Source organism: Mucilaginibacter puniceus (assembly GCF_054783175.1).
This window is the reverse complement of record NZ_BAAGRB010000005.1, coordinates 115344-230686: the sequence shown is the minus strand read 5'-3', so window position 1 is coordinate 230686 and position 115343 is coordinate 115344. Positions and strand designations below refer to the sequence as shown.

The 115343-nt window shown below is 41.5% G+C and carries 109 protein-coding genes and 2 tRNA genes (2 of these 111 cut by a window edge); 50 read left to right on the top strand and 61 right to left on the bottom strand.

Translation table 11 applies throughout. The annotated features are described in order from the left end of the window. A protein-coding gene (locus tag ACYVJ6_RS15820) for a PA0069 family radical SAM protein (RefSeq protein ID WP_460695065.1) crosses the window boundary here: on the top strand, window positions 1-195 show its 3' portion. The gene continues 876 nt to the left of window position 1, outside the view; the window shows 195 of its 1071 coding nt (coding positions 877-1071); its start codon lies off the left edge, out of view; it ends in the stop codon at window positions 193-195. Here ACYVJ6_RS15820 and ACYVJ6_RS15815 read toward each other — a convergent pair. The 7 genes from ACYVJ6_RS15815 to ACYVJ6_RS15785 all read right to left on the bottom strand — a co-directional run bounded on the left by ACYVJ6_RS15815 (window position 192) and on the right by ACYVJ6_RS15785 (window position 4784). Beyond that, window positions 192-671, bottom strand: coding sequence for a hypothetical protein (locus ACYVJ6_RS15815; RefSeq protein WP_460695064.1), 480 nt, complete (start codon window positions 669-671; stop codon window positions 192-194). The genes ACYVJ6_RS15820 and ACYVJ6_RS15815 overlap by 4 nt on opposite strands. Window positions 672-676: 5 nt before the next feature. Beyond that, the gene (locus ACYVJ6_RS15810) at window positions 677-1048 is read right to left on the bottom strand and encodes a ribosomal maturation YjgA family protein (RefSeq protein WP_460695063.1); all 372 of its coding nucleotides are present in this window, start codon (window positions 1046-1048) and stop codon (window positions 677-679) included. A gap of 204 nt (window positions 1049-1252) precedes the next feature. Beyond that, complete coding sequence (locus ACYVJ6_RS15805; protein WP_460695062.1) at window positions 1253-2002, bottom strand: zinc ribbon domain-containing protein; 750 nt, start codon at window positions 2000-2002, stop codon at window positions 1253-1255. A gap of 233 nt (window positions 2003-2235) precedes the next feature. Then, window positions 2236-3333, bottom strand: a complete 1098-nt coding sequence (locus tag ACYVJ6_RS15800; RefSeq protein ID WP_460695061.1) for a Nif3-like dinuclear metal center hexameric protein — start codon at window positions 3331-3333, stop codon at window positions 2236-2238. A gap of 117 nt (window positions 3334-3450) precedes the next feature. Beyond that, window positions 3451-3816 carry a TM2 domain-containing protein gene (locus ACYVJ6_RS15795; protein ID WP_460695060.1) on the bottom strand — a complete coding sequence of 122 codons (366 nt, stop codon included), beginning with the start codon at window positions 3814-3816 and terminating at the stop codon, window positions 3451-3453. Window positions 3817-4060: 244 nt separating this feature from the next. Next, window positions 4061-4267, bottom strand: coding sequence for a DUF2752 domain-containing protein (locus ACYVJ6_RS15790; RefSeq protein WP_460695121.1), 207 nt, complete (start codon window positions 4265-4267; stop codon window positions 4061-4063). A gap of 109 nt (window positions 4268-4376) precedes the next feature. Continuing rightward, window positions 4377-4784, bottom strand: a complete 408-nt coding sequence (locus ACYVJ6_RS15785; RefSeq protein ID WP_460695059.1) for a DUF4199 domain-containing protein — start codon at window positions 4782-4784, stop codon at window positions 4377-4379. Window positions 4785-4963: 179 nt separating this feature from the next. Between ACYVJ6_RS15785 and mfd the strand changes: the two genes are divergently transcribed. Beyond that, window positions 4964-8317: a transcription-repair coupling factor gene (gene mfd / locus ACYVJ6_RS15780; RefSeq protein WP_460695058.1), complete on the top strand. Its 3354-nt coding sequence runs from the start codon at window positions 4964-4966 to the stop codon at window positions 8315-8317. Between the two features lie 263 nt (window positions 8318-8580). Here mfd and ACYVJ6_RS15775 read toward each other — a convergent pair whose 3' ends face one another. Together ACYVJ6_RS15775 and hpt are read right to left on the bottom strand one after the other, a co-directional pair. Next, window positions 8581-9534 carry an SRPBCC family protein gene (locus tag ACYVJ6_RS15775; protein WP_460695057.1) on the bottom strand — a complete coding sequence of 318 codons (954 nt, stop codon included), beginning with the start codon at window positions 9532-9534 and terminating at the stop codon, window positions 8581-8583. A gap of 10 nt (window positions 9535-9544) precedes the next feature. Beyond that, entirely contained in the window at window positions 9545-10084 is a 540-nt protein-coding gene (gene hpt, locus ACYVJ6_RS15770) for a hypoxanthine phosphoribosyltransferase (protein ID WP_460695056.1), read from the bottom strand. A 72-nt stretch (window positions 10085-10156) separates the two neighbouring features. Here hpt and hisS point away from each other — a divergent pair, with 72 nt between their 5' ends. After that, window positions 10157-11527 carry a histidine--tRNA ligase gene (gene hisS, locus ACYVJ6_RS15765; RefSeq protein ID WP_460695055.1) on the top strand — a complete coding sequence of 457 codons (1371 nt, stop codon included), beginning with the start codon at window positions 10157-10159 and terminating at the stop codon, window positions 11525-11527. 143 nt (window positions 11528-11670) lie between these two features. Here hisS and ACYVJ6_RS15760 read toward each other — a convergent pair whose 3' ends face one another. Further along, window positions 11671-12870: a DUF1501 domain-containing protein gene (locus ACYVJ6_RS15760; RefSeq protein ID WP_460695054.1), complete on the bottom strand. Its 1200-nt coding sequence runs from the start codon at window positions 12868-12870 to the stop codon at window positions 11671-11673. Window positions 12871-12883: 13 nt separating this feature from the next. Further along, window positions 12884-14269, bottom strand: a complete 1386-nt coding sequence (locus ACYVJ6_RS15755) for a DUF1800 domain-containing protein (protein WP_460695053.1) — start codon at window positions 14267-14269, stop codon at window positions 12884-12886. Window positions 14270-14356: 87 nt separating this feature from the next. Here ACYVJ6_RS15755 and aat point away from each other — a divergent pair, with 87 nt between their 5' ends. Continuing rightward, window positions 14357-14980, top strand: a complete 624-nt coding sequence (aat, locus tag ACYVJ6_RS15750) for a leucyl/phenylalanyl-tRNA--protein transferase (protein ID WP_460695052.1) — start codon at window positions 14357-14359, stop codon at window positions 14978-14980. A gap of 127 nt (window positions 14981-15107) precedes the next feature. Beyond that, window positions 15108-15686, top strand: coding sequence for a crossover junction endodeoxyribonuclease RuvC (gene ruvC, locus ACYVJ6_RS15745; protein ID WP_460695051.1), 579 nt, complete (start codon window positions 15108-15110; stop codon window positions 15684-15686). Between the two features lie 107 nt (window positions 15687-15793). On the opposite strand, the gene ACYVJ6_RS15740 is transcribed toward ruvC, so the two are convergent. From ACYVJ6_RS15740 to ACYVJ6_RS15710, 7 genes are all read right to left on the bottom strand, one after another. Beyond that, a complete protein-coding gene (locus ACYVJ6_RS15740) occupies window positions 15794-16183 on the bottom strand; it encodes an HIT family protein (protein ID WP_460695050.1) in 390 nt (129 codons plus the stop codon). Window positions 16184-16253: 70 nt separating this feature from the next. Continuing rightward, window positions 16254-16727, bottom strand: a complete 474-nt coding sequence (gene greA / locus ACYVJ6_RS15735; RefSeq protein ID WP_460695049.1) for a transcription elongation factor GreA — start codon at window positions 16725-16727, stop codon at window positions 16254-16256. A gap of 244 nt (window positions 16728-16971) precedes the next feature. Further along, window positions 16972-17904, bottom strand: coding sequence for a 2-hydroxyacid dehydrogenase (locus tag ACYVJ6_RS15730; RefSeq protein WP_460695048.1), 933 nt, complete (start codon window positions 17902-17904; stop codon window positions 16972-16974). Window positions 17905-17988: 84 nt separating this feature from the next. Next, window positions 17989-18969 (bottom strand): PorP/SprF family type IX secretion system membrane protein, encoded by a 981-nt coding sequence (locus ACYVJ6_RS15725; RefSeq protein ID WP_460695047.1) that lies wholly within the window; start codon window positions 18967-18969, stop codon window positions 17989-17991. Window positions 18970-18979: 10 nt separating this feature from the next. Further along, window positions 18980-19927, bottom strand: a complete 948-nt coding sequence (locus ACYVJ6_RS15720) for a T9SS type B sorting domain-containing protein (RefSeq protein ID WP_460695046.1) — start codon at window positions 19925-19927, stop codon at window positions 18980-18982. A 59-nt stretch (window positions 19928-19986) separates the two neighbouring features. Beyond that, window positions 19987-20673 (bottom strand): Ig-like domain-containing protein, encoded by a 687-nt coding sequence (locus ACYVJ6_RS15715; RefSeq protein ID WP_460695045.1) that lies wholly within the window; start codon window positions 20671-20673, stop codon window positions 19987-19989. A 28-nt stretch (window positions 20674-20701) separates the two neighbouring features. Then, window positions 20702-21718, bottom strand: a complete 1017-nt coding sequence (locus tag ACYVJ6_RS15710) for a hypothetical protein (protein WP_460695044.1) — start codon at window positions 21716-21718, stop codon at window positions 20702-20704. A gap of 438 nt (window positions 21719-22156) precedes the next feature. Here ACYVJ6_RS15710 and ACYVJ6_RS15705 point away from each other — a divergent pair, with 438 nt between their 5' ends. Next, entirely contained in the window at window positions 22157-23473 is a 1317-nt protein-coding gene (locus ACYVJ6_RS15705; RefSeq protein ID WP_460695043.1) for an APC family permease, read from the top strand. A 7-nt stretch (window positions 23474-23480) separates the two neighbouring features. Then, on the top strand, window positions 23481-23840 hold the full coding sequence (locus ACYVJ6_RS15700) for a VOC family protein (RefSeq protein ID WP_460695042.1): 360 nt from the start codon (window positions 23481-23483) through the stop codon (window positions 23838-23840). On the opposite strand, the gene ACYVJ6_RS15695 is transcribed toward ACYVJ6_RS15700, so the two are convergent. Genes ACYVJ6_RS15695 through nrtS form a run of 3 tightly spaced genes read right to left on the bottom strand, consistent with a single transcriptional unit; the run spans window position 23841 to window position 25123 of the window. Then, a complete protein-coding gene (locus ACYVJ6_RS15695) occupies window positions 23841-24173 on the bottom strand; it encodes an MGMT family protein (protein WP_460695041.1) in 333 nt (110 codons plus the stop codon). 3 nt (window positions 24174-24176) lie between these two features. After that, window positions 24177-24827 carry a tRNA (guanosine(46)-N7)-methyltransferase TrmB gene (gene trmB, locus ACYVJ6_RS15690; protein WP_460695040.1) on the bottom strand — a complete coding sequence of 217 codons (651 nt, stop codon included), beginning with the start codon at window positions 24825-24827 and terminating at the stop codon, window positions 24177-24179. Between the two features lie 59 nt (window positions 24828-24886). Next, a complete protein-coding gene (gene nrtS, locus ACYVJ6_RS15685; RefSeq protein ID WP_460695039.1) occupies window positions 24887-25123 on the bottom strand; it encodes a nitrate/nitrite transporter NrtS in 237 nt (78 codons plus the stop codon). A gap of 235 nt (window positions 25124-25358) precedes the next feature. Between nrtS and ACYVJ6_RS15680 the strand changes: the two genes are divergently transcribed. Further along, on the top strand, window positions 25359-26903 hold the full coding sequence (locus ACYVJ6_RS15680; RefSeq protein WP_460695038.1) for a sensor histidine kinase: 1545 nt from the start codon (window positions 25359-25361) through the stop codon (window positions 26901-26903). Between the two features lie 35 nt (window positions 26904-26938). Here the strand turns inward: ACYVJ6_RS15680 and ACYVJ6_RS15675 are convergent. The 4 genes from ACYVJ6_RS15675 to ACYVJ6_RS15660 all read right to left on the bottom strand — a co-directional run bounded on the left by ACYVJ6_RS15675 (window position 26939) and on the right by ACYVJ6_RS15660 (window position 32971). Continuing rightward, window positions 26939-27012 (bottom strand) — tRNA-Pro (locus tag ACYVJ6_RS15675). 94 nt (window positions 27013-27106) lie between these two features. Then, a complete protein-coding gene (locus ACYVJ6_RS15670) occupies window positions 27107-29053 on the bottom strand; it encodes a glycoside hydrolase family 97 protein (RefSeq protein ID WP_460695037.1) in 1947 nt (648 codons plus the stop codon). 33 nt (window positions 29054-29086) lie between these two features. After that, window positions 29087-31180: a hypothetical protein gene (locus ACYVJ6_RS15665; protein ID WP_460695036.1), complete on the bottom strand. Its 2094-nt coding sequence runs from the start codon at window positions 31178-31180 to the stop codon at window positions 29087-29089. A gap of 51 nt (window positions 31181-31231) precedes the next feature. Further along, window positions 31232-32971 (bottom strand): family 43 glycosylhydrolase, encoded by a 1740-nt coding sequence (locus tag ACYVJ6_RS15660; RefSeq protein ID WP_460695035.1) that lies wholly within the window; start codon window positions 32969-32971, stop codon window positions 31232-31234. Between the two features lie 306 nt (window positions 32972-33277). On the opposite strand from ACYVJ6_RS15660, the gene ACYVJ6_RS15655 reads away from it, so the two are divergent. The 4 genes from ACYVJ6_RS15655 to ACYVJ6_RS15640 are packed head-to-tail and all read left to right on the top strand — an operon-like array spanning window position 33278 to window position 38603. Continuing rightward, the gene (locus ACYVJ6_RS15655) at window positions 33278-37189 is read left to right on the top strand and encodes a DUF4175 family protein (RefSeq protein WP_460695034.1); all 3912 of its coding nucleotides are present in this window, start codon (window positions 33278-33280) and stop codon (window positions 37187-37189) included. Between the two features lies 1 nt (window position 37190). Further along, entirely contained in the window at window positions 37191-37613 is a 423-nt protein-coding gene (locus ACYVJ6_RS15650) for an ATP-binding protein (RefSeq protein ID WP_460695033.1), read from the top strand. Beyond that, the gene (gene ybeY / locus ACYVJ6_RS15645) at window positions 37614-38045 is read left to right on the top strand and encodes an rRNA maturation RNase YbeY (protein WP_460695032.1); all 432 of its coding nucleotides are present in this window, start codon (window positions 37614-37616) and stop codon (window positions 38043-38045) included. A 36-nt stretch (window positions 38046-38081) separates the two neighbouring features. Further along, a complete protein-coding gene (locus ACYVJ6_RS15640; RefSeq protein ID WP_460695031.1) occupies window positions 38082-38603 on the top strand; it encodes a glutathione peroxidase in 522 nt (173 codons plus the stop codon). A 77-nt stretch (window positions 38604-38680) separates the two neighbouring features. Here ACYVJ6_RS15640 and ACYVJ6_RS15635 read toward each other — a convergent pair whose 3' ends face one another. Continuing rightward, window positions 38681-39394 carry a pirin family protein gene (locus ACYVJ6_RS15635; RefSeq protein WP_460695030.1) on the bottom strand — a complete coding sequence of 238 codons (714 nt, stop codon included), beginning with the start codon at window positions 39392-39394 and terminating at the stop codon, window positions 38681-38683. A 92-nt stretch (window positions 39395-39486) separates the two neighbouring features. On the opposite strand from ACYVJ6_RS15635, the gene ACYVJ6_RS15630 reads away from it, so the two are divergent. The 5 genes from ACYVJ6_RS15630 to ACYVJ6_RS15610 all read left to right on the top strand — a co-directional run bounded on the left by ACYVJ6_RS15630 (window position 39487) and on the right by ACYVJ6_RS15610 (window position 45916). Further along, a complete protein-coding gene (locus tag ACYVJ6_RS15630) occupies window positions 39487-40143 on the top strand; it encodes an NAD(P)H-binding protein (RefSeq protein ID WP_460695029.1) in 657 nt (218 codons plus the stop codon). Beyond that, window positions 40140-42008, top strand: a complete 1869-nt coding sequence (locus tag ACYVJ6_RS15625) for an ABC-F family ATP-binding cassette domain-containing protein (RefSeq protein WP_460695028.1) — start codon at window positions 40140-40142, stop codon at window positions 42006-42008. Before ACYVJ6_RS15630 ends, ACYVJ6_RS15625 begins: the two co-directional genes overlap by 4 nt. After that, window positions 42008-42253, top strand: coding sequence for a CBU_0592 family membrane protein (locus tag ACYVJ6_RS15620; RefSeq protein ID WP_460695027.1), 246 nt, complete (start codon window positions 42008-42010; stop codon window positions 42251-42253). Before ACYVJ6_RS15625 ends, ACYVJ6_RS15620 begins: the two co-directional genes overlap by 1 nt. A 41-nt stretch (window positions 42254-42294) precedes the next feature. Further along, on the top strand, window positions 42295-44157 hold the full coding sequence (gene mnmG / locus ACYVJ6_RS15615; protein WP_460695026.1) for a tRNA uridine-5-carboxymethylaminomethyl(34) synthesis enzyme MnmG: 1863 nt from the start codon (window positions 42295-42297) through the stop codon (window positions 44155-44157). Between the two features lie 112 nt (window positions 44158-44269). Then, window positions 44270-45916 (top strand): Ig-like domain-containing domain, encoded by a 1647-nt coding sequence (locus tag ACYVJ6_RS15610; RefSeq protein WP_460695025.1) that lies wholly within the window; start codon window positions 44270-44272, stop codon window positions 45914-45916. Here the strand turns inward: ACYVJ6_RS15610 and ACYVJ6_RS15605 are convergent. After that, entirely contained in the window at window positions 45906-46418 is a 513-nt protein-coding gene (locus tag ACYVJ6_RS15605) for a gamma carbonic anhydrase family protein (RefSeq protein ID WP_460695024.1), read from the bottom strand. The two genes, ACYVJ6_RS15610 and ACYVJ6_RS15605, sit on opposite strands and share 11 nt — an antisense overlap. 53 nt (window positions 46419-46471) lie before the next feature. Between ACYVJ6_RS15605 and ACYVJ6_RS15600 the strand changes: the two genes are divergently transcribed. Next, window positions 46472-46544 (top strand) — tRNA-Gly (locus ACYVJ6_RS15600). Here the strand turns inward: ACYVJ6_RS15600 and ACYVJ6_RS15595 are convergent. Continuing rightward, window positions 46545-47087, bottom strand: coding sequence for a hypothetical protein (locus ACYVJ6_RS15595; protein WP_460695023.1), 543 nt, complete (start codon window positions 47085-47087; stop codon window positions 46545-46547). It abuts the tRNA gene before it with no gap. Window positions 47088-47093: 6 nt separating this feature from the next. Beyond that, window positions 47094-48686, bottom strand: coding sequence for an L-aspartate oxidase (gene nadB, locus ACYVJ6_RS15590; RefSeq protein ID WP_460695022.1), 1593 nt, complete (start codon window positions 48684-48686; stop codon window positions 47094-47096). A gap of 408 nt (window positions 48687-49094) precedes the next feature. Between nadB and nadA the strand changes: the two genes are divergently transcribed. Further along, entirely contained in the window at window positions 49095-50087 is a 993-nt protein-coding gene (nadA, locus tag ACYVJ6_RS15585; protein ID WP_460695021.1) for a quinolinate synthase NadA, read from the top strand. On the opposite strand, the gene ACYVJ6_RS15580 is transcribed toward nadA, so the two are convergent. Beyond that, a complete protein-coding gene (locus ACYVJ6_RS15580; protein WP_460695020.1) occupies window positions 50088-50939 on the bottom strand; it encodes a DNA/RNA non-specific endonuclease in 852 nt (283 codons plus the stop codon). A 213-nt stretch (window positions 50940-51152) separates the two neighbouring features. On the opposite strand from ACYVJ6_RS15580, the gene thiL reads away from it, so the two are divergent. Continuing rightward, window positions 51153-52211 carry a thiamine-phosphate kinase gene (gene thiL / locus ACYVJ6_RS15575; protein WP_460695019.1) on the top strand — a complete coding sequence of 353 codons (1059 nt, stop codon included), beginning with the start codon at window positions 51153-51155 and terminating at the stop codon, window positions 52209-52211. A gap of 484 nt (window positions 52212-52695) precedes the next feature. On the opposite strand, the gene rmuC is transcribed toward thiL, so the two are convergent. The 4 genes from rmuC to ACYVJ6_RS15555 form a co-directional block, all read right to left on the bottom strand. After that, complete coding sequence (gene rmuC, locus ACYVJ6_RS15570) at window positions 52696-54093, bottom strand: DNA recombination protein RmuC (protein WP_460695018.1); 1398 nt, start codon at window positions 54091-54093, stop codon at window positions 52696-52698. Between the two features lie 152 nt (window positions 54094-54245). After that, window positions 54246-54725 (bottom strand): gliding motility lipoprotein GldH, encoded by a 480-nt coding sequence (locus ACYVJ6_RS15565; protein ID WP_460695017.1) that lies wholly within the window; start codon window positions 54723-54725, stop codon window positions 54246-54248. Beyond that, a complete protein-coding gene (locus ACYVJ6_RS15560) occupies window positions 54722-56065 on the bottom strand; it encodes a PSP1 domain-containing protein (RefSeq protein ID WP_460695016.1) in 1344 nt (447 codons plus the stop codon). The genes ACYVJ6_RS15565 and ACYVJ6_RS15560 overlap by 4 nt, the downstream gene beginning before the upstream one ends. Before the next feature lie 2 nt (window positions 56066-56067). After that, window positions 56068-57213: a DNA polymerase III subunit gene (locus ACYVJ6_RS15555; RefSeq protein WP_460695015.1), complete on the bottom strand. Its 1146-nt coding sequence runs from the start codon at window positions 57211-57213 to the stop codon at window positions 56068-56070. A gap of 137 nt (window positions 57214-57350) precedes the next feature. Between ACYVJ6_RS15555 and ruvX the strand changes: the two genes are divergently transcribed. The 9 genes from ruvX (at window position 57351) to ACYVJ6_RS15510 (ending at window position 64884) form a co-directional block, all read left to right on the top strand. Continuing rightward, complete coding sequence (gene ruvX, locus ACYVJ6_RS15550) at window positions 57351-57767, top strand: Holliday junction resolvase RuvX (protein ID WP_460695014.1); 417 nt, start codon at window positions 57351-57353, stop codon at window positions 57765-57767. A gap of 12 nt (window positions 57768-57779) precedes the next feature. After that, window positions 57780-57959 (top strand): hypothetical protein, encoded by a 180-nt coding sequence (locus tag ACYVJ6_RS15545; RefSeq protein ID WP_460695013.1) that lies wholly within the window; start codon window positions 57780-57782, stop codon window positions 57957-57959. Window positions 57960-58027: 68 nt separating this feature from the next. Next, window positions 58028-58846, top strand: a complete 819-nt coding sequence (dinD, locus tag ACYVJ6_RS15540) for a DNA damage-inducible protein D (RefSeq protein WP_460695012.1) — start codon at window positions 58028-58030, stop codon at window positions 58844-58846. A gap of 56 nt (window positions 58847-58902) precedes the next feature. Further along, entirely contained in the window at window positions 58903-59544 is a 642-nt protein-coding gene (locus ACYVJ6_RS15535; RefSeq protein ID WP_460695011.1) for an O-methyltransferase, read from the top strand. A 3-nt stretch (window positions 59545-59547) separates the two neighbouring features. Continuing rightward, window positions 59548-60096: a glucosaminidase domain-containing protein gene (locus ACYVJ6_RS15530; protein WP_460695010.1), complete on the top strand. Its 549-nt coding sequence runs from the start codon at window positions 59548-59550 to the stop codon at window positions 60094-60096. Window positions 60097-60123: 27 nt separating this feature from the next. Continuing rightward, a complete protein-coding gene (locus ACYVJ6_RS15525; protein WP_460695009.1) occupies window positions 60124-60993 on the top strand; it encodes a glucosaminidase domain-containing protein in 870 nt (289 codons plus the stop codon). 91 nt (window positions 60994-61084) lie between these two features. Next, window positions 61085-61792, top strand: coding sequence for a peptidase associated/transthyretin-like domain-containing protein (locus ACYVJ6_RS15520; protein WP_460695008.1), 708 nt, complete (start codon window positions 61085-61087; stop codon window positions 61790-61792). 60 nt (window positions 61793-61852) lie between these two features. Further along, window positions 61853-63181, top strand: coding sequence for a signal recognition particle protein (gene ffh / locus ACYVJ6_RS15515; RefSeq protein ID WP_460695007.1), 1329 nt, complete (start codon window positions 61853-61855; stop codon window positions 63179-63181). A 5-nt stretch (window positions 63182-63186) separates the two neighbouring features. Then, complete coding sequence (locus tag ACYVJ6_RS15510; protein ID WP_460695006.1) at window positions 63187-64884, top strand: M1 family metallopeptidase; 1698 nt, start codon at window positions 63187-63189, stop codon at window positions 64882-64884. On the opposite strand, the gene ACYVJ6_RS15505 is transcribed toward ACYVJ6_RS15510, so the two are convergent. Both ACYVJ6_RS15505 and ACYVJ6_RS15500 read right to left on the bottom strand, forming a co-directional pair. Then, window positions 64860-65249, bottom strand: a complete 390-nt coding sequence (locus ACYVJ6_RS15505; RefSeq protein WP_460695005.1) for a transmembrane 220 family protein — start codon at window positions 65247-65249, stop codon at window positions 64860-64862. The two genes, ACYVJ6_RS15510 and ACYVJ6_RS15505, sit on opposite strands and share 25 nt — an antisense overlap. 271 nt (window positions 65250-65520) lie before the next feature. Further along, on the bottom strand, window positions 65521-66945 hold the full coding sequence (locus ACYVJ6_RS15500) for a carboxylesterase/lipase family protein (protein WP_460695004.1): 1425 nt from the start codon (window positions 66943-66945) through the stop codon (window positions 65521-65523). 187 nt (window positions 66946-67132) lie between these two features. Here ACYVJ6_RS15500 and ACYVJ6_RS15495 point away from each other — a divergent pair, with 187 nt between their 5' ends. From ACYVJ6_RS15495 to ACYVJ6_RS15475, 5 genes are all read left to right on the top strand, one after another. Then, window positions 67133-68674, top strand: coding sequence for a YifB family Mg chelatase-like AAA ATPase (locus tag ACYVJ6_RS15495; RefSeq protein ID WP_460695003.1), 1542 nt, complete (start codon window positions 67133-67135; stop codon window positions 68672-68674). Between the two features lie 22 nt (window positions 68675-68696). Next, a complete protein-coding gene (locus tag ACYVJ6_RS15490; RefSeq protein WP_460695002.1) occupies window positions 68697-69242 on the top strand; it encodes a hypothetical protein in 546 nt (181 codons plus the stop codon). 231 nt (window positions 69243-69473) lie between these two features. After that, entirely contained in the window at window positions 69474-70367 is an 894-nt protein-coding gene (locus ACYVJ6_RS15485) for an alpha/beta hydrolase (protein WP_460695001.1), read from the top strand. A 64-nt stretch (window positions 70368-70431) separates the two neighbouring features. After that, window positions 70432-71328 carry an alpha/beta hydrolase gene (locus ACYVJ6_RS15480; protein WP_460695000.1) on the top strand — a complete coding sequence of 299 codons (897 nt, stop codon included), beginning with the start codon at window positions 70432-70434 and terminating at the stop codon, window positions 71326-71328. A gap of 24 nt (window positions 71329-71352) precedes the next feature. Beyond that, the gene (locus ACYVJ6_RS15475) at window positions 71353-72423 is read left to right on the top strand and encodes a carboxypeptidase-like regulatory domain-containing protein (protein WP_460694999.1); all 1071 of its coding nucleotides are present in this window, start codon (window positions 71353-71355) and stop codon (window positions 72421-72423) included. A 72-nt stretch (window positions 72424-72495) separates the two neighbouring features. Here the strand turns inward: ACYVJ6_RS15475 and ACYVJ6_RS15470 are convergent, their stop codons facing one another. The 3 genes from ACYVJ6_RS15470 to rsmA form a co-directional block, all read right to left on the bottom strand. Then, complete coding sequence (locus ACYVJ6_RS15470) at window positions 72496-73251, bottom strand: hypothetical protein (protein ID WP_460694998.1); 756 nt, start codon at window positions 73249-73251, stop codon at window positions 72496-72498. Window positions 73252-73433: 182 nt separating this feature from the next. After that, on the bottom strand, window positions 73434-76247 hold the full coding sequence (locus tag ACYVJ6_RS15465) for a hypothetical protein (RefSeq protein ID WP_460694997.1): 2814 nt from the start codon (window positions 76245-76247) through the stop codon (window positions 73434-73436). Window positions 76248-76362: 115 nt separating this feature from the next. Continuing rightward, entirely contained in the window at window positions 76363-77142 is a 780-nt protein-coding gene (rsmA, locus tag ACYVJ6_RS15460; protein ID WP_460694996.1) for a 16S rRNA (adenine(1518)-N(6)/adenine(1519)-N(6))-dimethyltransferase RsmA, read from the bottom strand. A 143-nt stretch (window positions 77143-77285) separates the two neighbouring features. On the opposite strand from rsmA, the gene pdxA reads away from it, so the two are divergent. From pdxA to ACYVJ6_RS15445, 3 genes are all read left to right on the top strand, one after another. Further along, on the top strand, window positions 77286-78341 hold the full coding sequence (pdxA, locus tag ACYVJ6_RS15455) for a 4-hydroxythreonine-4-phosphate dehydrogenase PdxA (protein ID WP_460694995.1): 1056 nt from the start codon (window positions 77286-77288) through the stop codon (window positions 78339-78341). Window positions 78342-78456: 115 nt separating this feature from the next. Beyond that, the gene (locus tag ACYVJ6_RS15450; protein WP_460694994.1) at window positions 78457-78885 is read left to right on the top strand and encodes a CBS domain-containing protein; all 429 of its coding nucleotides are present in this window, start codon (window positions 78457-78459) and stop codon (window positions 78883-78885) included. A 160-nt stretch (window positions 78886-79045) separates the two neighbouring features. Beyond that, a complete protein-coding gene (locus ACYVJ6_RS15445; RefSeq protein ID WP_460694993.1) occupies window positions 79046-80275 on the top strand; it encodes a DEAD/DEAH box helicase in 1230 nt (409 codons plus the stop codon). Between the two features lie 147 nt (window positions 80276-80422). Here ACYVJ6_RS15445 and cysM read toward each other — a convergent pair whose 3' ends face one another. Then, on the bottom strand, window positions 80423-81295 hold the full coding sequence (gene cysM, locus ACYVJ6_RS15440) for a cysteine synthase CysM (protein WP_460694992.1): 873 nt from the start codon (window positions 81293-81295) through the stop codon (window positions 80423-80425). 4 nt (window positions 81296-81299) lie between these two features. Continuing rightward, window positions 81300-82103, bottom strand: coding sequence for a serine O-acetyltransferase EpsC (gene epsC, locus ACYVJ6_RS15435; protein ID WP_460694991.1), 804 nt, complete (start codon window positions 82101-82103; stop codon window positions 81300-81302). Window positions 82104-82217: 114 nt separating this feature from the next. Between epsC and ACYVJ6_RS15430 the strand changes: the two genes are divergently transcribed. After that, window positions 82218-83348 (top strand): alpha/beta hydrolase fold domain-containing protein, encoded by a 1131-nt coding sequence (locus ACYVJ6_RS15430; protein WP_460694990.1) that lies wholly within the window; start codon window positions 82218-82220, stop codon window positions 83346-83348. Here ACYVJ6_RS15430 and ACYVJ6_RS15425 read toward each other — a convergent pair. Genes ACYVJ6_RS15425 through ACYVJ6_RS15415 form a run of 3 tightly spaced genes read right to left on the bottom strand, consistent with a single transcriptional unit; the run spans window position 83333 to window position 85594 of the window. After that, a complete protein-coding gene (locus ACYVJ6_RS15425; RefSeq protein ID WP_460694989.1) occupies window positions 83333-84115 on the bottom strand; it encodes a molybdopterin-dependent oxidoreductase in 783 nt (260 codons plus the stop codon). The two genes, ACYVJ6_RS15430 and ACYVJ6_RS15425, sit on opposite strands and share 16 nt — an antisense overlap. Then, window positions 84096-84779 carry a cytochrome b/b6 domain-containing protein gene (locus ACYVJ6_RS15420; RefSeq protein WP_460694988.1) on the bottom strand — a complete coding sequence of 228 codons (684 nt, stop codon included), beginning with the start codon at window positions 84777-84779 and terminating at the stop codon, window positions 84096-84098. Before ACYVJ6_RS15420 ends, ACYVJ6_RS15425 begins: the two co-directional genes overlap by 20 nt. A gap of 35 nt (window positions 84780-84814) precedes the next feature. Further along, window positions 84815-85594, bottom strand: a complete 780-nt coding sequence (locus tag ACYVJ6_RS15415) for a DUF1223 domain-containing protein (protein ID WP_460694987.1) — start codon at window positions 85592-85594, stop codon at window positions 84815-84817. A 134-nt stretch (window positions 85595-85728) separates the two neighbouring features. Here ACYVJ6_RS15415 and ACYVJ6_RS15410 point away from each other — a divergent pair, with 134 nt between their 5' ends. Genes ACYVJ6_RS15410 through ACYVJ6_RS15400 form a run of 3 tightly spaced genes read left to right on the top strand, consistent with a single transcriptional unit; the run spans window position 85729 to window position 87201 of the window. Beyond that, on the top strand, window positions 85729-86295 hold the full coding sequence (locus ACYVJ6_RS15410) for a sigma-70 family RNA polymerase sigma factor (RefSeq protein WP_460694986.1): 567 nt from the start codon (window positions 85729-85731) through the stop codon (window positions 86293-86295). Further along, entirely contained in the window at window positions 86271-86573 is a 303-nt protein-coding gene (locus ACYVJ6_RS15405; RefSeq protein ID WP_460694985.1) for a hypothetical protein, read from the top strand. The genes ACYVJ6_RS15410 and ACYVJ6_RS15405 overlap by 25 nt, the downstream gene beginning before the upstream one ends. 49 nt (window positions 86574-86622) lie before the next feature. Beyond that, window positions 86623-87201 (top strand): peroxiredoxin-like family protein, encoded by a 579-nt coding sequence (locus ACYVJ6_RS15400; RefSeq protein ID WP_460694984.1) that lies wholly within the window; start codon window positions 86623-86625, stop codon window positions 87199-87201. 16 nt (window positions 87202-87217) lie between these two features. Here the strand turns inward: ACYVJ6_RS15400 and ACYVJ6_RS15395 are convergent, their stop codons facing one another. The 10 genes from ACYVJ6_RS15395 to ACYVJ6_RS15350 form a co-directional block, all read right to left on the bottom strand. Next, the gene (locus ACYVJ6_RS15395) at window positions 87218-87835 is read right to left on the bottom strand and encodes an ATP-binding cassette domain-containing protein (RefSeq protein ID WP_460694983.1); all 618 of its coding nucleotides are present in this window, start codon (window positions 87833-87835) and stop codon (window positions 87218-87220) included. After that, window positions 87832-88506, bottom strand: a complete 675-nt coding sequence (gene modB, locus ACYVJ6_RS15390; RefSeq protein ID WP_460694982.1) for a molybdate ABC transporter permease subunit — start codon at window positions 88504-88506, stop codon at window positions 87832-87834. Before modB ends, ACYVJ6_RS15395 begins: the two co-directional genes overlap by 4 nt. Next, on the bottom strand, window positions 88507-89268 hold the full coding sequence (modA, locus tag ACYVJ6_RS15385; protein WP_460694981.1) for a molybdate ABC transporter substrate-binding protein: 762 nt from the start codon (window positions 89266-89268) through the stop codon (window positions 88507-88509). A gap of 110 nt (window positions 89269-89378) precedes the next feature. Beyond that, the gene (locus ACYVJ6_RS15380; RefSeq protein ID WP_460694980.1) at window positions 89379-90356 is read right to left on the bottom strand and encodes a DUF6515 family protein; all 978 of its coding nucleotides are present in this window, start codon (window positions 90354-90356) and stop codon (window positions 89379-89381) included. Between the two features lie 111 nt (window positions 90357-90467). Then, window positions 90468-91037 (bottom strand): thiamine diphosphokinase, encoded by a 570-nt coding sequence (locus tag ACYVJ6_RS15375; protein ID WP_460694979.1) that lies wholly within the window; start codon window positions 91035-91037, stop codon window positions 90468-90470. Continuing rightward, window positions 91037-91501: a GNAT family N-acetyltransferase gene (locus ACYVJ6_RS15370; RefSeq protein WP_460694978.1), complete on the bottom strand. Its 465-nt coding sequence runs from the start codon at window positions 91499-91501 to the stop codon at window positions 91037-91039. Before ACYVJ6_RS15370 ends, ACYVJ6_RS15375 begins: the two co-directional genes overlap by 1 nt. A 4-nt stretch (window positions 91502-91505) precedes the next feature. Then, entirely contained in the window at window positions 91506-93176 is a 1671-nt protein-coding gene (pafA, locus tag ACYVJ6_RS15365) for an alkaline phosphatase PafA (protein WP_460694977.1), read from the bottom strand. Window positions 93177-93257: 81 nt separating this feature from the next. Beyond that, entirely contained in the window at window positions 93258-94346 is a 1089-nt protein-coding gene (locus ACYVJ6_RS15360; RefSeq protein WP_460694976.1) for an acyl-CoA dehydrogenase family protein, read from the bottom strand. 5 nt (window positions 94347-94351) lie between these two features. After that, complete coding sequence (gene pnuC / locus ACYVJ6_RS15355; RefSeq protein ID WP_460694975.1) at window positions 94352-94969, bottom strand: nicotinamide riboside transporter PnuC; 618 nt, start codon at window positions 94967-94969, stop codon at window positions 94352-94354. 145 nt (window positions 94970-95114) lie between these two features. Continuing rightward, window positions 95115-97508 carry a TonB-dependent receptor gene (locus ACYVJ6_RS15350; RefSeq protein ID WP_460694974.1) on the bottom strand — a complete coding sequence of 798 codons (2394 nt, stop codon included), beginning with the start codon at window positions 97506-97508 and terminating at the stop codon, window positions 95115-95117. A 454-nt stretch (window positions 97509-97962) separates the two neighbouring features. On the opposite strand from ACYVJ6_RS15350, the gene aspS reads away from it, so the two are divergent. The 3 genes from aspS (at window position 97963) to ACYVJ6_RS15335 (ending at window position 100630) form a co-directional block, all read left to right on the top strand. Further along, window positions 97963-99708, top strand: coding sequence for an aspartate--tRNA ligase (gene aspS, locus ACYVJ6_RS15345; protein WP_460694973.1), 1746 nt, complete (start codon window positions 97963-97965; stop codon window positions 99706-99708). Window positions 99709-99804: 96 nt separating this feature from the next. After that, window positions 99805-100293: an FKBP-type peptidyl-prolyl cis-trans isomerase gene (locus tag ACYVJ6_RS15340; RefSeq protein WP_460694972.1), complete on the top strand. Its 489-nt coding sequence runs from the start codon at window positions 99805-99807 to the stop codon at window positions 100291-100293. 7 nt (window positions 100294-100300) lie between these two features. Then, window positions 100301-100630, top strand: coding sequence for a low molecular weight protein tyrosine phosphatase family protein (locus ACYVJ6_RS15335; protein ID WP_460694971.1), 330 nt, complete (start codon window positions 100301-100303; stop codon window positions 100628-100630). Here the strand turns inward: ACYVJ6_RS15335 and ACYVJ6_RS15330 are convergent. The 3 genes from ACYVJ6_RS15330 to mutY form a co-directional block, all read right to left on the bottom strand. Continuing rightward, window positions 100627-102159 carry a serine hydrolase gene (locus ACYVJ6_RS15330; RefSeq protein ID WP_460694970.1) on the bottom strand — a complete coding sequence of 511 codons (1533 nt, stop codon included), beginning with the start codon at window positions 102157-102159 and terminating at the stop codon, window positions 100627-100629. The two genes, ACYVJ6_RS15335 and ACYVJ6_RS15330, sit on opposite strands and share 4 nt — an antisense overlap. 110 nt (window positions 102160-102269) lie before the next feature. Then, complete coding sequence (locus tag ACYVJ6_RS15325; protein WP_460694969.1) at window positions 102270-102665, bottom strand: single-stranded DNA-binding protein; 396 nt, start codon at window positions 102663-102665, stop codon at window positions 102270-102272. Between the two features lie 27 nt (window positions 102666-102692). Further along, window positions 102693-103736, bottom strand: a complete 1044-nt coding sequence (gene mutY / locus ACYVJ6_RS15320; RefSeq protein WP_460694968.1) for an A/G-specific adenine glycosylase — start codon at window positions 103734-103736, stop codon at window positions 102693-102695. 165 nt (window positions 103737-103901) lie between these two features. On the opposite strand from mutY, the gene ACYVJ6_RS15315 reads away from it, so the two are divergent. The 3 genes from ACYVJ6_RS15315 (at window position 103902) to ACYVJ6_RS15305 (ending at window position 106828) form a co-directional block, all read left to right on the top strand. After that, window positions 103902-104201, top strand: a complete 300-nt coding sequence (locus tag ACYVJ6_RS15315) for an HU family DNA-binding protein (RefSeq protein ID WP_460694967.1) — start codon at window positions 103902-103904, stop codon at window positions 104199-104201. Between the two features lie 3 nt (window positions 104202-104204). After that, on the top strand, window positions 104205-105056 hold the full coding sequence (locus ACYVJ6_RS15310; protein WP_460694966.1) for a tetratricopeptide repeat protein: 852 nt from the start codon (window positions 104205-104207) through the stop codon (window positions 105054-105056). A gap of 221 nt (window positions 105057-105277) precedes the next feature. After that, window positions 105278-106828, top strand: coding sequence for an Rne/Rng family ribonuclease (locus ACYVJ6_RS15305; protein ID WP_460694965.1), 1551 nt, complete (start codon window positions 105278-105280; stop codon window positions 106826-106828). A gap of 81 nt (window positions 106829-106909) precedes the next feature. Here the strand turns inward: ACYVJ6_RS15305 and ACYVJ6_RS15300 are convergent, their stop codons facing one another. Then, window positions 106910-107425: a helix-hairpin-helix domain-containing protein gene (locus tag ACYVJ6_RS15300; RefSeq protein ID WP_460694964.1), complete on the bottom strand. Its 516-nt coding sequence runs from the start codon at window positions 107423-107425 to the stop codon at window positions 106910-106912. Window positions 107426-107548: 123 nt separating this feature from the next. Here ACYVJ6_RS15300 and radA point away from each other — a divergent pair, with 123 nt between their 5' ends. Then, the gene (gene radA / locus ACYVJ6_RS15295) at window positions 107549-109033 is read left to right on the top strand and encodes a DNA repair protein RadA (protein WP_460694963.1); all 1485 of its coding nucleotides are present in this window, start codon (window positions 107549-107551) and stop codon (window positions 109031-109033) included. A 120-nt stretch (window positions 109034-109153) separates the two neighbouring features. Here the strand turns inward: radA and ACYVJ6_RS15290 are convergent, their stop codons facing one another. Then, a complete protein-coding gene (locus ACYVJ6_RS15290) occupies window positions 109154-110542 on the bottom strand; it encodes an NHL domain-containing protein (protein WP_460694962.1) in 1389 nt (462 codons plus the stop codon). Between the two features lie 230 nt (window positions 110543-110772). Between ACYVJ6_RS15290 and ACYVJ6_RS15285 the strand changes: the two genes are divergently transcribed. Then, complete coding sequence (locus tag ACYVJ6_RS15285; RefSeq protein WP_460694961.1) at window positions 110773-111231, top strand: DUF4920 domain-containing protein; 459 nt, start codon at window positions 110773-110775, stop codon at window positions 111229-111231. Window positions 111232-111282: 51 nt separating this feature from the next. On the opposite strand, the gene carB is transcribed toward ACYVJ6_RS15285, so the two are convergent. Next, a complete protein-coding gene (gene carB, locus ACYVJ6_RS15280) occupies window positions 111283-114099 on the bottom strand; it encodes a carbamoyl-phosphate synthase large subunit (RefSeq protein ID WP_460694960.1) in 2817 nt (938 codons plus the stop codon). Between the two features lie 244 nt (window positions 114100-114343). Here carB and ACYVJ6_RS15275 point away from each other — a divergent pair, with 244 nt between their 5' ends. Next, window positions 114344-114874, top strand: coding sequence for a hypothetical protein (locus ACYVJ6_RS15275; protein WP_460694959.1), 531 nt, complete (start codon window positions 114344-114346; stop codon window positions 114872-114874). Here the strand turns inward: ACYVJ6_RS15275 and ACYVJ6_RS15270 are convergent, their stop codons facing one another. After that, window positions 114875-115343, bottom strand: partial view of a TonB family protein gene (locus ACYVJ6_RS15270; RefSeq protein ID WP_460694958.1) — the end only. It continues 485 nt past the right edge of the window; the window shows 469 of its 954 coding nt (coding positions 486-954); its start codon lies off the right edge, out of view; its stop codon occupies window positions 114875-114877.

The window sequence follows — 115343 nt, the reverse complement described above, 5'->3', positions numbered from 1 at the left end:
ATACGCGCCTGCCATGACGGCAAGCTAAACGACAGCGATTTTGGCCGCCGCATGAGTGGCGATGGGCAAGTGGCGACGTCTATTCATCAGTTATACCGCATGGCTTGTAACCGCTTCCTGGCAGGGCGAGAAATGCCGCCACATGATTATAGTTTGTTTGTGCCTAAGGGTGGTAAGCAGACGGAGTTGTTTTAATACGGTATTTTACCTTTTTGATACAAAACACACCAAAGAATTATAGTAAAAACAAGAAAACCTATTATACTATAGCCCAACAAAATTCGGAAATCACCCCTTTCAAAGTATAGCTTGTGGTCTTTTTCGACATACTGTAGATGACGATTTATGTCATCATCACTAAAAGTCGTATCTACATAAAAATAAGCCGTGATAATATCTCCCTTTTTTAGACTATCAAATCTTTTACCCTGTTCATCAGTATAAATCTCGAAAGGGGAACTGTAATTCTCAAGCTTTAAATATCGGTATTTCCCAAAATCCCTGTTGGGCCATTCTCCCATTTTTTTATCCAAGTAGATAATTTTTCCCGTTACCTTATCATAATCTTTTTTGTCCCGTGAGTTGTTATTAACGAAAATGATAACTGCAACGATAGCAACAATACTGAAAGCAGTTAATGTTCTGAATTTGTGAGGTATAAATATTTCCATATGATTTATGCTGTTCTTGGTAAAAGGTATTTTTCCACCAACACCCCAATCCCCACCCCAACGGTATAACAAACCATATCACCCCAATTAAAGGTAGCGCCTAAAACCAGGCGGCCAAATAGGGTTGGGCGGATGTTGTCTATCCATGGCGCTTTATAGATTTGGCTAAACTCTATCGCGAAGCTAAAAAGCAAACTTACGGTGGCTATAAAACTTGCCGGCTTATTAATAAACAAAAAGCGCACTATAAAGTAAACCATAGTGGCCCATAATATATCACCAACAAATAATGGGATGATGCTAAAATAACGGGATGCCAAACCCAGCAAAATGGTAATGCAAATAATTACGAACCAGGTAATGCGGGATTTTAGCATGAATAAATATACAAAATTATCGAAGCGAGGGCCGGTGCGATTCCCTCCCTTCTGGAGGGTGTAAGGAGGGGTTTAGAAAAGCGGCGAAACCGACCCCCACCATCGCACAATGCCGCCGCACCCCCTCCGAGGAGGGGAACTTTTGGTTATTCTAAACAAAAAAAGCGCCTTTCGGGCGCTTTCTGTATATCGGGGTATAATGTATTAGGCTGTTGCTGTTTCGGCTTCTAAAGCCATTTGCTCGTCAACTAAAATACGTCCGCAATGCTCGCAAACGATGATCTTTTTACGCTGACGGATATCAGACTGGCGCTGAGGCGGGATCTGGTTAAAACATCCTGAACATGAATCGCGCTGGATGGTTACTACTGCTAAACCATTTTTAGCGTTTTGACGCAAACGGTTATAAGCAACTAATAAACGCTCATCAGCGCCTTTAATAGCCTTTTCAGCTAATACATTCAGTTCGCTTTCTTCTTTTTCAGTTTCGGCTGTAATAGTACCTAGTTCTGCTTTTTTAGCTTCCAGGTCGCTTTTACGGGCTTCTAAGTCGGCTAATGCTTTCTCATAAACCTGGGTTTTGTTGGCTATCTCAAAACCAAATTCTTTGATCTTTTTCTCACTTACCTGTATATCTAACCCTTGTATTTCTATCTCTTTTGAGATAGCATCATACTCACGGTTGTTTTTAACCTCATTAAGCTGCGCTTCATACTTTTTGGTATTAGCTAAGGCTTCTTTGATCAAATTTTTACGGGTAACTATATCATCCTCCAAATCATCCAATTCGGCTTTGATCTTTTGGATACGGGTTTCTAATCCTGCTACATCATCTTCCAAATCAGCAACTTCCATCGGCAATTCACCTCTAACCTGGCGAATTTTATCAATCTTGGTGTGGATAGTTTGTAGCTCGTATAACGCTTTAAGCTTTTGTTCTACGGTTTGTTCCATTATTTATGACGGGATTTATACTTATTTCTTTTTTATAAACGGATGGCAAAGATACGAAATTTTTAAAATATTTTATAATTCAATTGTAATTTGCTCTTTTTCAAGACATTTTTCACAGTGTCATTTCGAGTGATAACGAGAACTGCCTCTTGAGCGGAGCGAAAAAATCTATACATAGATCTGTAAAACGAGCGCGTGTATAGATCTCTCACTATGTTCGAGATGACAATGCTTTATATGAAATATCTTACCGGGTTTGTATTAACCGATGTTAACTTAGTCGCAAACGCCGGAAACTTAGCCTGCAACTTATCTTGCAGCAACTGCTGGGTAAACTGCTCGCTTTCAAAATGGCCTATATCGGCTATAATGATCTTGCCTTCGGCATCAAAAAACTCGTGGTATTTATAATCAGCGGTGATAAACATATCGGCCCCTGCTGCTATGGCCTGCTTCAATAAAAAGCTTCCCGAGCCACCACAAACGGCCACTTTTTTAATAGGTTTGCCTATAAACTCGGTATGTTTAATAACCCCGGTTTGCATCCTGTCTTTTATCAACCTTAAAAAATCTTCGGCATTTACAGGCGTGTCCAATTCGCCTACCATACCCGAGCCTACTTGCTGGTGTTGATTGGTTAAGGCATATAGATCGTAGGCTACTTCCTCGTAAGGATGCGCCAATACAAGCGCCATCAGCACTTTGCTTTCCAGGTTAATCGGGTAAATGGTTTCTATTTTTATTTCATTTTCAGTATGGCGCACCCCGGCTTCACCAACATAAGGGTTGGCATCCTCATTAGCCTTAAACGTTCCTGCTCCTTCGGTATTAAAACTGGTTTCGGTATAATTCCCAATGTTGCCTGCGCCCGCAACAAACAAGGCATTACGCACCTGGTCGGCATGGCTTATGGGTACATAAGTAACCAGTTTTTTTAAAATATTTTGTTTGGGCGATAGGATATGCCGGTTGGTTATACCCAGCCTATCGCAAATGCGGGCGTTAACGCCATCTAACACACTATCCAAATTGGTATGTATGGCATACAGCGCTATGTTATGACGGATGGCTTTCTCCACCACGCGCTCCACATAGGTTTTGCCGTTAAATCTTTTTAGTCCTTTAAAAACAATAGGATGGTGTGATATGATGACTTCGCAGCCTGTGCCGATGGCCTCATCAACCACGGCTTCGGTACAGTCTAATGATATCAATGCCTGCGTTACTTCCTTATCCGGCTGACCCACTATTAGCCCGGCATTGTCATAATCTTCCTGATAATGCAGGGGGGCAAGGGTTTCTAAACAAGTAACAAGTTGCGATAGTTTCATAGCTTTTAATGATCGTATAAATATATCAAAAATCACCATAAACGCGCAGAGGCGCTCCGGTATTTCCGGGGCGTCTCTGCACTGGTATATATTAATCGGGCAAAGCCCTACGTAGTTTTAGGCGGCGTGTGCTTTAGCTATCTGGAAACTCTCAAAAGCCATTGTGCGATTAAACTCAGTTGCCAAGCTTTTGTGATTTACTACATCGATAATTGTTCCTATAAAGCAGAAACCCAATGTAAGAAAGTAGATCACCCCCATAAATATTTGGCCCACCAAAAGCCGCTGTATACCTGCGAATCCGAAAAAGCCTAACAGCGTTGCCAATAGTAAGTCTTGTGATTTTCTTCTTTTACTGGAGTAAACCATATAAAAAAATTTCTTTTGGTTTTCTGTCAGATCGGCCGTTGCTTGTTGTAAAAAGCTCCACTCTTCGGGTGTTGTGTCTGAAAAGGGCATATAAGGGTTTTGAAAATTATCCATTGCTTTAAAAGTTAATAGTTTGTTTTAAATGATGAACCAAAACTAAGATAACGTTAATACCCGGACAATGCAAAATGGGCAAAATGGGATAACAAATCGGTAAATGTGGTTATTTGGGCGGTGAAGTTGACGTGAGTTAGAGATTACACTTGGCTATCGACTCACCCCGACTTCGCTCAGCCGCTCGTCGTCCCTCTCTTCGCCTTTGGCGTAAAGAGGGATATCTATCTGGTAAAAACCCTCTTTACCGCTTGCGGAAGAGAGGGTGGTCCAGCGAAGCGCCGACCGGGTGAGTCGAATTGCGAACCAAAACCACAATTCTGTATAAGATAATACCTAATGCAGGTACCCCTATCCAATGAGCATCAAAAGAGTTTTTAATATCCCCATGCAATAGAAAGGCAATAGAATGCCCCAAACCACAGCCGGGGCACCAGGTTATACCCGTCAATTTAAGCGGGCATAAAGTATAGTGTGATGGAGTCGTAGGATCGGTAATTGCCAAAGCAATTAAGGCAGCTCCCCAAAAAAGCAATTCAAAGTTTTTAGCGATGAACCGTTTACTCGATTTTATTAGACCTGTTTGCAAGTAATAAAGATACGGCAAACGCGCTTAAAATACCAACCAGCAAGGCCCCAAACATACGGCTCGAAAAATCGCGCAGATTATTGCCTGCAGCTACATAATTAACATAAACTATCCCGGCAAAAATAGCAACAATACCGCCTACCAGTAATATTTTAAAGCTTTGTATCAAGGCTTCAAAAAAGCCCATTTCTCCGCCAAGCTCATTAGCACGGTAGCTCCTGATACCAAAGAACAAGCCTGTTATGGGTATAAGTATTGAAAAATATTCGTAATTGGAAGCCTGGTTGTCTTCAACATGAAAACCAAAAGAGTGTAAGGTAAGTAGCCATAACCCGCTCAATATGCCGATTATCAGCCCAAAAATTAATGCATTTTTCATTTTAGTATAGTTTTAGGTCAATTGTTGTGTGTTTTATTATTTAGAATGTACGACGCTTAATAACCTGAATTACTCAACGTACTATAAAAAGAAACTATAGGTGTATATTGTTTCATTTAATTAGCACAATTGTTGTTAGATAAGCTAAAAATGGCTTTTTTACCTATATTTGCACCAGTTTGAACATCCGTGATATTTTAGAAAGATATAAAGCTGATGATCGGATAAAAGCGTTGGCGAAAGCCTTAAACGCTTCTAAAAATCCAAGGGTACAGCTTCGTGGTTTAGTGGGATCAAGTGATTCGGCTATGGCGGTAGCTTTGTATTTTTTGCAGCACAACCATATGATATTTGTGCTGCCAGAGCGGGAAGAAGCCGGCTATTTTCAGGCTGACCTGGAAAACCTTACCGGAAAAGAAGTTTTATTGTTCCCTTCATCCTACCGCAAACCATTTGAATTTACCCAACCTGATAGCAGCCATGTTTTGGCTCGAGCCGAAGTGTTGAATGAGTTAAACCACTCTACCGAATTTGGCCAACTTATAGTTACCTATCCCGAAGCCTTAGCCGAAAAGGTGATCGACCGCGCATCGTTAGAAAAAAACACACTGGAGATTGGCGTAACCAACAAACTAAGCCTCGATTTTATCAACGAGTTTTTGGTGGAGTATGATTTTGAGCGGGTTGATTTTGTATACGAGCCGGGGCAGTTTTCTATTCGCGGCGGTATAGTTGATATTTTCTCCTTTTCGCACGAGTTGCCTTATCGGGTAGAGTTTTGGGGCGATATGGTAGAGTCTATCCGCACGTTCGAGATAGAGAGCCAGCTATCTGTTGAGCAGGTGAAAACCATTACCATTGTGCCCAATGTGCAATCTAAGTTTTTAACCGAGAGTAATATATCGCTATTAGAATATGTTGACCCCGGCACGCAGGTTTGGATAAAGGATGTACAGTTTACCTTTGACATTATACAAACAGGGTATAAAAAGGCAACCCAATTATGGAAGGCCCTATCCGCAGAAGATAAAAATCAAAACCCCGATTGGATAGACCCAAAGTTTGGCTTTACCGACGAAAAACTAATAGCGGACCAACTGCATGATTTCCCGGTAGTAGAGTTTGGCAAGCAGTTTTTTTATACGCCCGATAGCACTATAAATTTTGACATGCGCCCGCAGCCGTCTTTTAATAAAGATTTTAGCCTGCTGATACATAATTTTAAAAATAACGAGGCTGAGAAGATCGAGAATTACATTTTGACCGATTCGGCCCGGCAGGTGGAGCGATTATATGCCATTTTAGACGATTTGGACAAAACGGTTAAGTTTACACCGATAAGTATTTCGATACGGGAGGGATTTATTGACCGTGAGCAGAAACTGGCCTGTTATACCGATCACCAGATATTTGACCGTTATTATAAATACAAGCTCAAAAAGGGTTATCAACGTTCGCAAGCTATTACTTTAAAAGAATTGCGCGAGCTAAAGCCAGGCGACTACGTTACCCATATTGACCACGGTATTGGAAAATATGCCGGGTTAGAAAAAGTAGAGGTAGCGGGCAAGCAGCAGGAGATGATCCGCCTGGTGTATGCCGATAATGATTTGCTATATGTAAACATCAACTCGCTTAACCGCATATCTAAATACAGCGGCAAGGAGGGTACCGTACCCAAAATGAATAAGCTGGGTACCGACGCGTGGGAAAAACTCAAGAAAACCACAAAAAAAAAAGTTAAAGACATAGCCCGCGACCTGATAAAGCTATACGCGGTGCGTAAATCGCAGGTGGGTAATGCATTTTCGCCGGATAGTTATTTGCAAACCGAGCTGGAGGCTTCCTTTATTTATGAGGATACCCCCGACCAGGAAAAAGCCACCACCGATTTTAAAAAGGATATGGAGTCGCCGCACCCTATGGACAGGCTGATATGCGGTGATGTGGGTTTTGGTAAAACCGAAGTAGCCATCCGCGCGGCATTTAAAGCCGTTGCCGATAGTAAGCAGGTGGCTATATTGGTACCGACGACCATTTTGGCAGCACAACATTATAAAACATTTTCGGAACGCTTAAAAGGCTTCCCCTGCAATATTGATTATGTCAACCGCTTTAAATCGCCTAAGCAGATCAAAGACACTTTGGAGAAGCTGAAAGATGGCAAGGTGGATATCATCATAGGTACGCACCGCCTGGTAAGTAAGGATGTAAAGTTTAAGGACCTGGGGCTGATGATCATTGACGAGGAGCAGAAATTTGGTGTAAGCACCAAAGAGAAGCTGAAACAAATGCGCGCCAATGTAGATACCATGACCTTAACGGCCACGCCTATACCGCGTACCCTGCATTTCTCGTTAATGGGCGCAAGGGATTTGTCTATCATATCAACCCCACCGCCTAACCGCCAGCCGGTGGTTACGGAGCTGCATGTGTTTAATGATAAGCTGATAAAAGAAGCTGTTGAATTTGAGATCGATCGCGGCGGACAAGTATTCTTTATACATAACCGGGTTGCTGACCTACCGCAATTGGGTGGCATGATCAATACCTTAGTACCTAAAGCCCGGGTAGGAATTGCTCACGGACAATTGGAAGGCGATGCGCTGGAAGATGTGATGCTGAAGTTTGTGAATAACGAATACGATGTATTGGTCGCCACTACCATTATTGAAGCCGGGCTGGATATACCTAATGCCAATACCATCATCATTAACCACGCGCATATGTTTGGCCTGAGCGATCTGCACCAAATGCGTGGGCGTGTGGGGCGGAGCAATAAAAAGGCGTATTGCTATTTGCTAAGTCCGCCGTTATCAACGTTAACCAATGAGGCCCGTAAACGCCTAAGCGCTATTGAAGAGTTTAGCGATCTGGGTAGTGGTTTTAACGTGGCTATGCGCGACCTGGACATCCGCGGCAGCGGAAACTTATTAGGTGCCGAGCAAAGCGGCTTTATTGCCGAGATAGGTTTTGAAATGTATCATAAGATACTGGACGAAGCCATACACGAGTTAAAGGACGATGAGTTTAAAGGCTTGTTCCCGGATGATAAACCACGGCCTTTCATCAACTTTACACAGATAGATACCGACCTGGAGATATTGATACCTAATGAATATGTAACCAGTTTATCGGAACGGTATAACCTATATAGCGAGTTATCTAAACTGGAAAACGAAGTTGAACTTTCAGCTTTCCAACAGCAGCTACACGACCGTTTCGGACCAATACCACCACAGGTAAACGACCTGCTGAACACCATGCGCCTGCAATGGATGGGCAAGGCCATTGGCTTTGAAAAGATCACCCTGAAAAAAGGCATATTACGTGGTTACTTTATCGCCAACCAGCAAAGCAAATACTTTGAAACCGATGCCTTTAGGAACGTGCTGGGTTATGTACAGGCCAACCCTTTCCGCACCAATTTAAAAGAGGTTAAAAACACGCTGCGCTTAAGTATTGAAAGTGTGCATAGTATTGATGCCGCGGTGAAGGTTTTGGGGGAGATTGCGGAAGTTGTAACACTTTAACACCCCATGCCAAATCATGGTTTACACAACTTAACACATTTTGGCTTAATTTTTTTATATCTTGCTGATAATAAATTAGTTGTGAAAAAATGCACCCCAAAAGTGTAAACCATGATTTTTGGTCCTTTGTGTTGACCCTTAAATTAAACAACCTTGTCATTTCGACCTTACGGGAGAAATCCATACAAAGGTTACAAATCGCTTCATAGATCTCTCGCTATCGCTCGAGATGACAAAACACTCTCGAAATTTACACCACCCTCTTATAAACCCCTTTCTGTCTGTTCCTTAATGTGATTTAATACTCGCGTATGAATTTTATGTACGATATAGTCACTCCATAAATCCCAATATAAATTTGGTTTAATTTTATTTGTGTACCAAGTAGTCCCTTCTAACAAGGTGCTACCATTCGCCAATTTGGTTAGCTTAAATTGACCCTGTTTTGAAACGAAATACCCATGCAGATGGTTAGGCTGCAAATCATAAAAACTTAGTTCTTTCATAGAAGCGGGTTGCTCATCAACATTGAAAGCTAATAAATATGGTTTTTCCCATTTAGTAATTGGTTCAACAAAACTTCCTGTTGAAAAATTACAATACCTGATAGCCCCAATGCCTGAACCATTTATTTTGGCATTTATCGGATATGCTATTCCTGCTTTAAATAACAATTCCGTTGGTTCTTCTAGCTGTGGAAAGGCTATTACATTTTCCCAGACTTTTTCAGTTGGAGCATTAATTACAATACTTGTAACAACCGCTTTAACATCTTCGTTTTCGGGAGCCGTTTTGTACTCAAAACCCATAACCACCGGTACTGAAATAATTAACAGAATAATTGTTACGGTTGGATTAATTATTTTACTTTTTATTAATTGATATCCTATAATATGTCCTAAAAAAGAAAATAACCATCCTATTGGCAGCGCCATTATTATACAAATAGCTCCTTCAAAAGCAAAGGTTAATAAGCCGATACAGAATACAAATAATGTAAAAAAAGTTACACTTCTGCAGTCGCTTATATTTACCTTATTTTTATATCCAAATATTACTGTGGACGAGATGCCAATAACAATTGGCAACCATATAAAAAGCCCAACAGCATAATTTGCAAATATTGTAATTGCTACGTAAGAGAATATCCAACTAAAGGAGCAAGTAACTAATACTGCTATGATAATCCTTTTTGTCTGGGTATGTAATGCTGCCATAATGTTTGTTTTATTTAACCCTCTTAAAAACCCCCTTTAAATTCCTGCCTAACTCCATATAATCAAGGCCGTAGCCTACTACAAATTCATTCTCAATTTCAAAGCCTACGTGTTTCAATTCTTTTATCTCGTATTCCTGCGCGGCGGGTTTTACCAGCATGGCGCATACCATGATAGATGCGGGCTTGCGCTTTTTGAGTTTGGCTACTAAATAGTCAAGGGTATTCCCGGTATCTACAATATCTTCAATTAGTATCACGTGCCTGCCCTCAATATTTACCGTCAGGTCAAGGTCGTCGCGGATGCGGCGGGTGCTTGTTGTACCGCCGTGGTAGGATGAAAGCTTGGTAAAAGCTATCTCGCAGTGGATGGTCACCTGTTTCACAATATCTGCCATGAACAAAAAGCAACCGTTTAATACCCCAACCAGCATTGGGTCCTTGTTCTCGTAGTCCTTATTAATGTGTTTGGCAATTTGTTTTACTCGGCTTTGTATGGCTTCGTAACTCACTAAAGGCTCAAACTCCAGGTCGGCAATTTTGATATTCATGGGTACTAATATAGTAATACACTTGTGATTGTATCGCATTACCAATACTTCACTTTTTTGTACATTTGCCGCATGGCATCCATCAAACCATCTGTACCCAAAGGCACGCGCGATTTTTCGCCGGCCGAAATGGCGAAGCGTAACTTTATTTTTGATACCATTAAAAGCGTTTTCCGCAAATATGGCTATCAGCAAATAGAAACGCCTTCGATGGAAAACCTATCTACCCTAACCGGTAAATATGGTGATGAAGGGGATAAGCTGATGTTTAAGATCCTTAACTCAGGCGATTTCTTATCTAAAGTTACCCCTGAAAAACTGACAACTCAAAACTCACAACTTATAACTTCAGAGATATCGGAGAAAGCCCTTCGCTACGACCTAACCGTGCCCTTCGCGCGGTACGTAGTACAGCACCAAAACGAAATTACTTTCCCGTTCAAACGTTTCCAGGTACAGCCCGTTTGGCGTGCCGACAGGCCGCAAAAAGGGCGCTACCGCGAGTTTTTCCAGTGTGATGCCGATGTGGTGGGTTCGGATTCGTTATTAAACGAGGCGGAGTTTATATTGATCTATGACGAGGCTTTAAGCAATTTAGGCCTTAAAGATTTTACGATAAAGATCAATAATAGAAAAATTCTATCGGGCATTGCCGAACTTATAGATAAAGCTGATAACATCATTGATCTGACTGTAGCCATTGATAAATTAGATAAAATCGGCTTTGATGGTGTAGTAAAAGAATTGCTGGAAAGAGGGTTTACCGAAGCGGATATTGAAAAAATAAAGCCGGTAATTTTACTGCAAGGCACAAACGAGCAAAAGCTGCAAAGCCTGCGCAAGGCGTTATCGACATCGGTAATAGGACTAAAAGGCTGCGAAGAAATTGAGACGGTTTTTAATTATCTGCAACACTGCAAACTGCAAACCGCAAACTGTGAACTGGACATCACTTTGGCCCGTGGACTAAATTATTACACCGGCGCCATCTTCGAAGTTAAAACCAACGAAGTGGCCATGGGCAGCATTGGCGGTGGCGGCCGTTATGATGATCTGACCGGAATGTTCGGCTTAAAAGATCTGACCGGCGCAGGCATATCTTTTGGTGCCGACCGTATATATGATGTAATGGAGGAGTTAAACCTTTTCCCTGCAGCAACCAACCAAAGCACACAAGTATTAATATGCTGTTTTGATAAAGAGGGCGAGCAATATGCTTTGCCGCTGTTGCAGCAATTACGTTCCAATAATATCAACTCGGAACTATACCCCGCAGGTGCCAAGATCAAAAAGCAAATGGATTACGCCAATAACAAGCAAATTCCTTATGTGATATTAATTGGCAGCGACGAAATGCAAAGTGGTTTACTGTCTTTTAAAAACATGGCAAGTGGTGAGCAGGAGAAGTTGAATGCGGAGAGTATAATTACAAAACTAACTTAAGCACTTTAATAAGCGTCATTGCGAGGAACGAAGCAATCTCTACAAAGGACAGTCAAGCAGATAAAAACGTTAAAAAACGAAGTTTACGGTTTTGATTTGCGAGTGCAGAGATTGCTTCGTTCCTCGCAATGACGGTAGTTTTATTAAACTATTCCCAGCCCTGCAAAATTCTTATTTAGTATTTGGCTATTATTTACATCCAGCCATTTATCTAAAAGGGTTGCGTAAATATCTCTAAAATCCACTTTATATTTTAGATCGCCGTTATCTAGTTGCGACAGATCGGGCGCTTCATTAAATATGCCCGGCTTTTTAAGCTTGCCGCCAAAAACTAACACATTATTAGCTGTTCCGTGGTCGGTGCCGTTACTGGCGTTTTGCTCAACCCTGCGGCCAAATTCAGAGAAGGTCATGATCAGGGTATCGTCCAGCTTGCCGGTTTGTTTCAGATCTTTCACCAAAGCAGCTACCGCATCGCCATATATTTTTAACTGGCGGCCCTGTTGGTTTTGCTGGCCAACATGGGTGTCAAACCCGCTTAACGATACGTAATACACCCGTGTTTGCAAGCCCGAGTTAATAAACCTGGATACGTTTTTTAGCTGATTGCCAAACGCTGTTGTTGGGTAGTTGGCGGTAACATTATATACTTTGGATGTCTTTTGAATATAATCTGCAGACGAATAAGTTTCTATCATGGTTTTATACAGATAGCCTAAATTATCTTCATTCAGGTGAGCATTATCATGTTCATTTACCATGTCTTTAAAAAATGGCTCACGGGTAGTTTGATATAATTTATTAGGATCCTGCACGGCAATGCCTTTCATATTGGAGCCTTTCATGGCTAATGAAAGTGTATCATCCACCTCGATAGCTGTATAAGGGTTTTTGCAGGTCTGGCAATTAGAATCTAAATAGCGGCCGATCCAGCCGGTGGTTAAAAACTGGTCGGAGTCGCTGGCGGTTTGCCATATATCCATCGACCTGAAATGCGACCTGTCCGGGTTAGGATACCCTACCGAGTTGACAATGCTCATCCATCCCTGGTCGTAAATTTCCTTTAATGCAGACAGGTTGGGATTCAGTCCCTGCATGTCATTTAGGGTAATGATCTCCGGCTTGTGTATAGCGATGGTTTTCCTTTTTTGGTAATAGATATCATTACCATAAGGAATAATCGTATTTAACCCATCATTACCGCCCGATAGCTGTATAATTACCAGGTTTTTATAACCTGTAAGCTGGCCTTTCGCCATAGCCTCTAAAGGTTTTAAAAAGGCAGGCATCATATATGCGCCTGATATTAGCGCGGTGTTCTTTAAAAAATCTCTGCGTTCCATAATAATGATTGAATTAACATAACTGGTATTCTGGCGTTGATACAATTTGTATCGCTACCGATTTCATATCCTTTGATTTACCGACCTCTTCAATTACTCCCTTGTTCAACTTTGGCTCCAATATAAACGCGGCAACCTGCGCCGGTGTAGTATTGGGCGGTATGTTTTTCAAGAACCGTGTCCAGTCGGGCTGCGTTTGCACCCGCTTGATCACATTTAGTTGTTGCTTCCTTTGCGAAGCCAAATAAGCCTCTTCCTCCGGGGTTGCCTTGCCTGTAAAATCAATAACCCCCGCATTCAATATGGTTGATGGTATCTTCATCCGGTACATTAATGATGAACTATCTATCCAATTCCGTCCGCCCGGCCATCCCGCCACATTTGGTGGTTTAAATAATATCTGCCCCAACGTGCGTTGAAACTGCGTCAATACTGCCGGGTTATCGTAGTTCACATAAAACTGGCGGTTTAATCCCACCAATAGTTCTATGGGCGATTTAACCAGGTTACCCACATTTTTATCCGCATAAAACCAATCTGCTGTAAAAACAAACTCCAGCAATGGTCTAATCTCATAATTAGCTCTATAAAACACATCAGCCATTTGCTTAATGTTATTAGCATCCGGAACGTCGTTTACCAAATACCGGTATAGTTTGGTGCATATAAACACCGCTGTTTGCTTGTTGGCGGTCAGCATATTTAAAATATCCTCGCCTTTAAAATTGCCTGTTTTACCAAAAAAAGTTTTAGGGCCATCATCATGCACTCTTGCATTAAACCGATAGGTGCCGGTATTGCCATTAAAGGCCCAGCCGGTAAAGGCCCGTGCCGATTCTTTAATATCCTGTTCGGTATAGTTTCCCCGACCCAGCGTAAACAACTCCATCAATTCGCGGGCAAAATTTTCATTGGGATGGTCCTTTTGGTTTTGCTGATTGTTTAAAAATTGCAGCATAGCCGGCGATTGCGACACCTGTAGCAACAAAGTTTTAAAATTGCCCAAAGCATTGGCTCGTTCAATATTATTTAACTCCTGTGCATATTGCGGGTTATTGATATTGCAGGCAAAGTGGTTATGCCAAAACAAGGTCATCTTTTCGCGTAGTTGCGCACTGGTTTCACCTAAATATTGTACCCAGCCCTGGTTCAACAATCGCTCCTGGCGGTTACGCTCTTCCTGCAATGCCCGCTTTTCATCCAGGCTTTGCATGGCGGGTTTACGGCGCAGGTCCAGATTTTCATCAACTATGCTAATGGGTTCAAAATTTGCCGAGTTTTCAAATAGCTTTTTTACCGCACTCTTTATAGATGCATTTGCGGGGTCGCGCAGGTCTTCAAACCTTAACCCAAAACCCGCCCTTGCATATAAATGCTTTATCTGTGTTGATATGTTCATTTGCTCGCTCATTTATAGGGAGTTTGACTGATCAAAAACAATTAAGTTTAGTATAGTAAGTAATAACCTTAACCCTACCTTTGTTTGATGCTATTCCAGTTAAATGAGTACCTTATTTTTCCTAAGCCCGAATTAGCCGAACCCGATGGCTTGCTGGCCATTGGTGGCGACCTTTCAACAGAACGGTTGCTACTGGCTTATCGGTCAGGTATATTCCCATGGTACAGTGATGAAACACCTATTTTGTGGTATGCCCCGCATGAAAGGTTTGTGCTTTATCGGGATGAACTGATTATTTCAAGCAGCATGAAAAGGTTTTTGCGAAAAGGGCTATTTAAAGTGACGATGGATACGTGTTTTGAAAAGGTAATTGACGCTTGTGCAACGGTTGAACGTGAAGGGCAGGACGGTACCTGGATAACCGATGATATGAAAAACGCTTACATTAAGTTGCATCACGAAGGATACGCCCGTTCTGTAGAAGTATGGGAGGATGATCAATTGGTTGGCGGAATGTACGGCGTACCCATCGGCAAAATTTTTTGCGGCGAAAGCATGTTTAGCAAGGTGTGTAATGCCTCTAAAACCGCATTAATACATTTGTGCCAAAGTGGTTTATATGACTTGATAGATTGCCAGGTTTATACGGACCATTTGGCATCCATGGGTGCGCGTATGATCAGCCAAAAAGATTATATGGAGCTATTGTAAAATAATGCAGGGTGTTAGTTACCTTTATAACATAAAGAGCGTTGTCACCCTGAGCCGGTCGAAGGATGGGCGGGCAAGGCCATAACACGCACCCTTCGACCGGCTCAGGGTGACATCCAAGTTAAATATGCAGCAAACCACAAACACCAAAGAACGTATTATTTTAGGCATTGATCCCGGCACCAAAGTAATGGGTTACGGCCTGGTGCGCGAGGTGGGGACCAAAACCGAGCTGATAAGCCTGGGCGTGGTAAAGATGGATAATATTGATGATCACATGCTAAAGCTGCAGCGAATTTTTGAAAAAACTGTTGCCCTGATTGATAATTACAAACCCGACTGCCTGGCTATTGAAGCGCCGTTTTATGGTAAAAACATACAGGTAATGTTAAAGCTGGGCCGGGCGCAAGGTGTGGCCATGGCCGCTGCATTATCGCGCAATATTGAGGTTACGGAATACTCTCCACGTAAGATCAAACAATCTATAACCGGGAATGGTAATGCCACCAAAGAGCAGGTGGCTGCTATGTTGCAAACGCTTTTAACATTTAAAGAAACCCCTGATTTTTTAGATGCTACGGACGGTTTGGCCGTAGCTGTTTGCCATTCGTTTCAAAAAATACCCACCGGCAAAAAATCCGGCAGTAAAAAAAACTATTCGGGTTGGGATACTTTTGTGAAGGATAATGCTAAGCGGATAGTTTAGATGTGCAATGCTCTCCTTTATGTCATTTCGAACGTAGAGAGAAATCCATGAAGCGACCTGCCTGTGTATAGATTTCTCGCTATGCTCGAAATGACAATCGGATTTAATTATAATTCTTCCTTAATTTTCTCGGCAATAGCCTCAAACTCTTCTGTTGTAAATTTCAATTTTGGGCGGGTAAAATCCATATCATGTAATCCGTTTATAGGTATCAGATGAATATGCGCATGCGGAACTTCTAAACCAATAACGGTTACCCCTATGCGGTTGCAAGGGATGGCCTTCTTCATGGCTGTAGCAACAATTTTGGCGAAGATCATTAAACCGGTATACGTTTCATCATCCAGGTCAAAAAGGTTATCTACTTCCTTTTTGGGGATAACCAGCAAGTGCCCCTCTGCCAATGGGGCAATATCCAAAAAAGCTAAAAACTCATTGCTTTCGGCTACTTTATAAGCGGGAATATCGCCTGCTACGATCTTTGAAAATATGCTCATATTGATGGTTATTGGTTGGGTTAAGTTGATTAAGTGAACGGTTATAACTACTCACTTAATCAACCACTCACTATCTACTTACTTCTAAAATCTCGAATTGAATTTTCCCTGCAGGCACAGTAATTTCGGCTATTTCTCCTACTTTTTTGCCTAATAAACCTTTGGCTATAGGAGATGCTACAGATATCTTACCCGCCTTCATGTCCGCTTCGCTTTCGGCTACTAACTGGTAGCTCATGGTAGCCCCATTACTTACATTTTTTATCTTAACTATTGATAGCGCTAACACTTTTGATACATCCAGTTTAGATTCATCCAATAAACGTGCATTAGCAAGCGTTTCCTGCATTTGCGCTATTTTGGCTTCATGTAAACCCTGCGCTTCTTTAGCGGCATCATATTCGGCGTTTTCAGACAAATCGCCCTTATCGCGCGCCTCGGCAATAGCTTTTGATATGTTTGCGCGTCCGGTGGTTTTTAACTCCTGTAACTCTTGCTTTAATTTTTCTAAACCCTCTTTGGTAAAATATGCTACATCTGCCATATCTATATGTATTAATCTTTTTTGTATTGAACTTAATGTCAAAAAAAACCGCCCTCCCCATTTTTTAAGAAAGGACGCAATGACTATAAAAAACAAACAAGACTATACGGGCCATCGCCTACATAGTCTTGCTTTTGTATTAAACGAAGATAAGTTAATTAAATTTTAATATCCAAATTTTTTTGGTCGATAAAGTGAAAGGATTGAAGAACAAAGATTAAAGATTAGTGATAAGCGACTGGAGCTAATCTTTGTTAAGCATGCTTAATTTCCCCGCCATTACTTCGCTTACTCTGCGGTAAGAATCAAACGTCCAGCCTGCTACATGAGGGGTTAAAATCACTTTGCCCGATTGGCGCAGTTCTTCAAACCAGGGCTGCTCGGCCAATGCCGGAAATTTTTCTACCTCCAGTACATCCAAACCCGCACCTAAAATTTTACCTGCTTTTATCGCATTTAGTACCGCTTGCACTTTGGCTACACTACCACGCGACACATTAATAAAAAATATAGGTTTTTTAAAATGGAACAGGTACTCATCATCTACCAATCCTTTGGTTTCGGCTGTTAAAGGAACGTGAAGACTTAAAACATCGCTATGTTTAACTATTTCTTCCATGCTTACCTCGCGGGCATATTGGTCAGAAAACCCCGTTTTATATTTATCATAAGCAATAACATTTACCTCAAAGCCTGATAGTTTTTTAGCAAAGCTTTTACCCATAAAGCCATAGCCTATTATGCCAACGGTTTTGCCTTTTAACTCATATCCCCGGTTTGCCTCACGTTGCCATTTACCGGCACGTATCTCGGCATCCGCATTGTTAAAGTTGTTCATTAATGATAATAACAGCCCTACTGCATGTTCACCCACCGCATCCATATTGCCTTCGGACGCATTGATCAGGGCAATATTTTTTTGCTTTGCATAAGCCTCATCTATATTATCCATTCCGGCACCGGCACGGCAAACAAATTTTAAATTGGTCGCGGCATCAATTACGTGCTTATCCACATTGAATTTTGAGCGTATAACCAGGCCTTCGTAATTGGCTATAATTTGCAGCGCTTCGTCCAATTTTATTTGGGGTTGATAGTCACAGTCGTATCCCAGGGCCTCGGCCTGTTCAATAAATATGGGATGAATGTCATCTGCAATAAGGATCCGCTTTTTCAAAATTTAAATATTTTGCCCGCAAATCTATCGAACAGTATTGAAAAATGTATCACCGCGATATAATATTTAAATATCGGGCACTTATTAAAAATAGCATTTGCGGGTAGGGTCGGTATTGTTACGGTTTTTGATCATGAAGCTGATGGATATTTCGTGCGAACCATAACCATAGGCGCCTAACTTATTCAAAGCATAATCATAGGCATATCCTACCCTAAAATTGGGGGTAACAAAAAACTCGGCCATGGCTACCGCCGCACTTGATTTTTGCATCCCCTTTGGCAAGTTGGGTTTGTTATAAATATCAATAGCCGTACGGTAGGTTGCGCCCAGCCACAAACGTTCGCTTAACAGTACAAACGCGTTTATATCCATGCTGGTTGGGGCTGTTTGGGTATCTTTAATTAATATAGATGGTTTAAACTTTACGTCTTCGGCCACTTCAAATAATGCGCCTACAGTAAGATACTGATGGGGTTTGGGCACGGGTATTAAACTGGCATTGGTTGTTTCGCTTTTTATATACTGTGCCAATAAATTATCAACCGATACCCCGGCAAAAAAGTTATCGTTGGTATATAAAACACCCAACCGGCCATCAGGTATAATATTGCTTTGATTACCAACGGGTACATAGGCATCTCCGCCCTGTGTTGGATTTAGTTTTGAGCCGTTAATTCCTGTTTGTATAAAGCCAAATCCTATTCCAAACGCCAGCCTTGAGTTTTCCTCCTGGCCTATCTGTATACGATAAGCGTAATTGGCATATAATGCTGTATTGCTTTGTGCCCCTAATCTATCATTGCTAACCAATAGCCCCAAACCCACCTTATCATCTGCAATTGCACCATCGCCCGCCACTGATACGGTTTGCGGGGCGCCGTTTAAGCCTGTCCATTGCGAACGGAAAAAGCTATTGATATAAAAATCACTTTTATAACCGGCATAGGCCGGGTTAATATATAATCCATTGAAAATATACTGGCTAAACTGCGCATCCTGCTGCGCTTTAGCCTGCAAAAATGCCAGGGTTATTAAAACTGATAATATTATTCTTCTTATCATTATATTATATTTACCAAAATACCTTGGTCCTAACCAGGGTTAAATAACCTTTATATACGTCCCACACACCTGCTCTGTTCTTAACTCTTAATACGTAGTAATAAGTCCCTTCAACCAGCCCCTGGCCCGCCCAATCATTTTTATAGTCCTTCTTTTCGTATACATGATTTCCCCAGCGGTTAATTATAACTAATTCATTGTCTGAGTACGTTTCGAGGCCCGGAATAAAAAATGTATCGTTTACATTATCCCCATTAGGAGTGAAGATATTAGGTACATTCAATGGGTTTACCTCCTGTACTGTAGCATCAATATTGTTAGCCATTATCGGATCTGTTTCTTTACCCGTTATAGATACATTACTTTGCACTATGCCCGCTTTAGTTGCCTTAACGGGCACAACCAACTGTATAGGATTATGCGGCGTTACTTTGTTTATGGTCCATATTAAAGTACGCGTAGTTGCATTATAAGTTACCTCGCCATTTGTACTCATTTGTGGTATATAATCCAGGTTTGGCGGGATCGTGTACACCACATTTACCCTTGTTCCGTCAACGGCACTATTATTATTAGCCGTTAATATATAAGCATACTGATCTCCCGGTAATACGGTGGTATTTGATGATGCTATAGTTACCATTAGATCAACCAAAGTATCCGGTATAATAACTGGCGGTGGCACGGTAGTGCTAAATACGATCCTAACACCATCGGATCGATCAGAAGCACACCCACTTGCTGCAAAAGCTACTACTGTATATATCCCTTCTAATGAGGCCCTGTAATCTTTATATATAGCCCCCTGTATACGTATTCCATCCTTAAACCATTGATAGGCGGCAGCGTTTGCTGTTGCTCCGTGCAGGACAATAGATTGCCCTTCGCTAATAGTAAAGGTTGGATATTCACCAGAAGACGTTACCGTACTTTGTGAATATCCATATCCTGTAACCATTAGCAATGCGCATATAAATATTGTGCACAGCCGCCTCATATTGCCTACCGATAACTATATTAGTTAGCTGTTATTAATGGCTTGGTTGGTAGTGGCGTAACTATAATATCTTCGGTAGCTGTTGAGCTGCAGCCTGCATTAAGCGTATATGCTACTGTTACACCAAACGTTACTGTTGCCGCTGTAGCTTCATTAGCTACAGCATAAGTACTGGCCGTTGCACCCGAAATAGGTGTGCCGTTCCTTGTCCATTGATAAGTATAAGTATAACCAGATGCCGGGGTAACATTTGCCGTTAATAATGATGTTCCCGAAGTGGCACATATTGAACTATTAGGCGTTGTTATATCAACGATCAATTGTGGCAACACATATATACTCAACACATCAGATACCGGCGATATACATCCGTTTGCATTTTCGGTAACCACATAATATTTGTAATAACCCGCTGCTCCGGTAGTTTCAGTATAAGTTCTGCCGGTAGATCCTGCGATTAGTTGTTTAACACCGGCGGCATCCTCTTTATACCAATTATATTTGGCATAATCTACGCCAGCCGACTCCTCCGGGCCGCTGATAGAAATGTTTTGGCCATAGCATAATACTTTAGCTACATCTGATGCATTTGTAGGTGGCGGCGTAGTAGCGTCGCTTGGGCCCGTGGGGGCTTGTGCTTTTGTTAGGGTAGTTGTTAAAACCATTGCCAGTAACATGATTGGGGCGAAAAGTTTATTTATTTTCATGGTGTAAAAAATTAAGTTCATTTAAAAATTATAGTGGTATTATACCCGGCTTCTGCGGGTTTGGGTCAATAGTTATAGTTGTTTGTTTGGGCAATGACGTGCATCCGGTTAGCTTGTTTTGCGCGGTTATGGTATAAACTCCGCTTTGAACAATGGCCGAAGCATTGGCAGGCGTTATAACATTACCTAACGAGTCTTTAAAAACATAAGCGTAGGTAACATTATCATACCCCACAATAGTTTGTGTCAGGTCATATACCCCGCAAGCCTCTGCTGTTGCGGTTAATGTTAAAACAGGTATTGGGTTTAGGGTTACGTTTATGTTTTGCCTGTAAACGGGCGCAAACACAATGTCATCAATGGCAAAATCGTTTCCGTTGGCTACTATGTTTTTGTTTACCAGGGCAATTGGGATATTATTACCGCTAACGCTCCCCGAGTTCCAGGTAGTAGTAAAGAATTGCCAGGTACCATCTGCCGTAGCCGCAGGTACTATAGTGGTCCCTAACTGGCTGCCGTTAATTGAAAATTGAAGTTGTGCCGGATTTGACGGGCTAGTTGATGTTACCCATACCGAAAACACATAATCTGTATTAGCAATAACTGAAATATTTTGCGTCCAAACGGTTACATTATTGGTAGGCGCGCCATTTACTATCAACATTTGGCCCGAACCACTTGTATGATCGCCAAAAGATGAAAAATTGGTGTGTACATTACGTGGGTTGGTATCTACCGCGTAAGTACCCTCTGCACTTAAAACGCCACAACAAGGGTTTCCCGGCACATTTTGACCTACCTGCCTGTAAGTATATTGGCTGGTAAACCCTGTATTTCCCGATGAAAAACTGCCATTGCTTACCACGTTGGCCCCCGTAACCTGCCACCAATATGTACCGGAAGCATTTACAGTGCGCGAAGTTGCTGTTGAGCCGTTATCCCATATCAGGTTAGAATAACCGGGAATAGCTGTTGAGTTTAATGTAGTACTTGTTCCGCAATCACTAACATTTATAGTAGGCGGGGCCTGGGCCAAAACCTTCATTGTAAAAAAACACAAAAACAGCTCCAATAGCATTGAGACCATTGTTTGCTTTTTTAAAGAAGGAATAAACATACTACGCGTCAATTATTAATCAGGTACTTATACGAACATGCGGTTAGTATAGTTGCACCGATTTTGCTTAAAAACGCATATATTTTATCTTTGGAGAATTATAACTTAGTGTAAAGAAAACACAATTAATATTTTGATATAATTTTTCACAATAGTTTATTTTTCCAACAATAAAAATCGTCGGGGGCTGGTGAGATAATTGAGAAGGTACCGGATGGTTTAATTGCTATTATGTGAGCAATTTTTAAAATTTACATCTACCCGGAACAGATTATACGGTAATAAAAAGGCTTAAGTTTCACGCATCGAATAAATTTTTTTTCATTACTTAAAAAATCAAGTCTGTAAATAATATTTTTATAGCCGATGCCATCTCCAACCTATTTAAAAAAAATAAGACCGATACAGCTAATAGCTATCGTTTTCTTTACCGTTTCTGGTGGCCCGTATGGCATGGAGCCTTTAATAACTTATGCCGGCGAGCACGGGGCATTGCTATTGTTGGTTATCACACCCTTATTGTGGGATATACCGGCCATGTTTACTGTTTTAGAGTTAAACAGCATGATGCCTGTAACGGGCGGCTATTATCGTTGGGTAAAATACGCGTTAGGGACCAAATGGGGATTTTATGAAGGGTGGTGGACATGGCTATACACTTTTGTTGACCTGGCCATTTACCCCGTACTATTTGTGCAATATGCTTCCTTTTTTTACCCGGAACTGGCAGGTTATAAGATACCGATATGCCTGGTTATTATTTGGGCCTCGGCTGGCTTAAATATAATGGGTATTATACCTGTGGGGCGCGTAGCGCTATTTTTGGGTGCTGCGGTATTGGCGCCATTTATTATTCTTTTTGCGGTAGCAATATTTCATCATTCGGGTGGGTTAAATATCCCGTCGCCCTCATTAAGTGGCATCCCGTTCCCGTCATTCGGCCTTGCACTATATACTATCATGTGGAACTGTATGGGGTGGGATAATACCACTACCTATGCCGAGGAAGTTGATAAACCGGTACGTACTTACATTACCTCTACCTTTATAGCATTTGCATTGGTAATTGGCGTTTGCTTTTTAGCCGTCTGGGTAGCGCAATTATCCGGTATAAATGCAGATACTCTGGCCGAGGATGGCTTTCCGGCAGTAGGTACTTTAATTGGCGGGAAATGGCTGGGCGCTTTAATTGCATTGGGTGGCATGGCCAGTACGCTGGGTATTTACACTGCTGTGCTATTGTCTGTTTCGCGGGTGCCGCAAGTAATGGCCCAGGATGGGCTTTTACCCCGCCATATCAATATTATGCATTCGCGTTTTAACACGCCTTATATTTCTATTATAGTTTGTTCGGTCCTGGTAAGCCTGATGATACTGTGGACTTTTGTTGACCTGATTATCATTGATGTTACGGTTTATGGTGCAGGGTTGTCGTTAGAATATATAGCACTCATCCGCTTGCGCCTAAAATCGCCGGATGCGCCACGGCCCTTTAAAATACCATTAAGCGTAACCGGTATATGCCTTGTATTGATTTTGCCTATAGCTGTTTACTTCATGGCATTGGCCGGTGCTTTTTCATCGTCTTCCGAAACACTTAAACCTGCTATATTTGCTATAGCCGCCTTATTAAGTGCAGAGGTGATGTGGCGTATTATCAATTGGAAAAAAAGATTTGCCTGATAACTTTATGATCAAATTTAAACGTACCGACCATATCAATATTTGTGTTCCCGAAGAAAGGCTGGAAGAAGCACGCGCGTTTTATACCAATATAATTGGCCTGCAGCCTACACACCGGCCCGATGTATTTGGCATACCGGGCTATTGGTTTTTAGTGGCAGATATTGAATTGCATATAGGCATTGAACCCGCCCTTCCGCCAAGTAATCGCCATACCGCTTTTGAGGTGACCAACCTGGATGAATGCCGCAGGCACCTGGAAGCAAATGGAATAGCTATTAATGAAGAGCCCTCCATTCCCGGCCGTAATCGTTTTTCGTTTATTGATCCGTTTAGCAACCGATTGGAGTTGATGGAGTTTATTTAATTATAAGGCCAATTCAATCGCCGGGTCCCAAAAAACCGATTTAAAATCCTGTATCTGGTCCTCTTTAACTTTTATGCCTTCGGCTTCTAAAAGTTCCTGCATTAAATTACCCCCGAAATGAAATTTAGCGGTTAGCAAACCCTGCCTGTTTACCACACGGTGTGCAGGAACAGGAGGTTGGGCACTTGTGGATGCCTGCATAGCATAACCCACCATGCGCGATGAACCTTTAGTACCCAAATAGCTGGCTATTGCCCCATAGGATGTTACCCTGCCCGGCGGTATTTGCCGTACCACATCGTACACATTATCGTAAAAGGTATAATCGGGCATGGGTTATTTAAATGAGAATTTAAGGTAGTTAATGTTTTTGTTATCCTTTAAATATTTTTTTTCGTAGTAGGTTTTTATTGATAATACCTCATCCGCAAATTCAGAATGATAAAGGTCTGCCGTTTGGATATGCGACGGTAGTTTTAACTCGGCTATTTTATCAACACTATATTGGTATAAGCCATCATTATCCGTTTTTAAATTAACACAGCCACCATCTTTTAATACCTGCTGGTACATGTTCAAAAATCTCGGCGAGGTCAGTCTTTTCTTTTCGCGGCTCAATTGTGGTTGCGGGTCGGGGAAGGTGATCCATATCTCGTCCACTTCGCCGGGCGCAAAATAATCTATTAGATTTTCTATCTGCATACGCAAAAAGGCAACGTTATTTACCCCCTCTTCCAGCGCGGTTTTAGCACCCCGCCATATCCGGTTGCCTTTATAATCAATACCTATAAAATTTTTGTTGGGGAACATTTGGGCCAGGTTAACGGTGTATTCGCCCTTACCGCAAGCCAGTTCTAATACTACCGGGTTGTTGTTTTTAAAAAACCCTTTACTCCATTGCCCTTTGTGGGCCTTCCCGGCATCTAACTGTAAAACATTGCTAAAGGTTTCTATCTCTGCAAAGCGCCTTAACTTATCTTTTCCCATTATGGCGTAAAAATAGTTATTTGCTTAGGATTGTAAAGGATGCTATTAATTGCATTTATCTAAGTGTACAGCTTAGGCTCTTTACCCATTAATGCGGTAGCCGTACTATATGTAGAAACGCAGAACGGCGTTAAATAGGTCAAAAAAACCTTAAATGCGCTTATTTTCTCCCACTGCATCTGAAAAATAAAATCACCCTGATTAATAAGGTTTAACAAAGTTCCAACTGTTAAGCTTATAGTAATCGCTTTATTAACTGTAGAGCGATGAAAAGCTAATTTTGTGAATTTATCCATTTTTATTCCTGTTAATCAAACTTTTTACGGCCCAACAACCTATAGATATATTAAATTAACAAAATTTGGTTGTTTTTGATGTTAATATTTCATTATATTTGGGAATATAGTTAAAAAATGTCGATTATTATGAAATATTTTTATAATATTTTTAATTCGATGTGCTTTTTTTAAGACAATCGGCACAAAATAGTGCTACAAAAAGCTTTTATATACATTTCAACAAAATAATGCTATGAAAACAACGGTCGATGTTGTAGGTAATGCCGTAAAGTTGCCGGATGATCCTGCTGAAACCTATAAGATACTTTTCCGCGCCAACCCGCTTCCTATCATCATTTATGAAATTGGATCTCTTGCAATTGTTGACGTGAACGAAATGGCCTGTAAATTATACGGTTACCCCGCCAACGAGTTTACCGCCTTAACCATTAAAGATATAATTGCGTCAAAAGATGGGGCATTCGCCGCGACTATTGCAAGCCCCGATACAAATGGAGAAATAAATAATGCGGGTGCATGGGACCATGTTAAAAAAAATGGCGAAACCATTAAAGTAGAGCTGATAGGTAATGCTGCAAATTATATGGAAAAGCAATGCATGATTGTAGTTTGCAAGGATCTTACCGAGAAATCAAAAACATTGCGATCCCTTGAAAAAAGTATTGAACGGTTTGAATATGTTACCGAAGCTACAACAGATATTATTTGGGACTGGGACCTGGAAACTAACGAGGTTTATTATTCCAGGAACATCCAAAAATCATTCGGGCATAAACCGGGTGTTAACGTTGGCGATATGCGGTTTTTTGCCCAGTATGTACATCCCGACGATAGGGAACGCGTAGTGCTTTACCCCGATCCGGTTAAATACGGTAACATGAATTATTGGACGGAAAAATACCGTTTTCAAAAAGCTAATGGAGAATATGCATATGTACTGGACAAGGGGGTAGTTATACGCGATGAAAGAGGCAGAGGTATACGTATGATCGGTGCAATGCAGGATATTACGGAGTTAAAAAACAGCGAACTACAGATCGAAAAACAAAATGCGCAATTGCTTGACCATGCCAGCAAACTGAAAACCCTTAATACACTAAAAGATAGGCTAATAGCTATTTTGGCGCATGACCTGCGCGGACCATTAAGCAGTTTGAGAGGAGTGTTTGAGCTTTTTCAGGACGATACCATATCATCAGGCGAGTTGCTGAATATGATTCCCGGTGTTGTTAAAAAATTAGACTATACCTCTGATTTTTTGGACACCCTATTGTTTTGGGTTAATACCCAAATGGACAATTTTGAAAAAGCGATCAAAAATTTTTCTGTTAAAGATGTTGTTATTAAAGAAAAGCACAACCTGGATGACCTGGCCACTAAAAAATCCATTCAATTAAAATTTGATGTGCCCGAAGATGCAATTGCTTTTGCCGATCCGGATTCGATCCGCATTGTTATCCGCAACCTGGTAACCAATGCCATTAAGTTCTCGAACGAGAAGGGCATTATTGAAGTTTTTGCAAAGCTGTATAGCAAGCATGTTTTGATCAGGGTAAAAGATTTTGGAATTGGGATGACTGCCGAGCAAACCGAAAAATTATTTAAAGGCAAGGTTGACAGCAAGCGTGGCACCCATGAAGAACTGGGAACGGGTATGGGCCTTTTGTTTTGCAAGGACCTGATAGAAAAATGTAAAGGGAAAATTTGGGTAACCAGCGTACCGTGGGTCGGTACCGAGTTTTCCTTTACCATACCTGTAGGCAAATCAGATCTCTAACGAGGTTCAGGGCAGTCTGAAGATTTAATGCGAAGTCGGGATGAGAAGATTCGAACTTCCGGCCTCCAGCACCCCATGCTGGCGCGATACCTGGCTACGCTACATCCCGAGATAATTACGCAAATATAAAATCTGTTATAATATTCTTAAAATAAAAACACCCGCCATTTAAAGAACAGCGGGTGTTATAATCATGTTAAAGCCTATTGCTTCAACACAAACCCGCCGCTTGGCTGCATCTCTATTTCCAGATCACCATTTGCGGCTACTGTTACATCTTTCATATAAGGTGCTTTGGCGCTGTCGTCATTATAAAGCTTTACTTTTTTGCCGGCAAGCATCGGCAACTTAAGGGTTAGCTTTTTTACTTCCTTTTCCGCATTGGCTCCGGCTACGTACCATTGATTATCATGTCTGCGTGCAATCACGGTGTATTTGCCCGGGTAACCATCAATAAAGGTGGTTTCGTTCCAGGTGGTTGGTATCGCTTTCATGAAATCAATTTCAAATGCAGGCACATCTGTTAAGTTATTAGGCGCCAACGCAAACATTTGTAATGAGTTTTGATACAAAATACCTGTAGCTAACTGGAACGCGTCAGTTGTTAAACGCGGACTTCTTCCCTGGTTGGTTTTGGTTAAAAACTTGTTCAGGAAAACACCACCGTACTCCATGTTACCCACCGCGTTGCGGATGAACGGATGCAGGGTTGCCGTAAGTGCTTCGGTTTGACGGTTGCTTTGGTTAAAGTATACCATCTCTGAAGCTACTACCGCTTCGCTGCCCACATAGTTAGGATACATGCGTTCCCAGCCGCGTGGCAGGGTAGCACCATGAAAATCTATCATCAAACCATAATCGTTAGCGTCAGACAGGATATCTTCATACAAACGCAGGTTATCTTGTTTATCGCCACCAAAGAAATCTACCTTTAACCCTTTTACACCAACTTCTTTCAGCCATTTCATTTCCTTTTTGCGCTCAATAGCGTTGTGCATTTTGTTGCGCGGGCCTTGTGGCGCGTCATTGTATGGCCCGTTTGAGTTATACCATAAAAGCACGTCAACCTTTTTTGATTGGGCATATTTGATCAACTGCTTCATTTTATCGTAGCCGATGTTTTTATCCCATAGCGCGTCAATCAAAATGTACTCATATTTCATAGCCGCAGCCAGGTCAATAAATTTCACCTGGTCGTCGTAGTTCATACTATTGTCTTGCCATAATATCCAGCTCCAGGTAGCGCGGCCCGGCTTGTACACTATTGATGGTGCATATAACGGATCTACTACATCATAAGGAATGGTAGTTTCAACAATTGGTTTTAAATTATCACTAACCGTGATGGTGCGCCATGGGGTATAACCCGGCAAAGCTATTTGTGCGCCAGTTGACCCAAACCCATTGTTTTGTTTCACGCTCGGGTAGTCAACCGAATAAACACCATCTTTTATTTCACTTAAATGTGAGCCGCAATACTGGCCACCAACACCTGTTTCTGAAAGTAATACCCAGCCATCGGCCCCAACTTTAAACAAGCCCGGGAAAACATAACCTTCGGCACTTGGACGGGTTTTAACCATTGGCTGATCGGGCTGGTAAGATGACTCATAGCTTGGGGCCGTACGTGCAAAGCCTGTCATTGGTGTCATCATGTTTGACAGGAATGTTGTTGTTGCTGAAGGGAATTTATACCCGGTGGCTTCCTTTTCAACCACGCAGGCTAATCTTTCGCCCATGGGCATGATCTGGTAACGGAAAGCGATATCATTATTGCTCACCTGGAACTCAATATCGATTTTGTTTTTTTTGGCATTTTCAAAGCTCAGTACCGCCTTGTTAGCTACATAATGTATCTGCGATCTTTTGATCTTATCTTGCGTATAATTCTTATCAACGTTGCTTTCGGCTTTGCTGTTATACTTCATGCCGGTGCTATAATCACCCTCGTTGGTCATCAAACCCAACGGGGAGTTTTCTAACATGGTTTTGCCTTTATAGGTAACTGAATACATGGGTTTGCCGTCGGCTACCGATACAACTACCTTTAACTGCTTATCAGGGCTTACAATAGTTGCTTCCTGTGCTATAGCTTTTAATGAGAGTGTGCTAACGCACATCACCATTAACGCCGAATTTAAAAATCTCATATTATTTAAATTTAACTGTTTAAATATTTCCTTTTATTGTGCGTATACCACGTTGTATGTTTTCACTACACCCTTATAATCAAATTTAACAACCGCTTTTCCTGTAGTTGATGCTGCCTGTGTTACAGACACTTTTACAGAAGGATTATTGGTTGAAGCTGTAACTGTCGGCACAGTAGCCCCTGCCGGAAGCTTATAAGTAGTTTCATATAGATCATACTCAGTAATACCATTAGCATTGGTAGAGCGTACAGGCACAGCCGGCAAGGTTAAGGCTTGTCCATTTACTGCAATACTTACCGTTGGTGGCACCGGGCGGGTGATGTTTTTAGTTTTTGAACTAAAGCCCAATCCCATCAGATCAAAAAGATCACCATCAGGGCCTTCAGCTACTAAAAATATAGCGTGCTTTTTGTCCAGGTTATCTACATACTTAGCCACATCTGCTGTAAATTGGGTTGCTTCTTGTTTTGAATTTGCAGGTACAACTATCTCAGCAATTTTCTTTCCTTTCCAGGTTGCATTATCCCATGGGCCATCCAGCCAAACATTTACCTTAAAGCTTTTATCTGTTTTTGGTGTAAGCCATACGTTGAATTGGGTGTTATTTCCCGCTTTAGTTCCTGCAAATGGTTTCAAACCTTTTTGAGCGGTTTTAAGGCCGCCAAAACCGAAATACTTGTAACCAATAATGTTTCCGTTTTTTGCTTTTTCAATAGGCATGTGGTTATCCCAAATATCCCATGAATCTTGCATTATCCTGGTATCTGAAAGATAAGAGGCATATCCGGCAGAATAATATTGGTAAGGATCAAGCCCGAAAATATGGAAACCCTCTGAGGTTACTTCGCCACCTGTATATTCTAACCCTTTGCTGTCTTTAACTGTCCATTTATTATCCGGTGCATATGGGTCGTATCCTGTTATAGTAACCGTGCCTCCATCTTTAACAGATTTTTGATCCCATTTGACATTAATGGGTGCAACAACCGCCTGGCGCGCATAGCCAAACCCACGTGGCGGGCGGTGATAAAACACATACCATTGCCCGTTTATTAATTCAATACTACCATGGGTATTGTGGCCGGAATTTGTTGTTACTATAGCCGAGCCATCCTGGTTTAAAACCGGGGCGCGTGAGTCTACTACCGCACCGCCAATTTTCCATGGACCAAGCGGCGAATCGGCCACTGCATAACGTAAAGTAGAGTTTGAACTACCTACACCATATTCAGGACCAGAGTATCCGCTAAAAACGGTTACAAATTTATTTCCCACCTTACGGATAGAAGATGCTTCAAAAAAGTTGAATTTTCCCAGATCCTGGCCGGCAAGGATGTTAGGGTATGGTGTGTTTGGCTCGCGCAATACACCGTATCTTGAACTGGCCGGTAAAAGGTAATTAATTACCTCGGTACCTGGCCTTAAAGTATACATGGTATTTTGGTCCAACTGCGCTGCAGATGATTTTTGAAAACCCCAAAAAGCATAAGCGCGGAAACCAATACTATAGTCCGGATCTTTCGGATCGGTTATGTACTCAACATACACCGCCGGGTCAAATCCCAAAAGGCTGCCCGGCACGGTGCCCTTTCCATCTTCAGTAACATTGATTGGTTTAAAAGGCCCGTCTGGGCGGTCGCCTTTGCATACCATCGCTTCCCGGTTACGTCCGCGGCTGTGTGGGTATAAGTAATATTCCTTTTTGCCGTTTTTCCTTTTTACTTCTACCAAATCGGGCGCATACATTACATCCCATTGGTTATCTATAAAATAGGTAAATATCGGCCCCTCGTTGCGCCATTGTGTTAAATCCTCAACAGGCGCCGACCATGCCCTAATGTCGGGCCCGCAATAGCTGTTAACCCTTAGATCGTGCGAACCGATAATATAAGCGCGAAATTTTCCGGGCTTGTCCGGATCTTCAAAAACACGGGGTTCACCATCGGGTACATGCTCCCATAAAGGAAGGTAAGGGTTGCCGGCCTGTGTATGGACAAATTTTTGGTACGCCTGTTTTATAGTGGCGGCATTTTGTGCGCTAACAGCCGTTACACAAAACATAAAAATGGTTGCAATAATTAAACCCACTTGTGGCTTTTTAAACTCAATTTTGTAACTCTTCATAAAGTATAATCGGTCAAATGTTTTAAAAAAATTCAGATCGTTGATCGTATATTAATTTACTTCAATAATCTTGGTTCCTTTAGTAACCCCGGTTTCATTAAACGTATCAATAGTAAAATAGTATTTCTGTTGTGCATTAAGGCTCCTTATGGTTAAGGCTTCTGTGCCCAAAACCTGGTAGTTCTGGTATAATTTATCTTTTGTCGATCCGTAACGGATATTGTACCCTACCACGCCTGCCGGTTTATCCCAGTTCAGGTCAACTATACAGCGGTCGGCCTCGTTACGTTTTATGGTTAGGTTGTTTGGTAGGGCCGGTGCTTTGCCTGCAGTTTTACCAAACACGCGCAAACCCGCCAAAGCGAATGTGCCATCTGGTACTTTATAGTTGGTTAACCGGATATAACGGGCTTTTACAGGTGTTTTTAATTCGATATAGTCGTGCGGTACATCAGTTTTGTTTTCTCTTTTGTCTTCTAACGTTTTCCAGGTTTTATTATCGTTAGAATATTCAAGCAAATATTGATAGTAAATACCTTCGCCGCGGCCCATAGTTTTACTCTCATTCTCGTAATAATTTATTTGTACCGCGTTTATGGTGCTCTCGTGCTGCAGGTCCATGCTTATCCATTCGCCTTTATCGCCGGTTTTGGCACTCCAAAAGCTTCGGATATCTTCGTTGGTTGCTAAGTTTTTAGGATGATTGGGCTGCTCAGACGATACCTCAACAGGCTTATTGTACGAAAGCAGCATCCAACCTGTAGCCAGATCTTCGGGTCCGTTTACTTTTTTATTAGGTATTTTATACGGGAAATCGCCAAAGCCGGTATAAACATACATCACACCATCTTTATCAAAAAATGTTGGGAAAATGCCCAAACGGCGCTCAAACATGTGTTTTTGTGATATGGTCATAGTAGATACATGCCAGTAATTGCCATAATTGTCCTGGTAGGTATTGCTGTGACCGGCACTGGCGACAAAACCTTCGGGTTTGTATGATATTGGATTATGTTTAGCTAATGTAAATGGTCCAAGCGGCTTGTCTGCCTCATATACGGCATCACTGTAACTTTTAAATTCTGTGCCCGGACCTGAATATTGCAGGTAATATTTTCCATTATGTTTAGTTGTCCATGAACCCTCTATCCATGGGCGGTCTTTCATAATTTCATTATAATCACCTTTACGTTCCCATCCGTAAATCTCTCTTTTGCTATTCATAACCTCGATAGGTTTGCCTATTGGGTTAAACGTTTTGGGGTCGAGTTCTACCGCATATAAAGGATTAACGTTTGAACAACCGTAATAAAAATATACCCTGCCATCATCGTCTACAAAAAAGTCAGGATCGATCATGGTTATCGGGAACGATGGGTTGAAAACCTCCCATTTGCCCGATTTTGGATCGGTTGTACGGTAAATTTTTAACGGTGCGTTGCCGGATGCCATAAAGTAAATGGCTCCATTCATCACCACAGCAGCCGGGGCATAATCTTCTAAAGGCAGATCTTTAGTTGTGATCAAATCCCAATGTATCATATCAGTTGAATGGAAATATCCGCCTGATTTTGAAGCAAACAAGTAATATTCGCCTTTAAATACAACCATATTAGGGTCGGCGGCCTCTCTTCTTGAGGGCGCGTCCAGCATAAAACGATAGCTTAAATTTACCGGGTTGGCAACCGTTTTTTGGGTTGTGGTATTTGAATTTCTATTTTGCGAAATAACCGTATTGGTGACGGTTATAAGCGAAAGCAATAGTGTTGCTTTTATAATTGCATTGCTCATAAAAATGTAAATGGGTGGTTTATTAAGCAATAATGCACAAAATAGTGCATATTTCCATAATTTTTATAAACCACCTTAACCGCGTTGCGGGTACGGGAATTTGTTTTTATGAAACCGCATTTATAACAATAGGTTATGTTGTTGGCCGTTTTTTTGATATATAAACCTATGTAAAGCAGCTTTTTATAACATAACAATATTGTTTCATTTAAACTTTAGCGGTATTGTTTTGGTATTTTTACTTAATACTATATCTTTATAAATAGTTTTTTCGTTTCACTCCTGTGTAATTAAACTTTTGGGCCCATGAACACTTCTGATAACTATGCGATCCTTATCGACAAGATCAATGTTTTTATTAAAAAATATTATCTGAACAACCTTTTAAGGGGCCTGATATTTTTAGGCGCGGGCCTTTTCTCGGCCTACGTAGCGATTACAGTTACCGAATATTACGGAAATTTTAATCCGCTGGCTCGCAGTATCATGTTTTATGGCTTTATAATTTTAAACCTTGCTTTAATTGCGTGGTTAGTTGTGCCATCATTAATGGCCTGGCTAAAATTGGGTAAAACCATTACGCATGACCAGGCTGCCGAAATTATTGGCAAGCATTTTAGTGACGTTAATGACAAACTACTAAATACTTTACAACTTAAAAAATTATCGGCCCATGATGCGCAACACCATGACCTGATCATGGCCAGCATCGATCAAAAAATTGAAAAACTACAGCCGGTACGTTTCCCTACGGCTATTAACATTAGGGATAACCGTAAGTATTTAAAATGGGCGCTTATTCCATTGGGGGTAATTTGCATTATCGGCTTTGCAGCACCATCTATATTGACAGAAAGCACCAAAAGACTAATACGGCATAATGAGTATTTTTTACCCGTTGCACCATTTAAGTTTGTTGTTGAAAATAAAGTATTATCTGTTGTACAAGGCGATGATTTGAATCTTGATATTAAATTGGAAGGCAATAGCCTGCCTGCAGATGTTTACGTAGAAACCGCCAACAATACCTTTAAACTGGATAAAGAGAACGTAACCAAATTTCATTACCTGTTTAGTAATTTACAGCAAAACACCAAGTTTAGGTTGGTGGGTAATGGCTTCAATTCGTTACCCTATGAGATAAAAGTTAACCCGCGCCCTTCATTAATGCATTTTGATGTGGTTTTAAATTACCCGGGGTATTTAAACAAGCCAAGCGAAGTTTTACCTAATGCCGGCGATTTGACCTTGCCTGCAGGCACTAACGTTACCTGGCGTTTTCATACGCAAAATGCCACAAGCTTATTGTTTGACATGAATGCAAAACGTGCCGCATTAACCTCTACCGGCAAGGACCTGTTTGAACACCGTGAAAGAATAATCACCAATTCGGTTTATAAAATTACGCCGTTGAATAATTTGGTTAATCATAGCGACTCTGCCCTATACCGTATTAATGTTATTGCCGACGAGGCCCCTTCTATTGGCGTTCAGGAAAAGCCCGATTCGATTAGTATGAGGGCCATTTATTTTACCGGTAAGGTAATGGACGACCATGGTTTTTCAAGTTTAAACTTCCACTATACGATTAAAGGATCCTCAGCCACAAGGAGCCAGGACAAATCATTTAGTAAACCTGTTAAAGCCGACCTGGGCCAATCGCAGGCAGATTTCTTTTACTTATGGAACCTGAAAGAGTTGGGCATCAATCCCGGCGATCATGTAACCTACTATTTTGAAGTTGCAGATAATGATGGTGTATCGGGCCCTAAAAAAGCACGCACGCCCGAGCAACAATTAAACGTACCAGATGAGCAGGAGTTGAACGAGCAACTGAACAAAAGCACAGAGATCATTAAACAAAAAATGCAGTCGGCCAGTAAAATAGCCGGTCAAATTGAGAAAGAAACTCAAAAAATGAGTCAGATGATGCTGAATAAAAACTCATTGTCATTTGATGAGAAAAAGCAGGTGATGGATATGCTGCAAAAACGCCAGGAGCTGGATGAGTTGATAAAAGATATACAGGCTGAAAATAGAAAGAATTTGTACAATCGCCAGGAAAGCCAGGATCAACAAAAAGATCTGCTTGAGCAACAAAAAATGATGGAGAAGTTGCTTAACGATGTGCTTGATCCTAAAACACGCGAAATGCTGGACAGACTGCAGGATATGTTGAAAAACGATCAGAAAGATGGTGCCCGCCAGGAATTAAACAAAATGCAGCAGGATAATAAATCAATGAAGCGCGAGCTGGATAGGATGCTGGAACTGTATAAAAGATTAGATTTTCAGCAAAAGCTTAATCAACAGATAAGCCAGTTGAACAAGCTGGCCGAAAAACAGGATAAGTTGGCTGAACAAACCGATAAAAAAACTGCCGAACAACAAGAGGCCCTGCAAGAACGGGCCAAAAAGGATCAGCAGGAAAAAGCTAAACAGCAACAACAGGCCAAACAGGCCCAAGCTGCTAAAGACCAGTTAGCTAAACAGGAAAAAGAGATAAAAGACCTTCAAGCCAAGCTTGAACAAGCGCTTAAAGACCAGCAAGCCATGGAAAACCAGGAGCAAAAAGACAAGGCACAATTTAAGCAGCAAACTCAAGCCCAGAAAGATGCTGAAGCTAAATTAGAAAAGCTGATTAAAGACCTTCAGGCTAAACTTGCGCAAGAAAAGAAAGAGCAGCAAGCTATGCAGGCTCAGGCTAAAAAGGACCAGGAACAACAGGCCAAAGACCAGCAAAGCCAGGCTCAAAAAGATCAACAAGCTAAAAACCAGCAACAAGGCAAACAAGACCAACAACAAGGCAAGGATCAGCAAGGCAAACAAGATCAACAACAGGGACAACAGGACCAGGATGGTAAGCAGGAGAACTCACAAGAGCAACAAGCACTGCAAAAAGAGCAGGAAAAGCTGAAAGAGGAGTTTGAAGATATTGCCCAAAATTTAGATAAACTGGATAAAGACAGCGAGGAAGCTAAACAGGATTTTGATCAACCAAAAGCTGAAGAGGAAGACGTTAAACAGGAAATGCAAAAAAGCAGCGATCAGTTAAAAAAGAACAATCGTCCTAAGTCTGCTCAATCGCAAAAGCAAGCTGCTCAAAAAATGAGGCAGATGGCGCAAAAAATGCAGGAGCAAAACGAGCAAGAGCAGGAGGAGCAAGAAACGGTTGACGAGCACCTGTTAAGAGAAATGTTGAAAAGCCTGGTAAACAGTTCATTTGAACAGGAAAAAATTATGCAGCGCTTACGCAACACCAGCCAGATAGACCCGGCTTATGTTAGGTTGGCGCAGGAGCAAAAAGGTATAAAAGACAATTTGAAAACAACCGAGGACAGCTTATATTCTCTTAGTAAGCGCATACCACAAATACAAAAATCTGTAAATACCGAACTGGCCAGTATTAATTCAAGAATTGATGAGGCACTTACCAGCTTAGGTGACAGGAGAACGGCAGAAGCCAACCGTAGCCAGCAATATGCCATGACCTCAATGAATAATCTGGCACTAATGTTGAGTGAAGCATTAAATAATTTACAGGCCTCGGCGCAATCTAAACCGGGTAGTGGTAAACCTGGAAAGGGTAAGCCAAAGCAACAATCACTATCTCAATTAGCTAAACAGCAACAGCAGTTAAACCAAAACATGCAAAGGGCCAGGGAGCAAATGAGGCAGCAACAACAACAAGGACAGCAGCAGGGGCAGCAGCAAGGCCAACAACAGGGACAGCAGCAGGGTGGCCAAAACAGGGTGCCTGGCGATATGAATAATAATTTTAACGGTAACATGAGCGAACAGCTGGCCAAATTAGCCCGCGAACAACAGCTGATCCGTCAGCAGTTTGAACAATTGACCCGAGAGACCGGTAAAGAAAAGGGTTCGGCAATTCCTAATGCCGATAAAATTATTAAGGAAATGGAACAAACTGAAACGGATCTCGTAAACAGACGTATAACCGATGAAGCATTAAAAAGGCAATTGCAAATACAAACCCGTTTGTTAGAAGCCGAGAAGGCAGAGCAGGAACGAGAGCAAGATCAGCAAAGACAAAGCAACGTGGGTAAAGATATGCCGCCGGGATATATAAAAGCTTTGCAAGATTATCAGCAAATAAAGGCTAAACAAACCGAGCAGATCAAAACAGTGCCGCCTAACCTTAATTTGTATTATAAAACAAAAATTAAAAATTATTTTGAGCAAATTAATGCAAAATAATATGCCAGATACTAATCTTCAGGCCACCGATCTATATACATTGCAACTTCCGTCAGTGCCGGAAAGCATTAACACGTTGGAAAACCTGATAGAAGAGATCGCTAATAAGTACCAGGTTAGCGATGATACATTTGCTAATATGATGACCTGCCTTAACGAGGCGCTTAATAACGCCATGATACATGGTAATAAACTGGACCCCGCTAAAAAGGTTATTGTAAATGCTGAGGTTGAGGGCCGGCGAATTACCTGGACCATTACAGACGAAGGACCCGGGTTTGATTATGTGCACCTGGCCGACCCTACCGCACCTGAAAATTTAGAAGCTTTAACCGGGCGCGGTGTGTTTATTATTAAGCACCTGGCAGATCAATGTGTATTTAATGCGGCGGGTAACGAGGTTGAATTGTTATTTAAACTATAAATGCCGAGAATATCCTTCTTTGAAGAAGACATCCAATATAATTTAAAAGATAAAATAAAGGTAAAGCAATGGATAAAAGATACCATTGCTGCCGAAGGCTATCAATTGGACGAGTTAACCTATATCTTTTGCTCAGATGCCTACCTGCTGCAAATCAATCAGCAGTACTTAAATCATGATACCTATACGGATATTATCACCTTTGATAACTCATCTAAAAAGGGGATAATAACCGGCGATATATTTATTTCTATTGAGCGCATTCGCGAAAACGCGGCCAAGTTTAATCAGTCCGTTACCGATGAGTTGCACCGGGTAATTATACACGGCGCACTACATTTATTAGGCTACAAGGATAAAACAGCCGTTGATAGCAAAAATATGACACAAATGGAGGATAAATATTTGGATAAGAGGGCCTTTAATACCTAATTTTACATCAACCAACATATTTAAACAATTAAAACCATGAAAACACTTGCATTAATATTTTCCCTGATGTTTGCTACGGCATTCGCCACAGCACCTGATAACGTATATACCTTTAAACTAAAAACTTTAGACAACGCGGATTTTTCTTTAGCTAAATATAAAGGCAAAAAAATCCTGATAGTAAATACGGCTTCTAAATGTGGTTACACCCCTCAATTTGAAGCGCTTCAAAAACTTCAGGATCTTTACAAGGATAAATTAGTTGTTATTGGTTTCCCAGCTAATAACTTTGCCAATCAGGAGCCGGGTAATGCTGCTGAAATACTTGCTTGCCAGGCAAAAAACAAAGCAAGTTTTTTACTTACCGAAAAAGTTAGTGTTAAAGGTGCTGATATGGCTCCATTATTTCAATATTTAACAACTGCTGCAAACCCTGATTTTACAGGTGAAGTTAAATGGAACTTTGAGAAGTTTTTGGTTGACGAAAATGGTAAATTAATTCACCGTTTCCGTTCAGCGGTTGAGCCAACATCAGAAGCTATTACAAAATATCTGTAACCAGAATAGCGGATAAAAAGAAAAGGGCTCCGATGTGTTGGAGCCCTTTTCTTTTATAATATCCCCTAACAGACTGATTACATCATGGGTATATCCATGATCAATATCCTTGCATTTTCTTCGGTATCAATAGTTAATGAAGCGGTATCATACACACCCAATGCATCTCTTTTATTTAATACCTGGTCATTTACTTTTACCGATCCTTCAATAATAAATATATATACACCGTTACCTGGTTGGCTCACTTTATAGTCAATTTTATTACCGGCTTCAAAATCGCCCATTAAAAAAGTAGCTTCCTGATTTATCCATAAGGTATCTTTGCTTTCTTTGTCTGGAGATACCAAAGTTACCAGTTTATTGGTTTCCAGCACATCTTCAAAGCTTTTTTGATCATACCTTGGTTTGATATTACGTTCTTTAGGAAACAACCATATTTGCAATGCTTTAGCATCCTCGGTTTGCGAATGGTTATATTCTGAATGAGTTATGCCTGTCCCTGCAGACATTACCTGTATCTCGCCAGCCTTGATCACTCCAATATTGCCCATGCTATCTTTATGTTCAATAGCCCCTGATAGGGGTATGGTAATTATTTCCATATTATCATGCGGGTGCGTACCAAAGCCTGCCCCTGCTGCAATAATATCATCGTTTAAAACCCTTAATGCACCAAAATGCACTTTATCCGGGTGATAATATGGGCCAAAACTGAATGAGAATTTAGCTTTTAACCATCCGATATCGTTGGTTCCGCGTTCGTTAGCAGGATAAAAAATACTTTTCATGATCGTGTCGTTTTAATAAATACGTGTTTAAACATACAAATTTTATTCCACAAATTAATTATATGTATTTTTGCATAAAATTTTTTTATAAAATGGCATACAAGGCTGTTATTGTAGGCGCAAGCGGACTAATTGGCAGAAATTTAGTAAACACCTTATTATTAAGCTATGAATATAGCGAAGTAGTAAGTATATCCCGTAAAAAACTTCCGGTACACAGCAGTAAATTAAAGCAGGTAATTGCCGAATTTGATGATGTGGAGGCGTATGAAGAGTATATTACCGGCCGGGCTTTATTTTGCTGCTTAGGCTCAACCCGTAGTAAAACTCCCGATAAAAAGGAGTATTATAAAATAGATCATGATCACCCTGTAAAATTGGCAGAGATCGCTTTAAAAAACGGGGTTGAGCAGTATCACCTGGTATCATCTATTGGTGCAGATGAACATTCGTCCACCTTTTATTTAAAAATGAAGGGAGAGACGGAAAGGGATGTAAAAAACGTTGGGCTTAAGGCAACATGCATTTACAGGCCCTCTTTTTTAGTAGGCGAGCGTACCGAAAGCCGCCAATTGGAGCGTATCGCCATAAAATTCATGTTATTAATAAGCCCGTTGCTGGTAGGGCCGTTTAGAAAATACCGGGCCATACATGCCAAAGCGGTTGCTAAGGCTATGTTCAAAACATCATTAAAAACAAGGGAGGGTGTATATATCTACTCTTCTGAACAAATAAAAAGACGCGCGTGAGTACTTATATATCTGCCGAAAATTTAGGGCATTCTTTTCATGATCATTGGTTATTTAAAAATATATCCATTGGCATAAACCGTGGCCGCAGGGTTGCATTAGTTGGGATAAATGGCGCCGGCAAAACCACCCTTTTAAAATTACTGGCAGGTACTTTAAAACCTACCGAGGGTAAAGTTGCGCAAATGCGCGACCTGAATATGGGTTACCTGGAGCAGGACCCAAGCTTTAAAGACGCGGTTACCATAAGCGATTATATTTTCCACGCGGATAACATACAGCAACAGCTGATAAAAAAATACGAGGAATTGCTTGAAAATGAGCCGGATAACATGAAGGCCATTGAAGAGGTAATGATGGAGCTGAGTGATGTTGATGCCTGGGAATATGAGTACAAGATAAAAACCATTTTAGGTCGGTTAGATATTCATCATTTGAATCAAAGCATTAGCACTTTATCGGGCGGGCAGCGTAAAAGGCTGGCGTTGGCAAAGCTGCTGATAGAAGATCCGGATATTTATATTTTAGATGAGCCCACCAACCACCTGGATATTGACACCATTGAGTGGCTGGAGAAATTATTGACTGAAGGATCAAAAACCATATTGATGGTTACGCACGACAGGTATTTCCTGGATAATGTATGTAACGAGATATTGGAGATTGATAAAGGTAAGATCATCCCCTACGTAGGAAATTATGGGTATTATTTGGAGCGTAAGGCCGAGCGCGAAGCATCAGACGAAGCTACATTCCAAAAAAACTCAAACTTGCTGCGTAAGGAATTGGAATGGATGCGCAGGCAACCTAAAGCCAGGGGAACTAAATCCAAATCAAGGATTGATGCCTACCATGAGTTGAATGAAAAAACGCAGAATAACGGCCCTAAAGTTAATGTGGAGCTAAGTGTTAAAACCGCGCGCCAGGGTAATAAGATATTAGAGATTAAGGATGTTAGCAAGGCTTTTAACGGTAAGCCCTTTGTTAGCCACTTTAACTACGTATTTAAAAAGGGCGATCGCATTGGTTTGGCGGGTAAAAATGGCACGGGTAAATCAACCCTGCTAAATTTAATTACCGGCGGATTGGCACCGGATAGCGGCATTATTGATAAAGGAGAAACAACCGTTTTTGGATACTTCCATCAACAGGGTATTGCCTTTAAGGAAGAAGAAAGAGTTATAGATATTGTAAAAAACGTAGCCGAATTTATTACCATGGCTGACGGCAAAATGATATCGGCCTCTGCCCTGCTTACGTTATTCTTGTTCCCGCCACCAAAGCAATACGGCTTTGTATCTAAGCTAAGCGGCGGTGAAAAGAAGCGTTTGCAGTTGATGCACATTTTGATGAAGAACCCCAACTTTTTGATACTTGATGAGCCAACCAATGACCTGGATATTGACACCCTGAATGTATTAGAGGAGTTTTTAACCGGTTATGGTGGTGTTTTAATGATGGTATCGCACGATAGATATTTATTGGATAAACTAACCGACCAATTATTTATAATGGAAGACGCCGGCCATGTACGCATTTACAATGGGAATTATTCGTCATATAGGCTGGAGTTAGAAGACAATAAACAACAAAGCAAGAAAACTGTCGTTGTTGATACGCCGGCGCCTGTTGTTGCGGCAAAGAAAAACAAGTTAAGCTTTAAAGAGCAGAAAGAGCTGGACACCTTAGAAAAGGAAATTGAGGTTGTAGAGCATCAGATAAAAGACGCTACCGACCAGTTAAACGCTATGGGCATTGATAACAATAAGGTTATTGAGCTATCAGAAAAAATAGCCGAATTGAACTTAACGCTGGATGAAAAAAGCATGCGCTGGATAGAATTAACCGAGTTATTAGAAGCATAGTGACAACATCAGACATCATAGCATCTATAGGGGTAATTATACTTTTAATAGCATTTGTATTAAATTTATATAAAAAGGTTTCGGCAGAAAGCCGCGCCTATACCTTACTTAACTTTGTTGGGGCGGCCACCTGTGGGTATGCCTCATTTTTAATTAGCTTTTATCCATTTGTGGTTTTAGAGGGGATTTGGGCAGCGTTCGCGCTGTTTTCCTTTCTTAAAGTTCCACGTGGAACATCAAAATAATAATAAAACATACATGTTCCACGTGGAACACGGAGGTAAAAATGTTTAAAAAATATAATGTAATTGTAGTTGGGGCCGGCCATGCCGGGTGTGAGGCAGCGGCATCGGCGGCCAATTTGGGGTCGTCTGTTTTGTTGATCACCATGAACATGGGTACTATCGCGCAGATGAGTTGTAACCCCGCCATGGGCGGTGTTGCCAAGGGGCAAATAGTGCGCGAGGTGGATGCTATGGGTGGATATTCGGGTATAATCACCGATAAAACATCCCTGCAATTCAGGATGCTTAATCGCTCAAAGGGCCCGGCTATGTGGAGCCCCAGGGCACAAAGCGACCGCATGCGGTTTGCTGAAGAATGGCGATTAGCTTTAGAACGAACCCCAAATGTTGACTTTTGGCAGGATATGGTAAGCGGGCTTATTGTGAAAAACAATACAGTTTGTGGTGTGCGCACGTCTATAGGCGTAGAAATTGAAGCTGATTCGGTAGTGCTAACCAACGGAACCTTTTTAAACGGCATCATCCATATTGGCGAGAAAAAATTTGGCGGAGGACGCGCAGGCGAACGAGCCGCTACCGGCATAACCGAGCAACTGATAGAATTGGGCTTTGAATCGGGCCGAATGAAAACGGGTACCCCGCCGCGTGTAGACGGGCGCAGCTTAAATTATAGCTTAATGGAAGAGCAGTGGGGGGATGAAGAACGTGGCCGATTCTCGTACACCGATGTAGGGATGATTCAAGAGCAACGCTGTTGCTGGATAACCTATACCAATACCAATGTGCATGAAACATTAAAGGAAGGCTTTGAAAAGTCGCCTATGTTTACAGGGCGCATTAAGGGGTTGGGACCAAGGTATTGCCCATCTATTGAAGATAAGATCAACCGATTTGCAGAACGCGACAGGCACCAGATATTTGTTGAACCCGAAGGATTGAATACTGTTGAGATGTATATTAATGGCTTCTCGACCTCATTGCCGGAGGATGTACAATACAAGGCCCTAAAACAAATCCCGGGATTTGAGGACGTAAAAATGTTCCGTCCGGGATATGCCATTGAATATGATTTTTTCCCTCCTACACAATTGGGGTTAACTTTAGAAACAAAAAAGGTAAGCAACCTGTTTTTTGCAGGCCAAATAAACGGAACAACCGGTTATGAGGAGGCCGCCTCTCAAGGCTTCATTGCGGGTATAAACGCGCACCAAAAAGTGCATGATCAACATGAGTTAATATTAAAAAGATCAGAATCATACATCGGTGTATTAATAGACGACCTGGTAACCAAAGGAACCGAAGAGCCTTACCGCATGTTCACTTCACGTGCAGAACATCGCTTGTTATTAAGACAAGACAATGCGGATATCCGCTTAAGCCCTATAGCGCACGAGTTGGGTTTGATTAGTGATGAGCGTTTAGACAAGGTAAATCAAAAGATAAAAAACTCGGATGATATTGTAGCCTATACAAAAAGCCATACAATTAACCCGGCAGAGGTGAATACCTATTTAGAAGAATGGGGAACAAGCCCATTATCACAAGGAGCTAAACTGTTTAATTTGTTGAGCCGGCCACAGGTATCTTTTACCAACCTGGTTAAAGCCGACGATGGATTAAAAAAATTGCTGGACGGTTACGATAAAGAAACTATTGAGCAGGCTGAAATAAAAATCAAATACGAGAGTTATTTTGAAAAGGAAATGGAGATCGTCGGCCGGATGAAAAAAATGGAAGACAAGTCTATCAATCCGGAATTTAATTACCATCAATTGCAATCGCTGTCAAAAGAAGCTCGCGAAAAATTAATGAAGATCAAACCGCGTACATTGGGCCAGGCATCAAGAATATCGGGGGTTTCGCCATCAGATATTTCGGTTTTAATGGTTCACATGTCAAGATAATTCATAATTTATTGAAAATCAATCGTTTATAAAAAATTAATTTTAAGCCAATATTTTTAAATCTGAATAATAATCATCGTCAAAATAAAAAATTTGCTTATATCGCTTAAAAATGCTGTCAAATAAAAAATCGCCTTTTTTACCTCAACTTACACTGCTTTTTTTGGCCATTTTGTTGGCTTTGGGGTGTGCCGTACCACAAAAACCACAAGGAGGCCCCAAAGATGTAACTCCACCTAAATTATTAAAAGCAACACCGGTAAATGAAACACGCAACTTTTCGGCAAAACAAATAACATTGGAGTTTGATGAATATTTTAGATTGGTCAACCAGTACCAGGAAATAAACATAAGCCCGGCCCAGGAAAAAGCGCCCGAGGTTAAAATAAAAGGTAAAAATCTGGTAATAGATTTAAAGGATACCCTATTAAAAGAAACCACCTATGTAATAAATTTCGGCAAGGCCATCGCTGATGTTAACGAAGGAAATACTGTGAAAAACTTTACTTACGTTTTTTCAACCGGTAACCAAATAGATTCATTAAAAATATCAGGTACCGTTATTGACAATCTTACACTAAAAAAAGAAAAAGACGTAACGGTTATGCTTTTTCCGCTAAGCCAGGATTCCTTACTTTTTGGTAAGAAGAAACCAAGCATATATGCCACAACGGATACATCAGGAACGTTTTCATTAACTAACCTGCATGAAGGTGAATATAAATTATATGCCCTGAAAGAAACCACCGGGAATAAAATATATGATAATGATGATGAACTTATTGCTTTCCCCGGTAAGACGATAAGATTAACAAAGGACACAGCTAATATTAAATTGTCCCTGTTTAAACAAACACCTGTAAAATTCAGGATTGTTGATCGCCGCTTTGACATTACCGGAAAACTATTCTTATCGTTTAATAAAAGCCTGGCAAAGCCTTCATTAAAAATAATTGATCCGGTTGCTTTTGATGCTCAAAAGTTTGTTGAGTTTACTAAAACGCTTGATTCTGCCTACCTATATCTGCGTACTACAGATTATGACTCATTAAAAGTTGCGGTTTTGGATAATGATATTCCTATAGATACAGCCATATTCCGTAAGCCACGAAAAGAGGCTTTCAAGTCCCCTTTAACCATTGTTACCAGTGCTGATATAGGAAACCTATTAAAACCGGGTACGGATCTGCAAATATATACGAGTACCCCTATTACTAACAGGTTACCCTCATTAATAACACTTAAGGAAAATGATACTTATGTAACCAACTATACATTTATAGAGGATAAAACCGATGGCAAACACCTATCTATAAGATACAACTGGAAACCCAATGCTACTTACCTGCTTACCTTTGCAGAAGGTGCATTAACCGGGTATTTTGGTGAAAAAAATAACAACTCGCCAAAAAGATTTAAGCTGGATAAGCCCGACAATTACAGTACTCTTGCTTTAAAAGTAACCTTACCCGATACCGGCCGGTATTATGTGGTTGAATTATTAAATGAAAAAGGCGATGCTACTTTACGCAGCGACCAGGTTACCAAAAATACTTTACTTACCTATAAAAATTATCCGACTGGTAAGTACAATGTTAGAGTGGTTTATGATACGAACCGCAACGGCAAATGGGATACGGGAAGCTTAAAAGAAAACAGCCAGCCGGAAAATATTTGGGTTAAACCAAATATGATCCTATTACGGCCCAACTACGAGCCTACAGAAGATTTAGATATACCAAAGGAATCTACTCCTTAAACCAACCTGAATACATAATATAGTTATCCGGTAATCGGGCAAGTAATGCTCTTTGCTCCTGTGTTATTGGTTTTATTTTTTTTGCGGGAGTGCCGGCATATAGATAGCCGGATTCGCAGAATGTGTTCTCTAACACAACAGAACCTGCAGCAATAATTACATAGGGCTCAACAACCGCATGGTCCATTACAATTGCCCGCATGCCTATTAATACATGATCGTACAACGTACAACCATGTACTATGGCATTATGGCCGATAGATACGTTGTTGCCAATATTAGTAGGTGCTTTTAAATAGGTAGCGTGTATAACTGCTCCATCCTGTATGTTGGTATTATCCCCTATTTTAATATAATGTACATCGCCACGTATAACCGCATTGAACCATACCGAACATTTATCGCCCATAATAACATCACCAACAATGGTAGCGTTCTCGGCAATAAAACAATCTTTTCCCCAGCTTGGGCTTTTTTCTTTTACGGGTAGGATTAAGGGCATATATCAAACTATTGAATGAGTGAATATAAGTTATTATGTTTGATTAATCATTAGCGGAAATAGCTCAGTTGGTAGAGCATCAGTTTCCCAAACTGAAGGCCGCGGGTTCGAATCCCGTTTTCCGCTCTAAATATCCTTTTCTTCCTTTATTTTTCTTAGGGCTATCTGTGCTTCGTAAGGATATTCATTTATATTGCTTAATGCCGTATCAAAGGTATCATCATCAGTTTTCATAAACTTCTCGTAATAAAAAGCTATCATTTTATTTTCATTATCAGCAGCTTCTGCGTTCGTATAACTAAAAATACTCTTTATTATATCCTTATTAATTATACTATAACTTATTAGTAAAACAAAAAGAATCAAATTAAATCCAATCCCATCGAAATTAGCGCCTTCGTTTATTACACCAACTTTAACACGAAAAACCTCAATTGTGAAATTAATAATATTTAATGTACTTAGTGCCAGCAATCCAAGTACAAGATATTTCCCTTTATTTGGAAAGGCAACTTTATAATTAATTACGCATATCAATAAAATAAATGCCGCGTAGTTATTTACCGACAATGTATAATCATCGTTAAGATAGCGATATATAGAAATCAGAGATATACAGACAAGTATTGCTAAATAAATACTGTCGATATGTTTAGCTTTTTTTGACATCGATAATTAAAATACCGTATCTTCCAAAACCTGCTGGTGTTCAGGATAATCTGTTGTATAATGCAATCCCCTGCTCTCTTTACGCATCATGGCGGATTTTACTACGATGTACGATACCTGTATTAAATTACGCAGCTCGCATAGCTTTACCGATACCTTGGTTTTTTTATAAAAAGCCTCGGTTTCTTCATATAATAACCCTAAACGGCGCATGGCACGCTCCAGCCTAAAATCAGACCGGACTATCCCTACATAATCGCTCATTATCTTTTGCATTTCTCGTACGTTGTGGGTTACCAATATATCTTCATTAGATTGCTGTACACCATGCTCATCCCAATCGGGGATATTATCTGGAATAACGGCCTTATCAAATACCTTTACCGCACTTTCATATATACGATGTGCAAAAACTAAGGCCTCTAATAATGAATTTGAAGCCAAACGATTAGCCCCATGTAACCCCGTTGAAGAGCACTCGCCGCAGGCATATAATTGTAATATAGATGATCGCCCCTCATGATCAACCATTACACCGCCACACATATAATGGCAAGCAGGCGAAACCGGGATCATATCCTTGGTCATATCAATACCTATCTCCAAACACTTGGCATATATATTAGGGAAGTGGGTTAACAAGTCCTTTTTACTGCGATGCCTGATATCCAGGTAAACATAATCCTCACCCGATTTTTTTATCTCTGCATCAATGGCACGGGCAACAATATCGCGCGGAGCTAATGATCTTCGCTCATCATATTCCTGCATAAATTCTTCGCCGTTTGTACGCTTCAATACGCCGCCAAAACCACGTACGGCTTCTGATATTAAGAATGATGGATAATCACCCGGATTATATAAAGCGGTTGGGTGAAACTGGATAAACTCCATATTTCTCACTTTACCTTTAGCACGATAAACCATGGCCACGCCATCACCGGTAGCAATAGTTGGATTAGTAGTTACCGAGTAAATATGCCCGGCGCCACCTGCTGCCATAACGGTAACTTTAGATATAAATTTATCTACAGTACCATCAACCGTATTTAAAGCATAAATACCATAGCACGTAATATTATCTGATGATTTATTTACGTATTCGCCGGTATGGTGCTGGGTAATAAGATCCATCGCAAAATAATGGCTCAGTATTTCAATGTTCGGGTTTTTATGTATCTCCTCTAATAACGACCTTTCTATTTCAAACCCGGTAATATCTTTATAATGTAGAACCCTAAATTCAGAGTGCCCACCCTCTTTGGCCAGGTCATAAATACCTTCGTTGGTTTTATCAAAGTTGGTTCCGTAGGCAATAATTTCATCAATTCTTTCCGGGCCCTCTTTAACTACCATTTCCACAACTTCCTTCTCGCACAGTCCATCACCGGCAATCAGGGTATCTTCTATATGTTTTTCAAACGAATCTTCCTCTTTATCCACAACCACTGCAACACCTCCCTGGGCGTACTTAGTGTTAGATTCATCTTCATTTGATTTGGTAACTATCAGAACCTTACCATGCTTTGCTGCCTTTAGTGCAAAACTTAATCCGGCAATGCCCGATCCAATAACCAGGAAATCCACATTTTTGGTCATATACTATATCTAATGCGTGTAAAATTAAGGGTTATGTTAATAATAGCCTGTAAAGATGTTAATTTTGTGTAAGTAATAACTTAATAAGTTTTATACTCGTTAATAACCCCGATATTTGTACCAATCGCCATCAATTTTTAAGCGATTTATAAGTGCTTTTAACGATGAAATTAACATTATAATAACCAATAAAATATTAACAAATAAGTTTTTAAAATAAAAATTGGTAATAATATATTACTCATAATCAATTAAATAAAAAACTAAAACAGTTTAAAATCTGTTGATAAAAAGTTAAAAACAACTTTTACATAAAATCGTATCACAACTTTTAAACAATACTAACACACCAATAACAATAAGTTCTTTTTATATATAAAACTAATTGTTATTAATTGAAATGTTGAAATGGATATCTTAGACGAAATAAATTTGAAAGGATATGCCGAGGAAATTATTGATCCGACGCTTGACCTTTTTGAAGAAATAGAAAAACTTAAAAAAGAGAAAAATGCTGTTATTCTGGCTCACTACTATCAGGAACCTGATATTCAAGATATCGCGGATTATATTGGCGACAGTTTGGGATTATCGCAACAAGCTGCAAAAACAGACGCCGACATTATTGTATTTGCCGGTGTACACTTCATGGCCGAAACAGCCAAAATATTATCGCCCAACAAAAAGGTTTTACTACCCGACGCAAAGGCTGGATGTTCATTAGCGGATAGCTGCCCGCCGCATTTGTTCAAAAAGTTCAAGGAAAAGTACCCTGATCATTTGGTGATAACTTATGTGAATTGTACAGCAGAGTTAAAGGCTTTAAGCGATATAGTTTGTACATCAAGCAATGCCATACAAATTGTGGAAAGCTTACCGACGGATCAAAAGATAATATTCGGCCCGGATAAAAATTTGGGTGCTTATGTAGCTAAAAAAACAGGCCGTGACCTAGTATTATGGAATGGTGCCTGTATGGTACATGAAATATTTTCGAGAGAGAAAATTACCAAATTAAAAGAAAGATACCCTAATGCTAAATTGCTTGCCCACCCAGAATGCGAGGAAGTTATATTGCAAATGGCTGATTATATTGGATCAACAACAGGTATATTAAAATATGCCAGTAACAGACCAGAAAAAGAATTTATTGTAGCTACAGAAGCAGGTATTTTGCACCAGATGCAAAAGGAAAACCCCGATAAAGTATTTATACCCGCACCACCAAATAATGCCTGTGCCTGTAATGATTGCCCGCACATGAAACGCAATACATTAGAGAAACTTTATTTATGCTTAAAAAATGAAGTGCCTGAAATTACCGTTCCGCAGGATATTATTGTAAAAGCAGTAAAGCCTATTGAGCGTATGTTGGAAATATCAGCACGTTTAGGATTGTAATCAATATTTACCGAAGTCAGCTTTAGATTCAATTATTTCCTGAATATTTTTCGTTATATTGGATAACAGATCGTAGCCTGTAATTTTTTCTATCATATCCACAGTCACAATATATTGAGTCCAGTCAGGATTGATGGTATTATTATTTGGTGTATCAATAGCGATAACACGTGTTTTAAGGTTAACCCTATTTACATCGTTATTACCAGCCGGGATAATAACGGCAATTTTCCAAATATTACTGGGCACGGTTATTTTTCCATTATCTATAGTAGTAAAATAACCTTTTGTGCCTGTGCCGCCTTTACCATAGCTGCCCATTATAATATAAACCTCGTTACCGGCTAAAACCTGTATCCGTAAATAGTTCTCAAATTTTCCCCAGGTTTGCTGATTATTTTTGGGTACCTGTGGTATCATATTGGTCATTAAAAAAGTAGCGGCGTTTGCATTGGCCGAACTACTCCTATCAGCCGACGGACAATTATGCCCCCGGTCAAATCCGGTTGAAGTATAGCTGGTATTTTGTACCGGATAAAAGGAAGCGGGCAAATCTTTAAATGCAGCAAAATTATTCACTCGTTTAGCTGTAGTAGTAATATTTGAGGCATCTAAGTGCCAGCTTACCCAATTTGGTCCGCCGCGACTGTTGTTATAGGATTCCACATAATAACCCATATCCATTAAATAATTATCGGCCATAATCATATTGGTTGAAGCGTTGGATGGGTTGCCGAATAATAAATTGCTGTTATCTCCAGTTGCCGGAGGGGCATCAGGACCAATAATTACACTTCTGGGTTTTGACTTATTTTTTGAAGCCGAAGTGTCAACTATTAAGGTATCAGCCATACCGGCTGAATTTGTAGTTTGGCTAACTGTTGGCGCAGCATAAAACCGATTAACCCTGACATCTTTTTTAGGAGGTTGTATACACCCATAAATAGTTACTACTAAAAAAAGATAAAAGGATAGCCTTTTGAGATACATACGGTACAAATATCAATAAAGTAATTTATTGGAAATAGCTTTTGTATTTTTGCAGGATAATCATAATTGAACAGCATGTCGTTATTTGATAATAAAGAGAAAACCAATATTGAAAATTTAGGTGAGTTTGGGTTGATCCATCACCTAACAAAAAATATAAAACTGATACAGCCAACTACTTTAAAAGGGGTGGGTGACGATGCCGCGGTGTTAGATCCGCAAGGAAAAAAAGTGCTGGTGTCTACCGATATGTTACTGGAAGGGATACACTTTGATTTGGCTTACACCCCACTAAAACATTTAGGCTATAAAGCCATACAGGTTAACCTAAGCGATATTTATGCGATGAATGGCATGGCAGCCCAGGTTACAGTTTCTATTGGTATGTCGAGCAAATTTCCGTTAGAGGCTATTGAAGAATTATACGAAGGTATGTACATCGCCTGCGAAAAGTATGGTGTAGATATTATTGGTGGGGATACTACCTCATCAAAGCAAGGTTTAGTGATCAGCGTAACCTCTATAGGTTATGCCGATGCAAAGGATATTGTATATCGTAACGGTGCCGAAGAGGGTGACCTGATATGTGTATCGGGTGATTTAGGGGGGGCTTATACCGGCTTGCAATTATTAGAGCGTGAAAAACTGGTTTATTTAGAGAACCCGCAAGTACAACCCGATCTGGAAGGTAAAGATTATATAGTAGAGCGCCAGTTAAAACCTGAGGCACGTAAAGATATCATAGACCTGTTAAAAGAAATTGAGGTTAAGCCAACATCCATGATAGATGTATCAGATGGTTTGGCATCCGAGATCATGCATATATGCAAACAAAGCAGTAAAGGGTGTAATATTTACGAAGAGAAAATTCCGCTGGACCCCATGACATTTGAGACAGCTCGCGAATTTAACCTGGACCCAACCGTATGCGCATTAAGTGGTGGCGAAGACTACGAGCTGCTATTTACCGTTAAACAAGCCGACTACGACAAAATAAAGTTTAAAATGGACATCACCATCATCGGCTATATTACCGAGCCTGCAGTGGGCTGTAATTTGATATCGAAAAGTGGGGTAGTGCATCCGTTAAAAGCGCAGGGATGGAATGCGTTCCCTAAAGAGGAAGAAAAATAATTATTCCTTCTTGTCATTTCGAAACGCAGTGAGAAATCTATACATAGCAAAGGTAACATGAGATACATTTACTACACGCTTTACAGACATTTTTCCAACGTTAAAAGCAATGATACGCCGGCTTTCAATGCAATGGTCTTTATTAGCATTTTACAAAGTGCAAATATTCAAACTATATTGCTTTTTGTGCCCGCAGAGTTTAAAATATCTTATCACACAAGGGACCAAGTCGCGTTATCTGGTATTTTATTAGGCTTATTATTATTCGCTGTGAACTACTTTGTTCTTATAAAACCATTACCAGAACTAAAAAATAAGTATAAGAATGAAAGCGCTAAAAGCAAAATGTTTGGTACCGTTCTATTACTTTCCTACATTATAGTTACAGCTTTGTCAACGTATTTTATTAGCGTAAATATTATAGGGGATTAGCGTGTGTATAGATTTCTCCTCGTACCTCGTTCGAAATGACAGTCGTTTGTTATTATTGCTCAATCAACTGCGCAACATCATCTGCCGCATCATCCAAATATTTCTGATCCAACTGCTTATTGGCTTTCGCCCCAAGTTTTTTGATCTTATCAGCGGTGATGGTCAAATTGCCGTTGCCTTCGGTCAGTTTATTAATGGCATTATCATAGGCAGACTGGCTTTGCTTAATGTTTTTGCCAATGCTTTCCATATCCCCTACAAACCCTACAAACTTATCATACATGGCACCGCTTAGGCGGGCAATTTCCAGCACGTTGCGGTTTTGACGTTCTTGTTTCCAGATACTGGCAATGGTGCGCAGTGTAGCCAATAATGTAGAAGGGCTAACAATCACCACCCGCTTATCCCAGGCATCGCTAAACAGCTCCGAATCCAGCTGTACGGCAAAACTAAAGGACGATTCTATCGGTATAAACAACAACACAAAATCCGGCGAATTGATCTGGTACAGGTCATGGTAGTTTTTTGATGATAACCCATGCACATGGCTGCGGATAGATTCCACGTGTGCTTTTGAAAATAGTTTGCGGTCCTCTTCGGTTTCGCAATTCACCAGGCGTTCATAGGCTATTAAAGATACTTTGGAGTCAATAATTAAATGTTTTTCGTCCGGTAGGTCAATAACCACATCGGGCTGTAAACGCGAGCCATCAGCCCCAACCAAGCTGGCTTGCAGGCGATATTCCTGGTCCTTCACCAAGCCCGAACGTTCCAAAACACGCTCCAATATGACCTCTCCCCAGTTACCTTGTTTTTTATTGTCGCCTTTTAGGGCTTTGGTTAGGTTTTGTGCATCATCACTTATTTGCCTATTTTGAGCCATTAACTCGGTGATTACCCCTTTCATGGTATTTCGTTCAGCCGCCTCAGTATTATATACTTTCTCTACCTTTTCTTCAAAAGCTTTCAGGTTTTCTTTCAGCGGATTGAGTATGGTATCCAGGTTGGTGCGGTTAACATCAATAAACTCTTTTGATTTTTCCTTCAGCAGCTTTTCGGCCACATTTTGAAACTCCAACTGGAATTTTTGCTGTATCTCGTTAATAGATTTCTCCTGGTCGGCAAAACGTTCGCGCTGGGCCTTAAAAGCCTCTTCGGCTTTAACCATGCGGTTCTTTTCGGCTAATAACTCCTGGTTCAAGGTAGTTATCTGTGTTTCATAACGTACCCGCTCATCCTGTAATTGCTTATCAGCCTTATCACGCTCAAAACCTAAACCCAGGGCCCGTTCCTCTGCTTTGGCTAAGTTTATATTAAGCGCGGTATTTTCGGCTTTTAATCGTTCCATATCCACCACAGAAACCCCGTCGGGAGATTTTGGCCGCTTTAAAAAAAGCACCACGGCAATTAACAATATAACTATAGCTACAACTAAAACAACAACATCCATTTTGATAAAAATATTAGCAAAACTAAGGTAGGAAAAAATGTGTTAATGTGCAGATATGCGAATGTGCAGATCAATAATTTATTTAATAAGGATGAATACCGTTGGGCATTTGCATCCCGATAGCTATCGGGACATATCCACGCATCCGCACATCATTGGGCCCGCTCTACGCGCATACCCACATCGGTAACCTCACGAAGCGGGTTATCGCGCATATTCTGTTCTATCTCAAAAGTATAAACCCCTTTAGTCGGAAATTTATAATCTTTTTTAAACGGCATCTGGTAACTGTATATACTGCCCGAACCATCACCCAGCCATTCACCATCTGCATTGGCTAATTTAAATTCATAGCGGGTGGTGCTGGCCTTTTTATCAGGGTTAACCTGTTTGATCAATACAAACAGGTTGGCATATTTATAATCGGCAGTTACCCGCAAATTCATGTATAAATTATACGGGATGGTCTCATCAGTAATGGTAACCTTGTTTCTTATTTTATTAACGTACGACCAGTTATTATTAGCGATCACCACATTTTGGTCAATAACCGCATTAGGGTCGCTGCAGCCTGTTGCTAAAACAGCGCCCATTATCATCAAAAAAATCAAACGTTTAAATACGCTTATCATTGCGGATTACTGGGTTTGTTACCACCTTCCGGCGCACCACCCGGGCGGGGCCTGTTATTATTTCGGTTGGGCCGGTTCCTATTCTTGTTCCTGTTAGGATTAGGCGTTGGGTTTCCACCCTCTGATCTTGGACCCATAGTATTATTTGGATCTGCCGCCTGGCGAGGTTGCTGTATAGCATCTCCCGGCTGCTGCGGGTTTGGCCTGTTCTTGTTTTTATTTTTGTTACGATTTTTGTTCTTGTTGCGGCGCTCGTCTAAACGGGTTAAGCTATCCTGGCCAACAACATTTTCGTAATCTAAAATTTTAACCGGTTTAGTTTCTACCTCCACAACAACGCCTAAATCCTGGGGTAATTTACCATCGCGGTTCATTTGCTGTATTTCTTTTACCCGCGCAATTGGGATGGGGATCCAGGCGTCTTCACGTGGGTAACTAAACCACATTAATTTTTTAAAAATGTCAGTTTTTTGCAAACGGGCATCTCCTCTTTCGGTTTTAAGGTAGTTTACATTTTCAGGAATATGCTTTAAGGCATCCATGTAAGTATCTAATTCATAATTTAAACAGCACTTTAACTTGCCGCATTGGCCGGCCAGCTTTAAGGTGTTTAATGAAAGGTTTTGATATCTTGCCGCCGCGGTTGAAACCGTTTTAAAATCAGTTAACCAGGTTGAGCAGCAAAGCTCGCGTCCGCAGGAGCCAATACCACCCAAGCGGCTTGCTTCCTGGCGCATACCTATCTGGCGCATCTCTATCCTTATACGGAAGTTCTCGGCCATTTTTTTGATCAGTTCCCTAAAATCCACGCGGCCTTCGGCAGTATAATAAAAAGTAGCCTTGGTTTTATCGCCCTGGTAATCTACGTCACTTATCTTCATAGATAGGTTAAGCTCAAGCGCCAGTTTGCGGGCATTATGCATAGTTTCCCACTCCATATCTTTGGCGGCCTTCCACTTATCTACATCGGCAGGAGTAGCCCTGCGGTATATTTTTTTGGCAACATCGGCCTCTTTAACGCGGCGTTTTACCATTTGCATCCTCACCAGTTCGCCGGTGATAGATACGTGGCCAATATCATAGCCGCCGGTAGTAGCTTCCACTACAACCAGGTCGCCATTTTCCAGATAAATATTGTCGTTATTTAAATAAAACTCCTTACGCGATCCCTTGAATTTTACTTCAATGATCGGGAAAGGCTTATAATTTACCGGCATATCCATATGCGACAGCCAGTCGTAAACATCTAATTTGCTGCAGCCATTAGTAAGGCAAGCGCCATTACTTTTGCAGCCCGCCGGAGCACATCCGCCCCCGGTTGAGCAACTTCCACATCCCATAATTAACTCGATATATATTGATTCCCTTGCGGGCTTGGTTTAAATTTTAAGTAACCTATAATTTGTAAAGATACATCTAAAAATAAAATTTTAGGGTTTGCATTTCTCTCTACATGATAATGTGCCTTTTCTAAGGCAGAACTAATGGCCTGAGCCATTGATATGGTCATAACGCTGGTCATTTTTTGCGCGGTTTCCAGTTCGGCCGCCGGCAAATGCACCAGGTTTCCGGCATCGGCCATCAACAGGCAGCATTCCCGTATAAAACTAATGCCATAACATAAAAAATTCTTTTGATTCTCGCGGCCCATTTTAGCTAATTGGTCCACAAAAGCCACAATCTCTATCCCCTTATTGGCAAAGCATAAACGTAACCATTGTACAAACAGCGCGTGATAGCTTTTGCTTTCCTGCTGCAGCATTGCCAGGGCTTCGGTTAAATTGCCATTGCTTAAATAAGCAATTTCGGCAGCCATATTTTCTGTTTGATGGTGCTCTGTTATCAAATGGTTTTTCACCTCATCATAACCCAATCCCGGAATTTTAACCAGCTGCGTACGCGAAAGTATGGTATTTAATATTTGGTCCTGGTTTTGGGCCACCAATAAAAACAAGGTATTAGGCTGTGGCTCTTCAATAATTTTAAGCAGGGTGTTACCCTCTTTCTCCAAATACTCGGGTAACCATAGTATTAATATTTTGTAGGCCGATTCAAACGGCTTAAAGCTTAATTTTTTAATGATCTGGTGGCACTCGGCAATATTGATGTTGGCCTGTTTGTTTTCGGCATCCAAATAGCCCCGCCATATATCCATGCTCAAATACGGATTGGTTAAAAAAGCGTCCCGCCATTGTTCCATAAAGGTTAAAGCAGTATCATCCTTGTGTTTAGCAAAAAACGGATAGGAAAAATGCAGATCGGGGTGCATCAGTTTTTCATACTTGCGGCATGATGAACAAACGCCGCATGAATCATCGGCCTGCTTATCCTCGCAGGATAAAAACTGGGCATAAGCATAAGCTAAAGCCAATCCTCCCGCACCTTGGGGCCCCAAAAACAACTGTGCATGACTAACCCGGTTCTCTAAAACTGTGCTGATCAGCCGTTGCTTAATAGCCGCTTGCCCTACTATGTTTTTAAACTGCATTGGTGCAAAATAGTGAATTTGTTTTTAGTTGTAAGAGTGAAGTTGTTTTTTGACAAAAGTTGTTGGCCACAATAATCTTATCTTTGCTGTATGACATGCCTGATCTTTAATCTTCATTCTTTAATCTTTATTCAAAAATGAGAATAATGGCTTTTGATTACGGCACCAAGCGCATTGGTATCGCGGTTACCGACCCTTTGCAGATCATTGCCACCGGGTTAGATACCATTCATCCCCTGAAAATAATCGACTATCTTAAAAAATATTTGCAAACCGAGCAGGTGGAACGCTTTATTGTAGGCGAGCCCAAACAGATGGATAATACCCCGTCGCAATCTGCTATACACGTAAAGGGCTTTGTTAACCTGCTCAAAAAAACCTTCCCTGATATTCCTATCGAAATGCTGGACGAGCGCTTTACCTCAAAAATGGCAACAGCGGCCATTATGCAAAGCGGATTTAAAAAGTCCGACCGTCAAAACAAAGAACGGGTGGATACCATATCGGCTACTATTTTATTGCAGAGCTGGATGGAAAAAGGGCATGGTTTATGAGGGTGATTTAACATGAGTAAAAAGTATCTGATCTTCTATTTAATATTAGGCATCATATTTTCAGCAATAGCCATTATCGGTTTGGTAAATACGGATGGATATTCCGGAGCTTACTTTTTTATTCCTGCCATCCTGTTTTTCTACGCCAGCTTCAAGATCTACAAACTGGAGAGTGATGACGAGTTGATGTGAGCTATTACCACCGTATATTGTAATCAACAAGAACTTTTTTTCTTATATTGCTATATAATAATGTTATTATGAGCACTAAAAATCAATTTGAAGAAATAAGACATATTAATGAAATAGGCCAGGAGTATTGGAGTGCGCGGGAGCTATATAAAGTTTTAGAGTATATTAAATGGGATAAGTTTCTAAACGTAATTGAAAAAGCCAAAGAGGCATGCAAAAACTCACATCAAGAACCAAATGACCATTTTCCCCGGGTGGAGAAAATGGTTAAAATAGGATCAGGAGCAACCAGAGATATTGGCGATTTGCACCTTTCGCGTTACGCCTGCTATTTAATTATTCAAAATGCAGATCCATCAAAAGAAGTGGTTGCATTAGGACAAACTTATTTTGCGGTTCAGGCAAGAAAACAAGAATTATTAGAACAGGCCTTTGAGGAATTAAAAAGCGAGGATGAAAAGCGCGCGTTTTTAAGAAAGGAAATGGCCGAGCATAATAAGCAACTGGCAGATGCTGCGAAAAATGCCGGCGTAATTCAACCCTGGGAATATGCGGTGTTTCAAAACCATGGATATATGGGGCTGTATAATGGTTTAGGCGCAAAAGAAATCCAAGCTAAAAAGGGGTTAAAAAAAAGTCAGAATATATTAGATCACATGGGTAGCACAGAATTGGCCGCTAACTTATTCCGGGCAACTCAAACAGAGGAAAAACTGAAGCGCGAAAAAATAATAGGTAAACAAAAAGCAAATCAGGCGCATTTTGAAGTTGGCAAAAAGGTTAGGCAAACAATTATCGAATTAGGGGGAGCGATGCCGGAGGACCTGCCAACCGAAGAAAGCATAAAAAAAATAGAGGAGGCAAAAAAATCTAAATTAAAAAAGTAGAATTGGGTAAAAGCGGACGCAAAACCCTATTATTTCAAAATAGTTATCTTTGCGCTATGGAAATTTTAGAAGGCGCTTTGCAGGCGTACTTAGATAACCATTGCGATGCGGAGCCGGAAGTGTTAAAAACCATTAACCGCGAAACGCATTTAAAGGTGTTAAAGCCTAATATGTTATCGGGCCATTACCAGGGGCGGTTGTTAAGCATGCTCAGTAAAATGATGCAGCCTAAACGAATTTTGGAGATTGGCACATTTACCGGATATGCCACCATTTGCCTGGCCGAAGGGCTAACCGAAGATGGAATTATACACACCATTGAAGTTAACCGCGAGCTGGAAGAGATGCTAAATCAACACTTTGCATCAACAAATGTTGAAAAAAAGATAAAGCTGCATTTTGGGTCCGCAGAGCAAATAATAGGCGATTTATACGAAAACGACTTTGACATCGTTTTTATAGACGCTGATAAAAAGAATAATTATACGTACTTTCAATTAGTATTTGACAAAGTCAGATCCGGAGGATTAATAATAATTGATAATGTTTTGTGGAAAGGAAAGGTATACGATAGCGCACAAAAAGATGCCGATACCGAGAGCTTCCGCAAACTAAATGAGCAAATAGCTGTTGATAGCAGGGTTGAAAAACTAATTCTACCTGTTCGCGATGGTGTATTACTCATCAGAAAAAAGTAAATTATGAAAAAAATCTTACTGATTACAACACTGTTAATTTCTGCCGTTGGTGCATTCGCACAAAAAAACACCTCACAATCATACATCGAGCAGTTTAAAGACAATGCCATCAACATTATGCATCAAACCGGCATACCGGCCAGCATCATTTTAGGTATAGCCATGCACGAATCGGGTAACGGCAACAGCAAAATAGCCCAAAATTTAAATAACCAGTTTGGCGTAAAAGGCGGCGGTGGCGCGGTTTATTACAGCAATAAAAAGAAAGTAAAATCGGCCTACAAAAAATATGATTCTATTATGGATTCGTTTGCTGATTTTGCCCGTATCATGACCGAACGTAAACAGTTTAGCCATTTAGCACAAAACCTAACCCAATATGATTATGAAAAATGGGTTAAGGGTATCCAGCGCGCGGGATATGCCAGCAGTAAAACATGGGGGTCGCAGGTATTAGCTATCATTCGTAAATACCGGTTAAATGACCTGGACCAGGAACAGGCTCCTGTTGCTGATGTGGTTGAAAAACCCGTTGCTCAAAACAAGCAATAATTCAATTTAAAACCTATTTTTGGCCTTATGATTAATGCCAGACACACAGGTTGGACCAATATATCAGTTATTGCGTGCCTGTGTATACTTTTTTTAAGTGCGTGTTCATCGCGTAAAAAAACGGTAGGCAATACCATTAGTAACCGCGAGGCCAGACAGAATAACGAAAGTATACAGAAATCCCGTAGTAAAGCCATCGCCAATTTTGTGCCTTATACCCCACAAAGCTATATTGAGCGCTTTAAAGCCATCGCCATAAAAGAAATGAATACCAACGGTATTCCCGCCAGCATTACATTGGCGCAGGGCTTGTTTGAATCGGGCAATGGCAATGGCGATTTGGCCAAAATAGCCAATAACCATTTTGGCATTAAATGTACCAGCGATTGGAAAGGCAAAAGTTATTATAAAGATGACGATAAAGTAGACGACTGCTTCAGGGTATATGACAATCCTGAAGACTCCTATAAGGACCATTCTGATTTTTTAAAACGTAAACGCTATGCCGCCCTATTTGAATTAGATAAGAATGATTACGAAGGATGGGCCTACGGGTTAAAACAAGCGGGTTATGCCACCAATCCCAACTACCCGCAATTGTTAATAAACGTTATTAAAAAATACAGTCTGGACCAATATGACCGCCCTGAAGGAGAACTGCAAAAAATTAAACGCGAGGACCGCGTGCTGGCCGAGATCAATAAAAACATTGGCGTAGCGATAAAAGATTCATTGATACAGGTTACTCCGGCTAATAAGTTATACACCATTAAACAAGGCGATACACTATACAACATATCTAAACGTTTTGGTTTAACAGTGGATGAGTTGAAAGCCTTAAATAACATGTCAGATAATACCATCAAATTGGGCCAGCAGTTGGTTATAGCTAAATAGGTTAAATTTTGTTAAATAGCATATATGGCTAAGTGTTAACCATTAATTTTGCAATGTGATAAGAGTACTGCCCCTTATATTTTTATGCATAATGGCGATCAAAGGATTTGCACAGGAAAAATCTATTGCCGGTATTGTGTTTGATAAAAACAGCCAGGACCGCATAGCCAGGATCAATGTTGTAAATTTAAACACAGGTAAATCTGTTTATAATAATTTGAACGGGGTTTTTACCATAGAAGCCGAGACCGGTGACCGATTGGTTTTTAAAAAGCAAGATTACTATAACGATACCGTTAAAATAGAGAACCATCTTCCGTTGGCTATTTACCTGAGCCGCACAGCTATACAGTTGCGGGAGGTTACCATTAATGATTCTGTCCTTAGCCCGAAGGACCGGTTAGCCTTGTCTAAAAAAGAAAATAGCAGGGCATACGGCACTTTGGCCAATCGCGATCTAATAACTACCCCAATTATGGGCGGGGCAGGGGGCAGCATTGATGCTTTGTGGAACATGCTTAGCGGTGAAGGAAAGAATGCCGCTAATTTGCGGGACTACATTGACCTGGATTACCGCCGGGATGTAATAGATTACAGGTTTAACCGTGCTTTGGCGGGAAGAATAACCGGCCTAAAGGATAAACAATTGACTGATTTTATGCAGAAATACCGTCCGGGATATTACTTTGTGATCAAAGCAAGTGAGGTTGAGTTTATTTCCTCCATCAAAACAAATTTAAAGCGGTATTTAAAAAATCCTAAAGCGTATTCTTTACAACCGCTCACTTCTTCAAATTAAGCCTTCATTCAATCCCACAAAATCTTAACTTTGTGGTCTTTAAAATTGTAGCATACAGATATGTTTGAAAATCTTTCGGATAAGCTCGACAGGGCGTTTAAGGTATTAAAAGGACAGGGCAGCATTACAGAGATAAACGTGGCCGAAACCATGAAGGAAATTAGAAAAGCCTTACTGGATGCCGACGTAAACTATAAAACAGCCAAAGCATTTACGGATGATGTAAAGCAAAAGGCCATAGGTGCCAATGTGTTAACCAGCATTTCGCCGGGACAGTTGCTAACCAAGATAATGAACGATGAGTTGACCCAGTTAATGGGTGGCAGCACCGTTGATATTGATTTTTCCGGTTCGCTAACCGTTATATTAATTGCAGGTTTGAACGGTGCGGGTAAAACCACTTTTACCGGAAAATTGGCTAATTATTTAAAAACTCAAAAAAATAAAAAGCCGTTATTGGTGGCCGATGATATATACCGACCGGCGGCCATTGACCAATTGGAAGTATTGGGCGGACAGATTGGTGTACCCGTGTATGCCAACCGCGAATCTAAAGATCCTATTGCCATTGCCCGAGAGGGTATAGCCTTAGCCAAGCAAAACGGCCATAACGTAGTGATCATTGATACCGCCGGACGCTTGTCAATCGACGAGGCCATGATGGTAGAGATTGAGCAGGTTAAAGACGCGGTAAAACCACAGGAAATTTTATTTGTGGTGGATTCCATGACCGGGCAGGATGCAGTGAATACTGCCAAAGTATTTAACGATCGCCTGGACTTTACAGGGGTAGTATTAACCAAGCTGGATGGCGATACCCGTGGCGGCGCGGCGCTGTCAATCAAATCGGTTGTAAACAAACCTATTAAATTTATTGGTACCGGCGAGAAGATGGAAGCGCTGGATGTTTTCCACCCCGACCGTATGGCATCCCGTATTTTGGGAATGGGTGATGTGGTATCGTTAGTTGAGCGTGCGCAGCAGCAGTTTGACGAAAAAGAAGCAGCCGAACTACAAAAGAAGATCCGCAAAAATAAATTTGATTTTAATGATTTTTACGGGCAGATACAGCAGATCAAAAAAATGGGTAACATGAAAGATCTGATGGGCATGATACCGGGCGTAGGCAAAATGATGAAGGATGTTGAGGTGAAAGACGATGCCTTTAAAGCTATCGAAGCCATCATCCAATCCATGACACCACACGAAAAAGAGAACCCGGATAGTATTAATCAAAGCCGCCGTGCCCGTATAGCCAAAGGATCGGGCACAGATATGCAGGAAGTAAACCGCTTGATTAAGCAGTTTGAGGATATGCGTAAGGTAATGAAGCAAATGAGCAACCCGGCAGCCATGGCCAATATGATGAAACGAATGCCGAAAATGTAAAACATATGCGTTTAAACACTACCGATAGCCCGCGCGTCATTGCGAGGAGGAACGACGAAGCAATCTCTAAGGAGACAGGCTTGCTTCGTATAGTGTTTAACCGTGCCGGTGCAGAGATTGCTTCGTTCCTCGCAATGACGTGGTTGTTATCGTTTTGCTTTTCCGCATCCGCCCAAGCCCCCGGCACGGCTATAGATGTACAGCATTATACCTTTGCCCTTCAACTAAACGATACCGATAATAACATCAAAGGCGATGCCACCATAGCCGTTAAGTTTTTAAAAGATGTTAATTCGTTCAACATCGACCTGGTAAAAAAGAAAAGTGATGGCAAGGGAATGTTGGTTGCTGAAGTTAAGGAAAACGGCAAGCCCGTTCAATTTACGCAAAGCGATGAAGTGGTAACCCTGTCTCCGGCAGCCAAAGCAAATACTGCCCATAGCTATACCATAACCTACTCGGGAATACCTGCTGATGGGCTGATCATATCTACCAATAAGTTTGGTAACCGTACTTTTTTTGGGGATAACTGGCCTAATCGTGCACATAACTGGCTTCCCTGTGTGGATGACCCGGCAGATAAAGCGTCGGTTGAATTTGTGGTGACCGCGCCCGATCATTACGCAGTTATAGCCAATGGCTTAAAAACCGAAGAAAAGACCCTCCCCAACAAACTAAAACTCACCCACTGGAAAGAAACCGCGGTATTACCTACCAAGGTAATGGTGATTGGCGCGGCCGATTTTGCCATTGACCATACAGGCGATGTAAATGATATCCCGGTTTATAGCTACGTTTTTCCGCAGAATAAAGATGCGGGTTTTAAAAGTTATGCGGTGGCTAAAGAAATACTGCCCTTTTTTATAAAACAGGTTGGCGCGTACCCTTATGAAAAACTGGCCAACGTGCAATCAAAAACCATATTTGGCGGTATGGAGAATGCCAGCGCTATATTTTACTTTGAAAACTCGGTAAATAGCGCGGGCATAGAGGAATTAATGGCTCATGAAATTGCCCACCAATGGTTTGGTAACTCTGTTAGCGAAAAAAACTTTGCCAACTTGTGGTTAAGCGAGGGCTTTGCCACCTATATGACCAATTACTACCTGGAAAGCAAATACGGGCAAGACGCGCTTAAAAAGCGCATGGAAGGCCAGCGCAAAAAGATATTGGATTTTGAAAGGCAGCGGTTAACCCCCGTTGTTGATACGACCACAAAGGGCGACTACATGCAATTGTTAAACGCCAACAGCTATGAAAAGGGTGGCTGGGTGCTGCACATGCTTCGACGTAAAATAGGTGATGATGCTTTTTGGAAGGGTATCCGCAGCTATTATGAAAAGTATAAAAGCAGCAATGCTAATACGGACGATCTGCGTAAAGTAATGGAGCAAGCCAGCGGACAGGATCTGGAAGTGTTTTTTAAGCAATGGTTGCTAACCGCCGGGCATCCGCAATTAAACATTACCCGTGTGTATGACGCAGAGCTAAAGCAAATGAGGCTATTAATTATTCAAAAACAAGCCCCGCTGTATGATTTTACGCTTGAATACTCGGTAGATGGGAAACTATACAGTCGTACAATGAAGGGTACTGCAATTACCGTTGAGCTTACTACAGACAACCCTTCAAGTCTGGTGATAGACCCTAATGTAAATTTACTGGGTACTTTTGAAGTTCACGATTTACGCACCGCGAAATAATCTCCCAATAATACAAATATAACTATCGCCAGGCCGAAAAATTCGCGGGTTTGTTCAATGTAAGGTTTATCAGCGTGCATCTGGCCCACTATGTTTGCTTCATGATATTTAATTATCCAATCTAACACACCATCGGCCGTAAAAAAGTAATAACCCGCGTAAACGGTGAAAAGGGCAATAAACAACAAATACAATTTCGGGTAAAACCGATTATAAACAATGGCCCCGCAAAAATAGGTAGGCACCAGGTATAACGGTACCCAAATATAAGGGTCAACATCATTCAGGTTTAAATAGGCAAAACCCAGAAAAGCAACGCAAAAAAATACGTTTACACTTAAAAGTATCGGACGGTTCTGTAACATGATCGGTTGGTTTTAATTGGTAAGGCAATATCTTAAAAAAATAGGACACTGCAAAATGGCAAATGTTAACCACAACTGTCATTTCGAACGAGGAACGAGGATAATAAACTTTGATGCTCAATCGGTTAGCGACGAATTTAACGGTACGTCCCTCGGTTCTCAATGGCAATGGTTAGAAAATAAAAATGCCGCATTTATAATTAAATGCGGCATTTCTATTAAGGGGCTAAGTCTTAAAATAGACTGTGTCTACCGTGTTAGCGGCATATTTTTATCTTCGGCCGCCCTTATACTGTGGAGTCGCAGTCATGCTAAATACTGCCTTGTCCTTATCTGCATCCAACAACAAAAATTGCGGGTTTTGAGCGGTATAAGGTTTCCAGGTACTTCCCTGTTTACCATTAGGGTTGCCTGACTTAGCAAAATTGGTCCAGAAGTCAACCATTGTCTTACTTAATTCTTCGTCGCCGGCTGTAAAGGGGCGCCAGCTATGGCGTAGCGAGTGGAAAATGTACCATAGGTCGGAAGAGTGGAAAGCGCCACTTGCATCGCCCGGAAGCTGACGCTGAAACATATAAGCATATGTTGGCTTTGTGCTCTGGCCTGCACGCAATGCAGCGAAATCGCTGATTGGCTTGGTCATGTCACTTAGGTCATTAGATGTAAAACCAATCATATATGGGATATCTGGTATCTCTCTGGCCATTGCAGCTTCTGAAAAAGTTTTCTTTAAGAAGTAGTTGTCGATAACAGGGCTCCAAGCCAAACGCATTTTGGTATCTTCAGTGTATTTTTGAGACATTTGAAGCAGTTCGTCGAAAGATAGGGATCTCATTTCGGCTAGAGTTTTCTTACCGAAGTGATCCATCATTCTTTTGTTTTGTAATTGCGCAGTGTCTAAAGAAAGTCCTGGCCTGCCATTTGTATTAAGTCCGCCACCGCTCATGCTAATGGCTTTACTTATCATGCTTTTAGAGACAGGAGAAGCACATAAAGATTGTACGCTACCGGCACCGGCGCTCTGTCCGAAAATGGTGATATTTTTAGGATCACCACCAAATTGTTCAATGTTTTTGTACACCCATTTTACGGCTGCTGCCTGATCCATCAAGCCATAATTGCCTGATACTTTGTTCGGGCTTTCAGCCGACAAAAGCGGGTGAGAGAAAAAGCCCATCACTCCAAGACGGTAAGTAACAGATACCAGAATTACGCCGCGAGAAGCCCAATCTTCACCTCCGTCCATTTCAGGTTCGAAAGCAAATCCTTCGCGGTAGCCGCCACCGTGAATCCACACAGCAACCGGAAGTTTTTTAGTTTTTTCGCCAGCTGCTGGTGTCCATACATTCAGATAAAGGCAATCTTCTTTAAACGGAACACTGCCGCTGGCACGCCATTCTTTACCATAAAAACTGTTCGGATCCCAGGTAACCTGCATAGCTGCGGCTCCGTATTTGTCAGCTGTTTTTACGCCCTTCCAGGGCAATACAGGCTGAGGTTCTCTCCAACGCAGGTTGCCTACAGGCGGAGCTGCAAATGGAATTCCTTTGTAGGCAATAATTCCTTTAGTGGGGGTCGCAACTCCTTTAATTTGTCCTCCCTCAACGGTAAGTACCGGATTGGTGTCTTTTCCATTCCAGGAGGCAAAAAACACTGCAAGCGCCAGGAATAGAAACGGGATAAATAATTTCTTCATACGAGTAATTGTTTTTTAGGTGGTTATAAAAGTGATTTGATTTATAAAGCAATAAAATGCAATTTAATCAGAAAAACTGATTTAGCAAGTTGTTTTAAGGGATATCAAGATAGTTCTCCCTCCGTTTCGAAATGACAGGTATTTATTTTATGATTTTTCCTAACTTACACCATCAAACTTTATTACATTGTTAGTTAAAACCTTTGGCAGCGCAGTTTACGGTATTGAGGCCATTACCATTACAGTTGAAGTAAATATCAGCGGAGGCAATATTTATTATATGATAGTCGGACTGCCTGATAAAGCCGTGAGCGAATCATGGCAAAGGATAGAATCGGCCCTGACAACAAATGATCTGCGTATGCCCCGGCAACGCATTATTGTGAACATGGCCCCTGCCGATATTAAGAAAGAAGGCTCATCCTACGATCTGACCATCGCCACGGCCATACTTGCCGCATCCGGGCAGATCAACACGGAGGAGCTGGGAAACTACCTGATCATGGGCGAACTGTCGTTAGACGGCGGCTTACAGCCTATAAAAGGCGCTCTATCTATCGCCATACAAGCCCGCAAGGATGGATTTAAAGGATTTATCCTGCCCAAACAAAACGCGAGAGAGGCCGCCATTGTAAACGACCTGGAAGTTTACGGTGTAGAAAGCATTAAAGAAGTTGCCGGATTTTTTAATGGCGATATAGAGTTAAAAAAGGAAGAAGTAAACACCCGCGAAGAATTTTATAATAGCTTGTGCAATTACGATAGCGACTTTAGCGAGGTTAAAGGACAGGAAAATATAAAAAGGGCTCTAGAGATAGCAGCCGCAGGCGGACATAACGTGATATTAATTGGTCCGCCGGGAGCGGGTAAAACTATGCTGGCGCGCAGGTTGCCATCCATACTGCCACCATTGAGTTTATATGAATCGTTAGAGACCACCAAGATACATTCGGTAGCGGGTAAGCTATCTGCCGCGGATGCGTTGGTGACTATCCGCCCGTTCAGGTCGCCCCATCATACCATTTCTGATGTTGCTTTGGTCGGCGGCGGCGGTAACCCGCAGCCCGGCGAAATATCTTTAGCGCATAACGGGGTGTTGTTTTTGGATGAGCTGCCCGAATTTAAACGTACCGCTTTAGAAGTAATGCGCCAACCACTGGAGGAGCGCAAAGTAACCATATCTCGCGCTAAGTTTACGGTTGATTACCCAAGCAGTTTTATGCTGGTAGCAAGCATGAACCCATGCCCGTGCGGTTATTATAACCACCCCGAGAGGGAGTGCATTTGTCCGCCGGGAATGGTGCAGAAATATCTGAGCAAAATATCCGGCCCATTGCTGGACAGGATAGACCTGCATGTAGAAGTTACCCCGGTAAACTTTAATGAACTGGCATCAGACAGGCTGGCCGAAAAAAGCGAGCTGATACGCGAACGGGTTATTAAGGCGCGCGAGGTACAAATTGAACGCTTTGGCGATAAACCCCACCTGCATGCCAATGCCCAAATGAGCCCGCAAATGGTGCGCGACCTATGCAAAATAACCGATGCCGGGCAAACCCTGCTTAAAAAAGCTATGGAAAAACTGGGACTATCTGCCCGGGCTTACGACCGCATCCTGAAAGTGGCCCGCACCATTGCCGACCTAGCTGGAAGTGAGGAAATAAAAATTGAACACCTGGCCGAAGCGATACAGTTTAGAAGTTTGGATAGAGAGGGTTGGGCTGGGTAGGCACGTATTGTTAACTCTTATTATGAAAAATATTACATATCGATTTATGAAAATTTATTTAATCCTATTATTAGCTTGCAGCACATACTTAGTTAAAGCGCAAAATTCAATGCTGGCAACTACCGATGTGCCTGGTGTTATTGTTCCCAAATTACCTGGAAAAAAGCCTGTTACTGTAGCAATTGGAGATACGGTTACGGTATATAAGTATTATTCTAAGTCGAACTTATGGGATGCAAAGTATAAAGGCACTTTAGGAGCAATTGATGATGAGATGCTAAAGCTCCAGGACAATTTGACGAGATTTAAAAAGACATTTATTCATAAAGAATTTAAAGCAGATATGATAAAAAAATATGGTGTTAAATACGGAACTCAAATTGCGAATGGCGAAGTAAGTATTGGCATGACAAGAAAAATGTTTGATGAGGTATATGGTAAACCAACCACTGTAAATCGTAGTGTTGGAGCCTGGGGAGTTCATGAACAATTGGTTTACGAAGATACTGATGGAAAATCAGAATATTTTTATTTTGAAAACGGCAAATTGACTAGTTGGCAAGATTGAATTGTAACCTCCACCCACTTGTCGAAGCTTGTAGCTTCCCCTCCTCTGGTCGAAGCTTTTAGCTTCTAAGCTGAAAGCTTAATAGCTAATGGGTCTAAATTACGCTTTGCTAAACTTAGACCAGCACGAACAACTCCGTATCAAACTATTTACAATCAGCCAGTTAAATGTTGTTTAAATTTATACAACCAAACTAACCAAACACAATTGTTGTAAACTAAATTGAGCATTATGAAACCCCTATCAACCATTAAACTCATAGCAAGCACATTTGCCTTATCAACTGTACTTTGCCTGTCGGCTTTTTCGCAGGCCACTCCTCCGGCACGTATGCCCGCCAACTTTGATGCTGCGCGTACCGATGTTGTACATGGTACCATGGAGACCATAACCTACCACTCGACAACTTTAGGAACAGACCGGAAAGCCACCGTGTATTTACCACCCCACTATTACAAAACCAATTGGTATTCGTCGCTTTATTTATTACCCGGCATAGACGGTGATGGAAAGAGATGGGTAACCGATGGCCACGTTAAAGAGATCATGGACAACTTGTATGAACTGGATAAAATCGCAAACTTTATAGTTATAATGCCTGACGGCCTTGCCGCTAAGGATGGTAACAGTGATGGGAGCGCACTCTCGGCAAAAGATAAAGCCGGACTTGCGGCGTTAGAAAAAGACCTGGTGGCTGACCTTCTCCCTGCTATTGAAAAAAAATACCCGGTACATATTGATTGGCAGATGCGCGCTATTGCGGGAGTTTCAACCGGCGGTGCACAGGCGTTGAATATTGCCCTGGCAAACACAGATAAATTTTGCTGGGTTGGTGCTTTTTCGCCCGCTTCAAATGTTAAAGCAGGTGCAGCCTTGACAACACCCGATCCGAAAATAAAGTGGCCGCTAACGTTTATATCAAGTGGTAATGCCGATACGCTTATAACCTATAGCATAAAAACACATGATTATTTAAATGCCATTAACCGGCCGCATATTTACTACATTGAGCCCGGTAAACATAATTTTGAAGTTTGGAAAAACGATTTCTACGTATTCGCGCAAACAATATTAAAACCTTATCGTTTGGATCTGCTTGATAAATTTGTATATACGAAGAAGTAGCTTAACGACGCTGATCGATGTAGAAAACGCATCAATAAGAATTAACTTTTATAATTAAACATTTATGAAAACACTATCACATATCAGAATAATGGCAGGTATGGTTGCCCTGTCATCAGTACTTTGCCTTTCGGCATTTTCGCAATGGCCAACTCCAAAACAAATGCCCGCCAATTTTGACGTGGCACGAACAGGTATTGCGCACGGTACTATTGAGACTATAACCTACCATTCATCTGTAACCGGGACCGACCGTAAGGCTACCGTTTATTTGCCACCGCATTACTACAACACCAACCGATACTCAACGCTTTACTTACTGCATGGTATTGGCGGAGACGAGAAAGAGTGGCTAAATGATGGCGGCCACCCCGAAATTATCCTGGATAATTTATATGCGGATGATAAGATCGCACAGATGATCGTAGTAATGCCTAATGGCCGTGCTTCAAAAGACGATACCCGTGCAAACGACCGCGACCCGGAGAAAGTAGCGGGTTTTGCCGCCTTTGAAAAAGAATTATTTGCCGACCTGATTCCATTCATTGAAAAGAAATATTCGGTTCATAGCGATCCGCAAATGCGTGCCATAGCCGGTTTATCAATGGGTGGCGGCCAATCCTTAAACTTTGCCCTGGGTAAGCCGGATAAGTTTATGTGGGTAGGTGCTTTTTCGGCCGCGCCTAATACCAAACAACCTGCCGAGTTGGTACCCGACCCCGAATTGGCTAAAAAGCAAATGATCTGGATATCATGCGGGTCAGAGGACGGGTTGATATTTAATAGTAAGCGAACACACGATTATTTAGTTGAAAAAAACGTACCACACGTGTATTACATTGAACCGGGCAAACATGATTTTAAGGTTTGGAAAAACGGCTTATATATGTTCTCGCAAATATTGTTTAAACCCTGGCAGCGCGAGACGGTGTTCCCTACTATAGTTTACGCTGAAAATTAGATAGACTGTATTTAAAAACAAATTTTGAAAAACCTATTAACCTGTAAAATTACATTACTCGTCTTGCTCCTGCTGCCCACCCTATTGTGCGCGCAGGTAATTAAGGGTACAGTTACTGATGCCGCAACCGGCAAGCCCATAGAGCAAGTGAATGTTTATTTGGCGGGTACAGTTGTGGGTACAACTACCGATAGCCAGGGAAATTTTACATTAAACATGGTTACCAAAACAAGCGCACCTATTTTGGTGAGTTATGTGGGTTATCAAACCAAAAAAATTGACGATTATACAGATAGTAAACCTATTAACATAGCCTTAAAGCGTAATGTTATAGCGTTAAACGAAGTTAAGGTTACTTCTGACAAAATAAGCCGGGCAAGGGCCATGCGAATATTTTTGCGGGAATTTATTGGCAGGAACAACAGCGAATGCGAGATAACCAACCCGCAGGATATTTACTTTAGTTATAAAAAAAGCGAGGACCTGCTAACGGCCGCTGCCGAAAAGCCATTGATCATCATGAATAAAAAGCTGGGCTATAAGGTCACTTATTTTTTAGCAGATTTTAGTTATAAGCCATACCTAACCAGTTATAAAGGGAATTATTTTTTTGAAGAGGATACCGCCGGGCTAAAACCCGAAAAAAGAATCAAGATGCTCAAAGCCCGCAACGAAGCCTACAAAGGCTCGAGGATGCATTTTATACGTGCTTTATGGGCCAATGAACTGGATAAACAAGGATTTGCCATGTACAGATCCATCAAAGCGGCTATTAATACCATAACCCCTTATGATCTTGACCCCAAAACCAGGTTGTTTTATGATGACATTGTACAGCTAAGCGAGGGCAAAAAGTTTATACTATTTCAAAAAGGCATTAATCCTAAAGATGCCCGGTTTGATAACAATGAAGTGTATGTTACCTACCAAAAATTTAACCCCGCTTTTTTACGGCAAACCGATAGCGGCAACGGAACAATTATAGAGCGAACCGGCTACCATGACGAAGGCCTGCAATGGAAGGACAATTTTGGTAAATGGCGCGTAGGCGAACTGCTGCCTTATGAGTTTGAGCCGTTGGAGGATATAGAATAACGTTAGCCATTAATGGCGACAGCCTTTATTTTACGCGAAAATCAATTTAAAACTATAGATTTTTAACGGGCGCTATTCAACTATCCCATACTCCCCCCAAAAATCAGTAGGCACATTGATCTCGGCAGTTAAGTTTGACCTCGAATCGGGCGAACGACTGAAATTAGGGGTGAATGACCGTCGCCCTCCGCCTGTAAACGGCCTTTCAACGCCATCTAACCTTACATGGTAGGCAAACGGTGTAGAAAAGTCAGCCAGGCCAAGCAGTTTTTTTGGGATCATAATTTCGCAAACAAGCACTTCATTGTCATAATTCATTTGGGCTTTTAACCCCTGTACATTATAAATGGATAGCACCGAGTCCTGTACCCCGTTCAAATTGTTTACGCTGATAAACTTAAACCCCTTGATCTCTTCAACAATATCTGCAGAATCTGTTAAAACTTTAAAATTAGACCTTACACGCCCCGTTTCTGTTACCTCATAACCCGCATCGGTGAGCGGAAAGGTGATAGACGGGCCATCATCTTTCTTTTTCCCGGAAGTGTTAATATTTAATGTCAACCCACCGGCCAATATTTTAGCTGTTGTACCAACATCTTCTGACCGGATAGCTAAATATAGATCATCGTCATTATTGGCCATGACGTACTCCAATCTTGTTGATTTATTATAAGCATTCAATTTTTCGGGCCATTCGTTTAACTTTCCGTCTACGTTTACTTCAGCCGGCAACAATTGGTTTCCCTCTTGCACGCTGGGTTGTTTTTGGGCGCAGGCCACGCCAATGCTTAGACAAAATATAAATGATAAAATGATATTTTTCATAGCGATCTTAATAAATGTATTACGGGTTATTCGTCCGTATTTGGACAAGTATAAAAAACGAGTGTCAAAACAACACGATCACTTTAATAACTGAAAATATGCCCGTTTAGTTTTAAGTAACATAAAAGTGGCATTAGTAGTGATCAAATTAATACAAGGGCAAAAGGAAAAAAGCCAAAAAGCTATTGGTTTAATTTGAGTTCCTTTTTTCCAAACCCTAATCCACCGCTCATATCTGTACCCTCAACAATAACCGAGTAATCGGCAGTTTTATCCGCGCTGTAAAACGATACGGTTGCCTTGCCAGCTGCATCGGTTATGATATTTGGCTGCCAAAATATAGTGGAGCGCATATCTGTGCCCACAGCCGTATTTTTGTTTTTAACCGTGTATTTGGGGCTATAAAATTGTTTTGGTAGCGTAAAGGCTAATGGTTTATATAAATAAGTGCCGGGTGTAACTCTCATAAACGGCCCTTGCTTTGAGCGGGTGGTTATCTCTATATAAGCATGTTTGTTAAACTGGGGAACTTCGCGGAGGCTCCTGCCTGGGAGCAAAACACTGGCGTATGCGCGGTTATATTTGGGTTGCTCCATCAATTCTATACCTAACACATCCTCGGCGGTATAGTAATTCAGATAATTCTTTATGTAGACAGCCCTTTCGTTCATTAGAAAAAGGTCTTTTTCTTCTTTTGATTTTCCTCGGGCAGTGTCCGGGAAAAAGTACTTATCAATGTCTACCCCATCAAAAACCAAACTAATTCTTTTACCATAAAGCAAGTAAGACATGGGTACTCTACACTCATCGGCCCTGCCGTTACATTTCCACCAAAACCCTTCAAGGACTATTCCCGGTATTTTTTCGAATAATAATTCTTCAAGTGTTTTTTTGCCTGCTTTAAGCATATCCTGCTCATCCAGCACCAGGTCGGCCTCGCCGGGGCCATTCAGGTTTTTTGAACCTTTTACTACTTTTTTGGCTTTGATACTCACTTCTCTTAGTTCCATGCCTTCGCCTTTGTATTCTTTCCTGGCTTTTTCTTCGGCAACCAAACTGGTTGCATTATTCAGCAAAGTGGTATCGGTATTTACGTACCATGGCGCAGGAATAAATTTATCCGACGTGAACTCAGGGAAAGTTTGCTCATCCATTTTAATAGTGACATTGTACTCCTTATGGTTCTTGTTGCGGGCCTGTAGTTTAAAAATAGCGGTATCCACCGGCCAGGTATCCCTGAATATGAAGCGCCCATCTTTACCGGTTAGGGTATCCATCATCACTACCGGTTTATTGCCCAGCAACACTATAGGTGAACGCTCCATGGGTTTACCAAACGCGTTGGTCACTTTGCCACTAACAATATATTCCTTTTCCGGCTGGTAGGTTATTGGCTTTGGTTCGGGGGATAGTATTTCCTTCCAATCATAACCTACCCAGCCCTGGGTAAGCATCAGGTTATCCAGCTCGGCATCCTTATTGCCGGTAAAGTAATATCCAGGCTGCTCTATCTCGCCTTTCAGGTCAGACGTCAGCAACAGGTTGGTAAGGATATTGCTACCCAGGCTATCCACACTAACCTGGCTGTTATCCGTTACAGCCATAGAAAAACTACCCTGCACCGGCTTGCCATCTTTGTCGGTAACGTTAACCGTTAAGGATACGCTGTCGCGAATTGTATAATTACTTTTATCAGGTTGGATATTAAGTTTCAACTCGTCTTTGTGGTTGATAAACACGATACGCTCATTAACCGGCTGCTGCGCTGAATTGAGTAAGGTAAAGCGGGTGATTCCCGTTGGGAACAAAATTTTGGCGATAGAATTACTTACTGCACCATTGATCAAGCTAATAGGCTCAGCGTAACACACAACACCCCTGGCTTGCCCAATAAGATAGTAGTTTGAGTTAACTCCTGTTGTGCCTTTAACATCAAGCGTCAGCGAATCACCCTTAGTGGCAACGCTTAATACTGTTCCGGCGGGTTTAATTGCAGGTAGTAAATAGCTTTTGCCATTAATTTTTGCCGAATAGCTTTCGCCCGCCTGCGGCGTAAACCCAAAGCTGCCCATACCTTTATAAGTTGTGTTTATTACAGCCACCTCGTTACCCTTGCTGTTATATAGCTTTCCTGAAACATTTATACCCATACCGTTTTCGCCGATAGCTTTTATGCCTATCTTAACAGGAATTCCTGCCACCAATGTGCCACCTTCGGGCATAAACTGCACATCCATATTTTGAGGGCGTGGCAACGTTACGGGAATAGTTAGTTCGGCATTACCAGCGATCATTGCTTTGATACTTAAAGGTTCATTTCCATCGGGCATAGCAAAGTTGAGTTTTACTTTGCCGTCCGGGTCAGTGGTAAATTTGTCTTTTGATACGTTCTTTTTGCCGCTCATCAATTTAAGCTCAACATCTTTAAAAGACATTAACTGTCCGTTAAGCATCCTGAACTGCAATGCTGTTTCTACCTGTTTGCCTTTTTCCTCAAACAAGCTGCTTACCAATACCGGGTTGCCTTGATGGGCCGATACCGTGATGTTCTTTTTAAAGATATAATCTTCGCCAAAATTGCGCATCCAGTTGGTGTAGGCGCGCAGGGTATAGTTCCCCTGTTTTACTTCAGCGGTATCCAGCGCGATATCTGCCCACGCCAGGCCCATACTTACAGGAAGCATCATTCTTTTAATGTTTTTGCCCCCCTCGTTATCCAGCTCTACATACAATATACCACTCAAGGCAGATGGGAATCTATAATCTCCATTCAGCAAATAGGCTTTAAGTCTTAATGTATCGCCGGTTAAATAAACAGGCTTATCGGTTTGGACGTATAGCTTTTCAAACGGCTTTTTTTCGTAAGTACTTAGGGTGGTTTTAACTATGTTTTTTAACAGCGGGTCGGTAATGCGTTGTGCCTGCGCTGAAACACACCAAAAAAACAGTGGTAGCAATAAAATTTGGCGCAACTTGTTGACTTCACTAAAACGCATAAGGTATTCAGGATAATGGTTATCACTAAGATATACATTAAAATGAACATAACGAACACCTTAGTTAAAAATATTACAAGTGTTCCAAAATGTTCCACGGCGTAAAATGGAACACCTATCTTGTTGCTGCTACAGAGTTAGTCAGACGTATAAAATCTTCCACATTTAAACGCTCGGCGCGAAGGTCAAGCAAAGGGTCATCAACCATTTTTTCTTTATTAACTAGGGATGAAACCGCATTGCGCAATGTTTTGCGGCGCTGGTTAAACCCGGCCTTTACTACCTGCCAAAAAAGTTTTTCATCGCAGGCCAGCTCGGTTGTTTCATTACGGGTTAGCCTTATTACGGCAGATAGTACTTTAGGCGGCGGATTAAACACCCCGGCTTTTACGGTAAATAAATACTCCACCTTATAATAGGCCTGCAAAAACACGCTCAATATGCCATATTCTTTACTGCCGGGTTTGGCGGCGCAGCGTTCGGCTACTTCTTTTTGAAACATGCCCACAACCTCAATCACCTGCTGGCGGTTATCCAGCACCTTAAATAATATTTGCGAGGAGATGTTGTAGGGAAAATTACCAATAATGCCTAATGGTCCGTTAAACGTAGCGGCAAAATCCAACTGCAAAAAATCGGCGTTTAATAAGCGGTTACCCAGTTGTGGATACTTTTTTTGCAGATATTGAACGGACTCATCGTCAATATCAATTAACGAGGTTTCGTACTCTTTTTTCTCCAATAAAAAATCAGAAAGTATGCCCATACCGGGACCAACTTCAAGCACCTGGGTATATTTATTTTCGGGGCGCAGGCTCTCCACTATCTTGGCGGCTATGTTTTTATCCGTTAAAAAATGCTGCCCTAAATGTTTTTTTGCCCTTACCAATGTCATTATTAATCAAATATTTGAGCAAATTAAGTCATATTTGTGCTTTAAACCCGAATGCTAAGCGCAAAAACTTTTATTTTTGGCGGATTTGTAGCTGGCGTACGATATCGATGCGATCAAATAACATCGGTGTAATCATTATAAAAATGGATAATAAACTTAAAATAGGTATCAGTATTGGCGATGTAAATGGTATAGGATTAGAGATCATCATTAAAACCCTGGCAGATGCCGCTATATATAATTACTGCACTCCCATTGTGTACGGGCAAACCAAGGTAGCCTCGTTTTACCGCAAGACCACCGAAGTAACCGAGCTTAATTTTAATGTGATCAATAGCCCGGCAGAGGCGCAGCCTAAACTTGCCAACATGATCAATTGCTGGGAGGAGGATGTGAAAATTGAGCCGGGCGTAGCTAATAAAGAAGTTGGTAAATATGCGTTCTCGTCATTAGAACGCGCCACCAATGACCTGGTAAACGGCGAAATAGATGCGCTGGTTACCGCGCCGATAAATAAAGATACGATACAGAGCGACCTGTTTAATTTCCCGGGCCATACCGAGTATTTGCAGCAGCGCGATGGTGCCGAAGACAGCTTAATGTTTTTGGTGAGTGATACCTTGCGCGTGGGCGTAGTTACCGGCCATGTGCCCATCACCAAAATAGCCGAAAGCATTACTGCGGATAAAATAGTGGCCAAACTAAAGCTGATGAACAACAGCTTGAAAAATGATTTTTGGATACGCAAACCACGGATTGCGGTTTTAGGGTTAAACCCTCACGCCAGCGACAACGGTTTGATTGGTACCGAAGAACAGGAAACCATTATTCCCGCTATTGAACTGGCACGCGAAAGCGATGTACTGGCCTTTGGTCCGTATGCGGCAGATGGGTTTTTTGCTAACGCGACCTATTTGCAGTTTGACGCGGTACTGGCCATGTACCACGACCAGGGCTTAATCCCATTTAAGCAGATAGCGTTTGAATCGGGCGTAAACTTTACGGCAGGCCTAAAATTTGTACGCACCTCGCCCGACCACGGAACCGCGTTTGATATTGCAGGAAAAAACCTGGCTTCGGCCATTTCTTTCCGCGAGGCATTATTTACGGCATTACATATTGTAAAGCATCGATTGGAGGGTGCCGAGCTGAACGAAAACCCACTGGCATTTGGCAAGCTGAGCAGGGATAGGGATTAGGTTATCAACACAAGAAGTACACAAATGTTAATATAACGGCCTCAAAACGAGGTCGTTTTTATTTTCAATTAATTATATTTGAAATAACCATTATTTACTTAGCCCTTTTATTGTTATGCGTAAAGTTTCTCATATACTTGCCCGTAAGGGTAATGAAGTAGTAACTATTGATGCCAGCACCTTAGTTTTGGATGCCTTGAAACTAATGGCTGAGAAAAGCATTGGCGCGGTAGTAGTTATTGAACATGGAGAATACGCAGGAATATTAACAGAAAGAGACTATGCCCGAAAAGTGATCCTGGAAGGGCGCTCATCTGACCATACTACAGCCGGTGAAATTATGAGTACCAATATTCCCCATGTTTTACCTGAAAACTCCGTTGAAAACTGTATGCATATCATGACCGAAAGCAAATTGCGCTATTTACCGGTTTTTAATTATAATAAATTGGAAGGCATTGTTTCGATGAGCGATGTGGTAACAGAAACCATCCTCTCTCATGAAGCCACAATAGAACAGTTGCAAAATTATATACAGTCATAAATATAACTTACCATATTAAAGACAAGCCCCTGCACCCGTAAAATGGCAAATTCTTTTTACTGGTAATAAGCTTCAAACCGTTATCGGATACCAACACCCAAGCTCAAAATACCGCTAACACACATTTTTTGCTTATCTTGTACGCACACAAAAAGATATAGTGACTTTTCAAGATTTTAATTTCAACGAACATTTATCAGAAGGATTGAACAGCATGGGTTATGTAAACCCTACGCCAATCCAATCAATGGCCATACCGAAAATATTAGACGGCAAGGATCTGATCGCCTGCGCACAAACAGGTACCGGTAAAACAGCGGCATTTTTATTACCCGTTTTAGAAAAAATAGGCCGTAATATAGAGGAGAAAACCCTCGCCCTGATTCTAACTCCAACACGTGAACTGGCCCAGCAAATAGACCAACAAGCCGAAGGCTTAGCTTATTTTACAGGCATAAGTTCTATAGCGGTTTTTGGTGGCGGCGATGGCCATATCTACGAGCAGCAGCGCCGTGGTATACAAAACAATGTAAACATCATTATTGCCACACCTGGCAGGCTGATAGCTCACCTTACATCGGGTGTGTTAAAGCTTGACCAGATCAAATACCTGGTACTGGATGAAGCCGACCGTATGCTGGATATGGGTTTTTCGGACGATATCATGCGCATTATTGGCTATCTGCCTAAAAAACGTCAAACGTTGTTGTTTTCGGCCACCATGCCAGGGCGCATACGTAACCTGGCAAAATCGGTATTGACTGACCCGGAGCAAATAAGCATTGCTATATCACAACCGGCTGTAGGTATTGATCAGCAGATATATAAAGCGCATGACGCGCAAAAAACCCCGCTACTGCTACACCTTTTAAAAGAGGGCGCTTATTTAAGCACTATTATTTTTGCTTCGCGAAAAGAACTGGTTAAATCGTTATACAAAGAAATGAAGGCCGCTAAAATTAATGTGGCTGCCTTCCACTCTGACCTGGAACAAAAGGAACGCGAGGATATTTTACTACAATTCAAAAACAAGCAGCTTCCGGTTATTATTGGCACCGATGCTTTATCGCGCGGTATTGATGTGGAAGGGATTGATTTAGTTATAAACTACGATGCCCCCGGCGACGCGGAAGATTATATACACCGTATAGGCCGTACCGCACGTGCAGCAACTACGGGTACAGCTATTACTTTCGTTAATCATCGCGATGAGCGTAAGCTAAAAAGCATTGAGGACCTGATAGACCGAAAACTGCCTGTACATGAAATACCACCACACATAGCTTCTATTGCCGAGGTAAGGTCTGCTCACGTACCCAATAAAAACAACCGGGATCGCGGTAAAAAGAAGGTTTGGAATAAAGGGCCGAGGAATAAGCCGGCTAGTTAAATTATTAAGACCGTCATTGCGTGGAACGAAGCAATCTCTATGATTGCAAATCAGTTTCCACGATGATGTTTTGAAACGCCATTTATCTTTTGACTGGCTGGTGCAGAGATTGCTTCGTTCCTCGCAATGACGCCCGGTGAAGTAGGTTTACCCAAACAACTCGCTGCTCAGGTACCTATCACCCCGGTCGCAGCAAATAAATACTATAGTGCCTTCGGTAAGCTCTTGCGCTAAGCGGATAGCTGCCGACAACGCGCCGCCACTGCTCATGCCCGCAAATATGCCCTCGTGCTTAACCATCTGGCGTGTCATAGCTACGGCTTCTGCTTCTGAAATATCCATTACCCTATCTACTCTTGATGGGTCGAATATTTTTGGCATATAAGCTTCCGGCCAACGGCGTATGCCGGGTATTGACGATCCATCAGTAGGCTGGCAGCCTACAATTTGTATATCGGGATTTACCTCTTTAAAAAATCTGGAGCAGCCCATTATCGTGCCGGTAGTACCCATAGAACTCACAAAATGCGTTATTTCATTGTTGGTATCGCGCCAAATCTCTGGGCCGGTAGTTTTATAATGCGACAGGTAATTATCTGCGTTAGCAAACTGGTTCAGCATAAAATAGCCGTGGTTGGCAGCTTTATCTTCGGCGTAATCGCGGCAGGCTTCAATGCCTTCTAATAGTGTTACTTTGGCACCAAAAGCTTCCATGGTTAGCGTGCGTTCGCGGGTGGAATTTGATGGCAGTACCAATTCAATCTCCAGGTCAAACAAACCGGCTATCATAGCCAGGGCGATGCCCGTATTGCCACTGGTAGCCTCAATTAGTTTGGTGCCGGGTTTAATATCGCCGCGCTCCAGAGCGCTTTGTATCATGTTATGGGCCGCACGGTCCTTTACACTGCCGCCGGGGTTATTACCCTCCAGCTTGCCATATATTTTAACGTTGGGATTGGGATTAAGCCTTTTGATCTCAACTAACGGGGTATTCCCTATCAGGTCTAATATTCCTGCCATGATGTTAAACGTTTTTTAAAACCTTTATAACCGGGGTATGGTAAACGGTAGAGTTTGGCGCAACACTTTTAGTTAGCCATACATTACCACCAATAACGCTATTATGCCCAATAATGGTATCGCCGCCCAAAATAGTAGCGCCCGAGTAAATCACCACATTGTCGCCCACGGTTGGGTGGCGTTTGGTATCGGCCATGCTTTTGGCTACGCTTAACGCGCCTAAGGTTACCCCCTGGTAAAGTTTTACATTTTTACCAATATGGGTGGTTTCGCCAATAACAGTACCTGTACCATGATCTATATAAAAATACTCGCCCACCTGCGCGGCCGGGTGTATATCAATGCCCGTTTTTGAATGGGCATACTCCGTTAATATGCGTGGTATTAAAGGGATGTCATATTTATTTAACAAGTGCGCAACCCTGTAACAGGATATAGCAAAAAAACCCGGATAGGCACGTATAACCTCAAACTCGCTGCGTGCAGCCGGGTCGCCGTTAAAAATGGCTTGTATATCGGTGTTTAGTATCCGGTATAGTTCCGGCAATTCGCTAAAAAAGGCTTTAGCTAATTCTTCAATATTACAATCGCTGCAAGCTTTGGTAGCCTTCATGATGTCGCAAAGCTCATTCTCCAGACGTTTAAAATCCTGCTTTAATTCATTAACAGAACTAAATACTTTTTTTGACTGCTCGGGATATAGCAAACGGATAACCTGCATGGCCCACCCGGTAATCGTTTCGTTTGAAGGTACCGATTCGGCTTGTTGCTGCTTGTTTAAAATTTGCTCGTAGAAATCCTCGTTCATGTGTAACTGATTGCTTTACCTTGCAAGTTTAGATAAAAAAATGTTTTTAATATGTAATAATTCAGACGATTGTCCGGTGGTTTTCGTAAATCGCTATAAAATGTTGATATCCTCATGGTGCGATTAGTGTTACTCATCTTATTTTTTTTAATATCATTATTAGCGGTGTCTAATGCGCCTACTTATCATTTATGGCTATTAGCGATAATGGTTACCGAGTATTGCTGGATATTTATTATTACTACTATTATATTATTGGGGCTGGGGTTTTGGTTCAAAGCTTACCAACTTCCTTCAACGGTAGTTGGGTTAATAGCATTGGCACTATTTTGCTCGACAATAATAAGGGCGTATAACGTGGCGGATGATTTACCAAATGGTCTTACTAAAGTTTTTGGTCCAAGTAGTTTAAAAGCGAATCCTTTTCAGGTTTTCAAAATGTTTGCCGATAAACCGGACGAGATTAAATACAGCACAAAAACTTATGCTACTTATCACGACAATACCAGTTTAACGCTTGATTATTACCCCGCTCAAAGACCGGGTAACCGCCCATGTGTAGTACTGATACACGGCGGTTCATGGAGCAGCGGCGATAGCCAGCAATTGCCCGAGTTAAATAACTATTTAGCCAAAACTGGCTATAATGTAGCATCTATCAACTATCGCATGGCACCAAAGTATCAAAGCCCAGCTCCATTGGATGATGTACGAGCGGCTTTAACTTACTTACGCGCCCATGCAAACGAACTAAAAATTGATACTACCAACTTTGTTTTGTTAGGGCGTTCTGCCGGGGCACAAATAGCGATGCTGGCAGCATACACCCTGCATGATAAAGCCATTAAAGGTGTGATAGATTTTTATGGCCCTGCCGATATGGTTTGGGGGTATAGTAAACCCGCAAATAAGCTGGTGATGGATTCCCAGGGTGTTATGGAGCGTTATTTAGGAGGAACCTATAAACAGGTTCCACAAAATTACGCGGCAAGCTCACCTATTGAACACGTAGACAAACAATCGCCGCCGACATTAATTATTCATGGTGGCAATGATGTATTGGTGGCCTATGAGCATAGCAACCGGTTAAGTAAAAAGTTAACGGAGAATAACATTAAACATTATTGGCTAAAGTTGCCCTGGGCCACACACGGGTTTGATTATAATCTGAACGGGCCCGGCGGGCAATTGTCTACCTATGCGGTTACCCGGTTTTTACAGGCAGTAACTTATAAACCGGAATAATAATCATACCCCCGCTCGGCCCAATAATCGCGTGGGCGATTATTACTAAAGCTAATGCTGCCGATGCGTTTTAGGTTTTTAATACCATACTTAACCGGGATGATCAACCTTAATGGTGCGCCATGTTCTAATGGTAGCGCCTTATCATTAACTTCATAAGCTAACAGGGTTTGCGGGTGCATGGCACTTGGCGTATCCAAACCTACATAATAACGACCATCCGGCGTTTCCATGCCTACGTATTCCATTTTGGCTTGCTCATCCAGTTTATAATGAGCTATAAAATCGCTGAACTTTACACCGCCCCAATGCGATATCTGGTCCCAGCCCTCCACGCATTTAAAATCAAAAATGAGCTCCGTTTTGGGTAATGCTTTCAGTTCATCTAAGGTTATGTTCAAGGTTTCAGCAGGCGATTTTTTTACCTCCAGTTTCCAGGTTGCCGGGTCAAATGGTTTATAAGGCTCTATCCCGATATGGCTGTTAACCCTTACCTTTTCGGCGGCCATTGATTTGGGGTAGGTTTTAACCAGGTTATTATTGCTGAAGAAATTCCTGAAAAACAACTCGGTTTTATTTAATGCCCGGCGCAAAGGTTTATGGGCGCCGCCGGTAATTCCTTTGGTCTCAATTGGCGAATTATATAACCATTTCCAGCCACCATACGCGGCGCCACCCAATCCAATAAATGCAGCGAACGAAACAAACGTCCGCCGGTTGATTTTTTGATCGGTAGTCAACGGTTTTTTAGTTTTTTTCGCCGTCATCTTTTTTTGATTTATCATTAACCACCTCAAAGCCGGTTATAACCGACCTGAAATTATTCCATCCTGCTAAAATAACCTGGATGATGTGTATCATAAAAAATAATACATAGCCAACGGTCAACGCAAAATGCCATATCCGTGCTAAATGGTAACCTCCGCATAACCAGGTTAGGTAATAAAACTGTACCGGCTTATAAATAGCCAACCCCGTAATTAACGAACCAAGCCCCATCACTATTATAGCCGAATAGGCGATACGTTGGGCGGCATTATATTTATTTTGAGGAGGTAAACCCTTGCGGATATGCAGGTCGTGTAGTAAAACCAGCCAGGCTTCTTTAAACGAATTTCGTTTGGGGACAAGTTCGCGCCACTCGCCGGATATCCAGGTATACAACACATACAATATGCCATTGATGGTAAAAAACCACATAAACAGAAAGTGAAAAGCCATACCTTCTGACAGGCGGTGTACGATATTAAACTCTTTATAAAACCATTGCGGGAAGAATTTGAAATAAGTATGCCCGAACAAGGTGATAGAATAGGTATCGCTTGCCCAATAGATCAAGATTCCGCTCCATATCATAATGGCCAGTATGGGAAAGTTTACCCAGTGGAACCATCGCATGGCTAAGGAATGTTTTTCTTTGATCTTTTTCATCCGAAGTGAATTTAGCAATTATATTTATTACGTGGTTATATAGCAGGTACAATTACCGATCTTGTCGCTCCGGTAATTTCCCCGGTAACCGTGTTTTGCAGCAATCCTATTATTTCAAAGTTTTGCGCATTAAAACCATTAGGTAAAGTTAAATTGGCTGTACCTGATTTCCCCTTATTTATGGAGACCGTTTGCAAGTCGCGCACAATTTGTACGTGCGACAGCGTCCGGCCTGAATTTTCGCCGGCCTTAATAACATTTTTTGCTGATCTTTCAACTAAAGCCAATAATAGGTTATTGTTGATTAAATTTCCTTCAAGCGCGTAACTCACAGAGGCTTTTTTATTAGAAGCCTGAACATTACTTAACAATAATTTAGCTTGAGCTTCTTTTGATAATGCGCTTTTAATTGCACTACGCAAATTCCCCTCCTGCGACCCTATAAATTCTTTTTTACCATTAACCACTATTTGTGGCGTATACACCGATGATGTTTTTAAATAATGAGCATAATCATTCTGCCTGTTTGAATATTCGGCATTACTAAATACGTCTTTCCACCCCAACCTGTTCCAATAGTCAACATGAAATGCTAAAATATAAACCTGGCTGTTGTTTTCCTTTTGAATTTTTGAAACCAACTCGTCTGCCGGCGGGCAGCTTGAGCAGCCCTCTGATGTATACAGCTCAACTACAGCGAAGCTGCTGTTTGCTGCTGTTGTTTTTATAGCGGACTTTGGCTTGATAAAGGACAGTATTATAAAGGCGCCTATGATAGTTGCCAAGCCAGATAGAAATATTTTGTATGTACTCATAATTGGTACGCTTTAATGGTTGATATACGTGTTTTGTCGTAATAGGAACCGAAACCTTACAATAAATTTAATAATTATATTTACTGTAAGGTTTTATAGGGTTGCCCGACTAAATATTACAACTTATTAATTAAATGCTATTACCACCAATCATTGATCCGCACAACTGGGTTAAGAATCATGCCGATTATTTATATAGGTATACCCTAAGCCGGATTAACGATGAAGATCAGGCCCGCGATCTGGTACAGGAAACCTTTTTGGCTGCTTTAGAACGGGTGGATAAGTTTGAAGGGAAAAGCACGGAACGAACGTGGTTAACCGCTATTTTAAGGAATAAAATTGTTGATGTGTACAGAAAAAAATCGTCGGGATTAGGCACCATCAATATAGATAGCGAGGCACAGGACCCGCAAGATTATTTTGAACAGGATGGCCATTGGAAAGAAGAACATTGGCCAATGGCATTTGGGGTTGAGGATGTTGATCCACTACACAATAAGGAATTCAATAAAGTACTACAAAAGTGTATGCAAAAACTACCTGCTTTATGGCTGGCTGTTTTTACTATGAAACATATAGATGATGAACCAACCAATACCATATGCGCAGAGCTTAAAGTATCTGATGCTAACTTTTGGGTGATTATCCATCGTGCAAAACTTAACCTGAGGGCATGTCTTCAAAAAAACTGGATATAGGTATGGGCGAGCTAAGAAATATAATATATAACTGTAAGCAGGCTACTTACCTTATAGAGAAACAGCAGATCGGGAAGATCACCCTTCGCGAAAAGGTACAATTGCACATTCACCTTTATGGTTGCTCCATATGTAAATTGTTTAACAAACAAAGCAGTATGATAAATGCGATGATCAAACAGCTTTTAAATAATACCCATTCGCCGGAAATAAAACTGGAAGAAGGGTTTAAAAATGATCTGCAAAACAAGATAGAAGAAGAATTAAATAAAAATTAAGTTTTGTAAGGAACGGATATTATTATCGACTAAGCTCAAAAAAACTGACATGAAAAAAGCAACACTTATCATCACATTTATTTTTATCACTCTGCAACTTTACGCGCAAAACGGTCTTAAAAAGGGCGATGCCGCACCCTTGTTTACAGCGGTAGACAATTCGGGTAAAAAGATAGACCTGAAAAACATTTTAAAAGAGCATAAATCGGTAGTGTTGTTTTTTTATCGCGGACAGTGGTGCCCGTATTGTAATAAATACATACAACAATTGCAGGATTCATTGCAGACGTTAACCGCTAAAGGGGCTTATGTTATTGGCGTTACTCCCGAAACAGGGGAAAACATCAACAAAACCATCAACAAAACGCACGCATCATTTTCAATGATTCAGGACAAAGGCTACAGCATCATGAAAAGTTACGACGTAAACTATGTGATGGACCCAACCTTGTTTGCCCGTTACAAAAGCAGCGGGGTTGATTTGGAAGCTAATAATGGCAATACTGACCATGTGTTACCTGTACCGGCAACCTACATTATTGATAAAAGCGGCAAATTGGTTTTTGTACACTTTGATAAAGACTTCAAGCACAGGCCGACCATAAAAAGCCTTTCAGAAGCATTATAATATTAAAAGCGGGTTGTTAAGTAATTAGCAACTCGCTTTTTGTTAAAGCCTCTACTTCCTGCGGGTTATGGCTCACAATTAATACGGTTGCCCCCAACTCTTTAAACAGCCCCTTTAAATCAGCTATCAAAGCATTTTTCATTTCCGGGTCCAGGGCCGAAAAGGGCTCGTCCATTAAAAGTAATTTGGGTTTAATAGCCAATGCCCTTAAAATAGCCAAACGCTGCTGCTGTCCGCCGGATAAGTGTTCGGGTTTATGCTTCTGCAACGTTTCTAATTTGCCAATTGTTAGTAAGCGGTCCGTCCAAGCCGCATCATTAGTGGCATATTCCAGATGTTGCCTCACGTTCATATTGGGAAATAAAGCATAATCCTGGAATACAAAACCCGTCAGCCGTTTTTGTGGCGGCAAGTCGGTTCCTGTTTCAGTATCCAACCATGTAGTATTATCAACTGTTATGCGCCCTGTTTCGGGTGTAATCAACCCGGCAATAATTTTTAAAAAAGTGGTTTTACCTGAGCCGGATGGTCCGAATATTTTGGTAATGCTGCCAGCTTCAAATTTCCTTGAAACTTTCAGCACCCTTTTGCCCTGATAGGCCTTCAGATTTTTTTCTATGTCGATGCTGATCATTCTAACGGACTTTTAGCCTGGTATTTATTATAAAAAAACACGCTTATCACCATTACAAAAGTTAACGATAACAGAATAAGCGAATATGTATTGGCTGCTGCATAATCCATCCGCTCAACCGAGTCATAAACCGCTATAGATGCTACACGGGTAACATTGGGTATATTTCCGCCTATCATCAAAACCACGCCGAACTCGCCCAAAGTATGCGCAAAGGTTAATACAATAGCGGTTAGTAATGATGGTTTGATATTGGGTAATAATACTTTTAAAAAGGTTTGTCGCTGAGTTTTACCTAATGTGTATGATGCCTGTGACAGAGATGTGGGCAATTGCTGCAGCGCCGATTTGATGGGCCCAATCATAAACGGCATGCTGTAAATAAATGAGGCCAGCACCAATCCCTGGAAGGAAAAAACAAATTCTACGTCAAAAACTTCCTGCAGCCATTTACCTATCCCGCGTTGCGGACTAAAGGCCAGCAATAAATAAAATCCTAATACGGATGGAGGCAAAACCAACGGCATAGTAATGATGGCCTCAATTATTGTTTTTATAATGGACCGGCCTTTTGACAGCCACCTGGCTACCGGCAATCCAATAACCAGCAATAGCACCGTAGTTATCGCCGCTAATTTTAAGGTGAGCCATATGGGAGACAGGTCTATCACTTATTTTACTTTATAGCCATATTGCACAAAAATCCCTTTTGCCGCAGCGCTTTGCAAGTAGTTAAAAAATTTCTGTGCGGCTTCTTTATTGGGGCTGTTTTTTAATATCACCATACCCTGTTCAATGGGCGAATAAAGTTTAGGGTCGATAACCCGCCAATGAAGTTTGGTTTTATTGGCCGGATCTTTAATTAGCGCCTGTGTGGTAAACCCCAGTTCAACTGATCCGGTTGTGATATAGGTATTTACCTGCGAAATACTTTCGCCATAAACCAGTTTTTTTTGAAGGTTACCCAATATGCCTTTGCGTTGTAATACTTGTTGAGCCGCCACTCCGTACGGAGCGATAGATGGATTAGCTATCGCGATCTTTTTAACGCGATTGGTTAATAAGGCACGTTGCCAGTTTTCAAATCCTATGTTTTTGCTGCTGCAAATTACCAGGCTGCCATAGGCATAAATAACCGGTGCTTGTAGGGCCAGGCCAACTTTATCTAAAGCATTGGGGAAACTCATATCTGCAGATAAAAAAACATCAAAAGGGGCACCATTTTTTATTTGGGCTACCAACTTGCCCGATGAACCAACAATAGGCTCAATTTGAATGCCCGTTTTTTGCTTAAAATCTTTCTGTAAAACGGCAATAACCGACTGCAAATTAGCTGCTGCCGCCACCCGCAAGTTTTGCGCGAATACAGGCAAATATAACAAACCGGCTAACGCCAGGGCGGTTATGTATTTAAAGCCGGGTGTTATTTTCATAGTTGATTAATTCAGCAGGTTATCAAACTTATTAAAAATGTTTAAAGGGAGCGCAATAAAAAAGGTGAAAACATTGCTGCTTCCACCCTCTCAAAACTACAAAATATGAATTAACGGTTAGGTTCGTCCTCTGGTGTACCTACAACTTTATAGGTACGGTTATTATCATTATCAAATGTTTCCTGGTAATAATAGCCATCTGCAGACAGTAAATATTTCTGTCCGGCTACATTTACTCTTTTGCTGTCAGATGGAATAGATCTAACCATATCGCCCATTTTTGGAGGCGTTATATTTGATGCGGGTGCAGGGTAACGGCTTATTGCCGGTGCCCCGCCTTGTATTTGATTTTGGTTATAAGCTTCTGCGCCGCCATTGTCGGTATCTAAAACACCATCTTTGCCTGCTACCTGGTAAACTACCGATCCATCATCTTTAGTAACGGGTTCGTAGTAAACACCGTTCAATTCATAATACTGTGCTCCGTTGATCACAATAGATTGTGCATTGTCAGGCAGGTCTTTGATTGCTGCGCCCAAAGGGGGCTCAACAACAGTGTATTGATTGTTATTAAACTGGTAAAATAAACCGGCACTATAAAAGTATTGATTTGGACCCCACCAAAACGGATAATATCCGTAAGGTAAAAACCCAACACTATAGCCTAAATAAGGCATGTAATAGCTGTTATAATAACCATGATAGTTATAGTAACCATTATACGGTCTGCCGGTTACACGGTTAGTGCCTGTTGGTAATCCCGGGTAACTACGATAAGACGGGCGCCCTGCTGCAACTCCGTTTGCAGTAGTACCATTTGCAGATGTTCCACCACGTGGGGCTACCGCCTGACCACGCTGCGGACCGATATTGCCAACCGATGGCCGGCCCACTCCAATACTGGCACCGCCGCCTACACCTCTGCCCATGCTGCCCCCGCCGCCAATACTTCCACCGCCACCACCGCCGATGACTCCACCGCCCACTGAGCCCCTTACTCCACGTTGCGCATCAGCAGGTGTGATAAAAAGCACGCTCAATACCGCGCTAAAAGCAATACCGAGTAATTTTATATATGATCTTTTCATGATGTATGATAAACGTTGATCTGTTTTATAATATTGTTAGACAAAAAAAAAGCGAAAGGTTTAACGCTAATTTAAAAAAATTAACACAAAAAGCAGGCCGATATATGGGGCTTAAAGAGCCTCTGCCACAACAATAAAAGGATCATCAAACTGCAGGGTAAAAAAGCCGTCTTGTTGGGTTTTGAACTCCGTGTCTGACAGCTTGTCAAGCCCGGTAAATTGCAAGTGGGTTGGGGCAGATAATAATTCAATAGTTTCTCCGGCGGGTTTCCATTTACTGTAGCCGGACGTTACCGGGTAAATCTTTTGGTTGTTGTAAAAAACAACCAGGTTTATTTTGTCGATAAAGGGTAAATAATCGATCAAATTCAATTCATCAGTAACCACATTTACTGCAGGATAATTATTTGCGGTTAAATGTTTTAATGCAGATGATATCAGCGGCTCGTTTTTTACCTGTAAAAGCTGCACGTCCGATTGGATATCGCCCTCCATGTTATTGGTAATTATCCAATCTACTTTAATACCATAAGCATTTAGTTTTTCGGCTATAGTTTCGGTAACCATTAAGGTTGGGCTCCATTCCAATAGCTGACCCAGCAATTCATCATCAAAATTATCCAGCCCCAATACTAAAAGTGCAGGTTCCTGTTTTTCGCGGATGATGTGGTGAGATGACATTATAATTCCTTTTTCATTATAGCAATATCCTTACCTTTTAACGCAACTCTTTCTAATTCTTCCCAGCCCAATCTTTTATATAAACTTTCGGCGGTATGTGTAAAAAGATAAAGATTGTCTGTTCCTAATTCTTTCGCAATCCCTTGTATCTCTTCGCAAAGCAGTGCGCCATAACCTTTACCCCTATACTCAGGAAGGGTGTAAACTAAGGCTAGCCATGGCTGAAACTCTTTTAGCCGGGGTATAGCATCTAATAGCCCAACGTGGTGATAAACACCCCCGGTTGCAATTGGCAAACCATCCAACGTCATTAATAATTGAAATGGCATTCCATCGCTCGGAAACCCTGTGAGGCGCTCAATGGTTACGGCTTTATCAATATGCCATTCATCAAAATACCAATCGGCAATAAGGCTGATGAGTTCGGTGTCGGCGGGCGTTATTCTTTTATAAGCAATATTCATTAATCTACTTTAATGCCTCGCCTACGGGTTTGCCGATAGTGCCATTTGGTGCTTGTATATGTAATAAAGCGGCAATGGTTGGTGCAATATCGGTCATATGTGTTTCGCGGGTGGTTGAGCCATGCTTAATGCCCCAACCCATTAGTACAAAAGGGATGTGTGCATCATAAGGGTTCCAGGTGCCGTGCGATGTGCCTGTCGGCGTTTTTCCCGCCGCTGGTGTACGACCGCTAAACCAGCCCGGTTTTAATATGATCTGTATGGCTCCGCTGCGCTCGGCATTATAACCGTTTATGATACGCTCGCGCAAGTCATTCGGAATATTGGCAGTTTGCGCTTTTTGCATATCCACCACAAAGGCTATCGCCGGTTGTTGTTGCAGGTATTGTATGCAATCGTTTTTTATAGCGGCTTCATCCAGCCCCAATTGTTTGATAACCGGGTTGTTTAATTGAACCTGGTAGTTGGTAAAGCTTAATACCAACCGTTGTCCTTTATATTTTTCCAGTAGTTGCGCGTTAAGCCCCCTTAATGCCAAGGCATCATCCCAGGTGCCTGCCGGGATATTATGGTCCGTTAAAAACGCGGTATTGTGCGCCGCGCCATGATCTGCAGTTAAAAATACGGTATATTGGCTCTTGCCTATGTTGGTGTCCAGAAAAGTAAAAAAATCAGCCAGGTCCTTATCCAGTCGCAAATACATGTCTTCAATTTCGACTGCATTAATACCAAACTGGTGGCCCACATAATCAGTCGACGAAAGGCTTAAAGCTAAAAAATCCGTTGTGCCGCTTTTGCCTAACTGCTCGGCATTTATAGCCGCTTTTGCAAAATCAATGGATAAGGTATTACCGTATGGCGTTGTGCGTATTAACCCAAGGTTATTGTTGTATATGGCGGATGTTTTAACAGGGAAAGTAGCGGCTTCTGCACTCCTAAACAGCCCCTCATATTTGCTATTATCAGCAGTGCTTTGGCTATATGTATTTATAGGATATAGCGTGTTCCAATCTTGTTTTAAATATTTTTCGGGGAGCTTTTTAGCATTAAAGTCATTTACCCATATGGGCAGGGCGTTCATATAATAAGTGCTGGTTATCCACCCACCCGTTTTATCATCAAACCAATAGGCCGAATTAGCAGTATGCCCTGCGGGTAAAATTGCACCCCTGTCCTTTAAAGCAATACCAATTACTTTCGATTTAAAATTGGTAGCCAAACGCAATTCATCCGTAACGGTAGAGGTTAACATATTACGCGGCGACATTTCGCCCGCATCAGAGGTACTACCAACGGTTTTTGCCAAACTATCATCTGTACAGTACATTGATTTTCCGGTAGCTTGTATTATAAAGTCGTTGCCTGCAATGCCGTGTATAGCCGGGGAGGTGCCGGTATAAATAGTAGTGTGCCCGGCAGCGGTAACGGTGGGTATATAATCAACTACGGTGTTTTCGGCGGTAAAGCCCTCATTTAGCAGGCGTTTAAAACCACCGGAGCCATAACGGCTGTAAAAACGGTATAAGTAATCCCAGCGCATTTGGTCAACCACCAGGCCCACTACCAGTTTTGGGCGGGGCAGATCGGTATTTGGAGCAGCTGGTTTTTTATTTTGTGCCGATACAGAAACAGCGCATCCCGCAAGCACAATAAACAAAAGGTTTTTGATTTTCATCACCATTGATTTTTAAGGCAAATATCATTAAAGCAATAAAAAAACAATATGATATTTACGTTAACAAGATACTAACTCCTGTTAACTTTCAAAAACTAAAAGACTGTGCTGGCTGGCGGTATGCAAGTCGCGCCAAACCCGGTTGATCTCGGTATCAGGAGAGGCGGCCTGTAACCCGCAATAAGGGTATAAAGCATCTACATGGTTACGTGCGGCTTTTGCCAATTGCCTGCTTGTAGCGCTTACCAGTTGCAGCGTTGTTGGGTTTACTACATCCCATGAACTATCAATGGCTTCATAAAAAGCGTTACGTACATCCTGCAGGTTTACTTTAATGCTTCGTAGCTTTTTAGCTACGACATTTTGTTGTTGGATAGTAAATTTTTTAAGTGCTTTTCTCTGTTCGATTGCAACCTCGGCCAGGTCAATAAAATGAATAGCCATACCCGCCAGGTTAGCAGCCAAAGTGGCTTCTGCCAATTGCAGAAAAGGGTATTGATATAATGGGCTATCAATGGTGGTATGGTTTGGATCGATTTGAAAACAGCGATTTTTATTAACGTTCAGTTTTTCAATTTTAAACGAATGGCTACCCGTAGCTACCATACCTATATATTTCCAGGTAGCTAATAATTGTACATCTTTTTTATCGATAACAAACGGACGGATAACCGGGCTGCCATCTTCATTTAAAAATACTTCACCATCTTTTTTAAGGATACAATTGGCGGTAAAGTGCGTGGCATGGTGTGCGCCGCTGGCGTAGTTCCATTCGCCGTTGATGATATAGCCGTTATCTGTAATAACAGCCTCGCCGGTTTGCGCGCCGCTACCCGCCAGGCAAGTTTTTTCATCATTAAATAACGACGGTGCAATTCCTGTATCTATAAAGCCCGAAAACCAGCCCGCGCCACAGCATAAAGTAAACACCCAGCCGAAACTGCCATCGCACCAGCTTAAGGCTTCCTGTAATCTTACTAAGTCAGGCAAGGAAAGGTCAAGGCCCCCATATTCAACCGGCATTAAGGCTTTGAACCATTTTTGCTGATAGATCAGCTCCAATTGCTGCGGATGAAGCATACCTATCTCTTCCGCTTCTTTGGCGCTGCCGCGGATGGTGTGTTGCCAATCTGCTTCGATAAAGGTTGATGGGTGTGCCAAATTTGCCATTACTATTAATTTAAAGCAGGTTTATTTTCCTTATGATAGATGGACCGCCATTCAAAATACCCCCATATAGCTATCACAAATAAAAACAGGGTTAATAGGCCAAATAATGGCAGGTTTTTATGAAACAATAATGGAATAGCAAACAAATTGCTGATGTTTAATAAAACCCAGTTCTCAATTTTGCGCCGCGCCAATAACCACATGCCCGCCCATGCGGTTGATGATACAAACGAATCCCAAACCGGTACGGTTGAATCGGTAAAATGTTTAAGCACCAAATACAATACCAGCCATCCCACAAAAACAATCAACCCAACAATTGCCCATTCTTTTTTGGTGGTCCAGGTAATTTTAACGGTTGATGCGCCGCGTTTGGTTAACCAGAATATCCAACCATAAACGCTCATCACTACATAATAAACATTTAATAACGACTCGGCATATAACCCTGCCGTCAGCAAAACATAAATACCAATTAAGGTGCCTGCTATTCCGGTAGGATACAGCCAAACACTATTTACCCGCGCCAGCAATACTTCGGCAACCGCTAATGAAACAGCAAGCCACTCCAAAAGGGTGGTTTGCTGTAATTGCTCCGTTAATAATTGTATCCAGTGTTGCATTGTTTAAATGGTAATGTCATTTCGAAACGTAGTGAGAAATCTATACATATACTCGGATGATTAGCGAGTGTATAGATTTTTTCACTTCGTTCAAGAGAAAGTTCTCCTCGTTCCTCGTCAAAATGACAAGGATTATTAAGTACAATTAAAACCTCACGTTAAGCGATGCCAAAAAGTTAATTGGCGCCTGCGGAAAGAAGTAGTTATAATTTACCACTTTGCCGCCTTCAATATCCGGGTAGGTTGCCCCGTCCGACTGATATTTTTGACTGAAGATATTATTAACCAATAAGCCCAATTGTACATTTTTAACGCCGTTAAACTTAAAGTTATAAGCCAGGCGCACATCGTTTACAAAGTATCCGGCTAACGAGCGGCTTTGGGTTGATGTATTATCCAAATACTGCCTGCTTACATATTTGCTGATAAAGGCTATCTCTGCATTTTTTAACACTTTATAATTAAGTGTGCTGCCACCAATAAACGAGGGCGAGTAAGCAATATTTGTTGAGGTATACTGGAACAGGTCGTTTGTGTTGGTACCGTAGTTATACAAATACTGTTTAAAATTTTTCACTTTGTTGGTGCTAAGCGTGGCGTTTGCCAGCCAGGTAAGCGACTTAAAAATTTCTAAACGCGTACTCAACTCAATACCTGCACGGTAGCTATCATCAATATTGGTGCGGATAGCCGCCCCAACATCATTTAATGATCCGGTTAGCACCAGTTGGTTTTTGTACAGCATATAATAGCCGTTAATATTAAAGCCAAACCTTTGCGAACTATAATGATAACCGGCTTCAAAATCTTTCAGGTTTTCTGATTTTGGTCGGCTGGCGGGCGATGAGTTGGTAAAATCATTACGGTTGGGCTCGTGGTTACCCACCGCCAACGATGCGTAAACGCTGCTATTGCCAAAGCTATAGGTTGCACCTACTTTAGGGTTAAAAAAGTCAAGCAAGGCTTGTTGTTGAACATTATTCAAATTACGGTCGAAACCTAAAAATGAATAATCAATATGGCGGTATTGCATATCGCCGTAAACCAACAGGTCGCCTAAATTCAACTCGGCACGGCCGAAGATGTTAAAGTCGGTTTTCTTAGCAAAGTTGCGCGAGTATTCGTAGCCCGGCGGCACGTTGGTGCTTTGTTGTGTCCATACAATTTTATCATAGTGGTCGCCCTTATATTCATTATAAGCGCCGCCTAAAATAAATTTGAATTGCTGGGTAGGTTTATAGGTAAAATTATAGGTAGCACCATAAAAATGGTTGCTTAACCATAGCTGGCGCACCAGGTCGCTGTTGGTAATGGCGGTTCCGCCAATCACTACCGGTGTTAGGCCATAACCGCCTACCAGGTCAGCATCGTTTTTGTACTCTTCGTAATAACCATAACCACGGGTATAATGCAACGCTCCGTTAAAAGTAAGTTTGCTGCTTAAAGTATGGTCATACAATAACTGGTAATGGTTTTGGGTGTAATTATCAGTTTGGTTGTCATAAAAACCACCTGTTTTAGCTATGTAACCCACTTCGTTATAACGGAGGTCGCCGGCTAAAAATTTATCTTCGGATAAGCCGTTCCATGCCTGGTAGGTTTTTTCATGGCCCGAAAATACGTTCAACCTTAACGAATTATTTTTGCCATAGTAAGCACCACTTAAAAAGTATGACCTCAAATTAGAGGATGCCCTATCAATATAACCATCAGACACCGTACGTGATAAACGGCCATCAAAACTAAACTTGCCGCCCAATAAACCGGTACCAATATTCACCGTGTTTTTAAATGTTCCGTATGATCCGGCAGAGTTATTCAACTCTGCATAAGCGGTATCCTGCCGTGTGCTGGTTTGTATATTAATACTTGCGCCAAAAGCTCCCGCACCATTGGTGGATGTACCTACACCACGTTGTACCTGTATGTTGTTAACAGAGGATGCAAGGTCTGGTAAATTCACAGAATATGAACCTTGCGATTCGGCATCATTGATTGGTATCCCGTTAACAGTTAAGTTTATCCTTGTACCATCCGAGCCACGTATCCTTATCCCGGTATAACCAACACCCGCGCCAGCATTTGAACTTACCACCGCCGATGGTGTTTGCTCCAGTAAATACTCAAAGCCACGGCCCGAGTTGTTTTTGGCGATATCTGCTTTGTTCAAATTGGTAAAGGTAACCGGGGTTTTGGCAGATGCGGATATGCCGGTTATGTTAACCTCATCGGTTACCTGGTTGCTGCCGGTCAAAGAAAAATTAGCGGTAATGTTGCCATTAATGGTTAACTTTTTTTGCTCAGGTTGATAACCGATATAGGCTACTTGGAATACATAATTGCCGGATTGCAGGTTTTCAATTTTGTACCCGCCGCTTGCGTCGGCAACAACGCTGGTTGATTGATTTTGAATGGTGATGGTTGCGCCGGGCAGTGCTTCGCCGGTTTGCTGGTCGGTAATTTTACCGGATACAGAGAATTGGGCCGATGCCAGGACAGGCAGCAGCAAGGCAAATAATGCCGTGAATAAATTTTTCAATGTGTGTAAATAAAAATTGTTAAACCATCTGCACACCAGGGTATAATGCGCAGTACACTTAACTTGTTACCTCTCCCTACGCCGGCATTACCCGGATCAGGTGCATGTTTTAGTCATTAAGTCAGTGTGTCATTAGGTCATTGGAAGCTCGATTAGAACTTACAACCTACAACTCAAAACTTACAACTCAAACAATGGGTTTGATCTCAGCCTGTCTTTCAGTTTGGTAAAAATAGCTGCAGCGTATTTTATCGTTCCAAAGCAAGGCACCCCTTGAGAATTATAGGGCAAAGGTATTCTTTATTTCGGATTTCGGATGTCGAATTTCGAATTTATGCTTGTTTGCAGGCATAATGAGCTGGATTATTTGGTACTTATCCAAAAAATCCGAAATCGAAAATCCGAAATCCGAAATCAAAAAGCTACTTTTGCAAACTTTATAAAAATCGTTACTATGCTAAGAACACATACTTGCGGCGAATTAAATATTAACCATTTAGGCCAAACGGTAACTTTATGTGGATGGGTGCAAAAATCGCGCGACCTGGGCGGAACAACATTTATTGATGTTCGTGACCGTTACGGATTAACCCAGCTGGTATTAAATACGGACACTGATGCTACACTGCGTGAAACCAGCCGTGAGTTGGGCCGTGAATTTGTTATAAAAGTAACCGGAACGGTTGTTGAACGATCTAATAAAAACACCAAAATACCCACAGGCGAGATCGAGATAACCGTTCAGGATATTGGATTGCTTAACGCGGCCAAAATTCCTCCGTTTTTAATCGAGGATGATACCGATGGTGGCGAGGAGCTGCGTGCTAAATATCGTTACCTGGATCTGCGCCGTGCACCCATACGCAATAACCTGGTTTTGCGCCATAAAATGGCACAGGAAATACGCAAGTATTTGGATGGATTGGATTTTATAGAGGTAGAAACCCCGGTATTAATTAAATCGACACCTGAAGGTGCCCGCGACTTTGTGGTACCAAGCCGGATGAACCCGGGCGAGTTTTATGCCTTACCGCAATCGCCGCAAACCTTTAAGCAGTTATTGATGGTGAGCGGGTTCGACCGTTATTTCCAAATAGTAAAATGTTTCAGGGACGAAGACTTGCGCGCCGACAGGCAGCCGGAATTTACCCAGATAGATTGCGAATTATCATTTATCACCCAGGAAGATATCCTGAATATTTTTGAAGGACTGACCCGCCACCTGTTTAATACGGTTAAAGGTTTAGAACTGGGCGATTTCCCGCGCATGCAATATGCCGACGCGATGAGATTATATGGCTCTGATAAACCGGATATCCGTTTCGGGATGGAGTTTGTGGAGCTGAATGATGTGGTTAAGGGCAAAGGTTTTGGCATTTTTGATAATGCCGAACTGGTGGTGGGTATCAATGCTAAAGGCTGTGCCGATTATACCCGTAAACAAATAGACGAGTTGACCGAATGGTTAAAACGCCCGCAAATTGGCGTAACCGGCATGATCTATTGCCGTTATAATACCGATGGGAACTTAAAATCATCGGTGGATAAATTTTACAGCGAAGACGAATTAACTAACTGGGCCGCTGCTTTTGAAGCCGAAAGGGGCGACTTAATGCTGGTATTGGCCGGTCCTGCCGATAAAGTACGCAAGCAATTAAACGAGTTGCGTTTAGAAATGGGTACGCGCTTAGGCTTGCGCGATAAAAATACATTTGCGCCACTATGGGTGTTGGATTTCCCGCTGTTGGAGTGGGACGAAGAAACCGAGCGTTACCACGCTATGCACCACCCGTTTACCTCGCCAAAACCTGAGGATATCGCTTTGTTAGATACCAACCCGGGCGATGTACGTGCCAATGCTTATGACCTGGTTATTAACGGAACAGAAATAGGCGGCGGATCTATACGTATCCACGACCGCGCTTTACAGGCGTTAATGTTTAAGCATCTGGGCTTTACACAGGAAGAGGCGCAAAAGCAATTTGGCTTTTTAATGGATGCTTTTGAATACGGCGCGCCCCCACATGGTGGGTTGGCATTTGGGTTTGACCGCTTGTGCGCTATTTTTGCAGGATTAGATTCTATTCGCGATGTAATAGCGTTCCCTAAAAACAATTCGGGCCGCGATGTGATGATCGATTCGCCATCGACTATTGCAGATGCACAGTTAAATGAGTTAAAAATTAAAACAGCGCTATAATAGTTTGCCATTGGGCAGTTAAAATTTGTACTTTGGCTATCTGTTTATTAAAACATAATTTTTGATTGAAAAATCAGTTATAAAGAAAAAACTTACATGAAAAAATACCTTTTACTATTAAGTGTTGTTATTCTGGGACTGTCGGCTTGTAAAAAAGTCGACTTTGCTGCCGAGCAGGCAGCTATTGATGAGGCCAAAATACAGGCATATATAGCAGCTAATCCTGATATTGCAGGAGGGATGACAAAAGATGCATCAGGTATTTATTACAAAATATTAAAAACCGGTGCAGGGCCCCTTCCAACAACTACTTCAACCGTGAGAGTGGCTTATACCGGCAAATTGCTTAATGGCACTACCTTTGATTCTTCTTCAGGTTATACTTCCGAGATTTCCGCCTTTGTTCCGGGATTTCAAAGCGGCGTGTTAAAGGTCAATGGCCCTTCTGCTGCGGGTGCAAATGATGGGGGTAAAATATTTATGATCATACCGTCCGCACTTGGTTATGGAGCCACCGAATCGGGTAGTATACCGGCTAACGCTGTACTAACCTTTACGGTTGATTTGATAGGGGTAGGTATTTAATACGAATTTGTCTAACTTACTTTTTGTTTGCAGTAAAAACCAATGGCGTAGCCCAACGGCCGAATTGCTGTTTAAAAATCACCCTGTCCATAACGCAAGATCAGCCGGCACATCGGAGAAGGCACGCATTAAACTAAATCAAAAATTAATTGCCTGGGCTGATATTATTTACGTGATGGAACGTAAACACAAGGAATTGTTATTATTGCGTTTTCCTGGCAGCATGAACAATAAAAAGGTCGAAGTATTAAATATTCCGGACAAATACCAGTTTGGTGATGCGGCACTTATACAGTTATTAAAACAAGCGTTACCTGAATACTTTAATAAGGATTAATCTATCTTCTTAAAATCGTAAGCATCGGTTTCTACCACATCACTAACCTTTATCCTAACGCCTGTTATTCGTCCGTTTTGAAACGTGAAAGGAACAACAGCTTTCCCATATATCGGTTCAGAATATGTCGCGTAAAACCGGTTACCTCCTAACGATTGTAATTTTACATACATTTTGGGATGATGCTCAAAGCGAATTTCAAGCGTATTGCTCTCGCCACGGGCAATCGTCAAATTTCCATAAATTTCATTAGTATATCGCCCGGTGTAGTTTGCCAGGGCTTGTGCCGGGGGCAAATTTAGGAATGCCGAATCGCGTAACTGGTGCTTAGCCTGCTGTTCTTTGGCATCATTAGCCTTATATTTATCTAAATAGTCGTCGCTATAGTTGCGGTAAGGTAATTTAAAGTAAGCATCCAAAAGCTGCCAGCGCAACGCTTCAGATATTTCGTTCTGGTCGGTATTGGTTAATATTACGATTCCTAAACGCTCCTGCGGCACCAGGGTTACGGATGACCGATACCCATTTACGCCGCCATTATGGGTAACTAAATGCCTGCCCGCGTAATCCTGCAAGAACCAGCCCAATCCGTATAGTTCATAGTCCGGCTCACCATTAGGTTGTTTTATGCTGCCAATAATAGCCTGTGGCGCTTGGGTGGTTTTTATAGCCGCCTCGGGTATGATTTGCCTGGCACCAACTTTACCATTGTTTAATAAAGCCATAACCCATTTGCTCATGTCATTTATGGTCGAGCTTATACTCATGGCTGCAGCCATATTATCCAATTGCGGATAAGGAATAGGTGTTAACCGGCCCTCAACAATAGTATGCGGAACGGTACGGTTTAACGATAAAGGAAGGTCCCTGCTCAGCGCCACCGTATTGGTCATGCCAAGCGGCGCAAAAAAAGTTTCTCGTAAATAAGCATCCCATGATTTACCGGTTACTTTGGGTATGATCTCGCCCGCTACCATATATGCCGAATTGGTATACCCCCATTTGGTACGGAAAGGATAGGCAGCTTTAACGCGCCCCATTTTTTCTATAATTTGCTGGCGCGACAGGTCAGTATTGTAAAAGGTAAAGTCTCCCTGTAAGCTTTTAAACCCAATGTGGTGCGATAGCAGGTCGCTAATCACCGCCTGCTCGCCCGCTACTTTATTTTCTAATTTAAACTCCGGAATATATTTGACCACCTTATCGTCCAGAGAAAGTTTTTTATTGGCTTCAAGAGCAGCCAGTGCCGTACTTGTAAATGCCATGGTATTACCACCTATCATAAACAAGGTGTTTTCATCTACCCTTTCGGGCAGGCCAAGCTCTTTGGTGCCATAGCCTTTCATCAACACCACATTGCCATCTTTTACAATACAAACAGCAATACCGGGAACACGCCATTGTGTTAACGCACGGCTAACATAAATATCCAGGCTGTCTCTAATAAACAAACTTCTGTCGGCCCCTTGTGCAAGGGCCTGCGTTACCAATAGAATACAGCCGGCAAAAAGTGCTAATGTTTTTTTCATAGTACAACAGATACGGTAAAGTACTATATAAATAAACAAAATTTTGGCGCTTTGTTTAATAAAAAAGCCTGTCAATTATCCGACAGGCTTTAGCATCGTTTAAAACCAGGTTAATATGAAAGCGGATCCGTGCTTTCAGAAACATCCGTTTCTTTGGGCGTTTCAGTCTCAAAATCGGTTTTTCTGCCCAGCATGGTAAAGTTTTCGGCAACAATTTCAGTAGTGTATTTTTTTATGCCTTCTTTGTCTTCGAATGAACGGGTGCGTAGTTTGCCTTCGATGTAAACTAATTTCCCTTTTTTTAAATATTTGGCGGCTACATCGGCCAGGCTGCGCCAAAGTACTATGTTATGCCATTCTGTTTGTTCAACCTTACGACCATCTTTGTTAAATGTTTCTGTGGTTGCCAGCGGAAAGCTTGCTACAGACACACCACCTTCAAGGTAGCGCACTTCGGGGTCTTTTCCCAGGTGCCCTACCAGTATTACCTTATTAATTCCAGACATATTTAGATAAACGGGTAGATTTTATTTCTAATTTAAAAATTTATCTAAAAATATAAAAATTACTTTAGGTAATGCTAATTTTTTTAAATTAATTACTTCTATGAAAATCCACTGCGGCTTTAACTTAACTGCTGGTTGTGCTAATTTTATGAACCGTACATGCAGGTGCTGATGGGTAAGTATATGCTTTTTAGGAGAGACGGTATTAATAATAGTAGGATTTGCGCCAAAATATTCCATGGTTTCGGGTAAGGACATTAGCTCATCAATGCCTACGGCAGAAGATGTTTCAATTAATGGCAGATCATACATATTGGCCCAGATATCGCTGTCGCCTCTTTTGTTCATCAATATGGTGTCGCCATCGGTAATTAAAAAATAGTTTAAAAAGCGTTCTTTTATTTTAACCGTTTTTAATTTAACAGGAAGTGTGGTTGTGGCGTTATTAATAAAGGCAAAGCACCCGGTACGCACAGGGCAAATTCCGCATGCGGGATTTTTAGGTTTACATAGCATCGCGCCAAACTCCATCATGGCCTGGTTATGTAATGCCGGGTATTGTTTATTTAATAACTCATCCGCGATGGCCTGGAATTTTTTTTTGCCTATAGTGCTGTTTATAGCATCGTCAATACCAAAATAACGCGCTAAAACCCGGTATACATTACCATCGACCACGGCCTTTGCTTCATTTGCCGAAAATGACGAGATAGCGGCAGCGGTATATTCACCAATGCCCTTTAGCTTGATCAGTTCATCATACCGTTGCGGGAATTTACCATTGTGATGCTCTTGTATGTATTGGGCGGTTTTTAACATATTGCGCCCCCGCGAATAATAACCCAGGCCCTGCCATAGCTTTAGTATATCATCTTCATGCGCGGCGGCAAGGCTGGATACGTCTGGGTATTTTTCCATAAACCGGATGAAATAAGGTAAGCCCTGCTCAACCCTGGTTTGCTGTAAAATAATTTCAGACAGCCAAATTAAATAGGCGTTTTTGGTGTTGCGCCACGGTAGATCACGCTTGTTGTTTTGGTACCATTTTACAAGTTCATCGGCAAAGTTCATCGTCCACAAAATAAGAGATATATAACCAAAAACCGCCTTGTTTTATTAGGCATTTGTAAACAAACAAAAAAAACACACTAATTATTTCACTCTTTGCGAATAAAGCAATACTTTTGCAACCCCAAAACAGTTAAGTAATTATATATAAATAAAAGAAAATAGAACATGACTAAGGCAGAAATTATTAACGAAATTTCAACTAAAACAGGTATCGAGAAAGTTAGTGTACAGGAAACTGTTGAGGCGTTTTTTAAAGTAGTTAGAAACTCAATGGTTGAGGGTGAAAACGTATACGTAAGAGGTTTCGGAAGTTTCGTGGTAAAAAAGAGAGCTAAAAAAACAGCACGTAATATTTCAAAAAATACGGCTATAATAATACCAGAGCATTTTGTACCAAGCTTTAAACCGGCTAAAACTTTTGTTGAAAAGGTTAGAACAGGTAACAAAACTAAAGCAAGCAAATAAGTAATGAACAGAAAACAAATAGTTGTTATTGTAGCGGTAGTTGCCGTTATGGGCTATTTGTATTCATTACCCGTTAAAGGTTTAGTAAAACCCAAGACCGAAACAGCCAATAGCGGTGTTGCCGGCGAGGACGAAGGTGTGCATCCTGCTACAAATGTAACAGTAGCAACCGTGTCTGAAGCGGCAAAAGAAGCGATAGGCCCGGGCCTATCGGTTAAAATTAATAACCTGGAAGCAGAGTTAACCAAAGCCGAAGGAAAAGATAAGTTATCGCTTCAGAAGCAACTGGCAGTGAGTTGGGACGACGTAAATCAACCGGCGCCGGCAGCATATTATTACCAGGCCGTTGCCCAAAGTGATAATAAACTGCAAAACTGGTTAAATGCGGGTAACCGTTTTAACGAGGCTTATAAGCTTACGCAAGATACATTGGCACAGCCGGTATTTACACTAAACGCGGTAGAAGCATTTGAAAATGCTTTAAAACTTAAACCTAACAGCCTTGAGGCTAAAACCGGTTTGGGTACAGCTTATGTAAATGGTGGAGCAACCCCAATGCAAGGTATAGCCTTGTTGCTGGAGGTAGTTAAGCAGGATCCGGATAATATTGATGCAAACCTTAATTTGGGTATGTTTTCAATGAAATCAGGGCAGTTTGAGAAGGCGTTGGACAGGTTTAATACAGTACTTAAACAAAAGCCTGACTTTGAAACTTATTTTTACCTGGCCGAAAGCTATAAGCAATTGGGACGTAAAAACGAGGCTATAGCGGCCTACCAAAAATGCAAAGAATTAATGCCTGACCCTGTTTTTGGTCAGCGCATTGATCAGTATATTAAGGAATTAAAAAATTAACACATTTAAAAATTATTATTATGCCAAGCGGTAAAAAACGTAAAAGACACAAAATGGCTACCCATAAACGCAAAAAGCGTTTAAGAAAAAACAGGCATAAAAAGAAATAATAGGCAATAGCCTTTTATTTTCTTTTGCTTATAGCATTAGTAAATGCTATAATTTGTTTTTTTACCCTATTGTTTAATAAACGGGCAACCGTTTAAGAAATGGAGTAGCAGTTGATAAAAGAATTAATTATCGATTCATCCCCGAACGGGGCTACTATTGCATTATTACAGGACAAACAACTTGTAGAGCTTCATAAAGAGCAAATCAGCAACAATTATACGGTTGGTGATATTTACCTGGGACGCATCAAAAAGATCATGCCGGGTTTAAATGCTGCTTTTGTTGATGTTGGTTATGAGAAGGATGCATTTTTGCATTACCTGGATCTTGGTCCGCAGGTGCAAAGCCTGTTAAAGCTAACCAAGCAAGTGCGTAGTGGAGGGTATCAGTCAAAGCTGTTAGATAACTTTAAACTGGAAGAAGATATTAGTAAAGGAGGCAAGATCTCTGAAATACTAAATAAGAACCAGCTTATACCCGTACAAATAGCCAAGGAGCCAATTTCTACAAAAGGCCCCCGCTTAAGTTCGGACATGTCAATAGCAGGCCGGTACGTGGTATTAGTACCATTTTCTGAAGTTGTTTCTATCTCGAAAAAGATAAAAAGCAACACGGAGCGGAATCGCTTGCGCAAAATTGTAGAGAGCATTAAGCCTAAACACTTCGGCGTTATCATTCGTACCGTGTCTGAAGGCAAGGGCGTTGAAGAAATGCAAAAGGACCTTCTTGACTTAATATCAAGATGGGAATCATTCGTTACCCGCCTGCCGGCTGTTGAGCCCGGTAAAAAGGTATTAGGCGAAATTGGCCGTACGTCAACTATTCTGCGCGATATATTAAACCCCGATTTTCAGCATATTTATTTGAACGATAATTCTTTGTATGAAGAAGTACGTTCATATGTGCATGAAATATCGCCCGACTTGGAAAGCATCGTTAAGCTGCATAAACACAAGGAGCCCATTTTTGAGCACCATGGGGTTGATAAGCAAATTAAAGGCGCGTTTGGTAAAACGGTTAACTTAGCCGGTGGTGCCTATTTGGTAATTGAACATACCGAGGCCCTGCACGTTATTGACGTTAACAGCGGTAACCGCACAGCCAATAAGGAGAACCAGGAAGAAAATGCCTACCAGGTAAACCGTGAAGCGGCTAAAGAAATTGCCCGCCAACTTCGCCTGCGCGATATGGGTGGTATTGTGGTGGTTGATTTTATTGACATGCACAAGGCGACCAATAGAAAAGATTTGTTTGATTACCTGAAAGCCGAAATGGCGCACGACCGTGCAAAACATACTATTTTGCCGCCAAGTAAATTTGGACTGGTACAAATAACCCGCCAGCGCGTACGCCCCGAAATGAATATTGTTACTACCGAGCTTTGCCCTGCTTGCGGCGGCACCGGTACCATACGCCCAACTATTTTATTGCTGGATGATATTGAAAACAATTTCAACTACATACTAACCGAGCAAAACGAAAAGGGTATAACCCTTTGTGTGCACCCATACATAAAAGCATACATTACCAAGGGATTGATTACTCGCCAAATGAAATGGTATTTTAAATATAACCAGTGGATAAAGGTGAAAAGTAACCCGGCCTATCAAATTACCGAGTTTCATTTCTTCTCTTCAAAAGACGAAGAGATCAAGCTGTAGATTGTTTGATGTGCAGATATAAAAAATGTGCAGATGCTTAGCGTTTGCACATTTTTTATTTTAGCCCTATTGTCAAAAGTATTATGGTCTATCAACCGGATAACCATATTGAGCTCGATAAGCTTTCCGCTCTTCCGTAAAATCCCACCAATGCTTGTTGCTGTTAGGATGGTTGGCGTAATGTACTACCAGTCTAAACTGATCCTCAACACACGGGTCAACCCTGCTGCCGAGTTTCTTTTCGTACCTGTCTAATAATTCTGGTGCGGGTATATCTTTAAGTTCTGCCAGGCTGTAGTAGCCTAAAAATACCAGGTCATGTGCAAAGCGGATACCGATAGAGGGTATTTGCTGAAACTCAAATAATGCCTGCAACATTTTTGCGCGTTGCGATGAAGCATTCAAGGCGTGAATTATTTCGTCAATGGCGTAGTCCATCAGCGCTTTTTGAGTGATGCCTTTTTGTTTTAATAGCAGCTTCTCTTCGGAAGTTAATTCCAGATTTATTTTCTTTTTAGAAGGGTCTTTATAAACTGCGGTGTCATCCGACCTATATGCCTCAGGTATCCATTCTAAATGTAACCTATGATTATTCATACATCTAAGATATTAAATAAGCACAACAATACTAAATAAATTAGTAATTTTATTTGCCAATAACAAATTAATCCGCACATTTGCACATACGCATCCGATAGCTATCGGGACTAACATCAACAAATGGCCAAAACTAAGATCGCATATTTTTGCCAAAGCTGTGGCTTTGAATCGGCTAAATGGCTGGGCAAGTGCCCGTCATGCCAGCAATGGAATACCTTTGTTGAGGAGATATTGGAAAAACCCAATGCCTCTGTTCCGCAATGGAAGGTATCCGCAGGCACAACTATGCAGCGCGCCAACAAGCCGGTAGAGGTATCGGAAATTACTTTTAGCGAGGAGCATAGACTATTAACACCCGATAAGGAATTTAACCGGGTACTGGGCGGCGGTATTGTAGCCGGGTCATTAGTATTAATAGGCGGCGAGCCGGGCATCGGCAAATCAACCCTGATGTTGCAACTGGCGTTAAATATGCCTAACCTGAAAGTGTTGTACATATCAGGCGAGGAAAGCGACAGGCAGATCAAAATGCGGGCGGAGAGGCTCACGGATACGGGCGAGAATTCAAAATTCAAAAGTAAAAATTCAAAAATTTCGGAGACGGATAAATTCGAAATTGAAAATTCGAGATCCGAAATAAACAAAGGCTGCTACATCCTAACCGAAACTTCCACCCAAAACATCTTTAAGCAGATAGAAGAGCTGGAGCCGGATATTGTGGTGGTTGATTCGATACAAACGCTGCATTCGGCACATATTGAATCTACGCCGGGCAGTGTATCGCAGGTGCGGGAGTGTACGGCGGAGCTGTTGCGCTTTGCTAAAGAAAGCGCCACCCCGGTATTCCTTATCGGCCATATTACCAAAGATGGTATGATTGCGGGCCCTAAAATATTGGAACACATGGTTGATACCGTTTTGCAGTTTGAGGGCGACAGGCACCATGTTTACCGCATATTACGCACCATCAAGAACCGGTTTGGTTCGGCATCCGAGCTGGGTATTTATGAAATGCTGGGTGAGGGTTTGCGCGAAGTATCTAACCCGTCGGAAATATTATTGTCGCAACGCGATGAACCATTAAGCGGCATCACCATATCGGCCACTTTAGAGGGCATGAGGCCCATGCTTATTGAGACCCAGGCATTGGTCAGCACATCGGCTTATGGAACGCCCCAGCGTACCGCTACGGGCTTTGACACCAAAAGAATGAGCATGCTGTTGGCGGTGCTGGAAAAGCGCTGTGGTTTTAAGTTGGGCGCCAAGGATGTATTTTTAAATATTACGGGTGGTATACGCGTAGAAGATCCGGCTATTGACCTGGGATTGGCGGCTGCCATTATATCATCACACGAGGATATACCGATACCTTTTAAAACTTGCTTTGCGGGCGAAATAGGTTTATCAGGCGAGATACGTGCCGTAAACCGTATTGAGCAGCGTATTGCCGAAGCGCAAAAACTGGGCTTTGAGCAGATATTTATTTCTAAATACAACCTTCCATCATCCGCACAGGATAAAAAGCGCATGGACCTCTCGCGCTATAGCATCGAAATAAAGGTGGTTTCAAGAATAGAAGAGGTATTCCAGTTGCTATTTGGATAACGAGTTTACAACGAGGGTATAGTGTTCTTAGTGTATCCTTTGTGACCTTTGTGGTTAAATTAAACCACAGAGCACACAAAGAAGGCGCAAAGGATACACAGAGTATATTTAAAGTTCAGCTTATTGTACGGTTATCGCAATTTTGCGGATGGTGTTGTTGCCATAATCGGCCACATAAACATTGCCTTGCGCATCTTTTGCAATACCCTGCGGATTGTTAAAACGTGCCGCAGTGCCTGTGCCATTAACGTTGCCCGAGGTTAAAGCACCCGCTAATTTATATAATACACCAGCCACTGTAAGTTCAAATATGCGGCCACGTTGATCTGTAATAAACAAATTATCTTGCGCGTCAATAGTTAACGCTGTTGGTTGCCCGATAAGGTCAGGAAATAACGGATTTCCTGCCAGCGTAGTAACCGTAGCATCTGCAATATTAACAACACGAATAGCGTTATTATCACGATCGGCAACGTATAATTTAGTGCCGGCGGCATTTACAGCAACCGCTGTAGGTGTTTTAAATTTTGCATTTGCACCTGATGCATCAAACCAACCCGATCCCAATGTTCCGGGATAACCTGCTAAAGTAGAAACCACTCCTGCAGAGGTTGACTTACGTATCACGTTATTACTACGATCGGCTATATAAACATTTCCGGAAGCGTCAATAGCTACTGATACCGGGTTATTAAATTTGGCAACGGCAGCCTCGCCATCTACATATCCAGGAAAGGATATGCCTGTAAATGTGCTTACTACACCACCTGGTGTTATTTTACGAATAATACTATTTCCCATATCAGCTACATAGGTATTGCCCTGCGCATCAAAAGCGAAGCCCTTAGGGCCATAAAATAATGCGGAAGCAAGCGGGCCATTTGCAAAGCCCAATGTACCATTGGTTAGGGTAGCCACTGTACCCGATGTGGTCATGGTACGTATAGAGTTATTATAAGTATCGCTTATATATATATTACCTGTTGATGGATTAAAGCCCAATGCATCAGGACCGTCAAAAAGTGCGCTGGCTCCGGGACCATCTATTTTTCCGGTGGTAGCGCTGCCTGCAATGGTAGTAACGTTGGTGGTTATTATTGCGGCAGTGGCATTTGTTTTAAACGTTACTGCACCACCATAACCCGTCCCATTACCGCTTGTAGCATAAGCACGTACATAATAGGTTGTGTTGGCTGTTAAGCCGGTTAAATTACTGGTATATGCATCATAAGTTAAGGCATCAGAGGTTTTTGAGTCGGCAATAGTAGGGGTTTGATTGGTTGAGCTCCAGCATACCCCCAATGCCAAAATTGTACTACCATTATTGTTATAAACCACACCGCCGCTTTGAGCGGTAGTTTGGCCCACTTCGGAAACAATATTTGCTGTTACTACAACCGGTACAATGGGAGCAGGTGTTTCATTGACTTTTTTACAGCCGCTGCCTACAATAATAATTGTTAAGAATAGTACTATTAAAAAAACAGTACCCGATATAAATTTTTTCATGCGTGTAATTAATGACAGCACCGATACATCGAATGCGGATGCAAAGATAATGTTATTTGCTTGGTTAGCTTAAACTAAATAAAGCTACTTTATTATCAATATTTTTTAAATATATAAGTTCAAAAACACATTTATCACCCATTGGTATACTTAATGGGTCGATTTAACAAATATTAACATATAAAACCCACTTAAGCATTTATTGTTGTAAATATATAACATCATGGCAAATGAAAATATTAGCAGCTATAACGGCCATACTATTATCGGCAAATGTCTTTGCCCAAACACCATTGCCGCATGGGATGGTATATGGTGTAAAGCCGGATACTACCGCTATGCTGCCCGCCGGCAAAATAAAAGCCTTTATGGGTAAGCGCACGCGTATCAGCACAACTATTAAAGGAAAAGTGTTAAAGGTAACTCAGTCAAAAGGTGGATGGTTTACCATAGATGCAGGCAACGGGAAAGCAATTGAAGCGCATTTTAAAAACTATAAAATTAACCTGCCGGCGGATATGCAAGGCAGAACCGTTATTGTTGAAGGTGTTGCGGCAAAACAATTTGTTGCCAATGACAGACAGCACTATGCGGGCGATACCGCCATTAAAAAAAAGATGCAAAGGGTAAAAGCCAATCCCAAACAGCCGTTAGTCTTTGAAGTAAGGGGGCTAATGGTATACAAATAAAAAAGGCGAAAAGTAAAACACCTTTCGCCTTTTAGCTTTAACCTTTCGGCTTTACTTGCTTAAATACATGGATTTTTCTTTATACAAATGCCTGAAGTACGGATCCTCCAGGTTAGGTATAAAACGTATGGCCTCGCCGGTTGATTTCATTTCGGGGCCCAGTTGTTTTTCAACTTCAGGGAACTTATCGAAAGAGAAAACAGGTTCTTTTATGGCGTATCCTTTAAGCTTGCGCTCAATTTTAAAATCTTTTAGCTTAGCTACACCCAACATAATTTTAGCAGCTATATTAATATAAGGTACATCATAAGCCTTAGCAATGAACGGTACCGTACGTGACGCGCGCGGATTAGCTTCAATTACATAAACATTCTCGTCTTTAATAGCAAACTGTATATTTAATAGCCCACTTACATTTAACGCTTTTGCCAGTTTTACAGAATACTCTTCCATTTTGGCTATAACATTGGCTGACAGGTCAAACGGCGGCAATACGGCATACGAGTCTCCCGAGTGGATACCCGCAGGCTCAATATGCTCCATTAAACCCACAATATGTACATCTTCGCCATCGCAAATAGAGTCAGACTCGGCTTCTGCTGCACGATCAAGGAAATGGTCAATTAATACCCTGTTACCCGGCAGGTTTTTCAATAAGCCAACAACCGCTTTCTCCAGGTCCTCATCATTAATTACAATGCTCATGCCCTGGCCACCTAATACATAACTTGGGCGAACTAATACCGGGTAACCTACTTCGTGGGCAACCTCTAATGCTTCTTCGGCACTTTCGGCTACACCATATTTTGGATAAGGGATGCCAAGCTCTTTTAACAGGTCCGAGAAACGGCCCCTGTCTTCAGCAACGTCCATGTCATTAAATGAGGTGCCAATTATTTTGATGCCATGCTGATGCATTTTCTCGGCCATTTTCAACGCGGTTTGCCCACCCAGTTGAACTATTACCCCATAAGGTTTTTCAAGTTCGATGATCTCGCGTACATGCTCCCAAAAAACAGGCTCAAAATATAACTTATCAGCCATATTAAAGTCGGTTGAAACCGTTTCAGGATTGCAATTGATCATGATGGCCTCAAAGCCCGACTCTTTTGCGGCTAACAAACCATGTACACAGCTATAATCAAACTCAATGCCCTGGCCAATACGGTTAGGGCCAGAGCCTAATACTATTACCTTTTTCTTATCAGATGATATGGATTCGTTCTCGCCCTCATAAGTTGAATAGTAATAAGGCGTTTTAGCCGGGAACTCTGCAGCGCAGGTATCCACCATTTTATAGACTCGGTTAATACCTAACGCTTTGCGGCGCTGGTAAACATCCTCTTCGGTTACGTTGGTTAATACATAAGCTATTTGCGCGTCCGAGAATCCTTTTTGTTTTAAAGTGTAAAAGAACTCTTCAGGAATGTTGGTCAGGTTATATCGACGCAGCTCGATCTCCAGGTTAACAATATCCGCTATCTGGTTCAGGAACCAGCGGTCAATTTTAGTAGCCTTACGTACCGATTCAATAGGTACACCTAAACTTAAAGCATCATAAATATGGAACACCCTGTCCCAGCTGGGATGCTCAAGGCTGTGCATAATATCTTCCAGGTTACGGCTTTGTTTACCATCGGCACCTAAACCTGCGCGGCCTATCTCTAAGCTTTGACAAGCTTTTTGCAGCGCCTCAATAAAGCTGCGGCCTATGCCCATCACCTCGCCTACTGATTTCATTTGCAGGCCCAACTCGCGGTTGGCGCCTTTAAATTTATCAAAGTTCCAGCGTGGTATTTTTACGATCACGTAATCCAGCGTTGGCTCAAAATAAGCCGATGTGGTTTTGGTGATCTGATTTTCTATCTCATCTAAATTATAGCCTATTGCCAATTTAGCGGCAATTTTTGCAATTGGGTAACCTGTGGCTTTTGATGCCAATGCTGATGAACGCGATACACGTGGATTGATCTCGATAGCGATAATGGTATCATCGGCCGGGTTTACCGAGAACTGCACGTTACAGCCACCCGCAAAATTACCTATGGCACGCATCATTTTAATAGCCTGGTTACGCATTTCCTGGTAGCAGCGATCGCTAAGGGTCATGGCAGGGGCCACGGTTATCGAGTCGCCGGTATGGATGCCCATCGGGTCAAAATTTTCGATAGAGCAGATAATAATTACGTTGTCGTTATTATCTCGCAATAGCTCCAATTCGTATTCTTTCCAGCCTAAAACTGCCTGCTCTACCAATACCTCGTGGGTTGGAGATGCCTGCAGGCCACGACTTAAAGCCGCGTCAAAATCTTCTTTTTTATGTACAAACCCCGCGCCTTTACCACCCAGGGTATAGCTTGGGCGTATTACCAGCGGGAAACCAATTTCCTGTGCGGCTTCTTTCCCTTCTAAAAACGAGTTGGCAATTTTTGAAGTGGCTACACCCACACCTATATCCACCATTAACTGGCGAAAGGCTTCGCGGTTCTCGGTTTTTTCAATCGCCGCTAAATCAACGCCTATTATCCGGGTATTATATTTTTCCCATATACCACGTTCGGCGCAGGCAATACAAAGATTTAGCGCTGTTTGGCCGCCCATGGTAGGCAATACGGCATCAATTTGTTGTTCCTGTAAAACTTTTTCAATGCTTTCGGGCTCAAGCGGCAATAAGTAAATATGATCAGCAATAACGTTATCCGTCATAATAGTGGCGGGGTTGCTGTTGATAATAGTTACCGAAATACCTTCGTCTTTTAACGAAAGCGCGGCCTGCGAACCGGCATAATCAAATTCACAAGCCTGGCCAATAATAATTGGGCCCGAACCGATGATAAGAATGGATTTGATGGAAGTGTCTTTTGGCATAGTATTTTTTGGGTTATGGTTGATGGTACCGCCACCAACTATTAACTATATTCTATGCGCTGAAAGGTAAAAATCCCGGCTTCAGCGTCGGGATGCAAAGATAGAAAAATAAGGCTATTGGGAATTTATTTTTTACATAAATTATTATAAATCATAACCAGAAGTTGTAACAAGACATTTACACCTATAAAAATTTAAAATCGAGCTTACCAATAATTAAAATTATAGCTAACTTAGGGTGCTTATGAAAATTAAATTATTACTTGGTGCCGTTGGTTTGCTATGGATAATTGCCGGTTGTAATATGGTGAAGTCCATGGTTAAGTCATCTATACCTTATACATCAGACTTAACTATACCTGCTTCTTCCGAAGTTGGGGTTACGCAATCGGTAATAAGTACTGCTGCCAGTTTTGACAGAAATTTTTCGGTTAATGGCATTGCTTTAGGTAAAGTTAGCGAGGTGAGTCTTATCTCGGCAAAAATGGAATCAACCACTCCGTCAGATTATAACCTTGGCAATTTGACATGGGTAAAGGTCTACGCATCAAAAGTGGATGGTAAAAATGAAGTTTTGATAGCCTCACGTACCGATATATCGGCCACAACGGGCAACACTCTTATTTTAGATGCCATAAGCACCCAGTTTTTAGACCAATACGTGCGCGAAAAAGATATCAGGATACGCATGGCCTACCAGCTGCGCAATAAACCAACTACCGATGTAAGCGTGCATTTGGTGTTAGGGATGAATGCTTACCCGGGAGAGCGTTAGTTAACGTGAGTTCCCCAATGAAAAATTAATTGGAACTATATAGGATGCACGCACGGGCCTGCCAAACTGTGTGCCCGGAATCCATTTAGGAGAATTTTTAATCGCCTTGATGGCTTCTGCATCTATATCAGGACTTACTGATTCTATAATCTTAATATTAGAAAGAGAGCCATCTTTTTCAACGAAAAATGTTACCACAACCCTTCCCTGTACATTCTTTTCTCGATCAGATGGCGGATAGCGTATGTTTTCAGCTAAATATTCTACGAAACCAGTGTTGCTGCCTTTATAAGTTGGGAGCGAGGTATGTACAGTATATTTTTTGATATCGCCATTTAAGTTTGATGTGCCCGATATAAATTCACCGTCCTTATAAAGCTCTACAGCAGTTAAATTATCTTCTTTAAATTTCCACTCCCCTTCTTTCAGGCCATTTTTTAGCTCGCCTTCTTCGGCAACGTATTTAAAA

Coding starts and splice junctions, on each gene's coding strand:
- ACYVJ6_RS15815 (WP_460695064.1), bottom strand. CDS start 671: ATGGAAATATTTATACCTCACAAATTCAGAACATTAACTGCTTTCAGT.
- ACYVJ6_RS15810 (WP_460695063.1), bottom strand. CDS start 1,048: ATGCTAAAATCCCGCATTACCTGGTTCGTAATTATTTGCATTACCATT.
- ACYVJ6_RS15805 (WP_460695062.1), bottom strand. CDS start 2,002: ATGGAACAAACCGTAGAACAAAAGCTTAAAGCGTTATACGAGCTACAA.
- ACYVJ6_RS15800 (WP_460695061.1), bottom strand. CDS start 3,333: ATGAAACTATCGCAACTTGTTACTTGTTTAGAAACCCTTGCCCCCCTG.
- ACYVJ6_RS15795 (WP_460695060.1), bottom strand. CDS start 3,816: ATGGATAATTTTCAAAACCCTTATATGCCCTTTTCAGACACAACACCC.
- ACYVJ6_RS15785 (WP_460695059.1), bottom strand. CDS start 4,784: ATGAAAAATGCATTAATTTTTGGGCTGATAATCGGCATATTGAGCGGG.
- ACYVJ6_RS15775 (WP_460695057.1), bottom strand. CDS start 9,534: ATGGCAGCATTACATACCCAGACAAAAAGGATTATCATAGCAGTATTA.
- hpt (WP_460695056.1), bottom strand. CDS start 10,084: ATGAATATCAAAATTGCCGACCTGGAGTTTGAGCCTTTAGTGAGTTAC.
- hisS (WP_460695055.1), top strand. CDS start 10,157: ATGGCATCCATCAAACCATCTGTACCCAAAGGCACGCGCGATTTTTCG.
- ACYVJ6_RS15760 (WP_460695054.1), bottom strand. CDS start 12,870: ATGGAACGCAGAGATTTTTTAAAGAACACCGCGCTAATATCAGGCGCA.
- ACYVJ6_RS15755 (WP_460695053.1), bottom strand. CDS start 14,269: ATGAACATATCAACACAGATAAAGCATTTATATGCAAGGGCGGGTTTT.
- aat (WP_460695052.1), top strand. CDS start 14,357: ATGCTATTCCAGTTAAATGAGTACCTTATTTTTCCTAAGCCCGAATTA.
- ruvC (WP_460695051.1), top strand. CDS start 15,108: ATGCAGCAAACCACAAACACCAAAGAACGTATTATTTTAGGCATTGAT.
- ACYVJ6_RS15740 (WP_460695050.1), bottom strand. CDS start 16,183: ATGAGCATATTTTCAAAGATCGTAGCAGGCGATATTCCCGCTTATAAA.
- greA (WP_460695049.1), bottom strand. CDS start 16,727: ATGGCAGATGTAGCATATTTTACCAAAGAGGGTTTAGAAAAATTAAAG.
- ACYVJ6_RS15725 (WP_460695047.1), bottom strand. CDS start 18,969: ATGATAAGAAGAATAATATTATCAGTTTTAATAACCCTGGCATTTTTG.
- ACYVJ6_RS15720 (WP_460695046.1), bottom strand. CDS start 19,927: ATGGTTACAGGATATGGATATTCACAAAGTACGGTAACGTCTTCTGGT.
- ACYVJ6_RS15715 (WP_460695045.1), bottom strand. CDS start 20,673: ATGAAAATAAATAAACTTTTCGCCCCAATCATGTTACTGGCAATGGTT.
- ACYVJ6_RS15710 (WP_460695044.1), bottom strand. CDS start 21,718: ATGAAGGTTTTGGCCCAGGCCCCGCCTACTATAAATGTTAGTGATTGC.
- ACYVJ6_RS15705 (WP_460695043.1), top strand. CDS start 22,157: ATGCCATCTCCAACCTATTTAAAAAAAATAAGACCGATACAGCTAATA.
- ACYVJ6_RS15700 (WP_460695042.1), top strand. CDS start 23,481: ATGATCAAATTTAAACGTACCGACCATATCAATATTTGTGTTCCCGAA.
- ACYVJ6_RS15695 (WP_460695041.1), bottom strand. CDS start 24,173: ATGCCCGATTATACCTTTTACGATAATGTGTACGATGTGGTACGGCAA.
- trmB (WP_460695040.1), bottom strand. CDS start 24,827: ATGGGAAAAGATAAGTTAAGGCGCTTTGCAGAGATAGAAACCTTTAGC.
- nrtS (WP_460695039.1), bottom strand. CDS start 25,123: ATGGATAAATTCACAAAATTAGCTTTTCATCGCTCTACAGTTAATAAA.
- ACYVJ6_RS15680 (WP_460695038.1), top strand. CDS start 25,359: ATGAAAACAACGGTCGATGTTGTAGGTAATGCCGTAAAGTTGCCGGAT.
- ACYVJ6_RS15670 (WP_460695037.1), bottom strand. CDS start 29,053: ATGAGATTTTTAAATTCGGCGTTAATGGTGATGTGCGTTAGCACACTC.
- ACYVJ6_RS15665 (WP_460695036.1), bottom strand. CDS start 31,180: ATGAAGAGTTACAAAATTGAGTTTAAAAAGCCACAAGTGGGTTTAATT.
- ACYVJ6_RS15660 (WP_460695035.1), bottom strand. CDS start 32,971: ATGAGCAATGCAATTATAAAAGCAACACTATTGCTTTCGCTTATAACC.
- ACYVJ6_RS15655 (WP_460695034.1), top strand. CDS start 33,278: ATGAACACTTCTGATAACTATGCGATCCTTATCGACAAGATCAATGTT.
- ACYVJ6_RS15650 (WP_460695033.1), top strand. CDS start 37,191: ATGCCAGATACTAATCTTCAGGCCACCGATCTATATACATTGCAACTT.
- ybeY (WP_460695032.1), top strand. CDS start 37,614: ATGCCGAGAATATCCTTCTTTGAAGAAGACATCCAATATAATTTAAAA.
- ACYVJ6_RS15640 (WP_460695031.1), top strand. CDS start 38,082: ATGAAAACACTTGCATTAATATTTTCCCTGATGTTTGCTACGGCATTC.
- ACYVJ6_RS15635 (WP_460695030.1), bottom strand. CDS start 39,394: ATGAAAAGTATTTTTTATCCTGCTAACGAACGCGGAACCAACGATATC.
- ACYVJ6_RS15630 (WP_460695029.1), top strand. CDS start 39,487: ATGGCATACAAGGCTGTTATTGTAGGCGCAAGCGGACTAATTGGCAGA.
- mnmG (WP_460695026.1), top strand. CDS start 42,295: ATGTTTAAAAAATATAATGTAATTGTAGTTGGGGCCGGCCATGCCGGG.
- ACYVJ6_RS15610 (WP_460695025.1), top strand. CDS start 44,270: ATGCTGTCAAATAAAAAATCGCCTTTTTTACCTCAACTTACACTGCTT.
- ACYVJ6_RS15605 (WP_460695024.1), bottom strand. CDS start 46,418: ATGCCCTTAATCCTACCCGTAAAAGAAAAAAGCCCAAGCTGGGGAAAA.
- ACYVJ6_RS15595 (WP_460695023.1), bottom strand. CDS start 47,087: ATGTCAAAAAAAGCTAAACATATCGACAGTATTTATTTAGCAATACTT.
- nadB (WP_460695022.1), bottom strand. CDS start 48,686: ATGACCAAAAATGTGGATTTCCTGGTTATTGGATCGGGCATTGCCGGA.
- nadA (WP_460695021.1), top strand. CDS start 49,095: ATGGATATCTTAGACGAAATAAATTTGAAAGGATATGCCGAGGAAATT.
- ACYVJ6_RS15580 (WP_460695020.1), bottom strand. CDS start 50,939: ATGGCTGATACCTTAATAGTTGACACTTCGGCTTCAAAAAATAAGTCA.
- thiL (WP_460695019.1), top strand. CDS start 51,153: ATGTCGTTATTTGATAATAAAGAGAAAACCAATATTGAAAATTTAGGT.
- rmuC (WP_460695018.1), bottom strand. CDS start 54,093: ATGGATGTTGTTGTTTTAGTTGTAGCTATAGTTATATTGTTAATTGCC.
- ACYVJ6_RS15565 (WP_460695017.1), bottom strand. CDS start 54,725: ATGATAAGCGTATTTAAACGTTTGATTTTTTTGATGATAATGGGCGCT.
- ACYVJ6_RS15560 (WP_460695016.1), bottom strand. CDS start 56,065: ATGGGATGTGGAAGTTGCTCAACCGGGGGCGGATGTGCTCCGGCGGGC.
- ACYVJ6_RS15555 (WP_460695015.1), bottom strand. CDS start 57,213: ATGCAGTTTAAAAACATAGTAGGGCAAGCGGCTATTAAGCAACGGCTG.
- ruvX (WP_460695014.1), top strand. CDS start 57,351: ATGAGAATAATGGCTTTTGATTACGGCACCAAGCGCATTGGTATCGCG.
- ACYVJ6_RS15545 (WP_460695013.1), top strand. CDS start 57,780: ATGAGTAAAAAGTATCTGATCTTCTATTTAATATTAGGCATCATATTT.
- dinD (WP_460695012.1), top strand. CDS start 58,028: ATGAGCACTAAAAATCAATTTGAAGAAATAAGACATATTAATGAAATA.
- ACYVJ6_RS15535 (WP_460695011.1), top strand. CDS start 58,903: ATGGAAATTTTAGAAGGCGCTTTGCAGGCGTACTTAGATAACCATTGC.
- ACYVJ6_RS15530 (WP_460695010.1), top strand. CDS start 59,548: ATGAAAAAAATCTTACTGATTACAACACTGTTAATTTCTGCCGTTGGT.
- ACYVJ6_RS15525 (WP_460695009.1), top strand. CDS start 60,124: ATGATTAATGCCAGACACACAGGTTGGACCAATATATCAGTTATTGCG.
- ACYVJ6_RS15520 (WP_460695008.1), top strand. CDS start 61,085: ATGGCGATCAAAGGATTTGCACAGGAAAAATCTATTGCCGGTATTGTG.
- ffh (WP_460695007.1), top strand. CDS start 61,853: ATGTTTGAAAATCTTTCGGATAAGCTCGACAGGGCGTTTAAGGTATTA.
- ACYVJ6_RS15510 (WP_460695006.1), top strand. CDS start 63,187: ATGCGTTTAAACACTACCGATAGCCCGCGCGTCATTGCGAGGAGGAAC.
- ACYVJ6_RS15505 (WP_460695005.1), bottom strand. CDS start 65,249: ATGTTACAGAACCGTCCGATACTTTTAAGTGTAAACGTATTTTTTTGC.
- ACYVJ6_RS15500 (WP_460695004.1), bottom strand. CDS start 66,945: ATGAAGAAATTATTTATCCCGTTTCTATTCCTGGCGCTTGCAGTGTTT.
- ACYVJ6_RS15490 (WP_460695002.1), top strand. CDS start 68,697: ATGAAAAATATTACATATCGATTTATGAAAATTTATTTAATCCTATTA.
- ACYVJ6_RS15485 (WP_460695001.1), top strand. CDS start 69,474: ATGAAACCCCTATCAACCATTAAACTCATAGCAAGCACATTTGCCTTA.
- ACYVJ6_RS15480 (WP_460695000.1), top strand. CDS start 70,432: ATGAAAACACTATCACATATCAGAATAATGGCAGGTATGGTTGCCCTG.
- ACYVJ6_RS15470 (WP_460694998.1), bottom strand. CDS start 73,251: ATGAAAAATATCATTTTATCATTTATATTTTGTCTAAGCATTGGCGTG.
- ACYVJ6_RS15465 (WP_460694997.1), bottom strand. CDS start 76,247: ATGCGTTTTAGTGAAGTCAACAAGTTGCGCCAAATTTTATTGCTACCA.
- rsmA (WP_460694996.1), bottom strand. CDS start 77,142: ATGACATTGGTAAGGGCAAAAAAACATTTAGGGCAGCATTTTTTAACG.
- pdxA (WP_460694995.1), top strand. CDS start 77,286: ATGGATAATAAACTTAAAATAGGTATCAGTATTGGCGATGTAAATGGT.
- ACYVJ6_RS15450 (WP_460694994.1), top strand. CDS start 78,457: ATGCGTAAAGTTTCTCATATACTTGCCCGTAAGGGTAATGAAGTAGTA.
- cysM (WP_460694992.1), bottom strand. CDS start 81,295: ATGGCAGGAATATTAGACCTGATAGGGAATACCCCGTTAGTTGAGATC.
- epsC (WP_460694991.1), bottom strand. CDS start 82,103: ATGAACGAGGATTTCTACGAGCAAATTTTAAACAAGCAGCAACAAGCC.
- ACYVJ6_RS15430 (WP_460694990.1), top strand. CDS start 82,218: ATGGTGCGATTAGTGTTACTCATCTTATTTTTTTTAATATCATTATTA.
- ACYVJ6_RS15425 (WP_460694989.1), bottom strand. CDS start 84,115: ATGACGGCGAAAAAAACTAAAAAACCGTTGACTACCGATCAAAAAATC.
- ACYVJ6_RS15420 (WP_460694988.1), bottom strand. CDS start 84,779: ATGAAAAAGATCAAAGAAAAACATTCCTTAGCCATGCGATGGTTCCAC.
- ACYVJ6_RS15415 (WP_460694987.1), bottom strand. CDS start 85,594: ATGAGTACATACAAAATATTTCTATCTGGCTTGGCAACTATCATAGGC.
- ACYVJ6_RS15410 (WP_460694986.1), top strand. CDS start 85,729: ATGCTATTACCACCAATCATTGATCCGCACAACTGGGTTAAGAATCAT.
- ACYVJ6_RS15405 (WP_460694985.1), top strand. CDS start 86,271: ATGTCTTCAAAAAAACTGGATATAGGTATGGGCGAGCTAAGAAATATA.
- ACYVJ6_RS15400 (WP_460694984.1), top strand. CDS start 86,623: ATGAAAAAAGCAACACTTATCATCACATTTATTTTTATCACTCTGCAA.
- ACYVJ6_RS15395 (WP_460694983.1), bottom strand. CDS start 87,835: ATGATCAGCATCGACATAGAAAAAAATCTGAAGGCCTATCAGGGCAAA.
- modA (WP_460694981.1), bottom strand. CDS start 89,268: ATGAAAATAACACCCGGCTTTAAATACATAACCGCCCTGGCGTTAGCC.
- ACYVJ6_RS15380 (WP_460694980.1), bottom strand. CDS start 90,356: ATGAAAAGATCATATATAAAATTACTCGGTATTGCTTTTAGCGCGGTA.
- ACYVJ6_RS15375 (WP_460694979.1), bottom strand. CDS start 91,037: ATGTCATCTCACCACATCATCCGCGAAAAACAGGAACCTGCACTTTTA.
- ACYVJ6_RS15370 (WP_460694978.1), bottom strand. CDS start 91,501: ATGAATATTGCTTATAAAAGAATAACGCCCGCCGACACCGAACTCATC.
- pafA (WP_460694977.1), bottom strand. CDS start 93,176: ATGAAAATCAAAAACCTTTTGTTTATTGTGCTTGCGGGATGCGCTGTT.
- ACYVJ6_RS15360 (WP_460694976.1), bottom strand. CDS start 94,346: ATGGCAAATTTGGCACACCCATCAACCTTTATCGAAGCAGATTGGCAA.
- pnuC (WP_460694975.1), bottom strand. CDS start 94,969: ATGCAACACTGGATACAATTATTAACGGAGCAATTACAGCAAACCACC.
- aspS (WP_460694973.1), top strand. CDS start 97,963: ATGCTAAGAACACATACTTGCGGCGAATTAAATATTAACCATTTAGGC.
- ACYVJ6_RS15340 (WP_460694972.1), top strand. CDS start 99,805: ATGAAAAAATACCTTTTACTATTAAGTGTTGTTATTCTGGGACTGTCG.
- ACYVJ6_RS15330 (WP_460694970.1), bottom strand. CDS start 102,159: ATGAAAAAAACATTAGCACTTTTTGCCGGCTGTATTCTATTGGTAACG.
- ACYVJ6_RS15325 (WP_460694969.1), bottom strand. CDS start 102,665: ATGTCTGGAATTAATAAGGTAATACTGGTAGGGCACCTGGGAAAAGAC.
- mutY (WP_460694968.1), bottom strand. CDS start 103,736: ATGAACTTTGCCGATGAACTTGTAAAATGGTACCAAAACAACAAGCGT.
- ACYVJ6_RS15315 (WP_460694967.1), top strand. CDS start 103,902: ATGACTAAGGCAGAAATTATTAACGAAATTTCAACTAAAACAGGTATC.
- ACYVJ6_RS15310 (WP_460694966.1), top strand. CDS start 104,205: ATGAACAGAAAACAAATAGTTGTTATTGTAGCGGTAGTTGCCGTTATG.
- ACYVJ6_RS15300 (WP_460694964.1), bottom strand. CDS start 107,425: ATGAATAATCATAGGTTACATTTAGAATGGATACCTGAGGCATATAGG.
- radA (WP_460694963.1), top strand. CDS start 107,549: ATGGCCAAAACTAAGATCGCATATTTTTGCCAAAGCTGTGGCTTTGAA.
- ACYVJ6_RS15290 (WP_460694962.1), bottom strand. CDS start 110,542: ATGAAAAAATTTATATCGGGTACTGTTTTTTTAATAGTACTATTCTTA.
- ACYVJ6_RS15285 (WP_460694961.1), top strand. CDS start 110,773: ATGAAAATATTAGCAGCTATAACGGCCATACTATTATCGGCAAATGTC.
- carB (WP_460694960.1), bottom strand. CDS start 114,099: ATGCCAAAAGACACTTCCATCAAATCCATTCTTATCATCGGTTCGGGC.
- ACYVJ6_RS15275 (WP_460694959.1), top strand. CDS start 114,344: ATGAAAATTAAATTATTACTTGGTGCCGTTGGTTTGCTATGGATAATT.